This is a genomic window from Sphingobacterium sp. B16(2022) (genome assembly GCF_012030425.1).
Classification (GTDB): Bacteria; Bacteroidota; Bacteroidia; order Sphingobacteriales; family Sphingobacteriaceae; genus Sphingobacterium; species Sphingobacterium anhuiense.
The window spans coordinates 173,015-288,357 of sequence record NZ_JAAUVN010000002.1; the positions used below are offsets into that span (position 1 = coordinate 173,015).

Consider the following 115,343-nt stretch of genomic DNA (forward strand, 5'->3'; position numbering starts at 1 on the left):
TGGGGCAAAAGATGATGCGTGAACGTAAAGAACTGATTTTTCTTAAACCTCAGGAAAAAAAAGTATATCAACTTTCTTTGAGCATATTAGATACACTTGAAGAAATTCAGGTCTTTAAAGATAACATGTAGATTATAAACATAAATACGATGGAATGGAAAATATAGAAAAAGCTTTTGAACAAGGTAAAGGGATTTTTAGATTGGCGCCAAACTGGGTGCCTAGGTCATTTTGTGTACCTGGAAGAAGGATAAAACTTCATCCAGACGATTATTATGTATTGGGTGGTGAACGTGGCGGTATCGATGAGCGGTGGCTGTCTTCTACTACCCCTGCGAAAAATGGTCCTTTGACGGGTGAATTTGAAGGTCTTAGTTTCGTGGTGTATGAACATGATGGTGAGATTAAACAACTTTTGTTGTCGGATTGCGTTTCTTATCTCAAAGAAAGATTGATTGGAAATCGTATCTGGTCTGATTACCAAAGCTGGCCTATGTATTCCAAATTCTTTGATAACATGGGGCCACTACCCCACCATATTCACCATAACGATGAGAAAGCGGCTTTGATTGGGCAAGCGGGCAAACCTGAAGCGTACTATTTTCCTCCACAGCTAAATAACCATGGAGGCGATTTTCCTTATACTTTTATGGGTATAGCGCCCGGAACCTCAAAAGCACAGATCAAAGAATGCCTGGAAAATTTCAGTAAAGGAGATAATAAGATCACAAATTACTCGCAAGCCTACCGTTTAGAACCTGGAACCGGCTGGGATGTCCCTCCTGGATTATTGCATGCTCCAGGTAGTATGTGTACATATGAACCACAAAAAGCTTCTGATGTTTTTGCTATGTATCAATCCTTGGTTAATGAGGCGATCATTCCAGAGGAATTGTTATGGAAAGGAGTTCCTGATAATAAGCAGGGTGATTATGATGCTTTAATGGACATTATAGATTGGGATCTAAATGTCGATCCCAATATGATGGAGAACCGATTTATGTACCCTAAACCGGTCAAGGCAATTGCTGAGATGGAGCAATCTGGTTATAGTGAGAAATGGATATGCTATAAATCGACAGCTTTTAGTGCAAAAGAATTGACTGTTTTTCCTGGTCAAACTGTTACGATCACCGATAATGCGGCTTATGGATTAATTATGATGCAGGGGCACGGTAAGTTGAATGATTGGACTTTGGAAACACCGGCTCTGATCCGTTATGGGCAGTTGACCTACGACGAATATTTTGTTTCAGAATCGGCTGCGATGAAAGGTGTCATCATTAAAAATGATTCGAAAACAGATCCGATCGTCATGTTGAAACATTTTGGACCTGATAATCCGGATTTGATAATGGAGTCTTAATTACTAAAGATAAAAAACGTACAGATGAGCAAGAACAATTTTCCAAAATTGCACAATGCGACCTGGCCAGGTATTGTAGGCAAGGGCGATCATGAGCCTATTATTTCTTTGGATGAGCTTTTAGAAAAAACAGCTCATGCTAATGTTGATGGTGTCAAGTTTGATGGCATTGATCTAGGTCTTTTCAATGCACATGTAAAATTAGATCCTACAGATGACAATGTCAATTTTGTTGTGGACAAAGTGGGGGGGTATAATTTAGAAATCGGTACTTTGATTGCACCGATCTGGCCACCTGATGGTGGTTCTGCGATGGGTACTCAAGCAGATAGGGATCGCTTTGTAGCTGTTGTGCAAAAGGCAAGTGAGTTTGGTTATAAACTAAGAAAACTAGGTATTCGAACTAATAACGTGATCCGGATCGACTCGGCTACCAGCGTAGCTGAATGGGCTAAAAATCCTCTTGAAAATACCAAAATAATTGCGGAAACATTTAGACGTGCATGTGACGTAGCAGCTACGTATGGAGAACGACTTGCTGCGGAAGGGGAAATCTGCTGGGGTGGCATGCAAAGTTGGAGAACGATGCTGGAAACGCTGGAGATGGTGGATAGGGATAATATGGGGTTTCAGGCAGATATGTCTCATACTTTTTTATATCTACTGGGGTATAATGAACCTAAGGACCGGATTCTTAAAACTGATTTTCAATGGGAAGATAGAGCCGAGCTGGAACGTGGTCTTCAATTCTTGACAGATAAGCTTCGTCCATGGACGATAGATTTTCATGTTGCTCAGAATGATGGAACCGTATTTGGCTCGGGTTCGCATGATAAAACGGGAAGACATTGTTTGCCGACTGATCCGAATGGTAAGCTAGATATTGTAAAGGATGCTGGATATTGGTTGCGCGATGAGAATGGTAACCCAAACAAAGTTTTCGACCACATTTGTTGGGATGGCTGTATGTTTCCAAATGAAGTGATGCATAAACAAGAGACCTGGAATTCAATTCTGGAAACCATGATTAAAGTGCGAAATGCACATGGATGGTCGGTGTAAAAGGTTATAGACTAATTGTTATGAAGAAAAAAGAACTTAGAATAGGATTGATCGGTTGTGGATTTATGGGAAGAACTCATTCCAATGGGTACAAGCGGGTTGGTGATTTCTTTCCTGATTTAGCATACAAACCTATTTTGAAAGCGGTTTGTTCTAGAAGTGAGGATAAGGTTATCGCTTTTGCTGAGCAATGGGGTTATGAATCTTATGAAACGGATTGGAAAAAATTAATCAGTCGTGATGATATTGATGCGGTTGATATTTGTACTCCGAATAATATGCACATGGAAATAGCTGTAGCTGCGGCAGCGGCAGGAAAAATGGTTTTATGTGAAAAACCTTTGTCTAGAAATCTTGAGGAAGGGGCGCAGATGGTCAAGGCTGTGGAAACAAGTCAAGTTAAGAATACGGTATGGTACAATTACCGCAGGCTGCCAGCTGTTACTCTAGCTAAACAGCTAGTGGAAAGTGGAAAGTTGGGTAAGATTTTTCATTATCGGACGAACTTTTTGCAGGACTGGACTATAAATGAAAATTTACCACAGGGAGGCCGAGCTTTTTGGCGTATGGATGCCGAAGCTGCAGGTTCTGGTGTGACAGGAGATCTTTTAGCGCACTGTATTGATTTGGCCATGTGGCTTAATGGTGGTATTAAAGATGTTTCTGCAATGACAGAAATTTTTGTGAAGCAACGTCTACGTGAGGAGACTGGGAAAATGGAAGATGTCAAAATTGATGACGCTTGTATATTTCACTGTCATTTTGATAATGGTTCCTTGGGATTATTTGAATCTACCCGCTATGCTCGAGGACATAAGGCGCTCTTTACATTTGAAATTAATGGTGAGAAAGGCTCATTACGTTGGGATCTGCATGATCTTAATAAATTGGAATATTTTAATAATGCGGATGAGTCAATCGTTAAAGGTTGGCGCTCGATTCATGTGACCGATGGTGATCAACCTTATATGGATAAATGGTGGGTACCGGGATTATCCATCGGTTATGAACACTCATTTGTTCATCAAGTAGCAGATTTTCTAAAAAGTGTAGAAACTGGTGAAGAATGTCATCCTAATTTTCGAGATGCCTATGAGACCCAAAAGGTGTGTGAAGCCGTTTTATTGTCTGCTAAAAACAAATGTTGGGCGGACACTGATGTAGATTGGAACAATTAATGTTAAATTAACTTTTAGCTCATAACAATGAACAAGATGATAAAATATGGATATCTGACTGCTACAGCTTCGCTTTTGATGCTGGCCTGCAATGCCGGAAATACGAAACATGATCAGGGGCAGCATACCGTTCTTGATAGTTCAGTACAAGAAGGGTTTGTCGCAATGCTTGATTCTAATACATTGAAAGGATGGGAGGGAGACAGTAGCTATTGGCGTATGGAGAGTGGTATATTGATTGGTGAAATTAAAGCTGATGCAGAACCTTTAAAGAATAATACTTTTTTAATCTGGAAAGGTGGTGAACCGGGGGATTTTGTACTAAAATCCCAATTCCGAATTTCTGCTGATGGCAATAGTGGTATCAATTATCGTAGTGAACGTTTTACGGAATTACCCTATGCACTGAAGGGGTATCAGGCTGATATTGATGGCCAACATCATTATACAGGTCAGAATTATGAGGAACGTAATCGTACTACGCTAGCTTATCGTGGACAGCAAACAGAGATACCGAATCCAACTGCAGGTGAATCTGGCGCTTCGAAAGGAAATGCCTGGAGTACCCTGATCGTGCGAGATACTTTGGCGACTGCTAAAGAATTGGCGGATGCGGTTAAAGTGGGCGATTGGAATGAAATTGAAATTGTTGCAAAGGGCAATAAGTTATCCCATTATATCAATGGAAAATTGATTTCTGAAGTTGTTGATAATGATGAGTTGCATCGGAAGCAAAAAGGGTTGATCGGTGTACAGGTTCATGTGGGACCACCGATGAAAATCGAATATAAAGATATGAAAATTAAAATGTTGGACTAAATTATCATAATCATTTTAAATAATTTTTTTAAAAAATGATTATATGGTCATTATGATCTGTGTTATATGCCGCATATTTAAATAGATTTTATGCATAACAATCTTTTGGTTAATTTACCTTAATTGCCAATGGATTTGAAATTAGGTTTAAGAACAAAAAGCGCAACTTCACGTTGTGCTTTTTGTTTATTTGTGTTTCTCATTTTTTAGGTTCCTCTCATAGGCCATTGAAATAGGACTAGCTCTCTTTATCTCTTAATACGAAGTGTTTTTGTCGAATTTTAGTTCAGTTATAAAAAGTTGGAAAGACCTTATAAATTTTACTAGTTTTGTTTCGTAAATTCTGAATCTCGTTTACTTTCTCCATTCAAATGAAGAGATCATACCCGGAAAGTATTTCATTAGTTTAGTAGATGTTCTATTTGAATGAATTCGGATAATGAAGTTCTCTTGTAATGGGGGAGTATTTCATATCTATTTTAATAAAGCAGGAAAGTACCTAAATAGAAAATTGTACTAGATTTAATATCCAAATTAACCATCAAAAATTAATGGCCAATACGTTATCTGTATATGTAAAGAATATCCTATATCGGCTTAGTAATGTAGGGGTTGACCCTGAAATGTCTTATGTTGAATCTCAGTATACTAAGCTGATCAATATCTTAAATTGGATAGGAATGTGCTGTATGCTTAGTTATGCTATTGTTAATTTCGGTAATGAACGTTATTTTCTTTCTTTTCTAAATTTATTGAATGTTTGCGATGCGACAACAGTGCTTATATTAAATAAGTATCGAAAGTATCTGAGTGCACGACTAGTAATGGTGATCTCAAGATTAATTATCTATACTGTGGCTGGATTGTATTTTCATAACGGTGGCGAATACTTTCTGGTGGCATTGCTGATCACGACCAGCTTGATGATTGATAACAAATGGATCAGGTTTTCTTTATGTTTTTTAATTTTTATAGCATGTGGGGCCGTGATTTTATTTCCTCAACCACCTTTACTGGGATCTCCCGTTCCTCCAGAACAGGCTTATGCTAATATGATTGTAGGGATTCTATTGATAGTCGGTGTGGTGAGTTTCTTTAAAAGTATCCAGGGTACCTATCAGCAAGAAATTGAAAAACAGCGTCAAGCCTTATTTTCTTTAAATAAGGATAAAGAAAAGATGTTTTCAATTTTGGCACATGATATTCGCAGTCCTATGGTAACACTTGAAAATTTACTGCAGATGTTTCATGAGGATTTGCTGACGCATAATGAAAGAATCGAAACTATCGGTCTTTTGAAAGATCAAGTCTCCCAATTGGGCTCGGTTATGGACAATTTATTACGATGGAGTGTGCGGGGGATGCAGGGAATTCAAACTATAAAAGTTACTTTTTTACTTCGGCCTTTAGTGCTGGAATTATTCCATTTTTTTGATTTCCTTGTACGACAAAAACAACTTACGGTTGATATAAATATTCCTGAGTCCATGAGTCTTTTTGCTGATTATGATCAGACGGCTGTTATCTTAAGAAACTTATTGAGCAATGCGATCAAATTTAGTGAGGTTTGCGGACGTGTAAAGGTTTTTGCCGATGTTAAAGGCAACATGATTGATATTTTTATTAAAGATGAGGGAATGGGAATGGATGACCGCCGAATAAATATGTTGTTTACCTCCTCTCAGTTATCTACAAAAGGGACGATAGGAGAAAGGGGGTTTGGTCTTGGGTTAATTCTTTGTGCTGAATTTATCCGATTGAATGAAGGAACTATTCGGGTAGAAAGTAAGTTAAATAAAGGTTCAGTATTTGCCGTTTCATTACCTAAAAATAGTTAGTAGTCCTTTTTTAATGGGGTATCAATATATTAAATAGAGACTTATTGACATATAAAACCACTTCAAGCGATAATTTCATTTTCCATTTTTTGAATAACTGGGGTTTATTAACTTGCATTTATTCTCTCTTGTGAGAATAAATGTATAAATTTATTATTTAAGGAATCTAGTTATATGAAAATCTTCAATATGGAAAAAAGGTTTTTAAGGTTAATTGAGTATTTATTCGTTTGAGATATGAAAATAAAATTTTTAGTATTTGAACTTTTTTTTAAAAAGTTTTTTTTAAATCATTAAACAAAATAACTAAATCTAATGTAAATAGTCAGTGTAGATCTACAAGTAATGATCTTCCAATTTATATTTAACATTTAAAAACACACGAATTATGGAGAAAAGTATTGTTCAAAAGGTTTTAAAATTCTGGTATTTACCTTTAATTGCTGGCATATTGTATATTATAGTGGGTGTCTATGCAGCGGCTGCACCTTTTAGCTCTTTTCTGGCTTTGAGTATATTTTTAAGTGTCGGGATTTTGATCAGTGGCGTATTTGAATTGTTTTATGCATTATCGAACCGTAAGAACAGTGATAATTGGGGTTGGCATTTGGTTGGTGGTATGCTGAATTTGTTTATTGGTGTATTGCTTATTGCCAATACGGGATTGACAGCATTGATGTTATCGGTATTTATTGGAGTTTGGTTATTATTTAGATCTATTGCTACGATAGCTAATGCATTTGAGATCAAACGTGCTGGAATTGGTAATTGGGGCTGGATCTTGTTTACCGGTATCTTGGGAGTTTTGTTTTCATTCTTGTTGCTTTGGAACCCCTTAATAGCAGGTATTACCATTGGTATCTGGATGGGGATAGGATTAATAACGGTAGGGGTCATGCATGTAGTATTAAGCCTTATTGGTCGAAGATTAAAGAAAATCAATGAAAATCTGGATAATAGAGACAATCGCTATAGCGAAATAAATTAGATTTTGGAATAAAAAGCGCAACACCCTTTGCGCTTTTTAATTAAGTCAATTGTCGATAAATTCTACTTAGTATAACAGATACATGATAAGTGTTGTATATGTTCTTGATTTTTACTGTAAAATAGAGTCCTGCTCATTTGAACTCACTTTTATGTCCGGTTCGGGCTTATAAAAATGTTTTTTTAGTTTCCAAATAGGTAAATAAGTGAACAGAACGGATAATATACCCGCAAGGACACCATCTAGAATTGCCATTGCTAGCGGATCTAATTTGTAATATTTTGATAAGCTGAACTGTGCAAAGAGTAAGAAACTTAAAATCAAGAGACCCGTTACTACGGCGTGTAGAATACCTAACCTAGCCATAAACTTATTTTTATTCAATTCGTCAGCAATACGGTATTCAATGGCACCTTGATCTGCGGCCACTGCTACTCTTTTGATGATATCGACTGTTAGAATCAGCGGTAGAAATATGGCCATAGGCAACGTTAGACGTGCAAGACTTTGCGGTCCTTCAAAAAAATGTGTAAATCCAATTTCCTGAAAACTAGCATAAGCCACGAGGGTATTGAACAGGATGTTGGGAACAACATAATAGATCATACGTTTTCTTAAAAAGCGGCTAAGCGTTGTTTTCGCTATTTTTTTAGGACGAGGGGTGGGAAATTTAAATTTCATAAAGGCTCGTTTAATAATTGCGTCGCTTGATCTTTAATTGCAATAGCTTGATCTTTAGTTAGAAAATCGGCATTAGACATCAATATGAAATCCATTTGGTTCTTAAAAGTGCTTATAACCAGTGTGTTCGGGTTGAGCCAAGGAAACGCAACTGTAGGACTATATAGTGTTTCAAGTTCAAAATTTTTGAAGTTATCTGGTATATTGAGTTTACCCATATTGGACAGGGTTATATCATGACCACCTGGAGCTGATCGCAGTATGGCTATCATTTTCTGGACAATGGGGTGCATTTGTTCGCCTACCCAAAGAAGTTCTCTTACGTTCATTTTGTTTATTTTATGCAGGAGGTCTTGTTTGATTCTTTTTGCATTTTCTAATAGACTTCCTGATTTCAACGTGAGTTCGACTGTAGGTGCAAATGCAAATACATGGTCTTCTTTGATTTCTGGTATAAAGTGACGGATATCAACAGGGCTAATTACTTTGCCCTTGGCACTCTTCCCTTGTATTTGTTGAAATGCCTGCATAAAGACGGCGCAAATAAAAGTATGTACCGAGATACCATTCGTTTTACATTTTTTAATGATTTGATTGGTAGTTTGCAGATCTAATTTCCAGTGTAGGGCATAATTGGCGTCCGAAGCTTTTTTTTTGCTGCATCGTTTTATTAGAAAAAATAATCGCGCTAACCCTAAATAGAATTCTGATTTGAACTTTTTGTTTTTACTGCTGTATTCCACAGGCAGGAATTCATGGATAGACTGGTAGGGCTTGTACGTTTCTAATGATAACGATGGGTCATCCAGTAAACAAAGAAACTCGCGCATTAAGTTGGCGATTGTTGTGCCATCACAGATGCAGTGGGGCATGACCCAAAGAATCTCGGATACGCAGTCGCTTTTGAGCCAAACTAGTTGTGCTAATGGTTTGTTTTTTTCTACAAATAAACGATACCATTCTTTTTCCGATTCGGTAAGCCAATCCTGATCCGTTTTTCGTTCAATGATACGAAGTGGGATGGAGTCAATATTTTTCTGTTCAACAAAGAGTGGTTGCTTCTCGTTGCTATTATCTATTGTTGCTCTTAGTAATGCATGCTTTTTTTGTATTTTAACTAAGGCGGTATGTATCTGTGCTTCTGATAATTCTCCTTTGATTTTTGCTGTAAAAACAGCATTTAAAGGTGTAGTAGAGTCCACATACATGATCCTCTCTACCATCAATAATTTTCTCTTTATCATGCTGTTATCAAAGAATCTAGTTGTAGTTGGATCGTTTGGTTTATTTCATCTCGCATAGCTAATGCTTCTGCATGTGGTAAATATCCTTCGCTTGCAACAAAGGAAAAATCCATTTCGTCTCTAAAGGTGGATGTTACAAGTGTAGTCGTATTTCCCAATGGACCGATGACAGTTGGACTGAAAATAGTGTCCAATGTAAAGGATTTATACTCATGTGGAATTTGAATGCGACCTAAATTTGAAAACATACAATCATTCGATGATTTTCCATTTTTTAATAACTTGGTGAAATTATCTAAAGCATCATGTGCTGATTCCATAACCATCATGGTGATGTAGGGATTGAGCTTAGTGGTTTTGCGGTCTACGCTTTCTTGCATGAAATGTAGATTGTCTTCGAAACTTATCTTTTTATTCGAGGATAATACTATCATGAGTCCAAATGCAAAAAGATGATCGTCCTTTATCTGTGGGGCAAATCTTCTAATATCCACAGGACAGGAGACTTTGTTGAAAGCTGCCTTTCCTCTTACTTTTGAAAATGCTTGAAGTAAGATCGCACATAGGAATGTGTTGACTGTGAAACCTTTTGATTTGCAATGGGTGATGATTTGTCTGCTTAATTCTTTGTCAAATTTCCAGTGAATCAGGTAGTCTTCTTTACGTTCGACTGTTCTTTTGCCAATAGGAATAAATTTAATAGCAGTAGCGGCCAAACGGCCGATGAACTTGGCTTTGAACTTTTGTTTACGACTAGCAAGTAAGTTTTGAGGAACGACGTCCTGAATACCAAATATGGGCTTCTCTATACCAATATCCACAGTAGGGTTGTCCAGTACGACTAGAAATTCGCGCAACAAGGACATAGCAGAACCACCATCACATATACAGTGGTGAAAAACCAACAGCATATCGGAAACTTCTTGTCCTTTTATCCAGATGAATCTTATCAGGGGCAGTTTATGACCATCAAATGATGTATTCCATTCTTTTTTTGATTCATGTAACCAATCATCATCTGTTTTTCTGGTTATTACGCGTATTGGTATTGGAATATCCTTTTGGGGTACTTCAAACCAAGGTATTTGTTTTTGATCATGACTAATAAGTGCTTTTAGCCAAGGATGTTTTTCTTGAATTCTAAATAAAGCATGTTGAATGGCTGCTTCGTCAAACGATCCTTTTAGTCTAAATGGAATAACCGCATTGAAGGGTTCTGTTCCATCACCCAAAAGCATACGTTCTCCAAATAACAATTTTCTTTTCATACCTTATACTGTCGCTAATGTTGCTTGTTCTTTTTCTGCAAAATTTTCTAACAATGCTACCGCTTTGTCATTCCCGCCAGCAGCGGTAAAGGTGTTTAACACTTCTTTAGCAGCATCTCTGTATTTAGGATTTTCCAATAATTCAAAAACGGTTTCACGTAGTGCTTCTACTCGTAATCGTTTGTATCGGATACTGATACCACAACCTGCTTGTTCAATTAATTTTGCGATATGAAAATGATCATAGGCAATCGGAGTAATTAACATCGGCAATCCATTGCGGAAAGTATCATTAACCGTATTGAAACCACCATGACAGATAACCATATCCATGTGTGGCATTAATGCTGATTGGGGTACAAAACTGCTTACGATAAAATTGGAAGGCCATTCGTCAAAAATTTCGGGTGGAGTAGCTGCTACAATAGTGACTGGTTGATCGGCAAAGGCTGCAATGATTTTTTCAAAGAAGGCTTTTCGAATATCGACCAACAGGGTACCTAATGATACAAATATTTTTGGTGTGGTAGATGCATTTAACTTTTCCCAATCAAAAGGTGCATCGTTGGGACGTCCTTTTACTGGACCGACAAATTTCATGTGCGGTGGAACGGTATCAAAACCGGCAAAAGCCTGTGAGGTAAATACCATATTTAATTTATGCGAATGAATAAAAATTCCTTCATCATAAATGCCCACTTCTTTTTGGAGTCCTTTGATCAGATTTTGCTGCCATTCGAATATTTTGGGTGCGCTCTTTTCGGTATCACCCATTACATCCGGAGGGACAGGAGTAGTCGTAACGCAAGGAATATTGTGTTTGTGCGCAAAAAGTGCTCCTCCAAAAGTAATACAGTCATTGATGATGACATCAGGTTGCCAGTTTTGCGTTAGACGCGTTAATCCTGGCATCATCATTTTGGCAAATGGAACATATGTTTCCTCTAATGCTAGTTTCATGACTTCAGGACCTGAACAGGCTGGGCCGTCATCCTGTCTTTTTAGAATACGTTTAATTTCATTCTGATGCGGAATAAGTTCTTCTTCAGGATAATAATAAGATCCTCCTTCTGGAATATGTTTGCTGTCCAATGGGGTAATACCAAACCATTTGACTTCGTGGCCACGGGCAATAAGACTTGCTCCTACGCTCAATGTCGGGCTGATATGTCCAAAAAACGGAGGGATAACAAATAAAAATTTAGATTTTATCATGGATTTAGCTGTTATGGTCGTGATTGTTTGTTCTAATAAGTCTGCAGCTGTGGAAGTGCCACCAGCATCAATAAATGATTGACCAACGGATTGAGCAGCTTTGCGATAACTTGGATCATCCAAGATGGTGTAAACGGCATCTTTTAAGTGATGCGATTTAAATCTGTTAAAATTTAAACGTTCACCAGCACCTGTACGTACGACACGACCAGCTACATGCGATTGGTCGTATGCAATCGGGATAACAACTAGTGGTAAGCCATGAATTAATGTTTCGGAAACTGTATTGTGACCACCATGACAAACAACAGCATCTAAATGTGGTAAGAGCTCCAATTGCGGTACTTGCTCATAGACGATGAAATTATCTGGCCATTGGTCAAAAAGCTTAGGATCTGATACGACTACTGCCATAATTTGTTCGTCTTGGAATGCATCAATTATTTTTTGAAAAAATGCTTTTTTATGGTCATGATCGAAAGTTGTACCAATACTGACCAAGATCTTTCTATTGGTATCTTTATGAAATGTATCCCAATCAAATTGACTTGATGTTCGGCGCGTTGTCAAAACAGGACCCGTAAATTGATAATTTGAAGTTAGTTCCATTTCACCAAAGAAATCTTTGGATGTCAAAACAAGCGTCATTAAATCAGAACAGGCCAATGAATGCGCGTCAAGAATTCCTAATTCTTGCTGTAATGCCACGATTTGATTGACTTCCCATTCGTGAACTTTTGGCAGTTCATTCATGATTTTAATAGCTGCTGGAGCTGTAACAGTGGTACAATATGGGATTCCAAGTGTTTTTGCCGCAATTGGACCTGCAAATAATTGCTGGTCTGAAATGATCAAATCTGGTTGGAATGCTTTTAATAAGGTAATGATACCGTTATAGCAGTGTCTATTTAGGGGGATGAGAACGTCTTCGTATAAAAACTTGATACTATCGATACCATAAACGACCTTTCGGGAAATGATGTCCAGGTATTGTTCACTTGCCTGTTTTTCATCATCCGTTTGATCATATTGAATGAGTAGTAGTTGTCCGCCTTCTGGAAGCTTGGAAATCAGGTTTTTATCGAGGCTGATCCATGCAACTTCATGCCCTCTATGCAGTAATTCGGCACCGATACTTAAGGTTGGATTGACATGGCCTGTTAAAGGTGGAACAACGAATACATATTTAGCCATAATTTTTGATAAAGATGTTGGTGAAAAAATGAACGATGGTTTCTGCTATACGAGTAGGTTCTTGTATAGGAATGTTATGATCACCCGGTATTAACTTAAGTGATGCATGATTGATCTGCTCTTTTAGCCATTCGCCAGTTGGTCTGCAATTTGAATCAGCTCCATACAGCAATAGGGACGGCATGGGCAATTGCGCATGACGAATGTCTTCTAGAAAATGCTTCTCCGTGACCATATCTGTTTTGATACTGGTTTGTTGAAACAAGAATTCATATTGACGATGGTTTTTTTCCATCTGTCTTTTACCCATTTTGACTTTAGTCGTATCGGTAAAGTTAGCGACGTAGTGTTCCAGAAATTCCTTACTGTACTCTTCGATGATATCACGTGCTTTCTCATCTTGTGGATCAGGAGCTTCCATGATAACGAGTTTCTGTATGCGACTTGGGCTGATTATAGCGGTTTTTAAGGCAATAAGACCTCCAAAGCTATAACCAACTAGGAATACTTGCTCGAGCTGCAGATGATCCATCAGGTCTAACAGGTCCGTCGCCATATGATCCAGATCATAGCCGGTCAAAACACGTTCGCTCATTCCATGACTTTTCAAGTCATACATCACCACGTGAAAGTGCTGCGCCAAGATTGGCGCAATATTAAAATAATAAACAGAAAGATTGCTAAACATACCGTGGATCAATACCACGGTTTGCTTAGCACCTTTGTTTAGCTCTTGTATATGAACTTTTTTGTTGTTTATGTCAATTATTGGCATTCGTAGATATAGTTGATAATCATGCGGAGGTCAAGGTTGATCAATTGATCTAGATCCATAGAAGATAACCATCCTGTAAAATCGATTTGATCGCCAAAATATGTTTTGATTTTCTCTGAAAATGATACAATCTCAATACTGTCCATTTCCAGATCTTTTGTAAAAGAGCTTTCAGGAGTGATATCCATTTCTTCTACAAATTCTTCACCTATTACTTCTGTAATAAAACCTTTTAAAAGTGTGAATAACTCTTCGTGGTTCATTTTTAATGTTGGGTTTACAGTGTCCATCCGATAATATAATTATTATGTTTTATAGTTTTAATTTCAATATTGTTGATCCACAGGTGATCGTCAAGAATTTTTTCGACAGCATATGCTTTGGGATTTCCCTGTAGTCCTTTACCGATGAATTTTCCATAGGCTTCTTTGGCTACCCAAAAGCGGGTCGTCCACTCTGCTTGATTTCTCTCTTTTAATAATTGGAGCTCAGCATCGGTAAATACCAGTGGATAGAATCCAGCGCTACGTTCTTCTATAATCTCCATATCAATACCTACTGGTCTATCATAGCGTGCAATAGCAACGGCGTCTTTTCCTTTGTGGGCTAATGAAACGTGGATGTTATCCGTAGCCTCACCAATAAGATAGGGTTTACCTGCTTCATCAGTACTTATTTCAAAAGTAATGGGGTAGTGTGCATCTCCTTTTTGTTTGAGTAAAAGGTGACGAACAGCATCTTTTACTGCTACTCGACTAACCATCCAGGTTTTTCGTTTATTGGGCATCAACTTCGCGTGGTGTTGTTTCTCTGTTTGGTTGAAATAACGCTTAAGTACAAAATCCCAAGATGCAACTCGAGAGTAAGCTTGGTGGAAATAGAATACTTCAGGAGTTATTTGCTCAGATAAACGGTTATGCGAAGGGGACATGGAAACGTTCCATAAGGCGTCATCAATTTCCAGTCTTCGGTTTTGCCATCCACTGATCGCACACCATACTTTTCCATCTCGCTTGAGTATGATTTCTCCAATAGCAAATTCTGCATTTAACTCCGTCAGCATACAGGTACATTCAAACATACCTTCTTGGTCAAGCATCTCTTCGAAGAATTCAATTTCTCTGATTTTAACAGGAAAAGCGATCCGATCTTGCGTTAAAGTGAGCTGTAACCACAAACCAAATAACTGGCCTGCATTGTCCAATAATGATCCTTTCCCCCCATTACCTTTAATCATACCAATGATACCTTTGGTTCCAACGGCCATAATTTCTGTGATACCCTGATAGGCTTGTCCATGAAACATATGATTTTCATAGATTTCTTCAGGTGTTCTATGGATTGGTAACAAATCTCCAATAGATAAATTGAATGCAGGTACTGGTATTGCTGAACTTTTTAAAAGGACCTCGGCATTCGCAAAATTTTCAATATCTAGATAGGCATGATGTGATGCTCGCCATTCACCTTTTATGGTTTTCTCAAATGTCTTTGCCACATTCATCCATTGGAATACATTCACATGCTTAATTTTATGTACTTGTGTTCCTGGTATTTCAGCCTGTGCTGTTTCCGCTAGTAGCTCAAAGATCATCGTCATCGGAATGACCGGTTCCATATCTGAAACAGGTGTCCAACCAGCAGGCTGTCTAAGCAAACTATGATCGATTAAATACGGATCGCTGTCTAAACTGACTTGTAAAAGTTTAGTGAAACTTGTACTTGCTAGTGCATGAACGACACTTACGCTTGAAGGTGAGTGCGCTGTATCTGGAGTTAGGGGAGCAGTGGTACTGTTCAATAAATTGTTCTCAGAACGCTGTTGGAAAAGAGCCAATACTTCTTCTTGCATACTGATCATATCTGCTATGTTTTCCTGAAAGGCTTGGACAAGCGGATGACTAACTTTGCTAGTTGTAGCACGTAGTGGTGCTGCTGTTCCAAATGATTTGGCTAAGGACTTAACTTCGTTAAAGTTCCGGATAATCGGTAAACCCAGTTGAAGTTTTATGCTGTTTGCTGTTGACTTTGTTGTTGTGGTTGCGTGCAAATCTAGAAAATCTAGTGCGACGGTCTTACCTTCAACAAAAAGAGCACTGATGACACGTTGTAACTGGGCCAGTGCTGAACGAGTAGGACCGCTTGACGTAATTGTACTGAATGGTTTACCTTTTAATGTGTCATCAATAAAACCGATTAACCCGCCGGCACCGACCTGAATAAAGAAGCGTGCGCCCTCTTCATAGAGTTTTTTAGTCAGTTCTCGAAAACGAACCGGTTGTACAAGATGCTCGGCACTTAATTTTCTGATTGCATTTTGATCCTTTGGATAGGGTGCTAAGGTTGTTGCTGACCATAAGGGAATTTTTGTCTCTTGGAAACGAACCTGATCCATACCCGCTAAGATCACATCAAGCTTGTCGGCCACAAATGGTGTATGAAAACCTGACTGGAAGGGCAATATCTGGTGAAATATCTGGTTCGATTTTAATATAGGCACCAAAGTATCTAGAGCAGTATTGCTACCGCAAAGGATGACTTGGTGTGGGCAGTTATCATTCGAAATATAGAGATTAGGTATCTGCTCAATAATGGGTGATATCTGTTCAATACCCGTACCGATCGCAATAAATTTTGAATCTTTTAATTCAAAAGTTGATGGATGGAGTACATTGATCAAGGCTGTTACAGAGCTCGCTTCTGCCAATTCGGATGAGTAGCCCGCAAGCCATTCGCCCAAACTATGTCCAGCATTCATATCAGGGTATATGCCCAATTTTTTTAAAGCGCTATCCAGTATGCTACACTTATTAAAAATAGCTAATGCTTCTGTTAATAATCCTTCACCCTCAGTTTCGATGGGTGCTGTCAATCCAAAATAACGGCTCACAGTATCTACTTCGCCTTTTGCAAGGCCATCTAAGCCTGGGAATACGAAGGCAATTTTGCCACCATTTTTTAGTAGAGGTGTTGCGGTATACCAAATATCCTGTTTGCTGCGCCACGGGTTGCCTTTAGAGACAATCTTCACTGCTTTTTGTATTCGTTCTGGAGTCGGGTCGAAGATTGCAATCCGATGGTCACCTTCACCGACTGTATGCTCGTTGTTTTGCAAAGCTATAAGAAGTTCCTCTTGACTGTTTCTCGCAAGAAGCAGAACTGGATCTTTTTTCGGCATATCATAGCCTTCAAGCACGACATGCGCGTTGATACCACCAAATCCAAAAGCATTGACAGCCGCTATTTTAGGCAAACCAGTCTGAGACCAGTTTTTAACATCCTGTACAGGAGCAAATCGGGTGAGCTGCATGTCTGCGTTTGGATCTTCGCAGTACAGTGTCGGTGGTAAAATGTCATGATGAAGTGCCAAACAGGTTTTGATCAATCCTGCTATACCTGCAGCAGGCATGGCGTGACCTATGTTTGATTTGACAGAGCCAATACCAGCGCTTTGAGCATCGTCATCCTTTCCGAAAAATTGCGCTAAAGTCTGCAGTTCTGTTTTATCTCCAAGGGGTGTTCCTGTACCATGTGCCTCTAAATATCCGATTTGTTTTTCATCGAGATTGGCATTGCTCCAAGCTTGTTGAAGAGCTTTTAACTGACCTTTGACAGATGGACTCATGACGCTAGTGCCACTACCATCACTACTCACACCTACACCTTTTATGACAGCATATATTTTATCTTGATCCTGAATCGCATCTTCTAATCGTTTTAAAACAACAAAACCGCAACCTTCACCGATCAATAACCCATCGGCATCTTTACTGAAAGGTCTGATTTTTTCTTGTCTGGATAAGGCGCCTAGTTGTGTGAAAATACTCCAAAAGGCTGCATTTTGACCTGTATGTACACCACCGGCGACAACCATATTGCATCGTCCTCGGTGGAGTTCCTGTACCGCATGGTCAACAGCAATTAGCGCACTGGCACAAGCAGCATCGACTGTAAATGCAACACCACCTAAATTGAAGCGGTTGGCAACTAGAGAAGCGACCAAATTGGGAATTAATCCCATGGCTGTATCGGCACTAAAGCGTCCTTTACGTTCCTGAAAAGCTTGTTTGACTTTTTCTAGGTCTGCTGAAGATACTTCTGGCAGTAGCTCTTGTAGTAAAGAAGAAATCTGTTCACCGGTACGTACGATCTCAATAGCACGAGTCGCACCTGGGCCAGCATAGTTTCCTTTACCAATGATGATACCGGTTTTCTCAAGTGATACCTGTTTACGGAATACACCCGCATCTTCCAACGCTTTTTGTACGAGATCGAGTGTTAATAGGTGGTCAGGCTCAGTACCTTCCACTGCCAACGGTAAAATACCGAAGGCAGTTGGGTCAAAAGTATAGTCTGGGATAAAACCACCTCGCTTACAATAAAAGCGATCTATTGCATTGCTGTTTTTACTAAAATGAACGGGGTCGATCCGATCTTCTGGAGCTTCTTGCGTCGCATCAACTTTATTGACAATATTTTGCCAAAAAGTAGCTGCATCTTTTGCTCCGGGGAAGACACATGATAGTCCAACGATCGCAACATCTGTATTTGTCATAATTATTCTATACCGATGTTTACCAATTGTTTCCCGACATAATCAACACTTGATTTTCCGTTCCGTAATTTATTTCATTCAGAAAAACTTCTTTTCCTTCTTTTAAAGGAATTAATGAAATACCACGACGTTCATACTCTGTTTCTAAAGATTGAGAAACCATGCCAGCACCTTTCCATGGACCCCAGTTGATTGAAATCACTTTACCAGCGATGCGCTGGTTTAATGCTTGCGCATAATCATCCATAACGCTATTGGCTGCGGCATAATCGGTCTGGCCTTTGTTACCGTAAACGGAGGCAATACTTGAAAACAACACGACAAACTGACAATCAGTACGTAACTGTTCTGCAAGTACACGTAATGGTTTTACTTTTGTATCAAAAACACGGCTGAATGAGCTTGCTGTCTTCTGTCTGAAAAGTTTATCTTCTAATAAACCGGCACCATGAATGACCCCGTCTATTTTCCCATATTCCGTATAGATACTATTTAATAAAGCGCTTAGTCCTAGTTCGTCGCAAAGATCTAGGGATTGATAAACGACCGTGCTTCCAAGACACTCCATATGACGGATCGTACGTAGGATTTGATTGTTTTTGAAAATTCGTACAGTCTCCTTTTCGATTTGAGCAGGAGAAGTGAATCTTGCAGTTTGAATCAGATAGCTTCTAATTTCCTCCTTGGTCGTCATACCTTCCATTTCTTTCAGTTCAGCTGATTCGATTCTTGGATCGGCTGAACGGCCGATCAGAATATACGTACAAGGGTGTGCTTCAGCCATGTGTTTCACAAGTTCGGAAGTAATGCCCTGTCCGCCACCAAGTACTAATACGACAGATTTTGAATCTAGTTGGATCTGTGCTTTGTCGAGACTGTTCGGAAATGGTGAAGGTGTCAAATCCATCCGGTGGCGCTGTTCATTCTTATAGATGACCTCCGCTTGCTTTTCTGTTGTTAGGATTTCTTTTAGCACTATCTCTGCAATTTGTTCAGTCCCTAGCGGTGTACTTAAATTAATCAATCGACAAGTCGTGTGATCAAATTCTCTCGCTAAACTTTTGAATAAACCAGCGTAACCCTGATAATGTCTCAATACATTGACATCTTTAACTTCACCAAGATGTGATGAAGTGTCTGAAATTAAATATACCCACTTCGCTTTATCAAAATCAAGTTTCTGAATTAACGAAATATAATCAATGATGGTATGCTTGACCGTAGATGTGAAAAGGTGTAACATGATGAGTCCATCAAAATCAGCTATTTCGGTATTGATGTCGATCAATTCTACATGAGCACCATATTTCTCCAGATTACTTTTTATTGCTGCTACTTGAGCACTATTATCTTGTGTAATGGCAAAGCGTTTTCCTTTTATAAGGTCCATGTTTTGTGTTAATGGTAAGTCTGCTGGAGCTAATCCAAGGCTTAGGCGTGACAAGCTGCTTGGTACAGGCTCATCTTGACTGATGTCCTTAATCCAAGTTGCTAAACCATTCAACGTTTTGATAGCTGCGAGTTTTTCCATCAAATCATCTGCTTGCTCCATATCGTCTCCAAAACCAATTTTGGTTTTGAGATCGCTGATGATCTCCATACGTTTAATGGAATCGATACTTAAGTCGGCCTCCAGATCTAAGTCAAGCCCGAGCATCTCTTTTGGATATCCCGTCTTTTCACTTACAATATCCAATATTGCTGTTTGGAGCTGTTGAAGGCTCAGCTGATCCTGGACTTGAGTTTTTAAATCTATGGTCTCATTAGGTGCTGTTTCGATTTCGGATGTCGCTGCTGTACTTGTGTATTCTTTTAGCCAAGAAACTAAACCGCTTAAGGTTTTGATCGCTGCTAATTGTTCCATTATGGTATCTTCATTGCTATGATCATCAGAAAATAGATTAAGTTCGGTACGAAGTGTTCCGATAATCTCAACTCTTTTGATCGAGTCGATACTTAGATCTGCTTCAAGATCCATTTCCATACCAAGCATTTCCTGTGGATAACCAGTTTTTTCACTGACTATCTGTAATAATATAGTTTTGATGTCTTTAGCTGGAGCTGTTTTTACTTGATTTACTGTTGTTAACTGCTGTATGATGGGTGCAGCAGGAAGTGTTGCCGAACAGTCGATGATTGTGTTAGGTATGGCAGGAGTATGGGGCGGAATGGGATTTATGCCCGGATTTTGTCCTAAAAAAGTGAGCATCACATCGCGTTGTGCCTGTATAAGCATCTTCATACTGTTCAGATATTCTTGCAACATGCGTTCGGTAGCAAGTTGACTATCAGACGAAGAGGCCGGTTGATTGGCAGAGTTGTTCATTTGTAAAGGAGTTAATATTGGTAATGCACCATTGGTTGGCAATGTTCCCGTAGTTGGTAGGGCAGATTGGCCATTTACACGCCAAATAGCAGGATTTTTTTTGTAAATTTCGGGTTGATCGATTTGAATAAAAGTTGTGTCGCGACCTTCAAAAAGTTGACTTATTTTAAAGTTGCGGCCTGTACTGAGATATTGTGCGAGCATACCTAGCAGATGGGTCAATTTATTCCGGCTGCTGTCTTCGACATGAAGTGCTACCTCGTCTTTATCTAAACAGGATTTTGTTAAACCTGTTAGTACTTTTCCAGGACCGACTTCGATGAATATACGTGCGCCAGCGGTATACATGGCTTGAATTTCTTCCACAAATCGGACAGGTTCTACTAAATGATCCGTTAATCTGGTTTTGATATCCGAACTATTTATTGGATATAAGGTAGCAGATGTGTTAGACCAAACAGGAATTTGCATATCCTGAAAAGCTACATCTTTTAGGACGCTGTGATATAGTTCTTTTGATTTAGCAACTAGTGGACTGTGAAAAGCACAGGCTACTTCTAATTTTTTTGCAGAAATCCGTTCCTGTTTTAATAATTCCATTAGTTTATTGATACCAATGGAACTTCCTGCTACTACACATTGCGATGGTGCATTGAAATTAACGAGATAGCAATTATCTACCTGATCAACAATAGATTTTAGACGGCCTGTTCCAGCATTCACAGCTAACATCGTACCTGGATCGCCATTTTCTACTGCGTCTAAAATAGACTGAGCTCGTTTCAAACTTAATTCAACTAATTTTTCTTCATCAAATACACCGGCAAAACATAAAGCAGGTAGTTCACCGTAACTATGACCAGCAAGCATATCGGGCACGATGCCTAATGACTTCAGGAATTTTGCAATGGCAAGATCTATAATACCTAAAAGGGGTTGTGCTAAACGGGTATCTTTAATGGTTTCCTTTTGTTGCTTTAAATCATTATCATTGAAGGTAGCTGACGGAAAGACGACTTGTTCTAGTTCCGGATGATCGGCCAATAATTGGCGCATTTCTGGAAATACCACGAATAAATCGCGCGCCATATTGATGCGCTGACTACCTTGTCCGGGGAAGAGGAAGGCAACTTTACCAGGTTTATTATTGACGATGTACGTGTCTTTACTTTCAATACCTGAGAGTACCAACTCAATTTTCATCATTAAATCTTCTGCATTATCCGCAACAATGCTTAATTGAATCGGATCAGTCGAGCCTGTGGCTAAACTATAAGCAATATTTTTTAGTGGAAGTTCATCGTTGGTATCTAATACAGATTTGATCTGTTTCAGTTGATTTTTGGCTTCTTCATAGGATTTTCCTCGAAAGACAAAAAGCTCTGATGGCCAAGCTTGTAAAGTAGCGTTCTTATCTGCGGTAGGATGGTTAGCGATGACTGTGTGAAAATTTGTACCACCAAAACCAAAGGCACTAATACCCGCATAACGATTCTTATCATTCCATAAGCCACTTTCAGCATAAAATGCAAATGGGCTCGTTTGCGCATTATAATATGCATTTGGCTGTTTGAGGTGTAGGGTGGGAGGTTTTACGCCATAGTATACGGCTAAGGAAGCCTTGATCAGGCCTGCTAAACCAGCCGCACATTTTGTATGTCCGATTTGAGTTTTCACAGATCCCAAATGTGTCTGGCCGGGCAGTGCTCCCGATTTGCTGAAAAGATTGGTGAGGGCACTTAGTTCAGTTTTATCACCGACTACGGTTCCTGTACCATGTGCTTCTACTAAACCGACACGTGCGGGACTAATACCTGCTTGTGAGTACGCACGCTCTAGCGCACGTACTTGACCAATTTTTCTTGGAGCAGTAAGACCTAATGCTTTACCGTCACTCGATCCACCTACACCTTTAATCACAGAATAGATACGATCACCATCACGAAGAGCATCTTCGTATCGTTTTAAGACTAAGATAGCAACACCTTCACCTAATGCAATACCATCGGCATCACTGTCAAATGTTGCACAGCGGCCTTTACGTGAAAGTGCGTGTGTACTTGAAAACATGAGGTAATCGTTGATGCCGTTATGTAAATCGGCACCACCTGCTAACACAACGTCTGATTTTCCTAAAATCAGTTCTTGACAAGCCAGATCAACCGCTGCCAATGAGGATGCGCAAGCTGCGTCAACAGTGAAATTGCGGCCACCAAGATCAAGACGATTTGTAATTCGACCTGCGATTACATTGGCTAAAATACCTGGGAAAGAATCTTCCGTTGTATGTGGAAATGCTGTTTTTACTTCTTCATGCAGTTCTCCAAAAACTTGCTTATAGTATCCTCTAAAACTATAACTATTGGCGAGATCATTACCGCCTTCGGCACCAATGATAACTGAAATGTTTTCTCTGTCAATGCTTTTGTCGGCATATCCAGCATTATCCATAGCACGTTTTGCAACAAGCAGTGTTAATAACTGAGTAGGTTCAATAGCGGCTAGCGATTGCGGTGGAATTCCAAATGCTAAGGGATCGAAATCAATTTTAGGAATGAAACCGCCCCATTTCGAATGCGAAACATCAGGACCATCTACATCCGGGTGATAATAAAGATCTTTATTCCAGCGCTCATCAGGAACTTCTGTTACACTGTCTTTTCCTAAAATAATATTACGCCAATATTCTTCAAGGTTTTTTGCACCCGGGAATATACATTCCATACCGATAACAGCAACATCCAACGGTTTTTCCAGTGATGCAGGTTCTTCAGGTAAAACGGCTTGTTGAATATGAACAAAATTAGCTGCACTCACATTTTCATGAAGTTCAGTAAGTGATAGCGCTTGGTTCTGCATCGTCGCAACTTGTCCAATCATATACATACCCAAGTCTAATTGATCATCTTTCGCTATAGTGACAAGCTTGTCCCCCTGACGTTCTATACCTTTAGCTGCAATTCTTAAGCGGCCTACATTTAATTTTTCAAGTTGTTCCCACACTTGTTTTTTATCGAGCCCTGCGGCTAGCAATTTTGCTTTTTCGGTATTGAAATGGGTAGCAAAAGCAGTATTAAGACAGCGGGTTTCATGTCCAGGCGCCGTTTCTAATAAAACGGTATCTTTTGCGTGCAGTGCTTGGTTCTGAAATTCCTGTTGAATAGCCCCCGTGCTTACTGCTTCTTGTGTATAAAGGTAAGCAGTACCCATAAGGACACCAATTTTTACACCTCTGGCAGCTAGTGGTGCCGCCATAATCGATACAAAAGCAGTTGAAAGAGCGTCATGGATGCCACCTGCAAAAAACACACTGATGTTTTCGGGATGATCTTCCTTTAAAAGACGTTCAATCTGTTTTTCCCAAAGTACCATACTGGAAAGGGGGCCTACGTGTCCACCACACTCCCGACCTTCAAAGATGAAGTTTTTAGCCCCTTCCTTTAAGAAGATATCTAAAAGTGCTGGCGAAGGCACATGAAGGAAAGTTTTTATGCCCGCTTTTTCAAAGACTTTTGCTTGTGCAGGTCTTCCACCGGCAATTAATACCACCGGAGGTTTTGCGGCTAGTATATGGGCAGATTGCTCATCTCTTAACTCTTGAGGAGCAAAACCTAAAATACCAACCCCCCAAGGCTTTTCACCAGCGCGGGTTTTAGTTTCCATGATCAAAGCTTTTGCTTGCTCTCCTTTTAGTAGGGATAGTGCGACAAAAGATAATGCTCCTGCTTCAGAAACAGCACTGGCAAAAGCTGGAACATCACTGACACGCGTCATAGGACCCTGTGCAATTGGGTAACGTAGACCAAGTTCTTTGGCCATAATATTATCCTTGCTGATGACATTTAACGTCTTTGCCTGTTTCAAATGGCCATACATAGCCTCCTTGAATCCAAAGATCAATTTCTTTAGACTTTTGAAATCTTCATATAGATCTATGGCCAATGAAATATCTTGTCCCATTGGTATATAGCTATGGGTAGGATCAAGGTCTTTGAAATATTGCTTCAGATTTTCGGCATTAATTTCCTCTGGTAAAGCAGGGGAGTTTGGTCTAACCAACACCCTATGATTTGCAATAATCTTCGTTTCTGTGCCATTTAGTTTTGAACAAAGCTCTTTTAAGCTTTTAGGTATACTACTTTCAGGAAATAGTGCCAACTGGCTATCCAATACAATACCAGCAGCACCTAAAGCCATTGCTGCAGCTGCAGTATGAACACCAATACCACCTTGAACCCATATAGGTAGAGTTTTAATTTCTTTGATTATACGTTGAAATAAGACAAAAGTTGATTCGTAACCAACAAGGCCAGCAGCTTCGTTGCCTTTTACGATGATTCCTGCCGCACCTAATTTTTCGGCAGATTTTGCCTCTTCTAAGCTATTTACCTGGTAAAAAACGGATAGATCTGAAGCTGGCTTAGTCACGGTCACAGATGGAAGAATAATATATTGTACTTTTCCCGGAATCTGAAGTGATGTAAAACTTTCGTCTGGAAAGTAAATACCACAGGCAGGTATATCTAGGTGATCAAGTTGTTGCAACGCCTCTTGAGCTGTTGTTAACTGATGTCCTAAACTTAAGAATGGAATTGCACCTGCCTGATGTAATTTATACATAAGGTTGATGTCAGGCTTTTCAAAAGGGGTTAATCCAAATATGGTTAAATTTCTCATTACATTGATGATGTTGAAATGGTAGCAGGTGATTCCATAACAAAACGCGAAAACCTTTTCGGCGGAATAGGCTGCTATAGCTGATTAAAAGTAATTATTTTTTGTTACATTTTTAATAATAAAGCTAATTTGATAATGATTTTTTAACAAAAAAGTATTAATTACTTGATTATGATTAACTAAAAATATATAATTTGATTATAATTATGTTTTATTGGCTTATTAATACTTTTTAATCGATATAAAAGCTTTTATTCATACTATTTTAGTAATATTTGGAGAGTGTTAAATCTAAAAGTAGAATTTTATCCTAATTTTCACTTTATTAAGTGAAATAATTTGCAATAAAAAGTATTTTTTTTGAAGAATACTTAGGCTAGCAATGAACTATTTATCAGGTAAGATTAATGGTTGTAAGGGGCTCATGCCATTATTTGATTCTCTTTATTTAACGATTTGGTTGTGTTAAGATTTTTGATGTAAAATGGTTTTGCACAGATTTTTATTTCTGGATTTTTGAAATCATAGATTTACTTCAATCGGATCAATATTCCTTTTCGTTTTATAATATTCTTGTAGTCCCATTGTATTTTTATTGATTTTTCTAGCCAGCGTTTTAAATCGTTTTTATCAATTTGAGAAATGGAATTATAGTAAATCGATGCATCTTTAAATTTAGCACCGATAAACTTTAATTTTTCTTCTTCAAAATCTGAACCACTCCAAAATATCAGTCTTATTCCAGCTTTTTGTCTGCTGTATCCTACAATGGGATTTTTTTCTATAAACCATACGGGATGTGCATGCCATATTTTATTTTCAGCATCTGGTAAATGTTGGGAAATTTCCTCAGCTAGCATATCACATATGGCTTGGTCTTCTTGATTCAGTTGACTATTGTAGATTCTAATATAGGGATCCATATTTTATATGAATAATTATATGTGTTTGATAATTCTTGGTCTTTCGGACTGAATTTACAATAATTTTCACTGGTTTCTACTTTGCAAATGACAAGAAAAATAGTATTTGGTTATTTATGATCTAATTGTTCTTAATGCTTTTTTGATGATATATTTTGTTTCTTTTGTACCACTTTCTTTTTCCCAGCGCTCACAAAGTGAGCGCACGAAATCTGCTTTTGTCTTACTGGCATCGTTGAGCCAGTTGCCAACACTGTCCTGTACATAACGATCTGGATCGGATCGAAGTGGTTCCAAAATTTCTAATGCTAGCTCAGGTTTGTTTTTGAGTAGATCAATATGCTGGCACCATACACCGCGTGGTCTTGTAGCCTCGCTGCTAAATCTTCTTACATTTTTGTTTTCATGCGAAGTCCAGTTGGAAAGGATGCTGATGCTGGAAAATAAATTATCTTTAATTTTATGTCTTACCGCCATCCAGCTGATCTCTCTCACTCCGAAATGTGTGTCTGCAGCAAATGGCTTAATTTGCTCTAGTGTCTGCTCAATGCTCAATTCATGATTTCTGCCAATTGTGTATGTTGCCCAACAGCGAGCCATATCGGCCTGATGTTGGGATAATATTTTTAGAAATTGCTGATCTCCATTTTTGAATGATTGCTCAAAGAGCGCTGTTCCGATAGCTTCATTGATCGTATTGACTGTTTGTTTTTTTAGCTGATCAATAGCTACTAAAACTGGTTTTAGATACGCTATGCGTTTATGTTGCTTTAATATATGCATCAGTAAAGATCGTTGATCAATCGCTAACCACTCAATCAGATTTGCTGTTTCGACTTCTCCACAATTTAATTGCTTTAAAATAGCTGGAGATAGATCTTTAGTTGATCTTGCTCCTGTTCTTTTTACTTCGATCATAATTGGTCGATAAGGTCTTGAATATTTACTCTGTTCATATAATTGCTATCAACAAATTGATAGGTTATGTTATAATTTGTATCAATGATGTATACTGCTGGTATTGGTAATTCTTTATGATCATTTTTATTATATTTTGACAGTTTAATCCCTAACTTTTCATAGGTGGTGAGGGCGTAGTTTGGTAGCTCAAATGAAATGCCGAGTTGTTTGGCTAGTGTATTATCCTGATCCGTCAAAATATCATAACGGAGCATGTGGTTCACTTCTAATTCTTTGTTATAACTTTCCGATTGTGGAGCTATAGCGACTAACGAAATGTTTTTTTCTTTAAAAAATTCCATGTGGTCCTGTAATGCCTTTAGTTCTACATTGCAATAGGGACACCAGCTACCACGAAAAAAAGCTACAATTACTTTGCCTTTTTTTAGTAATTCATTTAAGTGGATGATTTGATTACTGGTATTCTTTAGGCTGAAATTGGGGAATTTATTACCGACCTGTGTGCTATTTTCTTCAATTTTACTGCTCTTTAATTCTTGAATAGATTGACTAAAAACTTCGATAATGTCAGCCGGCAATTGTGCGGCTAAGTTTTTATTAATTTCATCTATTTTCTTTGCTAAGTTTGTCATGCGATATGATTTGTTTTTGCAAATATTTAAAAGTAAATTCATAATGACAATACCGCATATTATTATCCCTATGGGATAAAAAAGTCAATTTTATGAAATCAAAGGTGCAAGCTATATCTGAAAAAATATGTCCATTGGAATTTGCGGTGAATACGATAAGTGGTAAATGGAAAATTCCGATTATCTGGCGGATCAATGAAGGTGAAAAGCGTCCTAGTGAAATGTTGAGGGGAATAGTTAAGGTGGATCGCCGCGTGTTAAATCAACAATTAAAGGAGCTTGAAGAAGATGGTGTTTTAAGTAAAAAAAGCTTTAATGAGTTACCTCCACGTGTTGAATATACGCTTACACCTCTAGGTGAAAAACTGGTGGAGGTACTATGGAAATTAAATGCTTGGGGAGAATTACTGTTGCAGGAAAAATCGGATTTTAAGTGATAGGTTCACTAGTAATGAACTGATGAAGCATCGCTTCACGATATAAAGGAACAATTTTAACCATGATTTAAGCCATTTCCCTGTAGGGAAATGGAAAGCTTACTTTGTCGATTCCTTTCGTGGCAGTGCAAAATCACTGTTCTGGTTTGCAATAACAGCTACTTCTCTTTCCGGAAATTGGATCTTCATCCAATTCTGGAGCTTGATAAATTCTTCTTCGCTTAGTTTTTTATCTGCTATATAAATTAAAGAAATGGTATTGATAGCGCTATCCGCAGTGATTATTTTATTCTGTACACCTATGCTGTAGCTCGTTATCTGCGGAAATAAGATTTTGATATTCTCTTGTAAATTTGGCGTATTGATCTGGTATTTGTTCAATTCGGCATTTAATTGTTTTATTCTAATATCTTTTTCAGAAAGATTCTGTTCTTTTTTGTTGATTTCGTTTAAAATATCTGCTTTAAGATCATTGTTGTCTTGACGGATGACTAGTTCTGTATTTTTAATTCCATAATCTTCCATTTCTCTTTTTATTCTATCGACCTCTTCTTTGCTGAATTTTTTGATTAAGAATGCTAATTCTAATTTTTTAGGATTAGAATTATAGTTCGTTCTTTCAAAAACGACTGTATATCCTTTGTCTGTAAACGCTGTCTGAATAAATTTATTGACTTTTTGTGAATATTGTTTTTGTTCTAACAATGTATATGCGAAGTAGACACTAGGAATAATAAGTACGAGAATAATCAGTGAAATGACACGTGTTATTTTCTTTTCACGGTTTGCATCTACAAAGTTAACCTTTGGATAGTTGAGGTATTTGACAATGATAAAAGTAGAAAGGCATATGAAAAAACAGTTGATCATATAGAGATACAATGCTCCCGCGAAATAAGAAAGATTGCCAATTGCTAGCCCATAGCCTGCAGTACATAAAGGAGGCATTAATGCTGTTGCTATAGCAACTCCAGGTATTGGATTTCCTTTTTCGACACGGGTGATGGCAATAACACCAACAAGTCCACCGAAGAAGGCAATAAGTACATCGTATATATTAGGTGAGGTGCGTGCCAAGAGTTCGGATTGTGCATCTTTGAAAGGACTTAGAGTGAAATATAAGAAAGAAACCAATAAACTTACAAAGGTTGCAATAAGAAGATTTTTTAATGATTTTTTTAACAGCGGAAAGTCATAAACTCCTAATGCGAATCCGGCTCCTACTATTGGACTCATTAAAGGTGAAATAAGCATAGCTCCTATAATGACTGCTGTAGAGTTCACGTTCAAACCTACCGAGGCAATGACTATAGCGCAAGCTAGTATCCAAAGATTAGCTCCTCGAAATGAAATATTATTTACGACATTTTCTAAGACATTTTCCTTTTTGTCTTCGCCAGTATGTAAATTGAAAAATCGTATGAATTTGGAGTTTGCCATAATTTCTCTATTATTACTCAATAACAGTATTTGTTAAAAATCGTTTGATAAATGTTAGGATATTCTTATGATATGCTGGATGAGTTTTTTTCTTTAAATATTATGATGCGGCCAACGAACAATTTTGTAAGTTCTTTTATTCAGCGATAAGCTTTCATAGGTTTGTCTAAAATATGTAATATGAAGTTGTCAGAAAATATTGTCGGTTTTCATCATTATTCGTTAAAGGCTCCTCAATTTGATGAAACAGTAAAGTTCTACGAACAATTGGGATTTGTAATTGTGCACTCTTGGTCATTACCTGATTTTAATCTCGAAAAATGTGTCATGATGTATCATGAACAGATTAATGTATATGTTGAAATATGCGATGGTGATGCCGATATGCCTGCTCAGGGTAGAAAGCGAAGGTTAGGGGAGGAAATGGTCGAAAATTCTATTCTTCATATCTGCTTTGTTGTCAAGGACGCGGCTAAAGCAAGGGTGGAAGCATTAAAAGCTGGAGCTATAGACCTGAGCAATGGAGTGCTTGCTATTCAGTTGAAAAATAAATCTAAATCTGTCGGTGTTCATAATAGTTTGGTTTATAGTCCAAATGGTGAGGTTATAGAATTTTTAGAACAGGTAAGTTTCTAGTTTTCACCGATAGCCCCTAAGGCGGTTAATAAGGCTAAAATTTTCCTTCCTTTTTCGGTTAGGATGTAAAGCGATTTGACTTTATCTTTTTTGTTATCTATAATTTGATCTTCGACCAATTCTTTCAGTTGCTTGGTGAGTATCCGGTCGGAAATATCTGGAAGTATGGATTTAAAACTTGCGTAATATAAATCTTCTTCATGGAGAGCAAATAGTAAAGATAATTTCCATCTACCACTGATTTGAGCGAGTGCTTTATGGGCTTTGCAAAACTCTAATAGCGATTTTTCATTTATAGAATTTGTTGAATTTTCTTTACGCATATTTGATATTGATTCATGAGAAGGACAAGTTATGGATAAATTATTCATTTCTCCTTAACGGAAATTCTTTTGATGCCTTTATGCCCATAGAAAAAGATGTTTTTCCTTTATGCACATTTTAATAAGTAAATCTGACTATTGATTTTTCTTTAAAAATTATTAGATTACGCGTTATATAAGTTTAAAATTTTTGATATGGATACGCTTAATTCAAGTCTTCTTACAGCAGGTTTAATCACTTTAAAAGATAATAAACTCTTGTTGGCCTATAGTAATAATAAAAAAGCATGGTATTTGCCTGGCGGTAAGGTGGATCGTGGAGAGAGTTCATTAACGTCTTTAAAGCGGGAGATTAGAGAAGAATTGATGATTGACCTGAACGATGATAGATTGGATTTTTATTGTCATATAACTGCTCCTGCATATGGCGAAAATCCTGTGGTTATTATGGAGCAGGATTGTTTTATATATGATCTTAGAGAAGAGATTAATCCTAGCAATGAAATCGGGGCGGTCCAGTATTTTTCGAGAGCATCATATATGAAAGAGCAGTTTCAAGTGATTGGTGTTTTAATGGTTTTTGATAAACTGGAAGCAGACCGGCTAATAAAGGTCTGATACTTTACCTTTATTTTCCTGCTATTCACCGAGTTTTTTATATTGTTGATCTAAATGTAATAAAAAGAGCGTGTTCCTTGTCTTAATTTTGAGTCAGAAAGTTAAAAGAAATACTTTTTAAGAATGGGGTATTTAACTGACTAACTGATAACTCAAGAAAACTAAATTTATAAAATAAAGACATTATGAAAACGCTAGTAAAAACATTCACTGTAGCAGTATTGGTTGCAATCAGTACACTTACAATGGCTTCGGGAAATCCTGAAAAGACAATCAATTTGTCAACTGCAAATTTTGCAATCGATCATTATATAGACGTAATGACTGAAGGGCAGTCGCTAGGTTTAGAGCAGTTATTTACTGCTGATTATAATCAGAAAGTCCAGGGTAAAATTGCAAGAACAAATAGCCGTTCGGACGTTATCAGTTTTTTGAAAAAACAAAAAGGAGAAAAGTTAAATTGTAAAACGACAACTTTGATCTTAGAACAGTCTTCACATTATATGGTAGCGAAAGTTACTATGCAATTTGAAAATTTTACTAAAACAGATTTGGTTACTTTAGTTAATGACGGCGGAGCCTGGAAAGTTTCAAAATCTATTAATTGTTATCAATAGAAAATGTTTAATTAAGTATCATATGTTTATGTTAGTCCTGTCGAAAGATAGGACTTTTTTGTTTTCCGATAATAGTTGATTCTTTTACTGATATTATGAAGGAATTTGTTTTCTTGTTATTAAGAATTCAGGTTAATTATTATTTAGATAATGTTAAGCTACCTTTTATGAGTTCTAGATTAAATTGACCAATTGTTGTATTTTTAAGCATGGCACTAAGGTGATTTCTTACTTTTTTGAAATCGTTGTGCAGAGGACATGGGTTTTTCTCGGAACAATAATCTAATCCCATGCCACATCCGATAAAGATCTGCTCGCCGTCTACAGCTAAGACTATGTCGGCAATTGGTTTTTTTAACCCTGCAGGATCAATGTAAAATCCGCCATTAGGTCCTTTCGAAGATTGTATTACACCTACTCTGCTGAGATTCTGAAGAATCTTACCTAGAAAGGGTTCTGGTAGCTTTACTTTTTCAGCAATCTCTTTAATGCCTACTTTTCTACCCTCATGAGAACTTTGAGCGATATAAAAGACTGCACGCATGGCATATTCACAGGTTTTAGAAAAAACACCCATTTTTTTAAATTATATTTTCTTTAATTGTAATCTTATGTGCAAAGATACTGTTCTAATTGATATTTATAACATTTTGGACGCGTTGGACATGATCCTGCTTGTGTATAGAAAGTCTTATGATACTGTTTTTATTTGCTGTAAGATTATGCATGATGGCACCTTCTAAGCCAATGAGATCTCCTTTTTCCATGTTATGTATAACTCCTGCTACATTTAAAATTATGGAACCTTCCTGGATGTGTATGACAATGGGAAATGGGCTTTTGTGATCGGTCATAATTACTCCTTCTGCTAGACATATCCGAATCTCTTTAGTCGATGATGTTTCGAGTAAGACTGTTACTGATGGTTTTTCTCCTTTATATGACACTTCTTTATAGAGTGATACCGGAGTGTTTTGTTTGTTCATTTCCATGTCAGTTTTTTTTGATTAGTACAAATATAGTTATAAAAGATGTTTAACTCTTTTAATTATGGCTATATTTGTTTGTCGATACAATTTTAAAAATAACCCTTTATCAATTTGTGTATTAGGAATATGGAAAAGAAAGATATAACTTCATTAGCAGATATTCAATTACTTGTTGATACGTTTTACGGCAGGGTACGTGAGGATGCTCTCATTGGTCCCATCTTCAATAATCTACTGGCTGGCCGCTGGGAGGATCATTTGAAAAAAATGTATAGTTTTTGGCAAACTATCTTGTTGGAAAAGCATACTTACTTTGGAAGTCCATTTCCGCCACATGCTGCTATGGCTCTTACTAATGTGCATTTTGATGCTTGGCTAAAGCTCTGGTATAGTACGGTTCAGGAATTTTTTGAAGGAGAGAAAGCTGATGAAGCTATTCATAGAGGAGATAAAATGGCAACTATGTTTTTATCTAAAATCACTTATTTTAATAATTTAAATACCAAACCATTAATATGAACCTTAATACTATAAAGATGTGTTAGTACTGATCAATCGGATTTTGTTAAAATATTTGAACCCTAGTTTGGTATTGTTAAAATTAAGATCTTTGAGATGGAATTGATTTAAATAATTCAAATACTTTTTCTCTCTCGAGTAAACGCATACCCAGCTTTTCTGTGGAGACACCTGGAATTAATCGATAAGTGAAGGTAATATGTGATTCTTCATTAATTAATGTTTCTAAATGTTTTAGCTCAACATGATTTTTGTTTAATTTCGCACTTAGTTCAGTTATATGAGAGGATATCAGAAAAATAGAATTGTTTAATTCTTCACATCTTTCTACTAATGTTAAAGTAGCGTGATAAGCATCGTCATAATTTGTTCCTTTAAATAATTCATCCAGCAAAATAATCATTCTCTTCTTTGAAGCAATTAGTTCAGCTGCTTTTTTTACTCTAAGTACCTCATTGTAGAAATGGCTGCGGCCAGAGCTAAGGTCATCACCAAGATTGATTGTCGTTAAAAGGCCATCAAAAAAAAGTGTATCCATTTTTTCTGCGGGAACAGGTAAGCCCAAGTGAGCTAAATAAATGCATGCTCCTAGGGTTTTTAACAAGGTCGATTTACCAGTCATGTTTGCTCCAGTTAAAAACCAGATGTTTTTCTCTTGTGATATGATGATATCGTTTTTTATAGGCTTTTTTAAAAATAGATTATAGGCTCCTTTTATCTCTAACATATGATCTACATCGGTTTTATTGTGAAATGTGGGAAAAATAAGATGATTTTGCATCATGGATTTTGCAATTCCTTGATAAATATCTAGTTCGTAGATAATAGTAAAAATCTTTTTAATATTGTGATTATTTAAATTTCTGAATTTATAATCATATTTGAGAATTAAAGCGGGCGATATTTTTTTACTGGCTATTACTTTTAATTCGGATAGATCAAAATCTGATGTTAATTTGTTTAAAGATTTAAACATCTCCCTGAGTCGTCCTACAGGTTTTTCCTGTTCTACTGCTTTATTTAATAATTCTGTCAAGTATGTGATTAACATGGCGATTTCGGCAATAGAGCGTTTGATTAATACGCGTTCCATTTGATTTTCTGCGGACCAGAAATTGAAAGATAATTTTTCTGAGTAGTAACGAAATAGATTTGCTGAATCAGTTTCTACTCCAAGACTTAAATATTTTTCTAAATCTTGGAACATATATTTATCGAATGGATGATTATCCATTACGTTTGATAAGTATTCGATTGCTTCGTTTCGGTCTTGGATTTCTTTTATATCTTTTAATGGATTAATGAAGTAGCTGTATAATAGGGACCTTCCGCCTAAAGTGCTGGTATTGTCAAAGAAATTACATAAACTAAAATCTCTATGATCAATAGCGTTTAAATCACTGAGGGTTTGCTTATCAATTGTGAACATATCTTTAGAAATTGTTTATTAATGGTTTGTCGAATTGTTTCTTTTTTACTGCTGAATCTAAACTAAGATACAAAATGTGGTTAATAGAATCAGTTTGTGTGCTAAAATTTAATAAGTTACGCAGGATAAAATAAGTTTGAGTAGTACAATAGTTATTTTTTATAGAAGTGGGCCTGTATTCCCAAAATGATGAATTACATTATGCAGTCCGTTATCCTTGCCACTTAAAAATAGTTAGTAAAATGTAAAATTATGGTCAGTATTGTAGTTGTAGAAGTTGACTCTTTATTGTTCTTGATACCTCATTAATCTTATTTCGAGAGAAATTAAACTTATTTTGGAGTTAAATTTCATATATTTATGTGTATATTTTGGTATGATAATAGAAGTTTTTAATACTTATTTGTGCTGAAATCAATGATAAAAATACAAGATATTAAGTGCTGTTAAGGATTTCTAATTGTTATTTTAATGAGAACAAATAGAATATTCGCTTAAATTACAAGTGCATGAATAATGAAATAGAGAATAAACTTCGGGATAAAAATACAAAGCCAACAAGTATGCGGATATTAGTATACGATTTTTTAGCCTCTCAACATATTGCTTTATCCTTATCTGAAATGGAGGCCCACTTCTATCCAGCAGACCGTATAACCCTATACCGTACACTCAAAACTTTTGAAGAAAAAGGTATTGTGCATAGTATACAGGAAAATAATACGAGCAAATATATCCTCTGTCATGATGATTGTAATGAGGAAACACATAAAGACTGGCATCTTCATTTTTACTGTAAGATCTGTAAGCATACCACTTGCCGGACAGATATTAATTTTTCTGCGCCCAATAATAATTCGGTTCGAATTGATGAGGTCCGACTTTTTGCTAAAGGTATTTGCGAAAATTGTATGAATGAAACTATGCAATAGTATTGCACAGCATGAGCGCTTATCTTTGATAGTATTAATTAAGTTAAAGAATCTTATACAATGACTGTACAACATAAACACAAGTACGACGAAGCTGGTACGCAGCTTTGCTGCACACAGACAACAAAAATATATAATCAGGCTGGTGCTCAGGAACTCATCGGTCATCAGGGTAAATGTGAAGGACATAATCATAATGGAGATGGTCAAGTTCAACATACTGATGATGATGGACACGATCACTCTCATGTAGAAGGTAGCCCTTTGAAGCTGTTTACTCCTGCGATTATATCTTTTGTTCTTTTGATGCTTGCTATTGCTTTGGATAACTGGGTAATACAGAGTTGGTTTCAAGGGTGGGTAAGGTCTATATGGTATGTAATAGCATACATTCCGGTAGGTTTTCCGGTCATTAAGGATGCAATAGTCAGTATACGGAAAGGTGATGTTTTTTCCGAATTCTTTTTAATGGCTATAGCTACTATCGGTGCGTTCGCTATTGGAGAATATCCTGAGGGTGTGGCGGTCATGCTATTTTATGCTGTTGGGGAAGTTTTTCAAACTTTAGCCGTATCAAGGGCTAAAGGGAATATCAAAGCACTTTTGGATCAACGTCCAGATGAGGTGACTGTTCTAATCAATAATCAACCCCAGATCATAAAAGCTGAAAATGTAGAAATCGGCTCAATCATTCAGCTAAAACCAGGTGAAAAACTGGGTTTGGACGGTGAATTGTTATCTGATGTCGCATCTTTCAATACGGCCGCTTTAACTGGAGAGAGTAAACCGGATAGTAAATCTAAAGGAGAGACCGTTCTTGCTGGAATGATTAATTTGAATACGGTTAGTTTGATTAAAGTAACAACTGCTTATACAGATAGTAAATTAAGTAAGATCCTAGAGCTGGTACAGAATGCAACTGCTCAAAAAGCACCAACTGAATTATTCATCCGTAAATTTGCTAAAGTATACACGCCAATAGTAGTTTTTCTGGCGATCGGTATTTGTTTATTGCCTGCGCTGTTTGTGCAAGATTATGTATTTAGCGATTGGCTGTATCGGGCATTGGTATTTTTAGTTATATCTTGTCCTTGTGCTCTGGTAATCTCTATTCCTTTGGGTTATTTTGGAGGAATTGGCGCTGCAAGCCACAATGGAATTTTGTTTAAAGGAAGTAATTTCTTGGATACACTAGCGAATATTCAGCATGTGGTCATGGATAAAACTGGAACGATGACTGAAGGTGTCTTTCAGGTGCAAGAGGTTAATTTTGATACTAATTTTGATCAAGCTGAAATATTAAAGATGGTGAATGCTTTGGAGAGTAACAGTACTCATCCTGTAGCTACAGCTATTCATCAATATGTCGGTGAGGTTGATCATAATATTCGTTTAGATCAAGTGGAAGAAATAGGCGGGCATGGATTGCAGGCTACCGTGGACGGAAAGCAATTATTGGTCGGCAACTTTAAGTTAATGGATAAGTTTAATATCCGTTATGATGTTGATCCCGCTACGATTGTGTATACTTTGATCGCTGTTGCATATGGCGGTAAGTTTGTCGGATATATTACTATTGCGGATAGCATTAAGACTGATGCATTAGAAACCATTCAGCAATTACACAAACTGAATGTAAAAGCAACTATGCTAAGTGGTGATAAAAGTACAGTGGTTCGATATGTGGCTGATCAATTGGGAATTGATCAGGCATATGGAGATTTATTGCCGGAAGATAAAGTCAATAAACTTAAAGAAATCAAAGCACAAAATCAACGCGTTGCCTTTGTTGGTGATGGTGTAAATGATGCTCCTGTTGTAGCTCTAAGTGATGTAGGTATTGCAATGGGAGGTCTAGGTAGCGATGCGACCATCGAAACTGCTGATGTGGTTATACAGGACGATAAACCGTCCAAGATACCAGTTGCAATTCGGATCGGAAAGCAAACTAAGCGCGTCGTATGGCAAAATATTACCTTAGCTTTTGTGGTCAAGGGAGTTGTATTGATTTTGGGTGCAGGGGGGATAGCAACAATGTGGGAAGCAGTTTTTGCTGACGTCGGTGTATCTTTGATAGCTATACTGAATGCTGTAAGAATTCAGAAAATGAAGTTTTAAATTTATTGAAAGTGCTCGTAATTTGATGTAAAGCGAGCACTTTTTGTGTACTTTAGTTTTTAGACTGTTATCCTACAATTTATCCTTAATACTTTTTACAACGGCTTTGTAATACTTGATTTTGTTTTCATCATCAACGATCTTTACTTTAACGTCATTGGCGGCTAAAAGCTGTATTTTGTCTGCCGAATCTTTTACATATTTCTTAGGAATATAGTAATAAATCTGATTTTTGATAAAGGTATTCTTCTTGTAAAACTTGTTTCTTGCTCGATAGGTTAAAAGCCACCATAGGTCGATCTCGACAAAATCCAAGGAGAGACCGAAAATATGTAGATCATTTGTGAAGAACAGATCAACCCATGATTGTAAAACCATTTGTCTGCCTGTTTGTAATCTTCTAATAAGGGATGTTTTATATACTTTGGTGCTCGGGGCATAATTTGGTCCATTGACAACATACTCACGCATTTTTTGTAGTTGTCCACAATAATGTTCATAGCCAAGGTTAATAGAAAACGGATTATTGCAATCTCCGTGAATATGCCAGTAGTTTTTGTTTAAAGATTGATATTGTCTAAATACACTATAGGTCGTTTCATTCACTAAACTTGTTTTTATTTTCGGATGTATGCCTTCTAGACTGAAATCATAATTGGTTGTCATGATATTTTGAACGGGTAATGCTCTAATTAGTTCATGGATTTCATTTTGTTGTATAGCAGAAACGGCATCTGCAATGAAAGTTTTAAGCTCTTTTTCATCCACATGCTTTTGTTTTATGGCATTCAGGAATATCTCTTCGTAAAGCATAGGGAATGGTTTTTGACCATTTTCTAAGGATTGAACATGGTATTTTTTTTTAATGCTCATTAACAGATCATTCCAACTTGTTCCCTTGTTGATATTGTTGATGTCATTGCCAATAAGCAGTGCTATATGAGTCATAGTTTTTAAGGGTCTTGATAATCGCTTGGTTACTGCATTTTATTAAATCTAATATCGTTATTTTCTTCTAATCTATATTCAGCGACGCATATTTTATTGCACTGTAAGATTTTCATCCAAGATGGTATTTGCCTATGCATTTAGCGTGTTCTAATTTTTTTAATTTGAGCCATGTGAGGAATGTAAGATGGGTTGATTATGGCGTTTTTATTGTATTTAATGTAGCAATAATTTAATCTCAAATTTTATATTTCCTATATATGTCCAATATGGTCAGTTTAATTTTAGATTTTAAATCGTTCAAATTTTTATATAACCATTAGTGCGTTTTTAAAACTTATTGATGATCGAATTATAAGAAATTTTAATCTTTAAATACTATTTTCTATTAACAACTATTTCGTAAAGTAGCTGGTGTAATTTATTTAATTTATGATTTTTAAATCAATTTTATAGTTTTATGTATTAATATTAAGTTCGATTTATTAGTTGTTTAGTATTCTAATGTTTCATTTATTTCAATTTTACTCATATCAAAAAGCTACTTAATAAAATTCTGAAGAACTATCTCTGTTTGTTCCTTTTAAAGGCCATTTTTGTCATTTAAAAGTCTCAATAAAACTATTTCTGATTTTTAAGGTCAAAAGGTCAATTTATATTTTAATATTTGTACTACTTCGAAACGTAATAAATATTATAGCGGCATGTAAATGCCTTCAATATCTTATAATATTCGAAACTGCATAGTGATTCATCGTTTTCACAAATGGTGTTAATGTGCTTTTATTTCTTATTTAATCTTTCAATTATTTTTCAATGATTAGAGAAAAAGCAATCAGGTTGGCAATTCAGGTCACTTTTATAGTATTCATTTCGGTTTTTTCCGGTTGTAGTGATTTTGAATATAGTCCAAATCAGATTTTTAGTAAAAATTCATATCGCGATCTCAACGCAATCAATTTAAATAAGTTGGGGGATGGTCAGCAAGATGATACTGTCCGGTTTATAATAACAGGAGATACGCAGCGGTCACATAATGAAACAGTAAATTTTTATAAGAAAGTAAATACGATGACAGGGATTGATTTTGTGATTGTGGCTGGCGATATAACTGAGTTTGGTAACCTTAAAGAAATGCAATGGGTTGCCGAAAACCTTACTAAGCTGAATAGACCATTTCTTGCGGTTATTGGCAACCATGATCTTACTTCACGTGGCAGAGATGCATTTCAGCATATGTATGGAAAGCTCAATTATTCTTTTGTATATGGGGGAGTTAAATTTATCTGTCATGATACGAACAGTAGGGAGTATAATTTTAATGGTCAGGTACCTAATATACCCTGGCTTAAAAAGGAGCTAGAGCCACAGCCTCATGTAGAGAGTTATGTGGCTATTTCTCATGTTCCACCTACCTCTCCAGATTTTGATCAAAATCTGGAATACGATTATGCTTCAACATTTAGCAACGCCGGAGGTTTTCTCACATCCTTTCATGCTCATAATCATGTTTTTGAGGAGTTTACTGTTGGAAACTTTGAAACACCTTTTGTGGTCACGAGTGCAATTGGAAAAAATGAATTTTTATTAGTCGAAATTGTAAATAATAAACTGAGCTTTGAACAAATATCTTTTTAAATTAAGCATACTAGTCCTTTTTTTAATTGGCACAGTCAATCCGAGTAATGCACAGAAAAAGAACTTTTTAATCCCAGATGCGGCAATTATTCAATATGCTGGAAGCATTGGTTATATAAGTGTTGGCGCAGGATATGATATTTTTAAAAATAAGAGAGGTAACATTGATTTTAATTATGGTTATGTACCTGTTTCTAAGGGAGGAGAGCTACATTCGATAACCGCAAAATTTGCTTACAAGCCTTTTGAAATAAAGTTAAATAATTGGGGGAAATTGTATCCACTTAATCCAGGTGTATTTCTCAGTTATACTTTTCATGATGATTTATCATTTAAATTTAATTCATCGGAATATCCATCTGGTTATTATTATTGGTCTCCTGCTTTGAGACCTCACATCTCATTATCTAATGAAATTGAACTCAATATGAATAAAATATGGAAGGAAATCGGAATAGAAAAGATTGGAATTTATACTGAATTCAATTCAAATGACTATTATATTATTAATTATTTTCAGAATATAAAAGCACTTTCTCTTGCTGATGTTTTTCAGCTTGGGGTAGGTATACGATTTAAGTTTTAATCTTTTAAACTAAAAAAGGATTGTTTCTGAATATTTTAGTAGGTGTTTTCAGTCGTTTTTATGTTGGTGTCGCTATTAGATTATAAAATCTCAGATACTTTTTTTAAGTTTAAATCATGAAGAAAGTAATTTTGGTTTTGGGTGCGCCAAATGATGAAAGGGGAAATCTGAGTCAAATTGCAACTGACAGACTTAATTGTGTATTTGAACTCTGCAGGTATAATGATTCCTACCAGATTTTATGTTCAGGCGGATTTGGAGGTTTTAATCCTACAGATCTTCCACATGCAACATACAGCAAAGCATATCTCGTTTCAAAAGGAATCCCAAATCATTTTTTTTTACCTTTTGCCCTTTCGGCGCATTCAGTTGATGATATTAGGAAGGCTTTACCAATATTGGAGGAAGAAAGACCAGACCTGGTGATGTTAGTCACCTCAGATTTTCACATGGAGCGTATAAAAATTTTATGGGATATTATAGCACCTAAGCGATTTCCGATTATTTTTATCCCTGCAGTTTCAAGCTTGGATACACAGCAATTAGTGATGCTTGAAGAACATGAAAGGAACGCTATTAAGGCTTTAGAGAAAAATAATTTTAAAATATATTAGTCTAAAATTAAGGGATTAAGCCATCTCTATTTTTATGGGAAATTTATAGTCCCAGTTCATTTAATATTTGTCGATAATTATTAATAAAAAGCTTGGTCAATTTAAACTGTTCTGTTTCTTCATAATGCGTTAATTCAAGTCCGCTATCTGTTACTTTATATATTTCTGAATCGGGATAGGATAATAAAATAGGGGAATGTGTTGCAATAATAAATTGAGAGTTTTGATCGACCAATTCTTTTATCCGAATCATCATATTGAGTTGACTGTCAAATGAAAGTGCTGATTCTGGTTCGTCAAAAATATAAAATCCTTTTCCTGATAATCTATTATGCATCAGTGCTAAGAAGCTTTCTCCATGTGAACATTGATGTAATGATTGACCATATGCTTCTTCTAATTTCGCTTGATCGCCTTCGTAAAGGTTATCTATTTCACTGGCAACATTAAAAAAACTCTCCGCTCTTAAGAAATAACCGTCTCTAAAGCGGTATGGACCTCTGATCAGTTTGATATCCTCATAAAGGTTCGAATGTGATTCTTTCGTTGAAAAGTTAAAATTTAAGCTTCCACCTTCGGCATTAAATCCTGACTTAATCGCAATTGATTCGATAAAAGTAGATTTTCCTGATCCGTTGTCTCCTACGATAAAAGTAACTGGGCTATGGAAAGTAAGCTTATCTAAACTATGGATGGATGGAATGTTGTATGGGTAAGATATACGATCCACATGTGGCTTAGTATTTTCAACACTTTTTAGGTATAACATATTAATCAATCATATAAAAACAAATATTAAGTTAGTGCTAATGCGACTTAATCTCTTTTCCCTTTGATATAAGCATACACTGCTTGTGCATGACCATGTCCGAGCTGATAATCTTCTTTTAACCAATTGATAATTTGATTAGCTTTTATTTCAGCTTTAATTTTATTGTTTTCTATAAATCCTTTTTGGGTTGCTAAGTCTATAAATGCTTCGGGACTTACTCCGGTTTTTTCTTCAATATTCTTTAGGTATGTGTGAAAAGACATGCTATTAAATTTAATTTTCGGTTTCTAATTACTGGTACATTTATCAACTAGCTTTTTTATATTTTGCTGTTGGTCTGCATTATATCGTAGCTAAAATTATACCACAATTTTGCCTTTTTTTTAAAAATAAGCATTGATTTTCTATCGGAGATTAACGATACTTTATTTTTTTATGCAGGAAGTATCGTTTGCACAGGTGTACTAATAGGGGATGAGAATCTAGGAGTAGTATCCTCTTTTATGAATCGAAATAGTATAATATATTTTCTAAAGCTTACATAAAATAAAGCAGGGTGAATTAATACGCTTGTAATATGTGGTATATACTTGTTTTGAGAAAATATTGAAAAAAAAGAAAATCTTCCAATCCACTCATAAAAAGTTGTCGTATATAAATTCATAAACTAAAAAATTATACACTAAAAACGAATATGTTATGGAAAAAATGTCATCTCAAAAAGAGTGTTTAGTAGAAGAAAACGAACATCTCGATAAAAAAGACCTTCGGAGAAGGGATTTCTTAAAATTTACCGGTGCAGGCGTGGCAAGTCTTGCCCTACTTGGGGTAACTGGTTGTAAAAAAGACCGCCATGATGAAGATATGGGGGCCGATGGTTTTTATTTTGGCAGTGGTGACATCGCTATTTTAAATTATGCCTACGCACTTGAGCAACTTGAAGCGGCTTTTTATATTCAGGTTGTAAATAGTCCATACTCTGGTATATCAGATTTGGAAAAGACTTACTTAACAGATATCAGGGATCATGAGGTTGCTCATCGCGAATTCTTTAAAAAAGCTTTAGGTGGGAAAGCTATTTCAAATTTAGAATTTAATCTTTCCGGTATTAACTTTTCAAGTAGGGAAAGTGTGCTTAGCACTGCCAAAACGTTTGAAGATCTGGGTGTCTCTGCCTATAATGGTGCTGGATGGCTGATCAAAGATGTCAACTACCTTGCCTTAGCAGGTAAAATTGTATCTGTTGAAGCTAGGCATGCTGCATTGATCAGAGATTTGATCGATAACGGAAGTTTTGCGAATATGGAAGTTATTGATTCAAATGGTTTAGATGTCGCTAAAAGCCCCACAATGGTACTTCAGGCGGCTTCCCCATTTATCAAATCTAAAATTGATGTAAAGGATTTACCTACTTATTAACCTTCTAAATCTTATTGTTATGAATCTATTAAATGTTTTTGACGAAATAAATAATGTTGATCCAGAATTTACTGATCGCATTAGTCCACGCAGAGAAGTTATTCGAAATATGACTTCTTTTGGAAAAAAGGTTACTTTGGCCGCATTACCCTTCCTTATAAGTGATCTTTTTAAAAAAGCTTATGGCGCGACAGCTCCTACAGATGTTAATGGTGTATTGAATTATGCGTTAACGTTGGAATATCTTGAAGCGGAATATTATACTAAAGGGGTTGCTGCCCCCAATCTAATTCCTTCAGGTAGACCCTTGGGAGCTATTACAACCATTCGTGATCATGAAAATGCGCATGTTAAATTTCTTAAGCAGGTATTAGGAGATAAGGCAGTTTCTAAACCTACTTTTGATTTTACAGCTGGAGGTACCTTTGGAAATGTTTTTAGTGATTATGATACATTCTTAGCTCTTGCTCAAGCTTTTGAAGATACTGGTGTCCGTGCATATAAGGGACAGGCAGGTATTTTGCTCGGAAATAAAGTTGTATTAACCGCCGCTTTACAGATACATTCGGTAGAGGCTCGTCATGCTTCGCATATACGTCAGATGCGTAGAGCAAGAGGGGGTGCTGCTGCAAACCAAAAACCTTGGATTACAGGTGCAAATGATAGTGGAATTGGTGCTGTTGTAGATCCAGTTTATATGGGGGAAGATAATAAAGTTCAAGCAAATGTTGATATTACAACCTTGAAAGGTGTTACAGGTAATTTATCTTTGGCTGCGGCTACTCAATCTTTTGATGAGCCTTTAGGAGCTGAGGCTGTTCTTAATATTGCAAGTCTGTTTATTAAAAATTAGTGTATAATGCTTTGAAGTGAGGCTCCTTGTTTGTTATGAACAGGGAGCTTTTTTTTGATACTATTTTTCAGTGCTCTGCAGTGAGAAACTTAACAGATATGAGGTTTAGTGTATCGGTTATGGTTTTTTCTGGTGCCGCTTTTTTTGTCTTGTATAAATTAATAAAAATTGTATTTTTAAATTTGATTCTTAAAACATTTTATTCTAATTATTTGTTTAACTATAAAAACATTACAAATCAGATAAATGCTATTTTGTACTGGATGTTGCTTATTATGTAGCTCTCGAACCAGTTAGGATATTTAACAAAAAATATCTGATAAAAACTTAGTTAAGCTAGAAGGATGTGTCTTTAAATAGTTTATTTCATAGGTTCACTCAATAAGTATTTGTAAGAATTCTTTTAAAAGATGTGTTTTTGATTTGATTAAGCTTAATACATTTTGTTTTATTAAATGACTATGCAATTTTTACCTGTTAATCAGAACCTATTACTCCAATTGCAAATTAGAGGTTACAATATATTAGCCTCTGCGCAAGGTATTGATCATGAAAATCCAAGTTACTATCCAATCCAAGTTTCTGATGTATGGGACTATCTCGTTCGCCTGGACTATACTTCTGGAATTGGGGAACCAGCACTAATTGTTATCGAAGATGCCCTTAGGAATATCAAAGAGCAACATTTTGATGGAGCTGTTTTTGTTGATTTTGAAGTTGACTAGACTAAGAAAAAAGAAATCATTAATTTAAAATGGTATTAAATTAATGATTTCAAATACTGCATGTTTCAAAGTGATATTTGAATACGCAGGTTTTAGTAGCTGAATTTTTTTATTCTTCTATAAGAACATGCCACCTGAAATTTCGATCCGCTGTGCATTGATCCATCTTGCGTCATCTGTACACATGAAAGCAACTACACCTCCGATGTCGTCTGGAAGTCCTACTCTTCCTAGTGCTGTTTGTGAAGCAATTGCTTCGTTAATTTGTTCGTTGTCTCGTACTAAACCATTTCCGAAATCAGTTTCAATTGCTCCTGGTGCAATTATATTGGATCTAATACCTCTTACTCCTAATTCTTTTGCCTGATATTTAGTTAAAGTTTCCATTGCTCCCTTCATTGCCGCATATGCCGCATAGCCGGGGGTAGCGAAACGAGCTAAGCCTGACGATACATTGATAATAGCACCGCCGTCACGTAGCAGTGGCAAAGCTTTTTGCGTTAGAAAGAAGGCTCCCTTAAAATGAATGTTTACCAAGTTGTCAAATTGTTCTTCAGTCGTTTCTGCAAAAGAAGCATGGATACCGATACCTGCGTTATTGATTAGAAAGTCGAACTTATCGGTATTAAATACCGATACAAGTGTCGATTTGAGATCAGTGAAAAAGTTGTCAAAGGTTTTGCTGTCCGCAACGTTAAGTTGTAAAGCCACAGCATTTACACCTAAGTTTTTAAGTTCTAGAACGGTGTTTTCTGCCTCAATTTTTTGTGACTGATAGGTTAAGATGATATCAATTCCTTTTGATGCGATTTTGAGTGCGGTATTTTTTCCTAGTCCACGGCTACCACCGGTTACAAGTGCAATTTTATTTTTTGTTTCCATTTGTTCTTTTTTTATTGAAAACAAAGTTAAATGACAAATGTTGATTAAAATGGTGACAGTTTAAGTATTATATCGCTATCTTATTAACTTCGGATGATAATGATTGGAAATAATCTACCCGATATTGCTTTGGAGTTTTTCCTGAAAAACGCTTAAAGAATTTGGTGAAGTTGGAGGGGTCATAGGTTAATGTGCGCGCAATTTCGGCAATTGACATATCGCTATTTTGTAAGAGTGATTTTGATATTTCTGTTAATCTATTTTCCATGAAATAGCAAGGTGAATACCCTGTTGCGGATTTGATTGTATTGCTGAGGTGAATAGGGTGAATGTAAAGCAAAGCTGCAAAATCTCTAATCTCAAACATTTGATCCTTTTTGCCCGATAATATATCTGTCAGATGGTTATCTACTTCTCGTAAAAAATCAGCAGTTATTTCATGTTGACGGCTTAAAAACTTTTTTGGAATTTTCATGTCTTCGAAAATGTAATTTTAATAATAAGTATCCCTTATTTTCTGTTTTAAAATAATAAAAGTACTGTTGAGCTCGAATGTAAATTTTGCTAATCTAAATGTAGCAATAAAAATTTTTTTTTTATTGCTGTATGTTTGTAATTACTTAGATCTTTTTAAGATAGCGTCAAATTTATTGACTTTTCACGTTGTTGTTAATGGTTTTAAATGAGTTGTGAAAAGTAAAAATAATTAGAAAATTATTATATTGATCTGCTTACTAAGGTGGACTATAGGCTTGCATATCAAACTTAAAATTTCCATCAGTAACTTGTTTCTCTCGAAAAATGAAAAATTAAACTAGTTAATGAAAAATGAATATTAATTTAAGTGATTATAAGCTAGAGCGTATAGCCCCACCTCAATGGCAAGATTATAAGTTAATCAGACTTGAGGCTTTAAAGACAAATCCCGAATTATTTGGTAGTTCATATGCAAAAGAAGTATTGTATAGTCAGGATGATTGGATTGCTTTACTGGAAAATGATGCACGGGCAATTTTTGCTTTATATCATTTAGATTTATTGATTGGTTTAAGTGGTGTAGTGCTGAATAGAGATAATCAATCTGAGGCCATTTTAATTTCTTCGTTCATCAAAGAGGCTTATCGTGGGAGGGAACTTTCTCAATTATTCTTTCAAGCCCGAATTGAATGGGCTAGGCAAAAGGAGTGTGCTCAGGTTATTGTATCACATCGGGCGGGTAATGAAGCTTCAAAAGCTGCGAATCAGCGATGTGGTTTTGTGTATAATTATTCAAAAGAATCACTATGGCCGGATGGTTTATTGGCTGAGGAATTAATGTATTGCTTGTCGCTATAAATGTAAATGATCGATAATAGTGATTTGTGATCTTTGGATTGGTTTATGATTTTTAGGTTTATATTTCATCTCCAAGTTTTGAAAATTTGTTTCTGTACTCTATTGGGGTTAAGCCTGTTATTTTTTTGAAAATATCTCTAAACGCTTTTGTATCCGTATAACCTACGTTAAACATGACTTCGGAGACATTCTTTCGTGAGGCTTCAAAATGATTTTTTGCAGCTTCTATGCGTACGCGTTGCATATATTCGATAGGTGTATTGTTTGTAGCATCTTTAAATCTTCTTTCAAACGTTCTACGACCAATATTGATGAGTTTCGCTAAATCTTCTACAGTAATCTTTTCTTCGTAATTTTTTTCTATATAATCCTGTACTTTTTGGATATCAGTGTGGTTATGGTTTCTTTGACCTCTAAAAATTGCAAATTGAGACTGGTTATCTCTTCCGATATCCAATGCAAAATATTTTGATATCATGACAGCAGTTTCTCGATCTGAATATTTTTCGACCAGATACAGTATTAAATTCCATAAACTGTTTGCACCGCCACTACTATAGATATTCTCGTGTTCGGTGATCACAGCTCCATCTTCGATCTCGACTGCAGGGTATCTTTGTTTAAACTCGTTTATGTATGCCCAATGGGTGGAACACTTTTTTCCATCTAATAATCCTGTTTCTGCTAGTAAAAAAGCTCCTACACATAAGCTTGCAAGGCTTGTTCCTTTTAAATGAAGTTTTCTGAAATAGGATATGGCCTCTTCATTTGCTTTTATCCCTTTATCCATATCTCCAAATGTTGGAGGGATAATGAGGAGGTCTGTTTTAGTAACTTCAGATAATAAGCGATTTGTTTTTATGGTATACTCTCCGTTATTTGCGGTGATATATTCATTTAAGCCAACATATTCGACATTGAAAATGGGTCTCTTGCCAAAGAAGGTAAGAAATTCATTAGCGGTTTGAAAAGTACGAAATGCGGGTGTAATGCCTTCTATTGTACCATGTTGTGGAACGAAAATGGAAATTTGCATATCTCTTAATTTAGTTATATAAATGTACAAATAGTTTTTGTCGTTATCCACCCCTATAGTTGTCGTTTTTACAACATGTGACATTTTGAAATGATCTCCATCTTTGTATAAGCATTATAAACATAAAGAAAAGAGGAATGATACAATCAACAAAAATTAACGTTACAGCAATAGTAGATGCTCCCATCGAGATCGTATGGGACGCTTGGAATACACCTAGTGATATCATGCAATGGAATAGTGCAGATCCAAATTGGCACTGTCCTGCAAGTGAAAATGATGTCTGGGTAAATGGAAAATTTAAAAATAGAATGGAAGCTAAAGATGGTAGTTTTGGCTTTGATTTTGAAGGTATTTATGATAAGGTCGAATTGTTTAAGGAGTTGGCTTACAGCATGAATGATGGAAGAAAGGTACGTACCGTATTTACGGAAAAGGATGGTAAAACAACTCTTTCGACAGTTTTTGATGCGGAGAGCGAAAATGAGTTTGAAGTTCAAAAACAAGGATGGCAAGCCATTTTGAATAGTTTTGTAAAATATGTAGAATCTAAAAATTATTAATTCCTAAAATTTAATGTCATGAAAAAGAATACAGTTTCCTTACATCGCATTATTCAGGCCAGTCCTGAAAAAGTGTTTCGTGCTTTTGCTGATCCAATAGCACATGCCACCTGGTTACCTCCTTATGGTTTTATATGTACAGTGCAACAAATGGACTTTAAAGTAGGTGGTAACTTTAAAATGACTTTTATAAATTTCAGCACTGGCAATGGGCACTCTTTTGGTGGAGAATATTTAGAGATTTTACCGAATGAATCAATTAAATATAGTGATCGTTTTGATGATCCTAATCTTCCGGGAGAAATGATAACGACAGTTTCACTGAATAAGGTGTCCTGTGGTACTGAACTTCAAATTGTACAAGAAAATATTCCAGATGTAATACCTGTTGAAATGTGCTATTTAGGTTGGCAGGAATCATTAGATAAAATGAAGAGATTGGTTGAACCTGAAATACCTGATGCATAATTTATAGCAATATGTTATTTCAGAGAACCGATAAAATGATGAATGGTGTTTTTATTACATTTTCAGGAAATTGTAAGAAAGCACTTCAATTTTACCAAAATTGTTTTGGTGGTAAGTTGTATTTTGAAGCATTTAAAAATGAGATGAATAACTATTCGGAGTCACCTATAATTATTGGCTCATTAATTTCTGATATGATTGTAATTCATGGTTCAGATTTGGTACATAATGAAGGTCGTCAGGTCGGAAATTATTTATCTATATTTCTGCATTGTAATGATGCGGGAGATCGCAAATTATTAATTCATAAATTGAAAGTTAATAGAAAGATTACTTATACTCCAGATGAAATCAAACAAAGCTTGATTGAAATAACGGATGCATTTGATGTACGTTGGATATTGGCTATTTAGAAGATAGCTTCTAATTTATTCGTATTATAAAAATGAAAAAAGGCTAACTTAAACTTTAAGATAGCCTTTTTTATTGAGTAGTGTTTTCAATAATTTTGGAAAATAATTGAAATTATATGGTTTGTAGGCATGTTAATTTATTCATACAAATTTTGATAGAAATGCATCTGTCATGAAAGAGTAAGAAATAATAATATCTATCAATGTTATTGCAATTAAGTTGCGATAGTTATTACCTTTAATACACCATCCCACAAAAGTAATTGTTGGATGGTGTATTAAAGGTTTATTATGAAAGAAAATAGAATTTATGATGTCATCATTATTGGAGGTAGCTATGCTGGTCTTTCTGCTGCCATGGCATTAGGGCGTTCTTTGCGAGATGTGTTGGTAATTGATAGTGGAATTCCGTGCAATCGACAGACGCCACACTCTCATAATTTCTTGACACAAGATGGTAAGACACCCTTGGAGATTGCTACCATAGCAAAGCAACAGGTTGAGCAATATGAAAGCATTATTTTTGAAAATGGTGTCGTGACAGATGGTAGGTTTGCGTCAGAAGGTTTTGAGATCTGTACTGAAGAAGGGAATATTTATATCGGTAGGAAACTTATTTTTGCAACTGGAGTTAAGGATATTTTTCCTGATATAAAGGGTTTTTCTGCATGCTGGGGGATTTCAGTTATTCATTGCCCTTACTGTCACGGTTATGAATTTAAACATCAAAAAACCGGTATTATTGGAAAAGGGGATAAGGCAATCCATCTATCTTCATTAGTTCATAATCTCACTGATCAATTACAGGTTTTGACAAGAGGTGAAGCAAATTTTGAAGAAGAACAAAAAGATAAATTAGCTAAAAATCAAATTGGTATAATTGAAACTGAAATTGTAGAAATTGTCCACAAAGACGGATATGTTAAGCAATTGGTGTTTGATGATGGTCGAACAGAAAGTTTTGATGCGGTGTATGCTCCAGTTCCCTTTGTACAGCATTTAGACCTGCCGGTGAATTTGGGATGTGAGCTTACTGAGGCTGGGCATATTAAAGTTGATAGTTTTCAGAAAACCAATATTCCAGGTGTTTTTGCCTGTGGTGACTCCACCACAATGATGCGCTCCGTAGCAAGTGCTGTTAGTACTGGAAATACAGCTGGAGCGATGGTTAATATGGAATTAACACAGGAAGAGTTTTGATGATGAATCTTAAAGGACGATTTGCTTTAACCAAATAATTGGGTGTAAACTATTTGATTCTATTATTTGTTTATAATAATAAAACTATGTCTAGATTGTTCGTCATTACTTCTTTTATATTTCTCACTTTTGTTGCATGCCAACCAAATACCTCTCATCAGAGGCTAGCTGTGAAAGACAAGTCTCAGGATACCGAATTGCATCGGCAGTCCGGAATTACTTTTTTAGAGGGAGGTCTTACTCATAAAATGGAGAAAAAATCAGGTATTACAGACACTATTTTTATATCTGTCCATAAACCGGATTCCGCTCATATTATACTTGAAAGTCCAACCAATACGGCAAATATCCGTATTGGTCAGCTTTTTTCTCCAAACGGGAGTTCTGATGGTCCATTCGGAAAAGTCCTCGAATATCGATTTACAGACACAGGCCAATATTATATTACGGTTAGTGAGAATCTTATGGTTGGTGATCATTATAACGGAGCTTATCAGGTGCGAATTATAAATGGTCTGTCAAAATAAGATCTTTACTTTAAATGGCGTGGCCAATAGTTGATTATTATTAGTATTAGTCCAGCTTTTTATCTTACCATATGCTTTCGTTTTGTATTATAGCAATTAAGAAAGTTTCACTAATATTGTGTCAAAATCTATAATTTATTGACGGCTATAAAACAATTGGCAGGACAAACCCTGTGGTATGGTGTAAGTAACATTGGAGCAAAATTTCTAAACTATTTACTGACACCTATTCTTACTTACCTGATGATAGATTCTTCAGGTGTACGAGATTATGGTGGTTACAGTTTATTGTATTCTTGGATTGCTGTAGCAAATATTATATTTACCTATGGTTTTGAAACGGGGTATTTTCGTTTTTCAAATACACAAGGTGTAGACCGACACTCACTTTTTCAAACAGCGTTTGGTTCAATATGGCTCAGTACCGCATTACTCATTACGTTTATTTCTTTTTTTACTGTTCCAATCAACAATTTTATGAACCTTGATGGACATCCAGAATACATTTTGTGGTGTCTTTATCTGATTGGATTAGATGCAATAACTGCTATTCCATTTGCTAAATTACGACAGGAAAACCGTCCCAAAAGATACGCTTTTGTAAAATTATCCGGTATTATTATCAATATACTGTTTACTTTATTTTTCTTAATATGGTTGCCTAAATATGCGGTGCATCATCCGGACGATGCTATTGTACATTGGTTCACTACTAATAACCGGATAGGGTTTTTAATCTTAGCAAATGTGTTTCAAAATCTCTTTGTATTCTTATTATTATTTTCAGAATGGAAGAGTTTCAGGTTTAAGATAAATTTCAATCTTTGGAAACAGCTTTTTAAATATAGTGCCCCTATGATTTTTATTGGGTTAGCGGGCATGATAAACGAAGTAATGGATCGGCAAATGCTGGCGAAATTGCTGTCACAGGATGTCGATGCGCAAAGTGTCGTTGGGATTTATTCAGCAAACTATAAATTAGCGATCTTTATTACGTTATTTATACAAGCATTTAAAATGGCTGCAGAACCATTTTTCTTCAATAAATCCAAAGACAAAAATGCACCGGCTCTGTATGCAACTGTGATGAAATGGTTTGTAATCACACTTTCTTTAGCTTTTCTTTTTTCTGCTTTATATCTTGACGCCTGGAAATATATGGTCGGGGCTTCCTATCGTTCCGGTTTGGGCATCGTACCGATACTTTTATGTGCTAACATATGCTTGGGAATATATTATAATCTTTCAGTATGGTATAAACTGACTGATCGGATGCGTATGGGTTTGTATATCACGATATTTGGTTCTGTTATTACGCTCGTTGGTAATTATTTTTTTATTCCCTATTGGGGCATGTATGCAGCCGCATGGACTACCTTGATCTGTTATGCGAGTATGATGTTAGTGACTTATTTCATTGGTCAAAATTATTACTATATACCCTATCCTGTAAAAAAAATAGGAATATATCTATTGGCAATGTTGCTATGTTTCTTTATGAAAAGGAGTATTGATGTATATTCCGATTCTTGGACTCAAGATATGCAACTTTTATTACGTATTCCTGTTGCTTTTATTCTGATGATACTTTATGTTTTTTTTATAGTAAAAATGGAGAGGAAGGAATTAAAAAATATACCATTAATAGGCAAGTATATTTAATCTGGTAATTATTAGCCAGACTCACTATTTACAAAAATTTATAATTTGTTAGTCCCAATAAAAAATCGAGACTAACATGTACTTATTAAATGATATGATCAGGTTTTGTTTAGAACGACCAATTACAAGATTTTGCGGCAAAGAAAAATACGGCTAACCAAACTAAACCTTTAAAAAGGAAAAAGAGAAAAGCACCTACGCCTAAGCGTTTTACCCATTTTGTTTTATCATTTTTTTGCTCCATTCGTAAATATAAACAATAATGCTGTGTTTTAGTTTACATTTACAATAGGGGAAAATACGTTTCCAAAATTGTAGAAAGTTTGATTTGCCTTCTCTGTCGCAAGTGTATAGCTCTCAGGATCTTCGGCATGTTTATTTAAGACAGTCGTGAATCCTGCCCACATTTCGCGACTGTTTTCACCATACCCTTCAAAAAACGAAGTGCCTTTAGTAATTCCATATTTGTTCAGCATCTGCACAATGTATGGCCCACCCATAATTGATCCCTCAAGAACATAAAGTGAGCTTAGGGCTTCTAACACATTGTTAACTAGAGGAGCATTAGCTTCTGGAAGATTTTCTACACTTCCGCCCAATGCTTCGATATCCTTTTTTATATAAGAAGAATTACGACGATCTGCTAGATCGGGCAAAATATCCGAAGTTACAAAAGGTGCAATACGATCTTCAACGGCACGGAAATAGGCATAAAAACCTTTTAGAACCTTTGTGTAATCTGCATCTGAACGAATACTTTTTAATTGACGTACGATTTTACCTTCTACGTTTTGGTGAGCAGCATGTGTTTGCTCTTTAATATGTTGACTAAGCATTTTTCTAGTATTTAGTTATAATTATTCTATACAAATATTCGTATTTATTTTAAAACCTTTATGCTGTATAATGATTTATCATCTATGAAAAACGATCTGAATTAAATTGTACATAATTTTTTTAGTTCTTTAATTGAAAATTTGTTTTAAACAGCAGGTTCTCACCTATTGTTTCTGGCCAAAAGACGAAAGGAGGATTATCTTTAATATTATCAACACCTTTTTCCAGCTTAGAGTCTGTAATAGAAACAATGTCTTGCAGTGTAGATGCTAGCCAAGGCTCCTTCGGATTACCTATATGTAGGTCTGTTTTTGGGGAGGCTAGGGAAATATCGACAGACATTCCATCAAAATAGTCCGACCAACCATTAGCATTACGAATCAAGAATGATGCAAAATAAATGTCGAAAGCATCAATTTTAAGAGAGAAAAATCCTACTGGCTTTCCAAAAGTTTTCTGACCAATAAGTCTCACCGGAAAGTAAGGTTTAAAACTACTAATAAGAAGTTCACTAGCTGATGCGGTACGTCCGGATACAATAAATGATAAGTGTTGTAATGTGTTGAATACTCCTTTCTTGACGAAATAATGTGTATTGGCTTTTTCACTATAGTCTACATCGGCCAAAGTTGCGGAACGGCCTTTATATTGTACAGGATTTCCATTTGCATCTAAATAGGGTTGTTTACCTAAAAGAGTAGCCTTGCCATTTTGGACATTCGGATGAAATTGTTCACTGAACATGATTTTCCCATCCAGTTTTTGAGGTACAATCAAATTGGCCAAATATTCCGCTGTCTCAACATATCCGCCGCCATTGTGACGAAGATCTAAAATCAGATGAGTTACTTGTTTATTCGAAAGCTCTTTAAAAAGTCTATCGAGTTCTGTCTTAACGATAGCTAATTCGGGAAATGAAGCAATGTAAAGGTAGGCTATGTATTTTTTACCTGAAGTCCAATAGGACAGGTGTGTAGCATATTTATATTGGTGCTCCATGCTTGCAAGATGCCCGCTACTTTTTTTTGTGTTTCTACTGCGCTCCAGATAAGAGTATTTGGGTTTTCCTTCAATTGGAGACCATTCATATGGTTTGCCATTATGGGCCAATGAGTATTGACTTATTGCGAAAAGCTCACGTTCATAAGCAGTCTGTTCGGGACTAATGCTTCCAAACTTCTTACGAGGAGTAAAATCTGTATAGGAGGGAAGTGATTCCTGCCATCGGTATAATTGTTGAGCATACAAAAAAATTGAATCGAGAATCAGTTCTTTTTTTGTTCCAATGTCAGGACTTAGCCTCTCATCTTGTGTTATAGTTTTATTTCCATGGTCTCTACAGGCACTTAAGAGTAATAATAAACAAATACCAATAGGAGCGGCATGACCCAATAGTTTCATTTGTTTCCTAATAAATTTAGTTGATTTGCCCATATATTTACTTAAATGATTCTTTTACGCCAAATAGACTTTATACTACTGATGTTGAATCCGCTTGAGAATCAATTGATTTAATTTTGCTGTCCCACTGGCTATAAATGAGAAGTTAATCAATCTTTAGTTTTTTTTAACTTTATTTTTCCTTTTAAATTTCTATTTTTGTACCAATTTATTTAATATTGATGCCTCCATATCTGTGGATAGTCAAAGATCCCAAAGGCGACCTCCTTTGGGATTTTTTATTTTAGGGTAATATTGGTCTATCATTCTTTATCGGTTTACTGGATAAGCTAGCCAGAAAAGCAATGATATTTTCCTGCTCTTTACTGCTGAGTCTTAAATTCTGTATATGTGGTGATAATATGCCATTAATCTGCTGACCAGTCTTTTGAGGCATTCCTTGGCTTAGTAAGTTGACTAATTCACTCAAAGTAGCAATACTACCATTGTGCATATATGGTGCAGTATTTGTGACGTTTCTTAATCCAGGCGTACGAAATTTACCTTTGTCACTTTCTAATTTAGAAGACTCAAATCGTCCGTTGTCCAATGCACCTTTGTTCGTTACTGCATAGCCGAGATTATGAAAATCTAAGTCCGTAAAATACGGACCGTTGTGACAATTGATACACTTTCCTTTCGTGCGGAACAAATGTAATCCCTCGAGCTGTTGGTCATTTAGCGCCTGATAATCACCTTGGACAAACCTATCAAATGCAGTTTCTCCACTGCTAATGGATTTGGAATAAGCAGCTATTGCATCTAGCAAACCCTCTATTGTCATATTCTTATTATTATAAGCCGATTCATACAGATCTACATAACCAGGTATGGACATTAGTTTGGAAGATAAAGAACTCGTATTTCCGCCCATTTCAATTGGCGAATTGATAGCTTCTGCAATTTGTTCACGATAGGTTTTCGCACGCCCATCGTGAAAGAGATTCCCTTCCAAGTACCAGACATTTTCCATGGATGGTGTGTTACGGTGATGTAAAGCTATACCATCAGCTGTTGTTTTCTGATCGATCCAGTAGGTGTCCGGATTATGGCACGAAGCACAGGTCTTCAAGCCATTACCTGTACGGGGATCAAAAAAAAGCGCTTTTCCCAAAGCAATAAGCTCAACCTTATCATTTGAAGGATTTTTGGGCAATGCTGCTAGTTCTCGTATCTCAATATTTTTATACCATTCTGCGACTGGCCACTGTGCGCTACTTTTACTGTATTTTTCTCGTAGCGTTTCTTCTGGGGTAGGTGTAATTGTCGGCTCCTCCGGCGATGACTTACCCTTACTACAGCTGTATAAAAAAGTGGTTAGTAAAGTTGCAAGGATTACCTGTTTTGGCAAGTATAAGTTCATTAACAACATCAAAAAAGCTTTATTATAAGATGTTAATTTAATGTAATGGACTGTTCGTATTCAGTCATTACTTTGTCAGATTTATCTATTATTTTCAATCTTGTTAACTGGTTACCTTGTATAGTTGTTGGTATCGGTATTGTAACAGTCATTTTTGCTACGTCAAATATTGCATTGTTTAATTTGTAGGTGTTGTTGAGGTTATCAATAGCAATAAAATGATCAAAATCTGCTTTGAAGAATAATTCATAAATTGATTTATTTGCAATCGGCATCACCAGATTTTCTCCTTTTTTTACGGTGTAGTTGCCCAATTTGATTAAGTTGTAGAACTCGGGTAACAATACATCGAAGGGATCAGTTAATACAGTATAACGACCCGATACCAATTTCAGGCGATATGTGCCAGGCTTAAGATCATCTGGACGAGTAAAATTAACTGCGAAAGTGCTTGGGGGCTGGTTAAAAGAAAGTAAGGTTTCTTTACCATCATTATCTACGATATACCCTTTAGTTTGAGCTTCGTTTGGTATAATGTTTTCTCCAACTAAAACAAATGGGTTTGTTCCTGGTAAATAGAGACGATAAGGCGAAAGGAAGTTAATTTTCACCTGTAATAAGGGTTGGTTGACTTGAAAAGATAATGTATAGTTTTTGCTGGAACCATCCTGTGCTCTTACGGTATAGATAATGGGTTTGTCAGACTTTAATTGTATTGGCGTACCCGAAGCAGGAGTCACAGTGGCTAGGTCAGAAATCTTTACGGTCGGTGTGATGCTTTCTGGTTGGTCCACCAGCGGTGGCCAGTATAGGATAATACGGTCTTCCACAATACTTGCCGACAAGGTCTTGCCCGAGGCATCTTTGATGCTAAACGATTCGATTTCGTTATATGGTAGATTGGGGGTTTCTTTTTTGCAAGACCAAGATACCATAGTCAGCATGAAAATAGCCAACAATTGGAATGTACGTATTTGTTTTTTAGATATTGAAAGTAGCATGATTTTTTTTTATAAAAAGATATCGCAACCCATTCACCGGTTGCGACATCTTTTAAGAAATTATTGTTGTTTAAAGCGCTTTATATTCGATATTAGCATCGGCCTTTACCTGCAATTGACCAGCAACTGTTTGTTGACCTACATTGCTGAAGTTATTGAGTTTTACGGCATATAAGGCACCTGAAGAATTACCTACCAAAACAGTTAATGGTTGAATTGCCTCATTTGCATTGGTTGATAAATCGTAATCATACCAAGTACCACTTCCTAGTGATGTTACTGGTGTAGCGGTACTCCAATTGGATGCAGAAACAGCCGAGATGTCCGCAGCTACTGTTCTGATTTCATAACCAGCATTGGCTTTGATCGATCCGTTGACATGGCTAAAGAATGCAACCTGTCCACTGTTACCTAGACTTTGAGAACCTGTTGTAAAATCTACATAAACAGCAGGCCAGTTTGCTGCATTTCTTGGACTCCACCATTGACCATTGATCGTCAAGCTCGTATTCGCTTTTGTCTGAGTAAGTGCCAAAGGCGCTGTTACTTGTTCTGTTGTTGGCGCTGCTGCCCATACCGCTGCCGATAGCACTGTTACGGCCATTGCCGATTGTAAGATTGTTTTAATGTTTAATTTCATGTTGACCTCCTGTTTTTTATTTATTTAATATTGATGCCACCTTGGCATACTGTGAATGCATGTTATTACTATTTAAACCATATGTTTGAAAAATACATTTTAATAATATAAAGTTTTTTATAAAACTTTATATTCAATGTTTAGATCAGTTTTCATTTGAATTTGGCCATTAACTATTTTTTGTTGTATATCATTGAAGCTATTTAGAGTTAATGCATACAACGCTCCAGAACTGTTGCCAACCATTACAGTAATTGGTTGAATTGGTAGGATGCTAATTGTTGATAAATCAAATTCATACCACTCGTTTTTTTCTAGTGATGTTACTACATTAGCAGCAGACCAATCAGATGCCGAAACAGCCGACATGTCTGCCATTACTGTTCTAATTTCGAAACCTGCATTGGCACGAATAGTTGCATTGACAAAACTGGATAATGTGATTTGTCCACCATTACTTAAGCTTTGGTTACCTGTAGTAAGATCTAAATAAATAACAGGCCAGTTTGCAACATCTGAAGGAGTCCACCATTGACCTATTACGGTGAAGTTGGTATTTGCTTTTGTTTGAGTAAGAGGCAAAGCAGCTGTAGCCTGTTCTGTTTTTGGAGTTGTTGCCCACACTGTTGCCGAAAGCACTGTTACAGCCATTGCTGATTGTAAGATTGTTTTAATGTTTAATTTCACGTTGACCTCCTGTTTTTTATTTTTTTAATGTTGATGCCACCTTGGCATACTGTGAATGCATATTTATGATTCTGTTATCGTACTTGAATTTTGTTGTGTTTTCACGATATCAGCCCAGTCTTTGAACTGGAATTTGATCTGAACATTTTCGAAATTCCCTGTTGGAAGGTTTGCCGGTAACGAAACCTGCATTTCGCTACGGGTATGGGATTTGATTGTAAGCGGATAATCTTTGCCATTAAGTGTCATAATAACTGCTGTAGGATCAAGTATTACTTTGCTTAAATAGGCTTTGATTGTCCAATCCGTGTTTTTAGCTAGTTTTAAACCTGATAATGTTAAAGCCACATCTGGTTGTCGATAGGTAATCTTGATCGGATTGGCTAATTTAATGGTATGATTAAGATTGGTCACTTCGACATCGTATATGCCCGCTAGGATATCCGAAGGAATACGATTTTCCCGTTCTGTGCCAGAATAAGATAGTTGATATCCTAAAGGAGAAACTTTTAAACTATTCGGCGTTGGCATCTGAACACGTTGCTTCGTCTCTTGGTTGATGAGTACTATACTGACTAGAGTAGAGTTTGTATGCATGAAAGTTCCGTTTATTGCAGGGAAAGCGGTTCCTGGTCCTTGTGTCAGCGCAATGGAAGATGTTGATGCAAAAGCCGCTTCAAAAGAAGGTGTACTTTGTAATTCAATCTTTAATTTGTAAGTACGTGCTGTTCCTGTTGCGGATTTTACAGTATATGTTTTATCCTTTTCATCCGTTTTAACGGGCAGAATCTCTTCCACGATTTTGGCTCCAGATGATACCTGGATTGTAGGATCAATTACTAATAATCCATAATAATAGGGTAAGTAAACCGTTATGGTATTTTCCCCATTATCTATAGCACCATAGATAACATCGTCATTCGGGAGGTTGGTCACCTTATATTCCAGTATTTTGTCGCTGGGAAGTAAAGGCAGATCCTCCGTTTTAGTACAGTTACTAAACAGTAACCCTAGGAATAGTATGCTTATAAAAGTGTATATTCTTTTCATTTTATCTAAATATTGAACTATCGTATTTTATGGATATTATTATTTAATTCTTGATTTCAAATTTGGTACTCCCGGATTTCGCTAATACATATTGGAAAGTAAAGAATGGTGTGGGTGAAGTTTTATACCAATCTTTTGGATCTAATAAGTCTTTGTAGATGCTCTGAATTTTGATTTTTGCATAATTGCCATTAGCTGTGCGTACTACCAAGGTATGCCCTTCAATTGGATAACAAACATGCTTTTTGTTTTCGGCTCCACCACCTTTGATGTCTCCACCAAAATCATATAGATACCATCCCAGACCTTCTCCAAAAGTTCCAGAGTCATCTGTTCCATAGGCCTTTTCTCCTCTACGGAATTCAGCATCGGAGGGAATATCTATAACATCTTCAAATTTTTTCTTGACTAGATAAATTCCACCTTTACCAGGTCCACCTACTCCGTATCCATTTGAACTATTATTGCAATTGACAAAACTCCTGTATATCTCTGCGAAAGAAATATCCCAACGTGTTGTCAGCCTATAATCTGGCGTAATAGCCTTATTCTGTTCTAAACTATAATATATAGGCGATTGCTTCGTTGTGGGTAAAGTTCCCGTTGGTAAGTCCTCTCCAAAGTTCTTTACTGAAATTAAGCGATTGAACATTCCTTCTGAAATTTCTGGATTAGGTTCTGGTTCTATTTTAGGATCGCTTTTACTGCAGGCGCCTAGCAATGTTAAAAAAACAAAGATTGCAACGAATTTTAAAAGGGTATTAGTTTTTGTTATTTTCATTTTTAGTGCTATATATTGTAATACTATAATTTCAATTATTCCCGTGGTTATATGATCAGGTTATTTGATTGCTATCTTTATTTATATTAATTCTAAATAATAGTAAAGGTAATGAGTTTAGCTTATCCATTGTATATTAAAAATGATATTTAATCTATGCTTTTTGCTTTTTAGAGTTTAGCTTTTAAGCTTATTTGTTAGTTGTAATAATCAACAAATATTTCTTGTTAAATAGCTGTTAATTAGAAGTTTAATATTTTTTTAAGGATAATCACTAGCCTGTGGATTATTAAGAGATTTGGAATCATTTACTCATTAATACACTATGGTATAATTGCGTTTTTATTTTTATGATATGATCAGCATCTATGAAAATTACTTTACCATAAATATTATTTGATAAAATTTATGGCAGAATATACTATTAACGGATAATTAATTTTCATTTTTTAGAGCGTGTTTGTGTTTAACGCCTTACTACCATCCTCTTGTACATAGTATTTGAATGTATAATAGGGAGCTGGCCAGTTCATATTTGTAACGGCAGATGGATTGCCTTTGTAGGCATTGATAAGTTGTAACTTAGCATATTTTCCATCAGGAAGTCGAATGACATATGTTCTGTTAGGTAGCGCTTGCATAATGTGATTGTTCAGGCTATAACGAAACCACCCATCTGAACCTTCTGATGATGCCCATCCGATTTTGTTAACTTCACTTTTATTAAACTCGTCATCCGAAGGAGCGAGGGCGATACTTTGATAGGGTTGTTTGAGTAAAATGACTGCGGTATTGTTAGCCTCTCCTTGATATCCTGGGTTATATTGATATTGCGAATTGTTGACAAAAACTTCGGAATTATAAGGGCCAGTAAAAGCTAAGTCCCAATCTTTGGTTTTTAACCATTGCGCCGAATCTGCTTTTGTCTTAATCCAAATTTGTTTCTGATCCTTGAAACGAAATAAGAAAGTATAAAAGTTGCGTTTTTCTTTACCTTCTGTTCCATCTCCCATAGAAGCATCGGTATCACCTGGAAGATCTTTAATGACGATACTCTTGCCATCTTCAAGTACAATATTATACTCCTTATCCTTGCCACAAGAAGCAATAAGGAGTACGATAACTGTATAGAAAATACAGCGACCTATTTTACTAAAAGAAATCAATATGCTGCATTCAGCTATTATTAGTTTTATTGTATTCATTTTGTAGCAATTTTAATTATAATTCATCTTGAAATGAGGATTATCTACTATTAAAAAATTAGGTTCTGTTATTCTATGCCTACATGGAATGTGATCGGTGAAAACTTATTCTTTGATCCAACGATAACTTAGTCCACCCATAATTATGCGACCTGGTTGTCCCAATAAATACCGGCTAGTAAAATTAAACAGGTTGTCTCCAATGAGACGAAAAGTAAGTTTTCCTTTCATAAGACTTTTTTCAACAGTCATATTTAAAAGAGTGTGGTATGGAATGAAGATATCATTCTTGTCTATGAATTGGTTTCCATTATATTCTTGAAATGGCGTATCTCCTCTGAAATTAATTCTTGCATTGATATTCATATCCCAGGGTTTATATTCATATTGTGTTTTAAAATTGATCATGTGTCTTGATCTATCTTCAATACCCCAATAATCTGATTTTTTACTTTGGCGATATTCTCCTGTTTGCGGATTATTGATTTGATTGTAAGGAAAGTTTCCGCTTGCTATACTGTCTAAGACACTTAAATCTTTTGCAATCAAATATTGATAGCCTACAGAAAACTGTAAAACTTTGTTTGCCTGATAAGTAATTGAAGTTTCGAAGCCTTTGTTCATGGCTTTTGGTAGATTACGGTAACTGTATATTTGAGCCACATTAGTTCCATTACCAACACTGACCGTATTAATTTGATTATTAATGCGATGATAAAATACCGAAATATCAGCTTGAATTTTTTGACTAGCATTCCATGTTAAACCAATATTATTAGATAGGCTAGTTTCCGCTTCCAAATTTCCCGCAACTAAATTTAACATATAGCTATTTTTATAGCTCAATTCACCAGATGCATCCATTGCCGCTATAACATCTGCCACGCGTTCTGTACCAACTACCATATAGTTTGCTGCTGGATTGTAGAATACCTGATACCGCATTTTATAATCAGGAGCTTTAAATCCTGCACCAAACCCTGCTTTGGCAATAAGAGTTGAATTAATATGATATTGTAAGCCAAGACTTGGGCTGAGATGACCATTATAGACATTTGTTTGGTCATAGCGTAATCCCAAAGTGGTCAGTATCCTATCAACAGGTTTCCATTCGGTCTGTAAGTATACAAAACCTGTATTTAACGATCTTTTTGCATCCAGTTTTTGATTATCCATTACCTCTAGACTTCCACCGATACCAGCCGTAAATTTTAGTTTTGTAATAGGACTATAAGCAAACTGTTGTTCTATGCGATGTACATCTTGACCAAATTCTTCAGCGCCGGCGAATACTCCTTGTCGCAGCCACTCTGTAGCCATTTCTGAGTGAAATCTTGAATAATAGTAGCGAGACATACTCCTAATCCCTGATTCAAAGTTATGGTCATAACTCGCGGATATGTTGACATCTTGATCTTTCTGGGTATCTTTCAATATGGTCTGTTCAGACCAGGCATTGATCATCTTTGATACTCGGCCTGCATACCTCGCCGTAATACCGATTGTTCCATTTTTGCTGATACGATAACGTGTGCGTCCTTGAAAACTGTAATTGGTATATGGGGGATAAGTGGTACTATTTGACTCCAGATAGTTTTTGTCAGTATTAAATCCATCAGTGCGGTAGTAGTTTCCGGATAAAACAATACTTCCACGTTGATTGTCAAAAGGTGTTTCAGCTTCTAAAGTTGCATCTACCGTGTTTAATGTGCCATATAGAAATGAAGTGTGTAGCTGTGGCGTCACTGCACCATGTCGCGTAATGATATTAATAGCACCTCCTAAAGCATCACTGCCATAAAGACACGATGAAGCTCCTTTTATAATTTCTATACGTTCTATATTTGTAACTGAAATTCTTGATAAATCAAAATTCCCACTGTTTCTCCCCAACATGGGTTGTCCATCTACTAATACCATCACATAGTTGCTACTAAAACCTTGGATCTGTACCCCGACAGCTCTTGATCCTCCGGCAATGTCATTGACTATGGCAATACCTGTTTGTTCTTTCAATACTTCATCCAGTCGGCGACTCCCCATCAATTCGATTTCACGTTTGGTAATAATCTTAACAGGCATAGCTGCATTTTCGGCTTTAACAAGATTGTCTACCGTTTCCAGTTTACGATTTACCTGTACTTCATCAATATGACGGTTATCAATCTCTAGTATAATATTCAGCTGCTGTTTTTTATCTTCTAGATCAATGGTCTGTTGAAATTTCTTATAACCGAGAGCTTGGACTTCTAAATCATAGCTACCTGCATAAAGCTGATTAAAATAGAAATGGCCAGAAGTATCTGTCTTTATAGCCTTTTTATCAGGATATAAATAAACCGTAACGTTTGGGATCGCTTTGTTAGATTTGTTTTTTACGATGCCACTAATCTGTAATTTATCTTGGGCATGAGTTACTATTAAGTTGCATGCACAAAATATCAGGAGAGAACTAGTTCGTATTAAGGAGCTTTTTGTAAACACTAGGTTATTTTTAATCAATCTAAATAATATTACAAAAAAAGGCAATTGAATTGAACTTTTCTATATGAAAACTGACATTAATTCTATTTAATTCGATTTGAATATATCCTTTTATAACTTTTAAATTGATGTATTTGATTGATTTATAGGGGTGTTTGACTTATTTTTATCTAAAGTGCAAGCAAAAGGTAAATTTAAATTAATTTGTATTTAGACTGATTATTGATTTGTTTTGTGTTGAAAAGCGTTAGATAGTTTTCCTGTCGTGAAGCTTTTAACTTGAATAAAAGAAAAAAGAATGAGTAGATTTTGCTTTATTATAATAATCCATTGTTGTATGTATATTGCTTTTGGTGTTCATGCACAGCAACGGATTATTACATTGAACAGTTCCATTACTGAGACGATATTTGGATTAGGTGTGGGGAATCGTGTTGTTGCTACCGATGTGACCAGTGTCTCACCTATGGCCGCCGCAGCTTTGCCCCGTGTAAGTAAAAATCGTTCAGTTTCAGCAGAGGGATTACTTTCGTTTGAACCGAATATCATCTTAGCAAATGAAGGTGAAGTTCCTGCAGCAATCATTCGACAAGTACGCGCAGCTGGTGTAAAATATATAGCCTTAAAACCCAACTATACAATTCCAGGCGCTTTAAATTATATACAGCAAGTGGCGGATGCCATTAGTCAACCTGAGCTCGGAAAAGGAGTGGTATCCCAAACAAAGTTAAGTTTGAACCGTATTACTGAATTGGTTAAAAGTGAAAATAAAGGTAAAGTTCCTCCAAAAGTTCTTTTTATTTATGCACGTGGTACGGGCACTATGAGTGTCGCCGGTAAGGGGAGTAGTTTAGATGCAATCATCAATTTAGCTGGAGGAAAGAATGCTATTCAAGAGTTTTCTGATTTTAAACCTTATACGACAGAAGCGCTGGTACAGGCCAATCCAGATATAATATTGCTATTCGATTTTGGGGCTAGTAGTTTGGGGGGTGAGGATGCAATTTTAAAATTACCCGGTATGAGAATTACCAATGCAGGAAAAAATAAACGTATTCTCGCGATGAATGCTTCTTTATTAGTCAATTTTAGTAATCGGCTACCTGACGCAATTCTGGAATTGCACAGAGGTTTTGTAAGAATAATGGATTCAAAGTAATCGATGTGTATAAAAGACAGAAGCTAATTTTACTGGCACTTGTATCAATTTTAATTGTCGTGTGTATAATTTCCTTGGGATTAGGGGCTTATTTTATTCCTCCCAGAGATATTTTTTCCTTGTTGATGCAAAAAACGCATTTAGCATCAGCAACACCCATCAACAGTATGCATGAGGATGTCATTTTTGAGATTCGATTACCACGCTTATTGCTGGGAATACTTGTAGGTGCAGCATTAGGTATCTCTGGAGCAGCTATCCAGGGAATATTTCGTAATCCATTAGCAGAACCTGGACTCATCGGTATATCTTCTGGCGCATCGTTATTTGCTGTGATGATCATTGCTTTTGAAACATTGGTTTTCACCTCACTTTCAGCTTGGATCGGTTATTATGTGTTAGCTTTTGGAGCGTTTGCAGGTGCAGGTTTAACAGCATTTTTGGTTTATCGTATAGCTAGTAAAAATGGTAAGCCATCCGTAACAACGATGTTATTGGCTGGAATTGCTATCAATGCTTTTGCTGGTGCACTGACGGGCTTGATGACCTATGTCTCGACCGAGCAGCAATTACGGACCATTACATTTTGGTTGCTTGGTAGTCTGGGTGGAGCTACATGGGAAAATCTATTGGCAGTTGCTCCGTTTATAATTATTCCCTTAATCTGTTTACCTTTTTTTGGAAAATCATTAAATGCATTCGCTCTCGGTGAAATGCAGGCCGATTTATTAGGTGTACAAACCGACCGTATCAAAAGATGGGTTGTAGTCCTTTCAACTTTAGCTGTAGGAGCTTCTGTAGCAGTTTCAGGCATTATCGGTTTTGTGGGATTGATTGTTCCTCATATTATTCGTCTTATAGGTGGGGCAGATCATCGATTTGTTTTACCTGGATCGTTGCTGTTTGGCGCTTTGGTGCTGACGCTAGCAGATGTTATAGCTCGGGTTTCGGTTGCTCCAATAGAGCTTCCAATTGGCGTGATCACCGCCCTATTGGGAACTCCTTTGTTTTTATATATTTTGATAAAGGAAAAATAATTAGTTCAAATATAGGGTCTGTTATGTTACGTGTAGAGAAACTTAATTACGAAATCAAGGGAAGAAAACTCCTGAAAGATGTTACTTTTCAAGTACGGAAGGGAGAGGTATTGGCTGTGTTAGGTGCCAATGGCGCAGGAAAATCTACTTTGATGGGATTACTCTGCGGAGAAAAGAAACCCTGCTCAGGGAGCATTCACTTAAATGGAAAGCTACTGTCGGATTATACTCCATATATTTTGTCACAATGTAGAGCTTTATTGAGTCAGCAACAGCAAATGACTTTAAGTTTTAAAGTCGATGAAATTGTATTAATGGGTCGTTATCCACATTATAAAAATGTACCTCAAGCGCATGATCTCGAAGTTGTAGCCGAAACAATGAAACTTTGTGGTGTAGCATCATTTGCAGACCGTGATTTTCTAAGTTTATCAGGTGGTGAACAGCAACGTGTCCATTTAGCTCGGGTCTTAGCGCAGATATGGGATAATCCAGATGCACTCTTGCTCTTAGATGAGCCTATTTCAGCATTGGATTTACATTATCAGCAGAAAGTTTTAGGTATTGCCAAAGCATTGGCGCGCAAAGGACTCATGGTTATTTTGATCGTACATGATGTTAATTTTGCAGCTACATATGCCAATCGCATTATGATGCTCAAAAATGGCAGAAAGCTATTTGATGGTACGCCAGTGGAGGTTTTGAATAAGAAAGAAATCTATACTATTTTTTCAGTCGAATCAAATGTGACGATGAATCCAAGAACATTGAAACCTTATGTTCAACTTGAAGAAATGCATGTTGAATTTGATAGTTATTTAGAAAGATTATAAATAATTTTAATATTCCAGCTTATTTCATTAATTTTAACTGCGCAAAGCTTATTTTAAACTGTAATCATGTTAGTGAAAAGTAAAATAGTAGAGTTGGAAGATTGGCTTTTTGAGGAAGAAATCCCGGACAGTTATGTGCCAGACAAACCACTGGTTGAAAACAAAACCATTATTGAAATGGGGCCTGTGCATATGGAGAATTTTCAACTTTCAACTTCTGGTCTTTTTATATTACATTCTAAAATGAACTTCGATAGACCTGTACAGATCCTCACTGAAATAGAAGGTGAAACGATTACAAGTCAATTTATATTTTTTAAACCAAAAGATGCAAAAATGCCCTATGGCATGAGTAGACATAATATTCGTTACATTCCTTCTGTGCGAACAACCCATCAAGTAGAACCTGGTATTGAATATATTTATTTTATAGCAGTTATATCTAAAGAATATTACCTCAATTTAATTAAGAGAGATTCATTGCTCCATCAGCAGTTTGTGCATGAGATCGAAAAAGGGCAATATGCTTCATTTTCTGAAGAAGATCTTGTTGCTACTTACGAAATGCAACATACCATTTCTGAATTAATTGAATCAAAGAAAAAAGGAGAAATAAGAAGATTACATACCGAGTCTCGGATTGTTGAATTGCTGATGTACCAATTTGAACAGTACAACGAACAAAAAGGAAATACGGATTCTTTATTTCATGAGGAAGATATTCAACGGCTTGAAATGGCACGACACATCCTGGAGCAACGTATCGCAAATCCACCGACCCAAAAAGAACTGGCTGCAGAAGTGTTAACCAGTGAAAGTAAACTGCGTAAAGATTTTAAAGAATATTTCTCAGTTACTATTCACGATTATCTAACACGTGTACGTATGGAAAAAGCTAAAAATTATTTGTTAGCGGATAAAAAGACAGTATATGAAGTAGCATTGTTGACGGGGTATGGACATCAAAATAACTTCAGTAGCGCATTTAAAAAATATTACGGTATTTCTCCCGGAGAATTAAAAATGTAAGCACTTTTCAGCTAGACTTTCTTGTACACATGTGATGAGCTGATCTATATCTTATAAAGATTTTATTGAGTCATAATAGAGGGTTTCTAGAGGGTTCGTAGAGGTAAAGCTCTATATATCCTCTATTTTATCTCTATGTAATATCTGTATAATTACTTCACTAGTCTTAGTTAAATAGGAGTATATCTTAATGCGTGTCTAACAATATTAAAATCAGAACCAGAAGAATGATTTTGGTATTCAAGAAGGAGTACTTTTGATAAGAGACTAAATTTTTAGGTGTATACTTGATGAAGAGATGAAGAATAATACTATAAAGCCTCTTGATTTTTTCAAGAGGCTTTATATTTTACTAGAATTTCCTGTTTTGGAAACCTTTTTTAGAAAAGAAAGTTATAAGAAACTTCTTTTTATTGATTTAAAAACTCGGCAACAAAAGCATCAAATGCTTGTGGGTTTTCTGCCTGCACCCAATGTCCTGCATTAGGGATTGTTTTTATTATGGCTTTTGGAAACTGCTTTTCGATAGTTGCTTTGTCTTCGGGCAGGATGTATTGTGACTTTTCACCAGCCAAAAATAAAGTAGGTCCTTTAAATATACCTGATTTGACACCTACTGTGATAAACGAAGTGTATTTACCTTTCAGAACGTCTAGATTGAAACGCCACCCTAGACTTCGGTCTTCTTTGATATACACGTTCTTCAATAAAAACTGGACAACTCCTGGTTCTTTAATATAGTGCTCAAGTGCTATCTGTACGTCTTTACGATTTTCGACAGTTTCAATATTAACGGCACTTAGTGCATTGAATATATCTTCATGATGCGGAGGGTAGGATTTGGGGGCAATATCAGCTACAATCAATTTAGCTACTTTTTCAGGATGATCTATAGCAAATTGCATGGCAACTTTACCACCTAATGAATGTCCAATAAGATCAATTTGATCCGCTCCAATAGATGCGATATAGGCAGATAGATCATCAACCATAACTTCGATAGACATCTCTTCACTATGAAAACTGCGCCCATGATTACGAAGGTCCAAAAGATGCACTTGTCTTTTTTCTCCAAAATTGCGGCCAAATGTTCCCCAATTATCGGACATGCCAAATAAGCCGTGTATAACTACTAACGGAATACCCGCGTTTTCTGCTCCATATATCTTGCTGTACTGTAGTTCTTCCAATGTATATTCTGTTTTAATGAGTCTTCTGTTATTGATTCAAAATTACAAAAAATAAATTTTATAGGCTTAAATGTAAAACGAATAACTATAGCGCATGAATAGATCTATCTGCAAAAGATAAAATGTAGCTTTGTAATAATAATTTTGTTAGAACGTACTGAAATTAGATATAGAGCATAAATGATAGCAGCATTTTTTCGTGATTTTGGAATTTTTTCGGAAGAGGAGATTGCACAAGTTCTTCAACTTTTTACGATCAGAAAGTTGAGTAAAGGAGATTATTTTGCTCGTGAGCATGAAAAAAGTAATGAAGTGGCATTTATTCGATCTGGAATCTTTCGCTCCTTTTATACAACTCCCAATGGTGACGATATTACTTATTGTTTTCGATTTCCAAATGATCTTATGGCGGCCTATTCTTCTTTTATAACTGGTGGTCCTAGTGTGGAAGCCATACAGGCTATTGTGCCGACAGAATTATATGTGATTCAGAAAAATAAACTTGATCAATTGGTTCTTGAGAAGCCGATATGGACTATGTTTCTTAAGATTATAGCAGAACAGCAATATCTAGAATTGGAAAAAAGGGTTTTTCAATTGCAGAAGGAAACTGCCGCCCAACGTTATGCATCGTTGCTCAAAAATCAACCAGAATTTATCTTGCAAATCCCATTACATTATCTCGCTTCCTACCTTGGTATTACGCAAAGACATCTGAGTCGTATACGAAAAGAGATTACTTCTTAGTCACTAATGTGATATTGATTTATCAATGTGACCTTAACGAATAAAAAGCAATCAATAAGGTTTAGATGGGTATAATAATAATTTTTAGAGGCATGTTATAACTATTTTTTGTCTTGTATCTTTGAATATAGATTGCTTCTTAAAATATGTTGAAGGGTCAGATTTATAGTAATAATATCTGACTCCTTTTGCTTTATTATAAATTCATCTTTAAACCTGCCGATGCATAGGGAGATGCTCTGAAATAATACTCTTTATCTTGAAACATACTTTTCAATGTTCTATCTGTGATCTGAGCTGGTCGCCACAGATTCATACCAACGGTTAGCGGTATTGATATCTTTTTTCCTATTTTTATTTCTGGGCGAAAACCCGCAATCATATATAAATGTGAAAACATTTTATCTTTTCCTTCTTGTTGTAGAAGAGCTGTCTGGCCATTCATTTCTGCGATAAGATTTAACCGGAAATTTTTCGTCAAATCATATCCTACGGATAACTCTAAGCCCTGCATAAGAGCTATCTTTACAGCATATTTCCCCTCAGTTTTCCAGTTGAGATAAAGGGCAGGAAAGACCATTGGGAAACCAAAAGAATTGTTGACCATAATACCACCGCCTAAATCCAAATTTGGTTTTAAGTGACGAATGAAAACAGTTCCGACATTGCCAAGTACATTTTTGAATCCTGCTTTTGAAAAATCAGTATTAGACATAAAAATACCTCCACCGATAGTCGCCAGTATAGACCACCGGTCGTTCAAAGGTCTTAAATGAGTTAGATTCATCCCAATATTTAATATTTCATCTACCACTAAGGGCGCTGTAAAGTTTTTATTGGCCAGCTTTGCATAAACACCATTTGCACTTATAGCCCAGAGTGTGGGACGTTTATTTTCGTTCAATTTTAAAGATAGAGGAATCGTCATGTTAGCCTGGTGAACCATAGCAGCACCTTGACTATCACCTACTTTTTCGCTTTTTTCGTTCTCTGATTTTCGGTAGTCCGATTTTCCAATATATTCGGTTTTCATTTCTATTTGTACTTGTGCCTCCACAAATTGGCAGTAAATAACCATTATAAATACGCAAAGCACTGTTTTTTTAATTTCAAAATTTCTGATCATATGAAGTATCTAAATTTTATTAAGACAATTGGTAGGCACTCTACCCTTTATTTTTATTTCCAACGGCGATGTGTCCACAACCACCAACTAGGGTCTTTTTGTATGCTTTTTTCCAGCATGAACGCAAATTGCCTAGTTATGAATCCTTCAGAAGTTGATGCCGCATGATCACATATAGGTGTAATATCAAGTTCCCACACTTGTTTATTTAAGGGGTGTAAGGAAACATATCCTACAGATGTATTTAGTTGCCTTGCTAGCTTTTCGGCACCAGAAAACATGAAGGTAGTTTGTTGTAAAAACTCAACAGCAATTCCATTGTCATGTCCAGGAAATTGATCTGCAATAAATAATGTAATGGAAGGAGTTTGTTTTTCCCGTAAAAGTATCCTTAATGCATGTTGAGCAGGCAACAGGCGCATACCATGTTTGGTCCTTTTTTTATAACTTAAATAATTTAAAAATCTGTTTTTTAAAGGTTTATATAGAGCTTGTGTAGGTATGTTTGTAAATTGTGGTATTTTCGTTATCAGCTCCCAATTTCCGTAATGACCTAATAACAGTATAGCTTGACTTCGTTGTTTTTGGAGCCTATTGATCGTTTCAAGGGCTGATTCTGATAAATGTAATTTTACCTGACGAGGATGAAAATTTTCCCATATAATACGGGCAAGATTTTGGTAGAAATTATGACGATGTATGTTAATTTCCTGATAGGACAAGTGAGGGAAGGCGCGAGCGAGATTTTGTACGCATACGCTTAGCCGATATTTACAAACTTGTCCAATGAAATAACCTAACATATTGATTGTTTTTAATGTTCCGAGAAATTTTAATACTATGCCGTAATTTGTAGAAAAACTAAATCCTATTATTTCAGTACTTCAACAAGTATCCCTTTTTATATCTGACAACCGGATGCTCCCTTACCCTTATTAATTTTTGAAAAAGAAGAGTTCTGAGATTAATTTAATACTAACCAGAAATTAATCTTTATAGTCAGAACTGTTCTTATGTCACAATTACCTTTTAGACATATGTCCTGTAGAGGTTAAGTTTTCAGCGATATTTTTGTATAAAAAAAATATGCAAAAGAATATCTTAATTATTGGAGGTAAAGGATTGGTAGGGAAGACTATTTATCGGATACTTAAATCCAGAAATCCTGATGCTGACCTCTTCGTGGGAAGTCGGAAAGCTACTGTGGAAAATAATGAACTAACGATTGATGTCAACCAACCAGATACTTTTCAGTCTATTTTAGATAAAAAAATAGATATTATTGTGTTGAGTGTAAATGATAACGAAGACAATGTTTTACATTTTGCGGTTAAACACCATTTGGATTATATTGATATTACAAAACCAACTCCAGCATTGATGAAAGCCTACCACTCGCTCGTAGGTCATGATATCAATAGCCGGATTGTATTTGCATCGGGTTGGATGGGAGGAATAATTGCTGGTTTGATCAAGGCGAATGTAAACAGCATGACTGATATTGAAAAAGTTGATGTAGCCGTTTACTATTCTGTTAAAGATCTTGCAGGAGAAAGTTCAGCTCATTTTATGGCAGAAAATGTTGCCAAACCTTTTGTCCGATACCAGAACAATGAGCCCGTACAGATTAAACATTTTTTGGATACCGATTATTTTAATTTTGGGTTTGGAATCGGCCGTCGGCAAGTTTATAATTTCGACGTACCGGATTTGTATATCCTTAATAAAGTTGAAAAAATCTCAGATGTCTCTGTCAAGATGACCTATAATTCTAAATTTATAACCTGGTTATTAGGGACGATGCAACAATTCGGAATTTTTAATAAGCTGTCTCTTAATACTAGGAAGAAAGTTTTCGGATCGAGTGGAAATGGAGATTTAGCAGTCTTCGAAATTACGGTAGCAAATACTGATGGAAAATTTAAGAAAATTAGTGTACTCAGTGAGAAAGGGCAGGCTGAATTGACTGCCTTATCAACAGTTATACATATTGAATCTCTTTGCAAAAATGTTTTTAATAATCGTGTCTATTTTGCGCATGAATTGCATAAAAAACAGGATTTGCAGCAACAATTAATGGAATATAAAACCATTAATGTAAAAATATATTAATGGATGTGGCTAAAATGTAGTGTTTACAAATTTAATTACGCTAATGAAAAATATAGTAATTATCAATGGACATCCTAATAAAGATGCGCTAAACTTTGCTCTTGTAAAAGCCTATATTGAAGGAGCCGAACAATCAGGAGCCGAAATAAAAGAGATTACAATTGCAGATATGGAGTTTAATCCTAATCTCCAATATGGTTATCACAAACGTATGGACCTAGAACCAGATTTAATCAAAGCTTGGGAAATGATTTTGTGGGCAGATCATCTTGTATGGGTACATCCGGTATGGTGGGGCGGATTGCCAGCCTTAATGAAGGGATTTATAGACCGTTTGTTTTTACCAGGTATGGCTTTTAAGTATCGACCTAATTCAATATTTTGGGATCGACTGCTGAAAGGTAAGACTGGGCATATCATTACGACATTGGATCAGCCGGGCTGGTATTACCGTCTTATCTATGGAAGACCAAGTATCAATCAATTGAAAAAATCAACACTACAGTTTTGTGGTGTTACTCCAATAAAGGTAAGCTACATCGGTATTGTAAAAACAGCTGATGAAAATTTGCGGAAAAAGTGGATCGAAAAGGTTAAGAGGTGGGGAAAAGATAATCTGTAGAATTAATAATTTTTAAAAAGGGCTATATAAGTTTTAAAAATAACAAAGAAGCAGGTCTATTAAACTTGCTCCTTTGTTATACTTGTATATGTTAATTATTGATTCCAGCCACCACCTAGTGATCGGTATAAATCGACAACAGCAGCAAGTTCTGCCTTCTTAACTTGTGCAAGTTCCAATTCACTTTGTAGCATATTGCTTTGAGCTGTGATGACTTCCAAGTAAGTTGCCATTCCGGTTTCGAAAAGCACATCGGCATGTTGAATAGCTTTCTTCAATCGATTGGTTCTTTCTAAAGTGATGCGTTGCTTTTCTTTTAATTTCTGTATTGAAATTAAAGCATCAGATACTTCACCAACTGCTGTGATCACTGTTTGTTTAAATCGGATAACATTTTTTTCTTGATCAATTTGTGCGATTTCGTATTGTGTTTTTAGTTCACGACGTTGAAATATAGGCTGGGTAATACTTCCTGCGACGGCACCAAATAGGGAAGCTGGTATGTTGAACCAATTGCTGCTTTTGAAAGCATTGATTCCAGCTTCGGCACTGATAACTAAGGAAGGATACATCCTAGCTTTAGCATATTGTTGATAGGCTTTGGAACTGGTAACAGCAAGTTCTGCTTGCTTAACATCAGGTCTACGGCTCAATAAATCGGCAGGTACACCCGCAGACCAATTGTCAGGAAGTTGAATATTTGCCAGTTTTTCTTTGATTTTAATCTCCTGCGGTAGTCGACCACTCAACGTTTGAATGGCATTCTCCTGTAAATGGATCTGCTGCTCAAAATCTGGAATAAGACTGGCCGCAGCAAGACGTTGCGCATCCACTTGCTCTACAGCCAACATACTGATGTCACCAACTTCGTATTGTTGTTGGACAATGCGTAAGGTACTGTCGCTAAGACGTAGATTTTGCTGTGCAATCTCATGTAGCTGATAAAGCATAAGCAACTGGTAATATCCCTGTGCTACTTGAGAAATCAGTTGTGTCTGTACAGCTTTTTTTGCTTCTTCGGTCTGTAAATAAGAAGCTAATGCTACGGTATTTTGACTCTTGATCTTTCCCCATAGATCGGCTTCCCACGATAGTCCTAACGATGCTGTATAATCTTCAACATGATTTTGACCTAGAAATTGTCCTAGACTCAACCCATTCATACTATTATTGGATGGATTAGTACTGTTTGCTTTTATCTGCAATTGCAAATTTGGCAAATAGTTAGCCTTAGCTTGTTTTAACATCAGCTGCGATGACTCGATGTTTTTGATGGCGAGTTGCATGTCTACATTTTGATGGATGGCACTATCAATCAGAACTTGTAAAATAGGGTCTTGAAAGAAGTCTCTCCATGGAATGGAACCGATGCTCGTTTCTTTTACTCCTTCTTCTTGATCACGAAACTGTGTAGGAAGGGCAGGAGCAAGATCCTTGTTGCTGATCAGTTTATCGGTTTTACAAGACCATACAACAAGGGGTAATATGAAAGCCATCAGTATGTTTACTTTTATATTCATGTATTTCAATTTTGTCATTGTTTCACTAAACATTAGTATGTGCGGGTACCCTAACCACTTCTGGTTGGTCCAATTCTTGTTTTTCCGTAGGATTTGGACTTACTTTCTCTTGTATATATTGGAAGAAAATAAAAAGTACCGGAATGATAAATAGGCCAAGTACAACTCCACTGAGCATACCGCCTGCAGCGGCAATACTAATAGAGTGATTTCCTTGCGCTGAAGGACCAACTGCCGTCATCATTGGGATCATTCCTACGATAAAAGCGAGAGAGGTCATAATGATAGGCCTCAGACGTAGTTTTGCAGCTTTTAGAGCAGCACTTGCAATCGAAAGTCCTCGTTTACGTCCCTGAATAGCAAATTCAACGATAAGAATGGCGTTTTTGGCTAATAAGCCGATCAGCATAACCAAGGCAACCTGAACATAAATATTATTGGATATATCTGTTAGACTAATCGCAGCAAATACGCCGAAGATTCCTGTTGGAATAGATAGGATAACTGCTAATGGAATGATATAACTTTCATATTGTGCAGCAAGCAGGAAGTAAACAAATATCAAACACAAGATGAAAATAAGAGTAGACTGTCCACCCGAAACAATTTCCTCTTTTGTCATACCCGAGAATTCATAAGTATATCCTGTAGGGAGGTGCTGTTTTGCTACCTCTTCTACCGCACGAATAGCATCTCCTGAACTGTATCCAGGTTTTGGAATCGCATTGATACCAATAGAATTGAATAGGTTATAGCGTGATGCTGTCTCCGGACCATATACACGTGTCATGGTAACCAGCGTATTGATAGGAACCATATCTCCCTGACGATTTTTAACGAAAATCCCGTCCATAGAAGAGGGCTCGGTACGGTCTTGTACGTCAGCCTGAACCATGACGCGGTAATACTTACCGAATCGGTTAAAGTCTGAAGCCTGCGAGCTTCCGAAGTATGCCTGCATGGTCTGCAAAATACTTTTGGTACTTACACCGAGCTGTTCAGCCTTTATGTCATCAACCTGCAGTTCGAACTGCGGATAGTCGGCTTTGAATGTGGTAAAGGCCATCATAATTTCAGGACGTTGCATCAGTTCTCCAATAAACTGTTGTCCTACAGTACTAAATTTACCCAGTTGGCCACCAGTTCGATCTTGTAAAACCATATCAAGTCCATCAACATTACTAAATCCAGGAACAGTTGGGAAAGTAAAGACGAAAAAATTAGCACCTTTAATTTTAGATAATTTCTGGTTAACATCAGCCATAATAGCATTGATATCTTTTATAGCTCCCCGTTCTTTATGTGATTTAAGTAAGATAAAAGCCACACCAGCAGATGGGCTAGTTGACTGTGTCAAAATATTGAAGCCGGCTAAAACATTCAATGTTTTTGTAAAATCGGCATGTTGCAACTGTTGTTCTGCTTCGGCTAATGCGCTTGATGTACGGTCTAAAGATGCTCCTGCTGGCATTGAAAGAGATATTGCAATAAAACCCTGGTCTTCCGAAGGAATAAAACCAGTTGGAGTCTTGCGAATCATGACAACAGTAAGCAGTAATATCACGCCCAAAGCACTAAATGCAATCCATTTGTAACGAATTAAGAAACGCAGACTACCGATATAGTTTTTAGTTAATCGATCAAAACCGACATTAAATCCAGCAAAAAAGCGTTCTTTAAAGTTGAGTTGCTTTTTATCAGATTGGTTATGATGCGTAGGCTTTAAAAAAAGTGCACAGAGTGCCGGGCTCAAAGTCAACGCATTGATAGCTGAAATAACAATAGCAATGGCCAAAGTAAAAGCAAACTGCCGATAAAATACGCCTGTTGATCCCTCCATAAATCCGATTGGAAGGAATACCGCCGACATAACTAATGTAATGGAAATAATGGCTCCTGTGATTTCACTCATGGCCGATGTTGTGGCCAGTTTTGGAGACAGATGTTCATTCTCCATCTTAGCATGTACAGCTTCGACGACGACAATAGCATCATCGACCACAATACCGATGGCGAGGACAAGTGCAAATAGTGTCAGCAAGTTGATCGAGAAGCCGAATAACTGCATGAAGAAGAAGGTTCCGACGATCGCTACAGGAACTGCGATGGCAGGAATCAGTGTTGATCTAAAATCTTGTAAGAATAGGAATACGACTAAAAATACCAGTATAAAAGCTTCTATTAAAGTATGTTTAACTTGGTCTATGGATTGATCCAAAGCATCTTTCGTATTATAAAGCACTAAGTATTTGACCCCTTTTGGAAAACTTAATGATGCTTTTTCCATAAACTCCTGGATCGCAATCTGAATTTCATTGGCATTGGAACCTGCCAATTGCATTACACCGATATTAAGTCCAGGTTTACCATTGATTCGAGTGTGGCTGGCATAGGTATAAGAACCCAATTCAACACGGGCAACATCCTTAAGTCTTAAAACCGAACCATCTGTATTAGAGCGAATAATAATGTTTTCGTAATCGCTTGGCTGGTTAAGTTTTCCTTTGTATTTGATAACAAATTCGAAAGCCTCTTTACTGCTTTCTCCGAATTTTCCGGGAGCTGCTTCAACGTTTTTATCCTGAATGGCCGCCATGACTTCCTCTGGTGTCAGTTTGTAAGTCGCCATCTGATTAGGCTTGAGCCATACACGCATCGAATAATCTTTACTTCCGCCAAAGGGCAAAGCTTGTCCTACTCCGGGGATACGTTTAAGTTCAGGAATAATATTGATCTGCGCATAGTTGGTAATAAAAGTTTGATCATATTTGCTTTCATCTTCCGTATAAAGATCTAATACCATGATCAGACTGTTTTGCTGCTTGGCGGTTGTGATCCCCGCCTGTACAACTTCGCTTGGAAGTTGGCTGGTGGCTTGTGAAACACGATTTTGGACATTGACTGCAGCCTGGTCCGGATCAGTTCCTAATTTGAAATAAACGGTAATCATGAGAGAACCATCATTACTGGCTGTGGAACTCATGTAACTCATATTTTCCACTCCATTGATGGACTCTTCAAGAGAGGGGGCTACAGCACGGAGTACCGTTTCGGCATTTGCTCCGGGATAAAGTGCCGTAACTTGCACCGCTGGTGGAGCAATATCGGGAAACTGTTGCAAAGGAAGTTTTAGGATCCCGATGATCCCCAATATGACGAGCAGAATGGAGATAACTGTAGCAAGTACGGGTCTTTCTATAAATTTTTTAAACATTTTGTTTATCGTATTATGTTTTAGTTGATGCTGTCTTTAGGTAGTGCTTGTGGGGTGATCACTTGACCATCTTGAAGCAAATCAATTCCCTTATATACGATACGGTCTCCTTCTTTAAGGCCGTTACTAACGAGGTAATTGGATCCGCTTTTGCCGATGACTGTGATAGGCTGTTGCACTACTTTGTTTTCTTTGTTAACAGTATAAACGAAAATTTTATCCTGCATCTCGAGGGTTGCCATTTGTGGTACCAATAGCGTATTGTCATATTTTTTCTGCAATCGTACACGTCCCGTATTTCCATTTCTTAAAACACCTTCGGGATTCTTGAAAGTAGCACGTAAAGTAATGGCTCCGGTGTTTTTGTCAAATTGACCGTCCACCATATCGATCTTACCAGTTTGATCATATATACTTTGATCAGATAGCACTAAGTTAATCGGAGGAAGATTGTTTAATTTTTGTTGTAAATTGCTTCCTGCTGTGTTGTTTTTGAATGCAATGAAATCATTCTCGCCTAGAGAAAAATATACATGTAGATCCTGTACATCAGACAGAGCCGTTAATGGTTGTGCATCAGATGGGCTAACCAAACTTCCTTGCTTTTTTTGCAATCTTCCGATAAAGCCATCAGATGTGGCACGGATCAACGTATATCCAACATTTATTTTAGCGGATTCAATTGCTGAAATCGCAAGTTGAACATTTGCTTCTGCTGCATTTCGGGCGCTGATTGCTGTTTTGAGTTGGAAATCTGTCAATACCTTATTATTGACTAACCGTGTCTTTTTCTCTACTTCTAAAGACGCATTTTCTAATGCTGCACGGGCAGATAGTAAATTAGCTTTCGCTTGATTAAGTTGCTCTTGATAAGGACGATCATTAATTTTGAAGAGTGCCTGACCTTTCTTAACTTTTGCTCCTTCATCGACAAAAATACGGTCCAAAATACCTTCTACCTGAGGTCTGATTTCAATGTTGGCCGATGCTTCGATGCTAGCAGGATATTCCTGATAGACTGTTTCCTCACCGTTTGATATGGTCATTACCGGTAAGTTAGCAGGGGGAGGAGGTGCTGGTTTGCTTGTTCCTGTGGTACAGCTGTACAGGAAAATTGCAGGTAAAAAATAAAGCGCCTTTACTACATTAAGTTGTTTAACACTGTTAAGTGATAAGACGTAAATTCTCTTAAAATCCAGTAATAGATGTGTTTTCATGTTATATTAAAAAATTGAGGTATGGTATATTTAACGCTGTTAAATCCTTTAACGTTGTATTATTTAAGGTAAAAAAAACTAATCAGTAAGCGAACGTGTAATTCCGTAAATCGCGTCTTTTAAAACTTGTTGGTTGGTAATATCTCCATTACCTTGATTCACCAGATTGATCGATATTAATCCATGTATAATAGACCAGTATGTAAAGTACTTTCTGCAGATCAGTTCTTCCGAAGGATTTTTTTCTTTCATAATTTCTCGGATAACATCACTGATCATCTTCCCGTGTGATTCAGCACATTTATATGTTTTTTCAAAACCACAGCAGGCAGTTCCGACACCAAACATTAATTGATAAAGTTCACGTTCCTCGAAGGCAAAATCCCAATAGCTAAACCACATAGTTTCCAATTGTTTTTCCAGATTTGTTTCTGTAGATTTTGCTTCTTTTACTTTTTGGGCAAGGAGCCTGTAACCTTGGTTAGCAAGTTCTGTTAAGATAGCATCTTTGTTTGCAAAATATTCATAAATCATGGGTGCCGTATATTCGATGATATCGGCGATCTTACGCATGCTCAATGCTTGCCATCCCTCTTCTTTTACAATCTGAAGAGAGGCGTCAAGAATATTGCTTCTATTTTCGTCTTTAAGACGTTGTATGCGATCTTTACTAGCCATGCCTGATAAGCATAAATGATTTAACAGTGTTAAGACAAAATTCTGATTTTTACTTTTTATTTGTGACATATCAAAGTCATTAAATAAAAAAGAGTAATAAACCATTGTTCATTTAAGATAAACCTGCTTTTGTTATCATTTTTATTGATTTTATGAGAAAGATCATATAAACTAGTGAAAAATATATTTTTTAAAATTCATAGATCTGATAGATAGATGTTTAGAAAATATGCTTAAATAAAACAAAGCCATACCTTTTCAGATTGGCTTTGTTTTAAGAAAATTAGGAATCACTTATTTGTTCCACCATAATTTCTTCGTAATCACATCATCGCCCTGTTGTGCAAGCGAAGCCTGATAGTTGACTTTATTGGTGCTTTGCTCTTTAATCGGGTAAACCAAACGACTAGGGATAGCATCTCCGATTTCAGGATTGAAAGTGTAGATAACAGGCTTTCCATCTACAGTACCACTCCATACCACATCTCCCTTTTTAATTAAGAATAAAGGATAACCGGTACGTCTTACTTCAGACCATGATTCAACGCTTTGATTGAATAAAGCTAAATATTTTTGTGATAGTACGCGTTCTTTATTAGCTGCAGGCAGCTTGTCTAAGTAAGCAGTAATGTCGGATGCAGCCACCCCCCATTTCTCTAAGGATGCACGTGTACCATTGATATATTGAGTTTGATCCCAATTGTTGTTCTCGGATAATAAGAAGGCAACTTCTGCATACTCCAATAATACCTCAGCATAATCTGCTGCATTGATAATATCTCCAGGTAAAGAAATCTTGTCTAGGGGAAATAAATTGCCGGCAGCTAAAGGTAATCCATATGGCTGGCCAAAATAGCTACCATTTTCAGTCGTTGGTTTTGCATATTTAGTTAGTCTAGGATCTACGATTGTAAATGGACCTCTTTTCCCTTGTAAAGCTTCTACGATGACATTAGAAAGCGCAAAATCTTTTCTATTTGCCGTAACTGTGGCGCGGTATAATGGTGCTTCATTTGGTGAAGTTTTTGAATACTTAAATGTCGCATTGTCACTATTGGAAGTGAATACGCCTTTTTTTATAGCATCATTAATATGAATGCTTGCTAAGTTGGCATCTTTTGTTTTGATGCGTGTCGCTAAACGTAAACGAAGAGAATTCGCAAATTTAGCCCATTTTCCATTATCACCTTTATAAATAACATCAGACGTACCAAAAGTTTTATCCCCTTGGTATTTGATTAAAGTATCTGCAGCCTGTTGCAATTCAGTGAGGATATCCTTGTAAATCTTTTCTTGACTAGCATATTTTGGAGTCAAGTTATCCGGATTCTGTTGCAAAGCCTGAAAATCTGGATCAGCGTTACCAAAGGATTGATACGGAATATTACCAAACACATCAGTTAATGAGTGGAAAGCATAAGATTTTAAAATGCGCGCAATGGCAATTTGATTGACATTGCTACCTGCTGTTCCTGCTGAAGCAGTTGCTTTCGTTTTTTCATCTGAATTGAGGTTAATAATTTCATTCAGGTTATTTAGTGATTTATAAGTTGCTGTCCAATAATTATCTGAGTAATTTGTTGGTATTTGATAGCGAGACTGATCGGTGTAAATATTTTGTGCAAAGTATTGCGAAAATAATTGTGCCCCTCTTAAACTGATATCTTCGCTGCGTAGCGCATTCACTAATTGTTTTTCGGCCGTCACTAGTAATGTCGGTGTTGTTACAAAAGTGGGACGATTGGGATCGGTATTGATCTCTGCAAATTTAGACTTCGAACATGAAGATGCAACAATTGAAATACCGATTACTGAAGTATATAATATATTAATTATTTTCATTTTTTTAGAATTTAAGATTCAAATTGAAACCATAAGTGACAGGCAAAGGAATATTTCCTCCTTCAATGCCTTGGACATTACCGCCACTGGAAGTAAACTCGGGATCAATGTATTTACTTTTGGTATAAATATTCCAAAGATTACGGCCATAGACATTTACACCAATATTTTTAATGACTTTGGTATTGGTCAATTTGAAATTATAACCTAAGGTAACTTCTCTTAATTTAACAAATGTAGCGTCAAAAATTGAAAATGTAGTCGGACCATTGTATTCATTACGTGCCCATTGTTGAGCAGTGATATTAGTTGTGTTTTGTTGAATATTAGTTACATCGTATGTCCCATCGCTATTAAATGCAACGTCACCTTTAACTCCATCAAGTACAATTCCTGTTTCACGTATATTATTGGCGGCTGTTTTATCCAGAATACCGGAATACATACCTACCTTATAGGTTTGTGAGAAGAATTTACCTCCAACACGACCGGATACTAGAAATCCTAAATTGAAGTTTTTGTAATGAAAGCTATTTTGAAAACCAAAAGTAAAGTCAGGAAGAATTGATCCTAATGGTACTAATTGTGAGGTCTTCATGTAGGTGCCATCTGCTTGAATGACACGTTGTCCATCGGAAGCATAAACAAAATCATTACCCAAAAATTGACCGTAAGATTGTCCCTCTCTTGCCACTAATTGGACTAAGGAATTGCTTAAATTTAGCGTATTGACTTGGTCGTCTAGTTTAACAACTTTGTTTTTATTTTTTGCCCAGTTTATTGTTGCATCCCAACTAAAGTTTTCTGTTTTGATCGGAGTACCATTAAGAACAATTTCGATACCTTTATTATTCATCTTACCTGCATTAAGCCATTTGGCTTCATATCCAAAAGACGAAGATACTGGAACTGGGAAAATTTGATTTCTTGTCGTGTTGTTGTAATACGTAACGTCCAAACCTAGACGGTTTTTGAATAACTGAAAGTTGATACCCATTTCCCATGATCCTGTCCGTTCAGGAACAAGTTGATCGTTTGGTTTTATTGCTGGTGCTGTATAAGAAGGGGAACCTTCAAAAGATTGTTCTGCCTCATACAATTTTGCAAGTTGATATGGTTCCGTATCATTACCTACATCCGACCAACCCAATCGAACTTTACCAAAACTTAACCATGGCAAATTTTTAAATGGTTCTAGATTACTAAAAACAAAACTTCCCGCTAAAGATGGATAAATATAGGACCAATTTGAAGAAGGAAGCGTTGAGGACCAGTCATTACGAATTGTAGCATCTAAATAAAATAAATCATTATATCCAAAAGAGGCACTTCCAAAAACTGAAGCGATGCGTTTGTGATATTTGAAATTATCTATTTTAACAGAATTTGCATTTTTTAAATTATAGTAATTAGGTAGAATTAATCCTCCTTGGGTTATAGCATAGTTATTTTGCCAGCTTTTGTCTCGGATATTTCCACCAGCAAATGCCACAAGTGAAAATTTATCCCAGTTCTTTTTAGCAGTCGCTATAAACTCATAATTATACTCATTGAGTTTATTGTTTGTTTCTTCATATTGCGATGTGCTTCGCGAGTATACGGCAATACGGTCCTGTGCTTGCAATGAATAGATATCACCATGTACCTTTGCTCCCACGGTTAACCAGCTATTCACATTGTATTCAGCTCCGATATTTCCATAGAAACGATCTCTACTGTCTTCCATGTAAGATTCATATGCTGACCAGTACGGATTGTCGATAAAACGAGTTGCTTCAGCAGCAGGTGTATTTTGCCAGCCTGTACGGTTCCAAGCTAATGGTGTTCCATCTGCACGTTTGTAGTTTTCAAGTATTTTATAGTCGACTTGTACTGCACCCCACTGGAAAGCTTCAAGAATAATATTTCTGTTGGAAGCACCAGTCCATGGGCGGCCTATAGAAGAGTTACGGATGTAATTAAAATTGGAGGTTATTTTGACTTTTCCCAATTGTGTGCCACCAGAAAAATTAAATGCATTTCGTGTCAAACTTGAATTCGGGGTGGTACCCTCTACATTTTTATTGGTGTATGAAAAGCGGTAATTGGTGCTACCACTGTTACCTGCAATGGCAAAATTGTTGGTATTAGCTATTCCAGTTCTGAAAAAATAGCTAACATCATTTTTTGGATAAAGCCAAGGTGTTGGATTCAGATAATTCGCTTCATCTTCAGGGTTGAGGTTATACCATTGTAACACCGGTGTTCCATCAAGTTTTGGACCCCAGCTTTCATCGGAAGCATAATCGACAATCTTATAATCTTTTCCATTGATTTTCTGAGTTTGAAAATTGGTCGAATAACCCTGGCCGTAAAGATGTTGTCTTTTGGGCAATCTGGTAATATTCTCAAAGTCAATACCAGTATTAAGAGATATTTCGACCTTTTCACCCTTTGATGCACGTTTTGTGGTGATCATAATAACACCGTTTGCTGCTCTCGATCCATATAGTGCTGCTGCTGTCGCCCCTTTTAATACAGAGATATTTTCAATATCATCTGGATTAAGATCCTGAATCATGTTACCTATATCTTTTCCCGCGCTACCATTGATTGTAGAACTTGAATTAAAGTCTGTATTGTCAATAGGCGTACCATCAACTACGTAGAGAGGCTGGTTATTGTTTGAGATTGAATTGATGCCGCGGAGCAAGACGGAGGATGAACCGCCCATATTTCCACCTGAAGTTGTAACTTGAAGACCAGCAACCTTTCCTGATAATGCACTTAACGCATTGGTAGGGCGAGTTTGTAACTCAGTTCCTTTTACTTCTTGTACAGCATATCCCAAAGATCTTTTCTCTCTTGATATACCTAATGCAGTTACAACAACTTCGTTAAGCTGTGAACTAGTAGGTGATAACTGTATCGTATTTAAGCCTGAAATATTTGCTTGAATCGTTTTAGTTTCAAATCCAATGTATTGTATTTGTAGTGTAACCGTATTTTCGTTTGACGGAAATTCAAATAAACCATTTACATCTGTTTGAACCTGCTTTTTACTTGAAATATCAGTAATAGTAGCGCCTTGAATGGCTGTATTGCGCTCGTCAACTACTTTTCCTTTTATGGTAGATTGTGCATATAGTGCGCTTGAACTGAGGCAAAGCGCTGCTGCTACGACAAAATTTGTTGTATGTTTTATCATGTTAATAAGATGTAATATATGAAGTTAGGGAGTCTTTTGTTATAGGAGATAGTTGTGTATCATTAAGCTAAAGTACCTCCTAGAAGCATTCGTTTTATGTACATACAGGTACTGTGTTTTTTCATTATTTATTGTTAATGATGCAAATATATAAAATCCACCTGATAAGTAGTCTTTGTTTTTGTGTTTTTTGTTAAAAAAATGTTAAAATGTATTCCCACTACGTTTAAATGCGCCTTTGTAAATTGGTTGGATTCAAATATGTAATCTTATTCATGCTTGTTAACGATTTATAAAAAAAGTCGATATCTTAAGATATCGACTTTTTCTTATGTTAAAGTTATTTGATTTTTATCTTGCACCTGGAGGACAATGCTGTTTTAAATAATTTGTAAACAGAGTTTTCAGATGTTGAGAAGTTCCTTCTCCTTCATTGATGGAATGACTTCGATTTGGATAAGACATGAACTGAAATTGCACATTGTTTTTAACGAGTTCATTGATGAGAACTTCTGCATTTTGGTAATGTACATTATCATCTCCAGTGCCATGAATGTACAAAAGATTACCTTTGATATTTTTGGCATATTTTAGTGGTGAACCGTTCTGGAAATCTTCTAAATTTTCCTGTGGTAAACCCATATATCTTTCTTGATAAACATTATCATACAATAATTGATCGGCAACAGCAGCAATAGCTATCCCTGTCTTATAGATTTCGGGATATTGTCCCAATAGATTTAAAGTACTGGAACCTCCACCGCTCCAGCCCCATACTGCGATCCGCGAACTATCTACAAAAGACCATTTAAGTATTTCTTTTGCTCCCAATGCCTGATCTCTGATATTGAGCTGTCCGATTTTTCGGTAGATGCTTTTACGCCATTCTGTACCTTTGGGGGCAGGTGCACCTCTATTTTCCAGTGAAATGTAGATGTAACCGTCTTTAGACATATTGCCACTATATAAGCTGTTCATACCAGCTCTAAAATTGTCCAATACAGTTTGTGAAGCAGGTTCGCCGTACACCATGAAAACTACGGGATACTTCTTGTTGGGATTGAAATCCGAAGGTTTGACCATCCAACCATCTAAACTAACACCATCTGCTGTTGTTACTTTGAAAAATTCAGTTATCCCATCTTCAGGCTTTTTACTTATTGTACCTCTGAAATCGACTAAAGTTTTGTGGGTTGGTAATTCAATTAAAGCATTGCTCTTGGCTGTTTTGTTGTTACTAAAATTGAACATCGCGATTTGCCCATTTTTGGCAATATCATATTCACAAGTTCCTGAAAATGATTCTGGTGTAAGTCTTTTTGGAGCTCCACCTTTGGTTGATAACGAATAAAGATATTTTTGTGTTGCATTATTCGGTGAAGCACTGAAATAAATCATTTCTCTTTTTGCATCGAACAATTCAATATCGATGACATCATAGTCTGCATGCGTGATTAATTTTTCATTGCCTTGAAGATCGATTTGATAGATCTTACGCCAACCGTCTTTTTCTGAAACCCAAATGAAAGCTTTGCCATTTTGAATCCAGTCCCATCCGGTTGGATCGTTATTGTTCCAACGTGATTTGATATCTATCCATGAATCATTTTTTTCACTATGGATATTTTTAGCGTTATTAGTAGCAACATCTATTAAATAAATTTTACTTTCGTTTTGCTTTCTATTAAGTTGCTGTAAGATGACTTGTTTGCCGTCTAGACTCCACTCCATCCTTGGAATGTAGTGCTGAATAGCATCTCCAGGAACTTGTATCTGTGTCGTTGCATCTGTAGATAATTGGTAAGTCCAAATGGTGCATGCGCTAGGTGCTTGACCCACTTTTGGATATTCAATAGGTATTGTATAAGAGTAGATACTATCGGTATTATTGATCATTAAGAAATTACGAATAGCGCGTGCGTCGAGTTTCCAGTAGGCAATAGCATTTCCATCTGGAGACCACCTAAAACCATCTTTGCATCCAAATTCTTCTTCATAGACCCAATCAAATGTTCCATTTATAATACGATCAGTACCATCTGTCGTAATTTGTTTTATTGCCCCTGTTGCAAGATCTTCAACATAAATATTATGATTGGATTTAACCACATATGCTACTTTGGTACCTTGTGGATTAAATTTAGCAAACATCAGTTGAGACACAGGGAAAGATGCGCCCAGTTGAGTCAACTGGTTTGTTTTCTTGTCAAAGACCCAATAGTCGCCTCTCGTTTCCTCACGCCAGACTCTTTTGCTATTGGTGTACAATAAAATACGTTCTTTATTATTCGAAATGGAAAAATGACTTATCTCTAATGCATTAGTTTTACCTGTAGGTACAAGCAATTTATTTGCTAGAAATAGCGTGCGTTGAGCACTTTTGGGATTGATGAGTTCAATACCCTTTTCAGAGAATTCATAATATTGTCCATCATCTTCTGCCCAAAATCGCTGTGCCAATAGCAAATTTGGAAAGTAGCATACTATTAGTAATAGTATTATAATACGTATATTTTTCATGTATATTTTTACTTAGGTGCTTCTAATCTGTTCCTTGATCTTTGAGATCATAGATCTCATTGAGTTCACGTTCTAGATATTTTCCTAAACGATGATATCCAGAATCTTTAATAACATAGTCATCTTCGATTCGTATACCACCAAAGTCAAGGTGCTTATTGAGCAGATCATAATTAATAAATTCGTGATGCAAATTTTGCTGTGCCCACATTTGAGTGAGTTCAGGTATGATATAGATACCGGGTTCTACTGTCACTACGTTACCTGCCTCTAATTTTTTTCCTAATCGTAAGGATTTTATACCGAAGGTTTTGGTGTCTTTTGGCTCGTCTGCGGTGTATCCCACATATTGTTCGCCAAGATCTTCCATATCGTGTACATCTAGTCCTAGCATATGACCCAAACCACATTGGAAGAATAAAGCATGTGCATGTGCCGCAACAGCATCTTGCGCATTTCCTTTCATGAAACCAATTTGGATTAATCCTTCAGCAAGTGCTTCGCAGGCTTTTAAATGGATGTTTTTAAAAGCAACTCCTGGCTTTAATGCTGCTTCAGCAGTTTTAAAAGCATTTAAAACAACAGCGTATAATTCTTCTTGTAGCGGGTTAAATCTTTTTCCTACAGGAAATGAACGTGTTAAATCTGATGCATATCCTAGCGCAGTTTCAACACCAGAGTCATTTAGCAATATATCACCAGCTTTTATTTTATGATATTGGATATGATTGTGTAATATCTCCCCATGTTTGGTCACAATGGGAGGGTATGAAAATGACATTTGTCTATTTTGTGCAAGATGTTGAATAGCATTACTGATTTCATACTCATACATACCCGGCCTTGTCATTTTGATTGCTAGACGATGCATATCCACAGCTACGTCCACCGCTTTTTCTAATTCTGCGATCTCTTCTGTTGCTTTTATATTGCGCTGTGTTACGACGGCTTGGATCATTTCGACAGATGGTTTGATCTGGTCAATGGATAAGCCTAATACATGTTGAAGTAATAACTTGTTGTGTGCTTGATAAGGTGGTAGGTAACGTACCTGATTACTATTTTTAAGCACTTTTTCCAAATACGGCTGGAGTTCATGAAAAGGTCGAATTGCTGCGATTCCTACCCATTGCGCTTTTTCTCTTAAAGTTTGTTGTTGACCCATCCATACAATATCATCAATGGTCATTTCATCACCAAATAAAAGAGTTTCTCCGGCATCGATATCGACAACAGCCGCTAATTTCGGACTCTTGATCCCGAAATAATACAAAAAACTACTGTCTTGACGGAAAGGATAGGTATTGTGTTCAAAATTGATAGGATTTTCAATGTTTCCTAAAAAAAGGAGAACACCTGATGAAAATTTAGAGCTTAGTTCTCTTCTTCTGTGGACGTATATTTCTTTTTCAAACATGATGGAATGCTTTTTAATAAAGTATAAATTTATGAAAATAGACTTGAACAAAAACATGTAAGACACCTATTTTTCTGATTGTGCTATTTTACGGTTGTTAAATGTTAAAAATCGGTTGGTATGTTAACCTATCGTTGCTTTAATTTTATCCTTTTAAACTTAATACTGCTTTCATTTTTCTTTAATATGTAGATCATTACTTTGCGCCAAATCGCTTAGCATGATGAAACCATACTCATTAAAATTATTTAAGAAAAGTACCCAAATGACACTCTGTGTAGCACTTCTATATGCTGTGCAGACAGAAGTGGTTTGGGCAAACAAAATTGCTTCTGTTTCACCTGTTGGAACAGTAATAGATCAAGAACTCATTAAAGGAGTAATTCGTGATCAGCAAGGTAATCCTGTAGACGGGGGAACCATCATAAACGAAGCCAATAAACAAAGTACAAGAACAGAATTTAATGGGAATTTTTCTATTAAGGGAAAAGTTGGAGATCGACTTCGGATTTCTTCGTTGGGGTATAAGACCCAATTTGTAGAGATCAGAAACGCTACTCTAGAGATAACCTTAGAAAAAGATGCATCAAAATTAGATGAAGTAGTTGTAACAGCTATTGGTATCAAGCAACAGAAAAAACAAATTGGATATGCAACACAAGAGGTGAAAGTCGATGTCTTAAAAGAGTCGAAAACCATGAACATCGGGACAGCGCTAACAGGGCAGGTATCAGGTTTGATTGTAAATAACCCTACGGGGATCTTCCAAGCACCCTCTTTTCAATTGCGTGGAAAACCCCCATTGATCGTGGTTGATGGTATTCCTGTGGAAACAGATTTTTTTGATATACCAAGTCAAAATATTGAGAACATCAATGTGTTGAAAGGTACATCCGCTTCATCACTTTACGGTTTACGAGGTAAGGATGGGGCCATATTAATTACTACAAAAAGTGCTAAAAATGAAGACTTAGAGTTTTCTTTTGGTACCACCAACATGTTTTCTGCAGGATTTACCGTTTTTCCTGAATCACAAAAGGAATTTGGAAGTGGATCAAATGGGAAATACGAATTTTGGGATGGAGCAGACGGGGGTATTTCTGATGGTGATATGGCTTGGGGTCCAAAGCTAAATGCAGGACTTAAAGTACCGCAATGGAATAGTCCGATCCGAGATAAGGTTACAGGTGAAGTGACACCATGGTGGGGCGACGTAAAAGGTACAAAATACGACGATAAATCACGCTATGAAAGAATACCAACAGATTGGGTGTCACACGATAACTTGGAAGACTTCTTAGGAACAGGATTGATTACAGAAAATAATGCTACGGTATCTTACCGCTCTGAAAAAGTAAGCATATTTGGTTCTGGAAAATATGCCTTTCAAAAAGGGCAGGTGCCGAATACAAAATTGACGACCGGAGGTCTTAATTTAAACACATCTTTTCGTTTTAGACCAGAAGTGCAGTTGGATTTGAATCTTTCTTATAATAAAGTTAAATCACCTAATTATCCTCGGTATAACTATGGTCCCAAAAATCATATGTATACCATTTTATTGTGGATGGGTAATGATGTCAATGGCAAAGAGCTTAACGAACATCACTATATTCCTGGTCAAGAAGGATATCGTCAAGCAAATTATAATTATGCATGGTATAATAATCCTTATTTCGCAGCGTACGAACTTAATCAAATATATGACCAGGACGTGTTGCAAGGTCAGACAGCATTAACTTGGAAAGTAGCGCCCGATTTTACACTAAAAGGTCGTGCTTCTGCCAGACAAAAAAATGTTTTTCAAGATATGCAAAGCCCTAAGTCTTATATGAACTATGGTGATTCAAGAAATGGAGATTATAAAAACTGGGATAGTAATCAGTTAAATTTTGATGCTGATGTTTTGGCAACTTACAATAAGGAGTTCTCAGATCAATTTGGGCTTACCGTCAATGCGGGTGCTTCAACTTTCAAAAAAACATACCGTCAGTTATATCAAACGACCGATGGATTAGTAGTACCTTTTATATACAGCTTAGGGAATACGCAAGGACCTGTTAAAGCAGAAAGTGCATTTAGTGAAAAAATAGTCAGAAGTGCGTATGCCACTGTAAATTTTAATTTATTTAAATCAACATATCTTAATTTATCAGGACGTAATGACTGGTCATCTACCTTCTCAAAAGAAAACCAATCCTTTTTCTATCCTTCTGTATCACTAAGTTCCGTAGTGTCGGACTACTTTAAACTACCTGAGCAAATTGATTTTATTAAACTATATAGTTCTTGGGCATCAGTTTCATCCGATTTAGATCCGTATAGCATTTTAGCGACTTATAAAAAAGATGTAACTTATGGTTCTACACCTTCAGTGACTTATCCTGCAGGAATTGTGAATCCTAATATCTTACCACAGCAATCTAATTCTTTAGAAATAGGTGCCGCATTTGCATTATTTAAAAATAGATTATCAGCAGATGTAACATATTATGAGGTTATTGATAAAAACCAAATCATTGATTTAAGTATTTCTGCAGCTTCAGCTTTCACATCCCGTAAAGTTAATGCAAACAAGTTTCGCACTAAAGGTTTAGAGATCTCTTTAACCGGTAATATTATAAAACAACAAGAGTTCTCATGGACCTCAACAGTTAATTGGTCGAGAGCAGTAAAGAGACTGGAAGAGATTTATAAAGACCAGGTTAAAATGGGTAACTTAAAAATTGGTGATCGTGCCGATAGCTACTATGCAACAGTCTGGGAGAAATCAGCTGATGGACAATTGGTCCTTAATGCCAATACAGGTATGCCAATTCGTAATCCGTTTCCCCAGTATCTAGGATACTTTCAACCCGATTGGCAATTTGGTTTTGCGAACAGATTTAAGGTTAAAGATTTTACGGTCAATATAGATATCGACGGATCTATTGGAGGGGTTATGAATTCGACTACTATTGAAAAGATGTGGTGGGGAGGAAAACACCCTTCTTCAGTATTGTACAGACAAGAAGAATATGATGCTGGAAAACCTATTTATGTACCTGAAGGTGTTGTTGTAACCGGCGGTGAGCTGACTAGAGATGTTAATGGTAATATTACCTCTGATACACGTACCTATGCTCAAAATAGCAGAGCAGTAGATTGGCAGGCATGGAGTCAAAATTACCCTTATCAAGCTCGTGTCTCAGAAGCCGAAAACAAACTATTTGCCAATGTATTTGATCGTTCATTTGTCAAACTACGTCGAGTATCGATTGGCTATGATGTTAATAAACTATTTAAATTGAAGCATCTGAAAACATTAGACGCGTCTGTATTTGGTTACAACTTAGCTATGTGGAAAAAAGTACCATACCTAGATCCAGATTTTGGAGTGGGGAATGACGGTAATCTGCAAGATCCATCTACACGATATATTGGTTTATCTCTTGATTTTAAATTTTAAACAATTCTATAAGATGAAACTTGTTTTCAAACATATAATACTAGGGTTTGGTCTGCTTACTGTAATAGGATTGCAGTCATGTAAAAAATTGACAGATGTCAATATTAATCCAAATGAAGCATCTACAACACATCCGCAGGCGCTATTGACAAAAGTTGAATGGGATGTCTTTAGGACTTGGCATGGAACTTCGCCTTTATATGCATTAAAAATGATTGTGCAAACAGATGGTGAAAATGCCAACCAAATTTATAACTGGCAACGTGGTAGTTTTGAGCAGTATAGTTTTTTGCGTAATATCACTAAAATGACTGAGGAGGCAGAAAAGATCACTGATAATAATTATCAAGCTTTAGCCAAATTTTTTAGGGCATATTATTTTTATAACTTAACCTTGACTTTTGGCGATATTCCATACGCGGAAGCTGCAAAAGGAGAAAGTTCTGAAATGTTTCTGCCGAAGTATGACACACAAAAAGAAGTTTTTGTTGGAATCTTAAAGGAGTTAGAAGAAGCAAATACTTTATTGAAATCAAATACCAATCCGATTAATGGAGATATTATTTATGGAGGAAATTCTGATAAGTGGCGAAAGCTGATCAATTCATTTCGATTAAAAGTATTACTTACTTTATCCCGTAAAAGTGCAGACTTTCCTATAGATATTAAATCAGAGTTTGCAAAGATTTATAAAGGAGAGACTTTGATCGCTGATGCCACAGGATCAGAGGACGGACAATTAATCTTTTTAAATCAAGAAGGTAATCGATATCCCGAATTTAATTCAAGTGGTTATGGATCGGGTATGTATATGGACTCCACTTTTATTCAACGATTGCAGGATCATAAAGATCCACGTTTATTTGTTTTGGCCACACAAACACGTTTAGGAAAAGAGGCGGGTAAGGCACTTGATGATTTTAGTTCATATGAAGGCGGTGATCCTATTGTACCTTATGCAGAAGTCAATGAAAAAGCTGTAAAAGGGAAACTATCTAAGGTACACGAGCGCTTTTACAAAGATCCAACTGCCGAACCGTTGGTTCTGATAGGCTATTCAGAATTACAATTTATAATAGCGGAGGCAATAGTAAGAGGATGGATTACAGGAAATGAGAAAGATTGTTATGTGAATGGTATTAAGGCATCTTTTAAATTTTATGAGAATTATGCTAAAAATTTAAATACCTACGTTGATGCATCACGTTTAGAAAGTTATTTGTCACAAAAAATGGTTAATTTGGATAACGCAAAAACTTCGGAAGAAAAATTGGAACGTATCCTTATGCAAAAATATTTACGCTCTTTTCATCAAGGAGGCTATACAGCATATTTTGATCATTTAAGAACGGGTTATCCAAGTTTGCTTAAAGCCGATAAAGTAAAAATTGCTTACCGTTGGATGTATCCTCAAGACGAATACAATAATAATACGGTACAAGTCTCTGAAGCAATTAAACGTCAATTTGCAGGCAATGATAATATAAACTTACAGACCTGGTGGTTGAAATAATGGAATCTAGAAGACAATTTATAAAAAAAGCGTCAGCATTAGCTGGCGCTACAGCAGTCGTTAATTGGTTACCTGAATCAATTCAACGCGCATTAGCTATTGAAGCACCGTTGGGATCGACCTATATGGACGCAGAGCATATTGTCTTTTTAATGCAAGAGAATCGCTCATTTGATCATTGCTTTGGTACACTCAAAGGGGTGCGCGGTTTTAATGACCCTCGAGCACTAAAACTACCTAACGGTCTTCCTGTTTGGATACAAGGAAATAAAAAAGGAGAATATTTTGCACCTTTTCATTTAGATATTGTTAATAGTAAATCCACTTGGATGGGTTCTTTGCCACATGGTTGGCGAGATATGGTAGCCGCGCGTAATGATGGCCGGATGGACAATTGGCTGGAAGCAAAAAGTTCAGGTATTAAAGATTATAAAGCTATGCCGCTTACGATGGGCTATTATAATCGGGCAGATTTACCTTTCTATTATGCATTTGCCGATGCTTTTACTGTCTGTGATCAACATTTTTGCTCTTCTCTGACAGGGACAAGTGCTAATCGCTCCTATTTTTGGACAGGAACAGTGCGCGAAAATCCACGTGACCCTGAATCAACCGCCCATGTGGATAATGGCCAAATCAATTACAAAGATGTAAGTTGGAAATCTTATCCAGAACGGTTAGAAGAATCTGGAGTATCTTGGAAGGTATATCAAAACGAACTGAGCATCCCTGTCGGATTTGAAGGTGAGGAAGAAGACTGGTTGGCCAACTTTACAGATAATAATCTGGAATTTCACAAACAATACGGTGTCCGCTATCACCCTGCGCACCGTACCTGGATGGAATGCAAATTGAAACAGCTAGAAAAAGATGTGATCGGTTTAAAAGACTCAGTGGAAGAATCTAAGTTAAAAAAGCAAATTGAAGATCTAAAACAAGATTTACAGCGCTTTTCAAAACAGAATTTCGAAAAGTTATCCGATCTACATCAGGCCATTCATAAAAAAGCTTTTGTAACTAATATTGGTGATCCTGATTATCATCGGGTAGAAAAATTGGTTTACGAAGATAGCCAGGGTAAGCAGGAAGTTGATGTACCTGCTGGAGATGTGTTTTATCAATTTCGTAAAGATGTTAAAGAGAAGAACTTACCTACAGTGTCGTGGTTGGTAGCCCCATGTCGTTTTTCTGACCATCCTGGGTCGCCTTGGTATGGAGCTTGGTATGTTTCAGAAGCATTAGATATTTTGACAAAGGATCCTGAGGTCTGGAAAAAAACAATCTTTATATTGACGTATGATGAAAATGACGGATATTTCGATCATGTTTCGCCATTTGTCCCTCCAATGGAAGGTAATAGAGATTCCGGAAAGACTGCTGTAGGTATCCATACGGCAGATGAATATGTCACTAAAGAACAGGAGCGGAGAAGAACAGGGAAAACCGATTCGGAACTGGAAAGCCCGATAGGACTAGGATTTCGAGTTCCATTAGTGATTGCTTCACCTTGGTCTAAAGGCGGATGGGTAAATTCGGAAGTTTTCGATCATACCTCTTGTTTACAGTTCTTGGAACAATTTCTACTCCAGAAAACAGGAAAAGATATCAAAGAAACAAATATTTCCTCATGGAGAAGATTGGTATGTGGAGATTTAAATTCTGTATTTCGTAAAGTAACAGATACTTCCCTTAATTCTTTAGTTCCTGTTAATCGGGATCAGTATGTAGAGCGTATTTATAGTGCACGTGCAAAGAAATTACCAACAGAATTTGTACAGATCGCACCTTCAGAATTGGATCAAATTCGTAAAAAAGGTTTACCAACTTCAATAAAAGCTATACAGGAGAAAGGTATCAAACCAGCATGTGCACTGCCATATGCATTGGAAGTCAATGCAGAGTTGGAACATAATAGTTTTGAAATTACTTTTGAAACTAAAGTTCCTGTTAAATCGAAGAAAAAAATTGGAGTTCCTTTTCAGGTTAGATCCCAAATGGCTTATGGAAAAGTAGGTGCAGGTCAGGTTTGGAATTTTGCGGTTAAAGAAAATGAACCTTTGAGGTATGCTTGGCATATGGATCAATTAAAGGGAGATAGTATCGAAATGGAGCTACATGGTCCTAACGGCTTTTTCAGAATGTTCAAGTTGCATAAAGAAAAGCCACATGCCATCATCGTTAAACAATATCACAAAAAAAACACCATAGCATTGGAACTGAAAAAGATTAATAAAGGACACAGTTATTTGATTAAAGATCGGAATTATGGTTGCTTTGAGCCTTTTTCGCTAGATCAATCTTTTTCAGGTACCAAAATACTTGACCTCAGCAAAAGCCATGGATGGTATGATCTTGAGGTAACTTGTAAAGAAGATCCAGAATTTTGTTTTGTATTTGCTGGACATATTGAAAATGGGATGCCAAGTAAGACTGATCCTTTAATGGGAGATGTAATTAATCATTCTTAGGTCGACCAATATATAATGTAGATCGTTGTTTTTTTAAGGTTCATAAAAAAAGCGCACTACATAGGTGCGCTTTTTTATCTGGCGATAAGATGACGAAATTCAAACTTATGGATTAAATACCAGCATCATGTACAGAGCAAATAGAGCCAAATGAATAATACCTAAAATAGGAGTAGTCCTTTTCCCTAAAAAGCTGATCAAGCTTAGTAAGAGGGTCATTGTAAATAAAACAGTCTCTGTACCAGTTAATCCAAATAGAACTAATTTTCCTTTTAGTAATCCTACTAGCAGTACAGCGGGAACCGTTAAACCTACAGTCGAGACAAAAGCGCCGTGACATAAGTTGATACTTCTTTGAAATTCGTTATTACGAGCTGCTTTAACCGCTGTAATAGACTCCGGGGTAAATACAATGATAGCAATAAGAATACCACCCAATGCTATTGGAAGTTTTGCGGTAGCAATACCATAATCAACCACCACTGCCATTTGATGTGATAGCAATACTATTGGTAGAATCATTAAAATAAGAAGGGCTGAACGAATCCATATTTCCTTTTTATCCTGAGATTTTGGGGCATCTTTATTAACAGAATTTTGTATCTGGCTAGGATATTGAATCTCAAGATTTCCTTTTGCCGGTTGTATGTATAAGTGACTATATCCTTTTAATTGATAGTAAAGAAATGCGATGTATACAAGTATAATTAAAGTTGAAATGAATATCGCTTGTAAAGTCGTAAATGCGCCATTGCCTGCTCCTTGAATAAAATTAGGAAGTAATAATGAAGTTGCTCCAAGTATTACAATCATTGAAAAATAAGACAGTGTTCCCTGAGCATTATATTCTTGTTCTTTATATTTGGCACTTCCAAGTAAAATGCAAAGTCCTACCACAAGATTCATGATAATCATCATGACAGAAAAGATTGAATCCTTTCCGATTGTTGGAGATTCTGCAGGACCAAGCATAACAGCAGCAATCAAAACCACTTCGATCGTAACGATTGAAAGTGTAAGGATAAGTGTTCCAAAAGGTTCACCTAACTTATGTGCAAGCTCGTCCGCTTCTTTTACAACACCGAATGAAGCGGTTAAAATTGTAGCCAAAAGAATAATAAATATGGTGATTGCCGATACAGGAGAAAATGTTGTTTTAAAAATCTGTTGGTCAAATACCATTAAACCGATGACAATAATCCAGATGGTCATTAATCGGATTATTGTCTTTGTACTCAGTATTGTTTTCATATTGTTTCCGTATATAAATTGCTGATACAAATATCTTTACTAAAAGTGGTATTAATTTTAACATTTGATAAAAACTATATGTAACGTAATTTTTTTGTTTTAGTGATAGATGCACGATTTCTAGTTTAGGAAGAGTATTTCTTATTATATTCAAGCCTGTATTCGTAATTTTTTTGTGTTGATTCGGAGTTACTAGATTCAATAATTGATATTTTTAGTATATTCGTTTTGATAACTATAATAAAAAATCTAAATCTTTGTTACAATTCTTTAAAAAATGTTAAGAAATCATTTAAAATATAGTGTTCTCTTTTGTTTATTGGGAGCAAGTGTAAGTTCATGTCAAACGGCAGATCAAAAAAAAGAACCCGAAGTAGAACATAATCCTGCAAAACAAGTCGTACCTGAAAGAGCTAAAGATTTGATCGGTCGTTGGGATTTGAATGTGGATAAAGATGGAAAAGTAGTACCATCTTGGATTGAAGTAAAACTATCTGGATTTAACACATTGGTAGGAAGTTATGTTGGTGACAGTGGCAGTGCTCGCCCTGTTTCTCATGTAAAGCTTGAGGATGGAAAATTTTCATTTGCTATTCCGCCACAATGGGAAGGTGGAGAAGGTGATTTTGTGATTGCAGGTGAATTGACGGCTACGGGTATTAAAGGGACCGTGACGACTAATAAAGGTGTTAGCTATAACTTTACAGGTGAAAAAGCACCTTATTTAAATCGTACAGGAACTGTTCAATGGGGAGAGGCTATTGAGCTTTTTAATGGTAAAGATTTGACAGGTTGGAAAACGATTGGTGGCGAGAATAACTGGTCGGTAAAAGAGGGTATCTTGACGAACGCAAAGGCGGGTGCTAATTTGGTAACAGATCAAAAATTTGAAGATTTTAAATTAGAAGCAGAATTTCGATATACAACCGGTGGTAATTCTGGTATTTATTTAAGAGGAAGATACGAATTGCAAATTGAAGACAGTCCAAAGGATCAACATCCAGGAAGTCTCTATTTTGGCGGTATCTATGGCTTTCTAGCTCCAAATGAAATGGCTACATTAGGACCAGATCAATGGCAGAAGTATGAAGTTACATTGGTTGGAAGATTGGTTACTATTGTCGCAAATGGTAAGACGATTATTAATAATCAAGAAATACCAGGAATAACAGGTGGTGCGTTAGATAGTAAAGAAGGTGAACCAGGACCTATATATTTACAAGGAGATCATGCTCCGGTAGAATTTAGAAAAATAAAGATCACACCGGCTAAGAAATAATAACAATACAAATAAAAAAGCCTCTTTCTACTGAAGGAGGCTTTTAATTTTATAAGATGATTTTTACAAATTGACCACTTGGATCGAACAATAAATCGATATCATTTGTTAGTTCAACTTCAAATCCAGCAGTAACTTTATCGATGGCGCTGATTTGTGCAGTTTTATAATTTGTATCCACGTAGCTGACTATAGTAGTTGAGATAAAACCCGTAGGAATAGCAGTATCATTGTCGGATTCTACTTCTTTCCAATTACCTTCTTGATCAAAATCAACTTCGATTCCATTGGCTAACTCCACACTGTAAGCTGTTTTATTTGTTGCAGTAGGAGTTTGTTTCTCAACTTTTCGAATAGTTACATCTTTGAAGAAGGTGTTAAGAAATGTGGATGCTGATGCTGGTAAAGATGTAGCAGGGACTTGATGATCATCATCTTTGTCACAAGATACTAAAATGAATGCAACTGTAATTAACGCCGTAAATGTTAAAATTAACTTTTTCATATTTTAATTCTATTAATCATCTATTTTAGTAAACTGCCCTTTTTTATTAAACTCCAATTCAAGACCATTTGAAATTTCAACTTCAAATTTACGGCTTGACTTTTTGATTTTTACAATGTGGGTATTAGGAAAACTTTTTGTAACATAATTTTGAATTGATTTTGGTACAAATTTTAAAGGAATAGCGTTATGGTGACCATCCACTTCTTCCCAATCTCCTGATTTATCAAATTCTATTTTTGTACCATTATTTAAAATCACTTGGTATTCTTTTGAAAGTAGATTTTCTTTTTCTTCAATTGTACTTGTGATCTGATTGCTGGCAAAATTGTTTTTAATAAATGTTTGTGCATTTGCAGGTAATTGATTGCTGTTAATCACCTTTTTTTGTGCATAGCTAACTGTCGATAATGCTACTAAAGCAACGATCGCCATTGTTTTAATTTTCTTCATAATATATCCTCCTATTTATTTATATAACAAAGTTCCTATACAATTTGGTAAAGAATTAGGAATTATAGCTTTTGTATCTTAAAAATATGAAAATTATTTAAGTATGAGTAATTTATGCTAATGGTCTTGTTTGTCTCTATGATTGTTTTAACTATAGAAAGACCTAATCCATTTGAATTGATTGCAGTATTTTCTTTGTGAAATCGATCAAAAATATTTTCTGCTTGTAGTGCAGTGTTTTTGCCTGAATTTGCAATTGTAAAGAAATCCTTATGAATATCGATTTTTATAAATCCATCTTTTGATTTATTATAGTTGATAGCATTACGGAGTAAATTGGAAATTAATATCTTTACCAGATCCGCATTGAAATCAGCTGAGAACTTTCCATGCTCAAGAACTTCTAAAGTGATTCCCCTAAATTCAATCAAGTCTGCTAACTCTTCACACGCTTCGCGAATCACGCTATTAAAATCCACTGTTTGCGTAAAATCAAATTGATTGTTTTCAATGCGAGATAGCATAAGTAATGCCTTATTTAATTTAATCATACGTTCTAAAGCTTCTTTAGTTTCACTGATCGTGATTAAATGATGTTCTGTCAGTTGTTCATCTTCTAGCAGTAACTCTAGTTTATTACTACTGATAGCCAAAGGCGTCTGTAACTCATGGGAAGCATTTTCAATAAACAGTTTTTGTTGCTGGAATATTTTTTCATTGCGATCAAGCATTTTATCGATTTCGGTATCCAATAGCATAAATTCTCTAACATTACTGTTGATCGGTACAGCTGTTTTTATTTTCCCAAACTGATAGCGCTCTAACTTGTCAAGAATTTGATAAAAAGGCTTAAAAGCTCGGTGAAATACAAGTGTGTTGAGTAAAAATATACTCACAATAATCAAGATGTATAGTATTATCAAAGCAGTTGCCAGATCATATTTTAGTTCATCTTCTTCTACGGTTGAAGTTCGAATTTCCAGTTGATATAGCTGTTTGTCCTTACCATAGAAGTAAGTATTTAAAATTCGATAAGGCTCCATATCCTCATCATATGGCATGTATATGAGATCGTTTTTGAAAATATTTTTTTCATCCATGTTTACTTGCACATCAGATTTGGTGATTTTAAACTGATTAATACCGAATGTATCCGTTTTTAGAATCGATTCATCTTGGTATGCAGCACGAATAATTTCAATTTTTTGATTCTTTAAGCCGTCGTCTACATTATCATACACTTCTTCTGTGATGTATGCATAAAATAATGTTGCCCACACCGCAATTACAATCAAAATCATGATTGTAATGTATCTTATAGTGTAATTCTTGAGCGACTTTTTCATTAAAATATTTAGTTTTAAATAATGGTATTAGCAGTTAGTGGCAATATAAAGATCACTTCACCAGTTTTAGAAGCCATTCAAACAATCGTGAATATATTTTTAGATCTTGGCCATTATTGCTTTGTGGGTCATTAAATCAATTTGTATCCTATACCATAAACAGCCTGAATATCGATGTCAGCATGATTATCTTTTAATTTTTTTCTTAAATTTTTTATTTGTGAATAAATAAAGTCTAAACTGTCAGCCTGATCAATATGATCACCCCAAATTGACTCTGCTAAGCTATTTTTTTGAATAAGCTTAGTTGGCCTGATAATAAAATAATAGAGTAAATCAAACTCCTTTCGATTGAGAATCACAGGTTTGTTGTTAATCTGTATGCTTCTGTCTGTTGTGTTTACTGCAATATTTTTATACGTAATGATATCATCACCATGTTGATTCTTTCGGCGAATAATCGATTTGATCCGTGCATGTAATTCTGCCAAATGAAAAGGTTTGGCTAAATAGTCATCAGCACCTAGCTCTAAACCTTTTACTTTATCGTCTACAGAATCTTTGGCCGACAGGATGATGATCGATTCTTCTTTTCCAATTTCTTTAATCTTTTCTAAGAGTTGCAATCCAGAACCTCCGGGTAACATGATATCGAGTAAAATACAATCATATGAATAAATTGATATTTTCTCTAATGCGCTATTGTAATCAAAAGCTTGTTCAACAAGGTATTTTTCAGCTTCTAAAGATTGCATGATAACCTGGCTCAAGGCAACTTCATCTTCGATTAGTAATATTTTCATATCTTTTAATTAGCTAACAAAGTTAATTTTGAAATTAGGAAAGACTTAGGAATTAAAGTCCAATAACAACTACGACAATATCATCATTATGATAAGCAGGATGAAAATGGGAAATTGCTCTTTGATTTTTATAAATCATCAGTTCATCATAGACCATTTTTTTCAGAATTCCTTTACCTTTTCCATGTACAAATTTTATTTCAGGCATATCCCAATATATTGCAGCATCCAACATATCGCGCATGTAGATGAGAGACTCATTAGCTAATTCATCTGGTGTATAATCCTGCCAGTCGTATAGAAAGGCTTCAGCATGTAAATCTATTTGTACAGGGGGTTTTTTCATGTAAATCTTTTTGCAAAGGTACAAAAGTAAGATTAACAGACTACAAATAAAGTTCAAGGAGCTTTACTTAACGTCGACAGCTGAATAGAGTCGGTCATACCATTTTTTGATAGTCGCAGCTTCCTCATAAGACTCTTTTTCAGCATGAGTAAGCATAATATCCTGTATTTGTATTATTAGATCATTATGGTCCTGAAAAATACCATTGCTGTCACGATAGTCATTAATTATTTCGAGCAAATGATTAAGCGATTTCATCTTGTGATACAAAATATGATGCTTTTCACCAATTTGATCTGCAATTTCTTCATACGCTACGCTAGAGTCATTCGTTTGGTTACGTGCCTTATTATAGAGCTGGCTGTAACCAGCAAGCCGATGATTAAGATCATAAATCGTGCTTTCAAGATCTTCAATGAGTACAATGAGATTTTCTTGAATTTCAAAATCTTTTGATACGATTGACATAATACCCCTTTTTGTATGAATATAATTAAAATTTTGATCATTTTAAATTACAATAGTGTAAAACAAAAAAAACGAAATAAAGTTTTTTTGCTTTGCATTGAGCTTTTTATATCACGCATACACCCAGTTTAAAGAAGTTTTAGTGTATATTATTAGTTTATTGTACCTTTGTTAAGTAAATAAGATTAGAGGCTTTTACAGGACTCTACATCTACCTAATGGTTGAGTATAATTGGGATTTTGTACTTAATATAGAAGGGAGAAGGTTCAAATTGATCTTTCTCCCTTTTTATTCGAAAACTTCAGAAAAGATTATTGTATATTAAATTAATGGGAAAAGAAATCACTATAAACGGGTATCAATTGGAAATTTGTTCCAATTCACCTCAATCTGCATTGTATGCTGCGCAAGGTGGGGCTACGCGGATCGAATTTTGTCAAAATTTGGAAAATGGCGGTATCACTCCTTCTTACGGTCAGATTGTTCAAGCAAGAAAGTTGATCGATATTGGCATACATGTCCTCATACGTCCAAGAGGAGGTGATTTTGTTTATTCCGATTTGGAATTTGATGAGATGTTGGCTGATGTACAGTTTTGTAAAGAGGCTGGCTGTGATGGTGTGGTGATAGGAGTAATGAAGAACGATGCAACAGTTGATATTGAACGAACGAAAGCCCTTGTCGATGCTGCAAGACCGATGCATGTAACTTTTCATCGCGCATTTGATAAGTGCGCCGATCCACTGTCTTCGTTAGCTATTTTAATCGAATTGGGAATTGATCGTTTATTGACCTCAGGATTGCAGAATAAAGCAGTGGATGGAGTTGAATTACTTAAAGAATTGGTCAAATCTGCGGAAGGAAAAATTGTTATTATGCCTGGTGCAGGAGTGGATAGTAATAATATTGAAATGATCTTAAAGACAACTGGAGCGACTGCTATACATAGTTCCGCGAAAGAAACAGTTTTTTCACAAATGTCTTATGATAGAAGTGAAGTGGAAGGTATGAATGAACCGATCTATCGTACATCAAAAGAAAAAGTCCACCAATTGGTAGACATCCTTAAAAAACAATAGCGTTGTAATTTACAACGCTATTGTTCTTAATATTTTTTAACCTATTTAGCTTCTAAAACTAATTGGTTTAAGATAGCATCGTTTTTAACGATTTGATTTGATTTCTTCATTTTAGATCTTGAACCAAGTTCAACATTACTACCTAAACTTAAGAACTGAACTTCAACACGTGAAGTAGTTTTATTTCTTCTATCTTTTCTTTTTAAACGTGTAACTCCCATTTTGATAAATTTTTTTATTGTTCAATAAAACGAGGTCGGAAGCGGATTCGAACCGCTGTAGGAGGTTTTGCAGACCTCAGCCTAGCCACTCGGCCATCCGACCCTATTTGTTCCCCTAGGGGAATGCAAAAGTAAAATTAATATTTGGATTAAAAAAGACTATTGTGCAATTATTTTTTAAAATAATCATTATCAAGCTGTTTTGTTTTTTATGTTTTTTTTTGATACTCCTCGTTTCAGAAAGACTGTAGCAAGAAACAGGTCCTTGTCTATTTTATTGTACAGTAATCTTGACTTTTGTTTTTTTAATATATATCTGAATATTAGTGGTTTATCCATTTGGCGTGTAACTTGCATTGTTTGTGAAAACACTAATAACATAATAGAGCGATGAAAAAATTATTATTATCAACTACTGCAGCAGTATTACTTTCTGTTGGTGCATATGCACAAGGAGGATTAGGATACGGAATTAAAGCAGGTGTCAATCTTCCTTCTTACAGTTACGGAGGAAGTGACCTTTCTGATTCAAAATCCACTGTTAATTTTCATGTTACTGGTTATTTAGATGCACCCGTTACGAGCAACTTTTATATACAACCAGGAGTTTCTTTACAAGGAAAAGGAGCTAAGTTTGCAGATGTTAAACTTAATGGCAATACATATGAATTGAAACAAAATACAATGTGGTTAGAAGTACCTGTGAATTTTGTGTTGAAATTTCCAACAGTTGGTGAAGGTAAATTCTTCGTTGGAGCTGGTCCATATGTATCATTTGGTCTAAGCGGAAAAAATAAATATGAAGCTAAATCCGGTAGCGGAACAACCTCCATTAGCGATGATTTCAAATTTGGTAAAGATGAAACCCTTAAAGGTACAGACTTCGGTGTGAATTTTTTAGCAGGATATCAGTTGGGTAGTGGATTATCGATCAATGCTGGCTACGGTTTAGGTTTAACTAATATTGCTGGAGCAAAAACGTTTAATGGGGATGTTAAAAATCGAGTTTGGTCAATAGGCCTCGGATTCGGAATTTAATTAAAAGAATTAAGATTGTAATTAAATCTTTTAAAATTAAACCCTTGCTTTTTGAGCAGGGGTTTTTTATTGTCAACTAAAACTTTACATTAGTTGTATTGTTTGACAATTACAATTAGATGATACTATGATAAAATTTCTGGGCTTACCATTTTACGTCAAATTAGCTTGTACGCTAATTTCCATTGTTATTTTAGGTTATCTCGCAAAGATAGGGGATACAATATTAGTCCCCTTTATACTGGGTCTGCTTTTAGCGTTGTTGCTCGTTCCCGTAAGTAATTTTTTTGAGAGAAAATTGAAATTTCCTCGCACTCTTGCTGGAATTATTACCGTTCTACTTTTCTTTGGCCTTTTAGGATTTGGATTTTACATGCTTGCTTCACAATTATCGATGATTAAGGAAGATTGGCCAGCTTTTAAGGAACAAATATTAGTGGGATTTCATAATGTGCAGATCTGGGTTACGGATCGCTTTGGCGTTATGCATAATGAACAAATGGATATCCTTAATAAGACGGCAACTAAGTCACTTGATAGCGGTACGCTCTTACTGGGAACAGCTTTGTTATCTTTATCTTCTCTGTTGATACTTTTTGTGTTTACTTTCCTTTATACTTTCTTTCTACTTATCTATCGTAGTCACATCGTGCGATTTCTGTTATTGTTAAATCATCAAGAACACCACAATATCGTTATGGATGTCGTTGGCCAAGTGCAGTATGTAGTGAAAAAATATTTGATTGGTTTATTGCTACAGATGCTGATCGTTTCTACATTGGTATTTGCAGCTTTGAGTATCATTGGAGTGAAATATAGTTTACTGTTAGCTATTATCACGGGCGTGTTTAATGTGCTTCCCTATATTGGGATTTTCACGTCTATGTTAGTAATTGCACTACTTACTTTTGCGACGACCTCCTTTACACATGTACTGATTGTGACTGGAGCACTTATTATTATACATCTTATCGATAGTAATTTTATTGTTCCAAAGGTAGTTGGCTCAAAAGTAAAAGTAAATTCTTTATTTGCGATGATGGCAATAATCGTAGGAGAGTTGATATGGGGGATTTCAGGTATGTTCTTAGCAATTCCTATATTGGCTATCTGCAAAATTGTGATGGACCGTGTAAAAGAATTGAAGCCATGGGGTTACTTGCTTGGAGAAGAAGATCATAAAGGAGATACTTATTCCACTATACGTAATACAATAAGTTCTAAGAAGAAGCAGTAAATTAGTTTTTTTGGAGTATTTCAGCGTAAAGCCATGATTTGGAATTGACTTAAAAGTCATTGTGATTTAAATACTGTATTTGAGCTTAAAGCTTGTTTTTTCTTCAAGTCACACCCTAGTTAGGAATTATATAAATTATTCATTACAGGGCGCCATAAGTAGTAAAAAGCAGCATATAAAAAAGGCTTCTAATTTAACATTGGAAGCCTTTCTTGTTTTCAATCAGTGCAATTCTATCACACTTTGATTTCTACTTCAACACCTGAAGGTAATTCAAGTTTCATCAATGCATCAACAGTTTTAGAGTTAGATGAATAAATATCTAACAATCTCTTGTATGAACATAATTGGAATTGCTCACGCGCTTTTTTGTTAACGTGTGGAGAACGTAAAACTGTATAGATTTTTTTCTCAGTAGGTAATGGAATAGGACCACTAACAACTGCACCTGTAGGTTTTACTGTTTTTACGATTTTCTCAGCTGATTTGTCAACTAAATTGTAATCGTATGATTTCAATTTGATTCTGATTCTTTGGCTCATTTTTGTTTTTGTTTAAAATGATCTCCTGTTAGAGCTATTATCAACAGGAGATCGGTTTACTTTATATTAGAAAGGATTATTCTCCTTTTAATTTACCTTTTGCTTTTGCAACAACTTCTTCAGTTACGTTACGTGGAGCTTCTTCGAAGTGATCAAATTCCATAGTAGAAGTGGCACGACCTGAAGTGATAGTACGCAATTGTGTTACGTAACCAAACATTTCCGAAAGTGGAACTAATGCTTTAATTACTTGAGCACCATTACGGCTATCTAAACCTTGCATCAAACCACGACGACGGTTTAAGTCACCCATTACATCACCCATGTTTTCTTCTGGTGTTAAAACCTCTATTTTCATAATTGGTTCCATTAAAACAGGAGAACATTTTGGCAATGCTTCACGGTATGCTGAACGAGCAGCTAATTCAAATGATAATGAATCTGAATCGACAGCGTGGAATGAACCATCAATCAAACGAACTTTCATTCCTGATAATGGGAATCCTGCTAATACACCATTTTTCATTGAAGTTTCAAATCCTTTTTGAACTGAAGGGATAAATTCTTTTGGAATTTTACCACCAACAATTTCATTTACGAATTGAAGAGGAGATTTAGTTAAATCGTAGTCAGCATCAGCTGGAGAAATAACAACTTTAATGTCCGCAAATTTACCACGACCACCTGATTGTTTTTTGAATACCTCACGGTGTTCTGTAGTTCCATTGATAGACTCTTTGTATGATACTTGAGGAGCACCTTGGTTAACCTCAACTTTGAACTCACGTTTCAAACGATCGATCAAGATCTCTAAGTGAAGCTCACCCATACCAGAGATAACTGTTTGACCAGTTTCTTCGTCAGTTTTTACTACGAATGTAGGATCTTCTTCAGCTAATTTACCAAGACCAATACCTAATCTATCGATGTCAGCTTGAGTTTTAGGCTCAATCGCTAATCCGATAACTGGCTCTGGGAAGTTCATTGACTCTAACACGATAGGGTGTTTTTCATCACATAAAGTATCACCAGTTTTGATGTCTTTGAAACCAACAACAGCACCAATATCACCAGCCTCGATGAAAGGGATAGGGTTTTGTTTGTTAGCGTGCATTTGGAAGATACGAGAAATACGCTCTTTGTTACCTGAACGAGTGTTCAATACATAAGAACCTGCATCTAACTTACCTGAATAAGCACGGATGAAACACAAACGACCTACGAAAGGGTCAGTTGCAATTTTGAAACCTAATGCTGCGAAAGGCTCGTTAACATCTGGTTTACGTAATAATTCTTCACCTGTATCTGGATGAGTACCTTTAACACCTTCTGAATCCATTGGAGAAGGCAATAATTCCATTACTAAATCCAACATAGTTTGAACACCTTTGTTTTTGAAAGATGAACCACAAACCATAGGAACGATAGAGTTATCCAATACTGCTGCACGTAAAGCATTTAAGATTTCACGCTCAGTTAATGAATTAGGATCTTCGAAGAATTTTTCCATCAAAGACTCATCATAACCAGCAACAGCTTCTAATAAGCGCTCACGGTATTCAGCAACCTCTTCCAACATATCTTCTGGAATAGGAACTTCTGTAAACGTCATACCTTTATCATGCTCGTTCCAAACAATACCACGGTTGTTAATTAAATCAACAACACCAGTGAAAGTATCTTCAGCACCGATAGGTAATTGTAAAGCTACAGCTTCAGAACCTAACATTGATTTTACTTGACCAACAACTTTTAAGAAATCAGCACCAGAACGGTCCATTTTGTTAACGAAACCGATACGTGGAACGGCATAGTTATCAGCTAATCTCCAGTTAGTTTCTGATTGAGGCTCAACACCATCAACTGCAGAAAATAAGAATACTAATCCGTCTAATACACGTAATGAACGATTTACTTCAACCGTAAAATCTACGTGACCTGGAGTATCGATAACGTTTACTTGGTATTTGTTACCACGGTACTGCCAGAAAACTGTAGTAGCTGCAGAAGTAATCGTGATACCACGCTCAGCCTCTTGCTCCATCCAGTCCATTGTTGAAGCACCTTCGTGCACTTCACCAAGTTTATGATTAACACCTGAGTAGTAAAGAATACGCTCAGTTGTAGTTGTTTTACCAGCATCGATGTGAGCAGCGATACCAATATTTCTAGTGAATTTTAAATCTCTTGCCATAATATTTTTAAGCATTAGCCCAGATGGAGCTAAATATTTTTCTGTCTAAATAAGTACACCGATCCTGATAAAAGAATGAACGTTTACCAAAGATCGGTGTAATCATATTTTTGTGTGTAAGTTCAAAACTAGAATCTGAAGTGTGAGAACGCTTTGTTAGCTTCAGCCATTTTGTGCGTATCTTCTTTCTTCTTAACAGCAGCACCTTCACCTTTAGAAGCTGAAATGATTTCTCCTGCTAATTTTTCAAACATTGTTTTCTCACCACGTCTGCGTGAATATGAAATTAACCATTTCATACCCAAAGCAATTTTACGCTCAGGACGAACTTCCATAGGAACTTGGAAGTTAGCACCACCAACACGACGAGATTTAACCTCTACAGCTGGCATAACGTTGTTTAAAGCTTTTTTCCAAGCTTCTAAACCGCTTTCGCTAGTTTTTTGCTCTACTAATTCAATTGCATTGTAAAAAATTTCGTATGCTGTAGATTTTTTACCATCGTACATCATATTGTTTACAAAGCGTGTTACCTGAGTGTCGTTAAACTTTGGATCAGGTAAAATGATTCTCTTTTTTGGTTTTGATTTTCTCATTTTTCTTTCCTCCGTTTAATTATTTCTTTTTACCTTTTGCTGGCGCAGCCGCTGCTTGTCCTGGTTTAGGACGTTTAGTTCCGTATTTAGAACGACGTTGGTTACGACCTGCTACACCTGAAGTATCTAATGCACCACGGATAATGTGGTAACGTACACCTGGTAAATCTTTAACACGACCACCACGAATCAAAACGATTGAGTGCTCTTGTAAATTGTGACCTTCTCCTGGGATGTAAGCGTTAACCTCTTTACCGTTTGTTAAACGTACACGAGCTACTTTACGCATTGCTGAGTTTGGTTTTTTAGGGGTAGTAGTATATACACGTGTACATACACCTCTTCGCTGTGGACATGAGTCCAACGCTGGTGACTTACTCTTGTCAACCAGAGCTACTCTACCTTTTCTAACTAATTGTTGAATAGTAGGCATTTACCTGATTTTGTTATTTAATTTTATTCTTAAATTATTATAAGTTCGCAAAGATAACCATTTTATTGTTAAATCGAAATGTCCAGTCAATTAGTTTTCCACATTTTGCTTGAAAATCTTAGAGTTAGCTGTTAGATTAGTTTTTTTTGTAATAAGTAACGAACAACTTGATCAGCTCCATATTTCGATAAATGATCGTCATCATGCATGTAGGGATCTTGACCATTGTATTTAATTATTTCAGGTAAATTGTAAATATCAATGTAAATATCTTCTGGAATAAAGGTTTTTAGATAAGTGTTGATGTGTGCAGATCGGGATTCAACGTAGTTTTCTTCTTTTACACTTTTATTTTTTATCTGTAGAGCCAAAATATTTGGAAAGATGATAGAATAACTAGGGGTCTGTCCGATCATTTTAAGCGGAATACCATTTTCTTTGAAATATTGAATTACTTGCTGAAGTTTTATTTTTAAGGTTTCATCTGGATATTGTTGTGAGCCCCAAAAACCAACAAGTATCACTTCATCAATTTTTTTCGTATTTTCTGGTATAAATTTTTGATACATATAGTCGATCAGTTCGCAAGATGCCTTTGGCCCTTTGGTGTCCAAAAGTGGATAAGTGGTGGATACGGTTGCTTGTAAAAGATTGATATTTTGTTTTTCTAATTGCTCTTTTAAACTCTGTCCGAAAACACCCGCATGACTATCCCCTAATAAAAGAATATTCTTTTTGTTTGGAATGATGGTGGCACAGCTTTCAAAATTATATTGCTTAAATGTATTGTCTATATCCAGATGGCATGTGCCTTTTCTGAATTGTGACGCAAGTCTGTTTTTTCTGTAATTGGTGTTATAGTTGGTCAGGTAATCAATTTCTGTGTTTATTTGTAATCGATTATAAGGAAATATCATCATAATTCCTGTTAGCAGCGCAACAGCGGTACTAGCAGTTATTGTAAATGGTAGTTTATCAAATTTCTTATTGGCCTCGATGAAATAATAGGAAATACTTGCACAGAGTAAAGATAGTGCGAGGATGGGAATGATAATAAAAGGTTGATTCAATCCGAGATAAATGGCGAACACATAAATTGGCCAATGCCATAGATATAAAGAATAGGATAGTTTCGCTACCCATTGTATTGGTTTAATGGATAAAAAATTGAAATCGCACTGTGCTATAATGATACCAAAGGTCGCAATGACAGGAATAAGTGTATAATAGGAAGGCCAGCTTATATTTTTTTCGTTAAATAAATAGATGCTAACAATTAAAATAGCGTATCCCGTAATTGCAACTACTTTTCTAAAGAGCTTGGATATCGATTTCTGAGTATAAGACTCTCCTAAAAATGCAAGTCCACCAATTAACATTTCCCATGCCCGAGTAGGGAACATATAAAAACTGAAGGATTGATCTGTATTATTGAAATATAAGTTCAGACCTAATGACAGGATAATCAAAAAGATGAAAAAGCTAACAAACCTTATTTTATTGTTCGAGTAAAGACTTTTAAAAGGGAATAAGAGGGCAGGGTATAAAAGGTAAAATTGCCATTCGACCGATAATGACCATGTGTGCAAAAGGATGTTATTTTGAGAGGCAACATCAAAATACCCACTATTTAAATAATATTCAATATTGGAACTAAAGATTATGCTGAAAATTGCATTATTTCCAAGTTGTTGTAAGTCTTTTGGAAGTAATATAAAACTCCCAATAATAGACACACCTACAAGAAGAAACAAAAGTGCAGGAATAATGCGTGTTATACGTTTAGTGTAGAATTGCTTAAAAGAAAAGTTGCTATTCTCAAAGCTCTTTAAAATAATTCGGGTCATTAAGTAGCCAGAGATGACGAAAAAAATATCCACACCACTAAAGCCACCGTCAAAATAGGGTACTTTGAAATGAAAAAAAATTACTGCCAGTACCGCTAAAGCACGTAATGCCCCTATATCATTTCTAAATTTCATTTTTAAAGTAACTTGTAAACTGCAAATCTGAACAAAATAATTTATTTCACCTATTAAATTTTGTTCCATTTTATTTTTTAGAAAATATCATAAAAACATGAAATTTTGTTCCATTTTATTTTTTAGACAATATCATAAAAACATGAAATTGCGTTCATGTTTTTATGATATTTTTGTATCGTTTATCAAAATCGAAAATATAAATATGAAAAAAATCATCCTGCTTACGCTGACTCTGTTGTGTTCTAAAGTATATAGTCAGACATTTGAAGTAGTGCCGTTGGGAGTTTATGGAGGAGATCATGAAGATAATCTATCTTCATACTTGATTGGTAAGTATAAGGCAAATGCGTATTTAGCGCTAGATGCCGGTACTATAAATGCTGGAATTCGAAAAGCGATAACCTTAAAAACATTTGAGGTTCCAGCAGGCAGGGTATTGCGAGATTATATCAAAGGGTACTTCATCTCGCACGGACATCTTGATCATCTGGCAGGGATGATAATCAATTCTCCCTCAGATGCTGCAAAAAATATTTACGCAACAGCAGCAATGATAGATGTATTGAAAGCGCATTATTTTATAAACGATACATGGGCTAATTTTGCTAATGAAGGTGATTTACCCATACGGAAATATCAATATAAACGTTTAAAAATTGGTCAGATCGATACGGTAACAAATACCGGAATGACTATTCAGGCTTTTGATTTAAGCCATGTGAACCCGATGAAGAGTTCAGCAGTTTTAGTAACTATAGGCGACAGTTCTATCGTATACCTAGGAGATACAGGAGCAGACCGTGTGGAAAAGGTCACAAATCTTGAAAATTTATGGCAATCTATAGCACCCATAATTAAATCACGACGATTGAAAGCTTTAATGATTGAAGTTTCATTTCCTAATGCTCAACCAGAAAAATCACTTTTTGGACATTTAACACCTCAACTTTTAAACGAGGAATTGGGAAAGCTAGCAAGTTTTACCGGAATAGATATGGTACAAGGTTTAAATGTTATTGTTACCCATATGAAGCCTGTTTCCGATAATGTTGACACGATTAAACGGCAATTGCTGGAAAATAATTCTTATAAAGTTAATTTTATTTTTCCGGAGCAAGGAAAACGAATGGTTTTTTAAAATATACTATTAATGATGGCTATGTTTTTTTCAATTGAATGTCAATTTTTGTGTTTTACCTAAAAAAAAGTGAATTTTTCTACTTAGATTTAAGAATAATTGGAAGGTGTATGAGAGATTATTTTATTTTGTAAATCAGATTGTTATGAATTATTTAGAGGATGTTCAAAAATTGTTTTTGTATTATAAGCATTTAGTTGATAGTACTTTGAATCAGTTAAGTGATAGCCAGTTATTTTGGCGCTACAATGATGAAAGTAATAGTGTAGCTGTACTTATTCAGCATATATCCGGTAATATGAAGTCTCGTTTTACAGATTTTCTTACTTCTGATGGTGAAAAAGAATGGAGAAATCGTGATGCAGAGTTTGAATTGGTGGATCAGGACAAGAATAGGTTGTTTCGGGAGTGGAATGAAGCATGGGACAATTTATTTAACACCTTGAAGTGTTTGGAATTTGAAGATCTAGGAAAGCTAATTTATATCCGTAATCAGGGCCATACAGTCGTAGAAGCAATTAATCGACAATTGGCTCATTATCCCTATCATGTAGGACAAATTGTTATGTTGGGAAAAATGATGAAAGGGAATAATTGGAAGTCATTATCCATCCCGAAAGGCGAATCAGAAGTTTTTAATGCTGTTAAATTTACGCAGACTAGGCATATTGAGCATTTTACAGATGAGATGTTAAGACAT

99 protein-coding genes and 1 tRNA gene (2 of these 100 running past the window's edge) are annotated in these 115,343 nt (G+C 36.1%); 43 read left to right on the forward strand and 57 right to left on the reverse strand.

The annotated features are described in order from the left end of the window. The 7 genes from HCX49_RS11190 to HCX49_RS11220 form a co-directional block, all read left to right on the forward strand. A protein-coding gene (locus HCX49_RS11190; RefSeq protein WP_264599364.1) for an aldose 1-epimerase family protein crosses the window boundary here: on the forward strand, positions 1–131 show its final stretch. It extends 934 nt beyond the left edge of the window; the window shows 131 of its 1,065 coding nt (coding positions 935–1,065); its start codon lies off the left edge, out of view; it ends in the stop codon at positions 129–131. Between the two features lie 23 nt (positions 132–154). Further along, the gene (locus HCX49_RS11195; RefSeq protein WP_132770908.1) at positions 155–1,366 is read left to right on the forward strand and encodes a hypothetical protein; all 1,212 of its coding nucleotides are present in this window, start codon (positions 155–157) and stop codon (positions 1,364–1,366) included. Positions 1,367–1,390: 24 nt separating this feature from the next. Then, positions 1,391–2,428 carry a TIM barrel protein gene (locus tag HCX49_RS11200; protein ID WP_132770907.1) on the forward strand — a complete coding sequence of 346 codons (1,038 nt, stop codon included), beginning with the start codon at positions 1,391–1,393 and terminating at the stop codon, positions 2,426–2,428. Between the two features lie 20 nt (positions 2,429–2,448). Then, on the forward strand, positions 2,449–3,606 hold the full coding sequence (locus HCX49_RS11205; RefSeq protein ID WP_206368406.1) for a Gfo/Idh/MocA family protein: 1,158 nt from the start codon (positions 2,449–2,451) through the stop codon (positions 3,604–3,606). Positions 3,607–3,633: 27 nt separating this feature from the next. Then, a complete protein-coding gene (locus tag HCX49_RS11210; protein ID WP_132770905.1) occupies positions 3,634–4,425 on the forward strand; it encodes a DUF1080 domain-containing protein in 792 nt (263 codons plus the stop codon). 551 nt (positions 4,426–4,976) lie between these two features. Continuing rightward, the gene (locus tag HCX49_RS11215; protein WP_132770904.1) at positions 4,977–6,263 is read left to right on the forward strand and encodes a sensor histidine kinase; all 1,287 of its coding nucleotides are present in this window, start codon (positions 4,977–4,979) and stop codon (positions 6,261–6,263) included. Between the two features lie 388 nt (positions 6,264–6,651). Then, positions 6,652–7,251 (forward strand): HdeD family acid-resistance protein, encoded by a 600-nt coding sequence (locus HCX49_RS11220; protein ID WP_132770903.1) that lies wholly within the window; start codon positions 6,652–6,654, stop codon positions 7,249–7,251. Between the two features lie 111 nt (positions 7,252–7,362). Here the strand turns inward: HCX49_RS11220 and HCX49_RS11225 are convergent, their stop codons facing one another. The 11 genes from HCX49_RS11225 to HCX49_RS11275 all read right to left on the reverse strand — a co-directional run bounded on the left by HCX49_RS11225 (position 7,363) and on the right by HCX49_RS11275 (position 27,662). After that, the gene (locus HCX49_RS11225) at positions 7,363–7,932 is read right to left on the reverse strand and encodes a hypothetical protein (protein ID WP_132770902.1); all 570 of its coding nucleotides are present in this window, start codon (positions 7,930–7,932) and stop codon (positions 7,363–7,365) included. After that, entirely contained in the window at positions 7,929–9,176 is a 1,248-nt protein-coding gene (locus HCX49_RS11230) for a condensation domain-containing protein (protein WP_132770901.1), read from the reverse strand. The genes HCX49_RS11225 and HCX49_RS11230 overlap by 4 nt, the downstream gene beginning before the upstream one ends. Then, complete coding sequence (locus HCX49_RS11235) at positions 9,173–10,444, reverse strand: condensation domain-containing protein (protein ID WP_132770900.1); 1,272 nt, start codon at positions 10,442–10,444, stop codon at positions 9,173–9,175. The genes HCX49_RS11230 and HCX49_RS11235 overlap by 4 nt, the downstream gene beginning before the upstream one ends. A 3-nt stretch (positions 10,445–10,447) precedes the next feature. Beyond that, positions 10,448–12,853, reverse strand: coding sequence for a glycosyltransferase (locus tag HCX49_RS25575; protein WP_132770899.1), 2,406 nt, complete (start codon positions 12,851–12,853; stop codon positions 10,448–10,450). Then, positions 12,846–13,628 (reverse strand): alpha/beta fold hydrolase, encoded by a 783-nt coding sequence (locus tag HCX49_RS11245; protein WP_132770898.1) that lies wholly within the window; start codon positions 13,626–13,628, stop codon positions 12,846–12,848. The genes HCX49_RS25575 and HCX49_RS11245 overlap by 8 nt, the downstream gene beginning before the upstream one ends. Beyond that, on the reverse strand, positions 13,619–13,918 hold the full coding sequence (locus tag HCX49_RS11250) for an acyl carrier protein (protein WP_033564928.1): 300 nt from the start codon (positions 13,916–13,918) through the stop codon (positions 13,619–13,621). Before HCX49_RS11250 ends, HCX49_RS11245 begins: the two co-directional genes overlap by 10 nt. Next, complete coding sequence (locus HCX49_RS11255) at positions 13,906–18,183, reverse strand: type I polyketide synthase (RefSeq protein ID WP_168127133.1); 4,278 nt, start codon at positions 18,181–18,183, stop codon at positions 13,906–13,908. The genes HCX49_RS11250 and HCX49_RS11255 overlap by 13 nt, the downstream gene beginning before the upstream one ends. Positions 18,184–18,202: 19 nt before the next feature. After that, positions 18,203–25,186, reverse strand: a complete 6,984-nt coding sequence (locus tag HCX49_RS11260) for a type I polyketide synthase (RefSeq protein WP_168127134.1) — start codon at positions 25,184–25,186, stop codon at positions 18,203–18,205. A 530-nt stretch (positions 25,187–25,716) separates the two neighbouring features. Beyond that, positions 25,717–26,109, reverse strand: a complete 393-nt coding sequence (locus HCX49_RS11265) for a DUF1801 domain-containing protein (RefSeq protein ID WP_132770895.1) — start codon at positions 26,107–26,109, stop codon at positions 25,717–25,719. A gap of 114 nt (positions 26,110–26,223) precedes the next feature. Continuing rightward, complete coding sequence (locus HCX49_RS11270; protein WP_168127135.1) at positions 26,224–27,027, reverse strand: DNA alkylation repair protein; 804 nt, start codon at positions 27,025–27,027, stop codon at positions 26,224–26,226. Next, positions 27,024–27,662, reverse strand: coding sequence for a peroxiredoxin-like family protein (locus HCX49_RS11275; RefSeq protein WP_132770893.1), 639 nt, complete (start codon positions 27,660–27,662; stop codon positions 27,024–27,026). Before HCX49_RS11275 ends, HCX49_RS11270 begins: the two co-directional genes overlap by 4 nt. 92 nt (positions 27,663–27,754) lie before the next feature. Here HCX49_RS11275 and HCX49_RS11280 point away from each other — a divergent pair, with 92 nt between their 5' ends. Further along, positions 27,755–28,099: a winged helix-turn-helix transcriptional regulator gene (locus tag HCX49_RS11280; protein WP_132770892.1), complete on the forward strand. Its 345-nt coding sequence runs from the start codon at positions 27,755–27,757 to the stop codon at positions 28,097–28,099. A gap of 99 nt (positions 28,100–28,198) precedes the next feature. On the opposite strand, the gene HCX49_RS11285 is transcribed toward HCX49_RS11280, so the two are convergent. Then, positions 28,199–29,539: a DUF389 domain-containing protein gene (locus HCX49_RS11285; RefSeq protein WP_132770891.1), complete on the reverse strand. Its 1,341-nt coding sequence runs from the start codon at positions 29,537–29,539 to the stop codon at positions 28,199–28,201. 180 nt (positions 29,540–29,719) lie between these two features. Here HCX49_RS11285 and HCX49_RS11290 point away from each other — a divergent pair, with 180 nt between their 5' ends. Further along, complete coding sequence (locus HCX49_RS11290; RefSeq protein WP_021187873.1) at positions 29,720–30,175, forward strand: VOC family protein; 456 nt, start codon at positions 29,720–29,722, stop codon at positions 30,173–30,175. On the opposite strand, the gene HCX49_RS11295 is transcribed toward HCX49_RS11290, so the two are convergent. Continuing rightward, on the reverse strand, positions 30,172–30,546 hold the full coding sequence (locus tag HCX49_RS11295) for a winged helix-turn-helix transcriptional regulator (RefSeq protein ID WP_206368408.1): 375 nt from the start codon (positions 30,544–30,546) through the stop codon (positions 30,172–30,174). The genes HCX49_RS11290 and HCX49_RS11295 overlap by 4 nt on opposite strands. Positions 30,547–30,693: 147 nt before the next feature. On the opposite strand from HCX49_RS11295, the gene HCX49_RS11300 reads away from it, so the two are divergent. Both HCX49_RS11300 and HCX49_RS11305 read left to right on the forward strand, forming a co-directional pair. After that, positions 30,694–31,116 carry an NUDIX hydrolase gene (locus HCX49_RS11300; protein ID WP_021187871.1) on the forward strand — a complete coding sequence of 141 codons (423 nt, stop codon included), beginning with the start codon at positions 30,694–30,696 and terminating at the stop codon, positions 31,114–31,116. Between the two features lie 185 nt (positions 31,117–31,301). Further along, complete coding sequence (locus HCX49_RS11305) at positions 31,302–31,733, forward strand: nuclear transport factor 2 family protein (RefSeq protein WP_132770890.1); 432 nt, start codon at positions 31,302–31,304, stop codon at positions 31,731–31,733. Positions 31,734–31,872: 139 nt separating this feature from the next. Here HCX49_RS11305 and HCX49_RS11310 read toward each other — a convergent pair whose 3' ends face one another. Then, positions 31,873–32,310 carry an RrF2 family transcriptional regulator gene (locus HCX49_RS11310; protein ID WP_021187868.1) on the reverse strand — a complete coding sequence of 146 codons (438 nt, stop codon included), beginning with the start codon at positions 32,308–32,310 and terminating at the stop codon, positions 31,873–31,875. Between the two features lie 52 nt (positions 32,311–32,362). Continuing rightward, positions 32,363–32,719, reverse strand: a complete 357-nt coding sequence (locus HCX49_RS11315) for a hypothetical protein (protein WP_037524391.1) — start codon at positions 32,717–32,719, stop codon at positions 32,363–32,365. A 129-nt stretch (positions 32,720–32,848) separates the two neighbouring features. On the opposite strand from HCX49_RS11315, the gene HCX49_RS11320 reads away from it, so the two are divergent. Further along, positions 32,849–33,241 carry a group III truncated hemoglobin gene (locus HCX49_RS11320; RefSeq protein WP_132770889.1) on the forward strand — a complete coding sequence of 131 codons (393 nt, stop codon included), beginning with the start codon at positions 32,849–32,851 and terminating at the stop codon, positions 33,239–33,241. Between the two features lie 82 nt (positions 33,242–33,323). Here the strand turns inward: HCX49_RS11320 and HCX49_RS11325 are convergent, their stop codons facing one another. After that, positions 33,324–34,670: a MutS-related protein gene (locus tag HCX49_RS11325; protein ID WP_132770888.1), complete on the reverse strand. Its 1,347-nt coding sequence runs from the start codon at positions 34,668–34,670 to the stop codon at positions 33,324–33,326. 509 nt (positions 34,671–35,179) lie between these two features. On the opposite strand from HCX49_RS11325, the gene HCX49_RS11330 reads away from it, so the two are divergent. After that, complete coding sequence (locus tag HCX49_RS11330) at positions 35,180–35,602, forward strand: Fur family transcriptional regulator (RefSeq protein ID WP_132770887.1); 423 nt, start codon at positions 35,180–35,182, stop codon at positions 35,600–35,602. Positions 35,603–35,662: 60 nt separating this feature from the next. Continuing rightward, positions 35,663–37,720: a heavy metal translocating P-type ATPase gene (locus HCX49_RS11335; protein WP_132770886.1), complete on the forward strand. Its 2,058-nt coding sequence runs from the start codon at positions 35,663–35,665 to the stop codon at positions 37,718–37,720. Positions 37,721–37,792: 72 nt separating this feature from the next. Here HCX49_RS11335 and HCX49_RS11340 read toward each other — a convergent pair whose 3' ends face one another. Beyond that, on the reverse strand, positions 37,793–38,668 hold the full coding sequence (locus HCX49_RS11340) for an SIR2 family protein (RefSeq protein WP_168127136.1): 876 nt from the start codon (positions 38,666–38,668) through the stop codon (positions 37,793–37,795). An 816-nt stretch (positions 38,669–39,484) separates the two neighbouring features. On the opposite strand from HCX49_RS11340, the gene HCX49_RS11345 reads away from it, so the two are divergent. The 3 genes from HCX49_RS11345 to HCX49_RS11355 all read left to right on the forward strand — a co-directional run bounded on the left by HCX49_RS11345 (position 39,485) and on the right by HCX49_RS11355 (position 41,506). Beyond that, positions 39,485–40,306: a metallophosphoesterase family protein gene (locus tag HCX49_RS11345; RefSeq protein WP_132770885.1), complete on the forward strand. Its 822-nt coding sequence runs from the start codon at positions 39,485–39,487 to the stop codon at positions 40,304–40,306. Continuing rightward, positions 40,287–40,892, forward strand: a complete 606-nt coding sequence (locus tag HCX49_RS11350) for a hypothetical protein (RefSeq protein ID WP_021187861.1) — start codon at positions 40,287–40,289, stop codon at positions 40,890–40,892. The genes HCX49_RS11345 and HCX49_RS11350 overlap by 20 nt, the downstream gene beginning before the upstream one ends. A gap of 116 nt (positions 40,893–41,008) precedes the next feature. Next, entirely contained in the window at positions 41,009–41,506 is a 498-nt protein-coding gene (locus tag HCX49_RS11355; RefSeq protein ID WP_132770884.1) for a YdcF family protein, read from the forward strand. Positions 41,507–41,549: 43 nt separating this feature from the next. On the opposite strand, the gene HCX49_RS11360 is transcribed toward HCX49_RS11355, so the two are convergent. Together HCX49_RS11360 and HCX49_RS11365 are read right to left on the reverse strand one after the other, a co-directional pair. Then, positions 41,550–42,275: an AAA family ATPase gene (locus HCX49_RS11360; protein WP_132770883.1), complete on the reverse strand. Its 726-nt coding sequence runs from the start codon at positions 42,273–42,275 to the stop codon at positions 41,550–41,552. Between the two features lie 47 nt (positions 42,276–42,322). Beyond that, positions 42,323–42,541 (reverse strand): DUF4287 domain-containing protein, encoded by a 219-nt coding sequence (locus HCX49_RS11365; RefSeq protein WP_021187858.1) that lies wholly within the window; start codon positions 42,539–42,541, stop codon positions 42,323–42,325. A gap of 436 nt (positions 42,542–42,977) precedes the next feature. On the opposite strand from HCX49_RS11365, the gene HCX49_RS11370 reads away from it, so the two are divergent. The 3 genes from HCX49_RS11370 to HCX49_RS11380 all read left to right on the forward strand — a co-directional run bounded on the left by HCX49_RS11370 (position 42,978) and on the right by HCX49_RS11380 (position 45,275). Next, the gene (locus HCX49_RS11370) at positions 42,978–43,697 is read left to right on the forward strand and encodes a ferritin-like domain-containing protein (protein ID WP_021187857.1); all 720 of its coding nucleotides are present in this window, start codon (positions 42,978–42,980) and stop codon (positions 43,695–43,697) included. A 19-nt stretch (positions 43,698–43,716) separates the two neighbouring features. Beyond that, positions 43,717–44,550 (forward strand): ferritin-like domain-containing protein, encoded by an 834-nt coding sequence (locus HCX49_RS11375; protein ID WP_132770882.1) that lies wholly within the window; start codon positions 43,717–43,719, stop codon positions 44,548–44,550. Positions 44,551–45,005: 455 nt separating this feature from the next. Next, positions 45,006–45,275 (forward strand): hypothetical protein, encoded by a 270-nt coding sequence (locus tag HCX49_RS11380; protein WP_031286882.1) that lies wholly within the window; start codon positions 45,006–45,008, stop codon positions 45,273–45,275. 117 nt (positions 45,276–45,392) lie between these two features. On the opposite strand, the gene HCX49_RS11385 is transcribed toward HCX49_RS11380, so the two are convergent. Both HCX49_RS11385 and HCX49_RS11390 read right to left on the reverse strand, forming a co-directional pair. Beyond that, on the reverse strand, positions 45,393–46,157 hold the full coding sequence (locus HCX49_RS11385; RefSeq protein ID WP_132770881.1) for an SDR family NAD(P)-dependent oxidoreductase: 765 nt from the start codon (positions 46,155–46,157) through the stop codon (positions 45,393–45,395). 67 nt (positions 46,158–46,224) lie between these two features. Continuing rightward, entirely contained in the window at positions 46,225–46,632 is a 408-nt protein-coding gene (locus HCX49_RS11390; protein ID WP_132770880.1) for a helix-turn-helix domain-containing protein, read from the reverse strand. A gap of 353 nt (positions 46,633–46,985) precedes the next feature. Between HCX49_RS11390 and HCX49_RS11395 the strand changes: the two genes are divergently transcribed. Beyond that, positions 46,986–47,492 (forward strand): GNAT family N-acetyltransferase, encoded by a 507-nt coding sequence (locus HCX49_RS11395; RefSeq protein ID WP_132770879.1) that lies wholly within the window; start codon positions 46,986–46,988, stop codon positions 47,490–47,492. A gap of 58 nt (positions 47,493–47,550) precedes the next feature. Here the strand turns inward: HCX49_RS11395 and HCX49_RS11400 are convergent, their stop codons facing one another. Next, positions 47,551–48,528, reverse strand: a complete 978-nt coding sequence (locus tag HCX49_RS11400) for a GlxA family transcriptional regulator (RefSeq protein WP_132770878.1) — start codon at positions 48,526–48,528, stop codon at positions 47,551–47,553. A 137-nt stretch (positions 48,529–48,665) separates the two neighbouring features. Here HCX49_RS11400 and HCX49_RS11405 point away from each other — a divergent pair, with 137 nt between their 5' ends. The 6 genes from HCX49_RS11405 to HCX49_RS11430 all read left to right on the forward strand — a co-directional run bounded on the left by HCX49_RS11405 (position 48,666) and on the right by HCX49_RS11430 (position 53,361). Continuing rightward, on the forward strand, positions 48,666–49,091 hold the full coding sequence (locus HCX49_RS11405) for an SRPBCC domain-containing protein (RefSeq protein ID WP_132770877.1): 426 nt from the start codon (positions 48,666–48,668) through the stop codon (positions 49,089–49,091). A gap of 18 nt (positions 49,092–49,109) precedes the next feature. After that, complete coding sequence (locus HCX49_RS11410) at positions 49,110–49,559, forward strand: SRPBCC family protein (protein ID WP_021187851.1); 450 nt, start codon at positions 49,110–49,112, stop codon at positions 49,557–49,559. Between the two features lie 11 nt (positions 49,560–49,570). Next, the gene (locus tag HCX49_RS11415; protein WP_132770876.1) at positions 49,571–49,972 is read left to right on the forward strand and encodes a glyoxalase; all 402 of its coding nucleotides are present in this window, start codon (positions 49,571–49,573) and stop codon (positions 49,970–49,972) included. A gap of 291 nt (positions 49,973–50,263) precedes the next feature. After that, positions 50,264–51,172 (forward strand): NAD(P)/FAD-dependent oxidoreductase, encoded by a 909-nt coding sequence (locus HCX49_RS11420; RefSeq protein ID WP_132770875.1) that lies wholly within the window; start codon positions 50,264–50,266, stop codon positions 51,170–51,172. A gap of 86 nt (positions 51,173–51,258) precedes the next feature. Then, entirely contained in the window at positions 51,259–51,699 is a 441-nt protein-coding gene (locus tag HCX49_RS11425) for a hypothetical protein (protein ID WP_168127137.1), read from the forward strand. A gap of 138 nt (positions 51,700–51,837) precedes the next feature. Next, on the forward strand, positions 51,838–53,361 hold the full coding sequence (locus HCX49_RS11430; protein WP_206368410.1) for a polysaccharide biosynthesis C-terminal domain-containing protein: 1,524 nt from the start codon (positions 51,838–51,840) through the stop codon (positions 53,359–53,361). 272 nt (positions 53,362–53,633) lie between these two features. On the opposite strand, the gene HCX49_RS11440 is transcribed toward HCX49_RS11430, so the two are convergent. The 10 genes from HCX49_RS11440 to HCX49_RS11485 all read right to left on the reverse strand — a co-directional run bounded on the left by HCX49_RS11440 (position 53,634) and on the right by HCX49_RS11485 (position 64,849). Continuing rightward, complete coding sequence (locus HCX49_RS11440; RefSeq protein WP_132770873.1) at positions 53,634–54,197, reverse strand: biliverdin-producing heme oxygenase; 564 nt, start codon at positions 54,195–54,197, stop codon at positions 53,634–53,636. 121 nt (positions 54,198–54,318) lie between these two features. Continuing rightward, the gene (locus HCX49_RS11445) at positions 54,319–55,599 is read right to left on the reverse strand and encodes a S41 family peptidase (RefSeq protein ID WP_168127138.1); all 1,281 of its coding nucleotides are present in this window, start codon (positions 55,597–55,599) and stop codon (positions 54,319–54,321) included. 283 nt (positions 55,600–55,882) lie between these two features. Continuing rightward, a complete protein-coding gene (locus HCX49_RS11450) occupies positions 55,883–57,001 on the reverse strand; it encodes a cytochrome-c peroxidase (protein ID WP_168127139.1) in 1,119 nt (372 codons plus the stop codon). 32 nt (positions 57,002–57,033) lie between these two features. Next, on the reverse strand, positions 57,034–58,002 hold the full coding sequence (locus HCX49_RS11455) for a hypothetical protein (RefSeq protein ID WP_132770870.1): 969 nt from the start codon (positions 58,000–58,002) through the stop codon (positions 57,034–57,036). A gap of 70 nt (positions 58,003–58,072) precedes the next feature. Further along, positions 58,073–58,642, reverse strand: coding sequence for a hypothetical protein (locus HCX49_RS11460; RefSeq protein ID WP_132770869.1), 570 nt, complete (start codon positions 58,640–58,642; stop codon positions 58,073–58,075). A gap of 117 nt (positions 58,643–58,759) precedes the next feature. Then, positions 58,760–59,293 carry a hypothetical protein gene (locus tag HCX49_RS11465; RefSeq protein WP_168127140.1) on the reverse strand — a complete coding sequence of 178 codons (534 nt, stop codon included), beginning with the start codon at positions 59,291–59,293 and terminating at the stop codon, positions 58,760–58,762. 99 nt (positions 59,294–59,392) lie between these two features. After that, entirely contained in the window at positions 59,393–60,379 is a 987-nt protein-coding gene (locus HCX49_RS11470; protein WP_206368412.1) for a hypothetical protein, read from the reverse strand. 43 nt (positions 60,380–60,422) lie between these two features. Beyond that, the gene (locus HCX49_RS11475) at positions 60,423–61,160 is read right to left on the reverse strand and encodes an HmuY family protein (RefSeq protein WP_132770866.1); all 738 of its coding nucleotides are present in this window, start codon (positions 61,158–61,160) and stop codon (positions 60,423–60,425) included. 449 nt (positions 61,161–61,609) lie between these two features. Next, entirely contained in the window at positions 61,610–62,365 is a 756-nt protein-coding gene (locus HCX49_RS11480) for an HmuY family protein (RefSeq protein ID WP_132770865.1), read from the reverse strand. A gap of 105 nt (positions 62,366–62,470) precedes the next feature. Continuing rightward, entirely contained in the window at positions 62,471–64,849 is a 2,379-nt protein-coding gene (locus tag HCX49_RS11485; protein ID WP_243655432.1) for a TonB-dependent receptor, read from the reverse strand. Between the two features lie 337 nt (positions 64,850–65,186). Between HCX49_RS11485 and HCX49_RS11490 the strand changes: the two genes are divergently transcribed. The 4 genes from HCX49_RS11490 (at position 65,187) to HCX49_RS11505 (ending at position 68,907) form a co-directional block, all read left to right on the forward strand. After that, positions 65,187–66,008, forward strand: coding sequence for a hemin ABC transporter substrate-binding protein (locus HCX49_RS11490; RefSeq protein ID WP_237682782.1), 822 nt, complete (start codon positions 65,187–65,189; stop codon positions 66,006–66,008). Between the two features lie 59 nt (positions 66,009–66,067). Then, positions 66,068–67,045 (forward strand): FecCD family ABC transporter permease, encoded by a 978-nt coding sequence (locus tag HCX49_RS11495; RefSeq protein ID WP_264599377.1) that lies wholly within the window; start codon positions 66,068–66,070, stop codon positions 67,043–67,045. 23 nt (positions 67,046–67,068) lie between these two features. Continuing rightward, the gene (locus HCX49_RS11500) at positions 67,069–67,878 is read left to right on the forward strand and encodes a heme ABC transporter ATP-binding protein (protein WP_021187834.1); all 810 of its coding nucleotides are present in this window, start codon (positions 67,069–67,071) and stop codon (positions 67,876–67,878) included. Positions 67,879–67,944: 66 nt separating this feature from the next. After that, complete coding sequence (locus HCX49_RS11505) at positions 67,945–68,907, forward strand: helix-turn-helix transcriptional regulator (protein ID WP_132770861.1); 963 nt, start codon at positions 67,945–67,947, stop codon at positions 68,905–68,907. 410 nt (positions 68,908–69,317) lie between these two features. Here HCX49_RS11505 and HCX49_RS11510 read toward each other — a convergent pair whose 3' ends face one another. Further along, positions 69,318–70,097, reverse strand: coding sequence for an alpha/beta fold hydrolase (locus HCX49_RS11510; RefSeq protein WP_132770860.1), 780 nt, complete (start codon positions 70,095–70,097; stop codon positions 69,318–69,320). A gap of 180 nt (positions 70,098–70,277) precedes the next feature. On the opposite strand from HCX49_RS11510, the gene HCX49_RS11515 reads away from it, so the two are divergent. Continuing rightward, a complete protein-coding gene (locus HCX49_RS11515) occupies positions 70,278–70,844 on the forward strand; it encodes a Crp/Fnr family transcriptional regulator (RefSeq protein ID WP_132770859.1) in 567 nt (188 codons plus the stop codon). A 196-nt stretch (positions 70,845–71,040) separates the two neighbouring features. Here HCX49_RS11515 and HCX49_RS11520 read toward each other — a convergent pair whose 3' ends face one another. Together HCX49_RS11520 and HCX49_RS11525 are read right to left on the reverse strand one after the other, a co-directional pair. Then, positions 71,041–71,970, reverse strand: coding sequence for a DUF6268 family outer membrane beta-barrel protein (locus HCX49_RS11520; RefSeq protein WP_410528503.1), 930 nt, complete (start codon positions 71,968–71,970; stop codon positions 71,041–71,043). Positions 71,971–72,023: 53 nt separating this feature from the next. Further along, a complete protein-coding gene (locus HCX49_RS11525) occupies positions 72,024–72,773 on the reverse strand; it encodes a lysophospholipid acyltransferase family protein (RefSeq protein ID WP_168127141.1) in 750 nt (249 codons plus the stop codon). Positions 72,774–73,056: 283 nt separating this feature from the next. Here HCX49_RS11525 and HCX49_RS11530 point away from each other — a divergent pair, with 283 nt between their 5' ends. Beyond that, positions 73,057–74,082, forward strand: a complete 1,026-nt coding sequence (locus HCX49_RS11530; protein WP_132770857.1) for a saccharopine dehydrogenase — start codon at positions 73,057–73,059, stop codon at positions 74,080–74,082. 43 nt (positions 74,083–74,125) lie between these two features. Beyond that, the gene (locus HCX49_RS11535) at positions 74,126–74,704 is read left to right on the forward strand and encodes an NAD(P)H-dependent oxidoreductase (protein ID WP_132770856.1); all 579 of its coding nucleotides are present in this window, start codon (positions 74,126–74,128) and stop codon (positions 74,702–74,704) included. A 95-nt stretch (positions 74,705–74,799) separates the two neighbouring features. Here HCX49_RS11535 and HCX49_RS11540 read toward each other — a convergent pair whose 3' ends face one another. The 8 genes from HCX49_RS11540 to HCX49_RS11575 form a co-directional block, all read right to left on the reverse strand. Next, positions 74,800–76,224, reverse strand: coding sequence for an efflux transporter outer membrane subunit (locus tag HCX49_RS11540; RefSeq protein ID WP_132770855.1), 1,425 nt, complete (start codon positions 76,222–76,224; stop codon positions 74,800–74,802). Between the two features lie 25 nt (positions 76,225–76,249). Then, complete coding sequence (locus tag HCX49_RS11545) at positions 76,250–79,438, reverse strand: efflux RND transporter permease subunit (protein ID WP_132770854.1); 3,189 nt, start codon at positions 79,436–79,438, stop codon at positions 76,250–76,252. Between the two features lie 20 nt (positions 79,439–79,458). Continuing rightward, complete coding sequence (locus HCX49_RS11550) at positions 79,459–80,655, reverse strand: efflux RND transporter periplasmic adaptor subunit (protein ID WP_132770853.1); 1,197 nt, start codon at positions 80,653–80,655, stop codon at positions 79,459–79,461. A 78-nt stretch (positions 80,656–80,733) separates the two neighbouring features. After that, positions 80,734–81,333, reverse strand: coding sequence for a TetR/AcrR family transcriptional regulator (locus tag HCX49_RS11555; protein ID WP_132771065.1), 600 nt, complete (start codon positions 81,331–81,333; stop codon positions 80,734–80,736). A gap of 294 nt (positions 81,334–81,627) precedes the next feature. After that, positions 81,628–83,175 (reverse strand): SusD/RagB family nutrient-binding outer membrane lipoprotein, encoded by a 1,548-nt coding sequence (locus HCX49_RS11560; protein WP_132770852.1) that lies wholly within the window; start codon positions 83,173–83,175, stop codon positions 81,628–81,630. 4 nt (positions 83,176–83,179) lie between these two features. Continuing rightward, positions 83,180–86,362 (reverse strand): SusC/RagA family TonB-linked outer membrane protein, encoded by a 3,183-nt coding sequence (locus HCX49_RS11565; protein ID WP_168127142.1) that lies wholly within the window; start codon positions 86,360–86,362, stop codon positions 83,180–83,182. Positions 86,363–86,713: 351 nt separating this feature from the next. Next, on the reverse strand, positions 86,714–88,882 hold the full coding sequence (locus HCX49_RS11570) for a S9 family peptidase (protein WP_132770850.1): 2,169 nt from the start codon (positions 88,880–88,882) through the stop codon (positions 86,714–86,716). A gap of 22 nt (positions 88,883–88,904) precedes the next feature. Beyond that, complete coding sequence (locus HCX49_RS11575) at positions 88,905–90,299, reverse strand: aminopeptidase P family protein (protein WP_132770849.1); 1,395 nt, start codon at positions 90,297–90,299, stop codon at positions 88,905–88,907. A gap of 220 nt (positions 90,300–90,519) precedes the next feature. On the opposite strand from HCX49_RS11575, the gene HCX49_RS11580 reads away from it, so the two are divergent. Genes HCX49_RS11580 through HCX49_RS11590 form a run of 3 tightly spaced genes read left to right on the forward strand, consistent with a single transcriptional unit; the run spans position 90,520 to position 97,728 of the window. After that, positions 90,520–93,747: a SusC/RagA family TonB-linked outer membrane protein gene (locus HCX49_RS11580; RefSeq protein WP_206368414.1), complete on the forward strand. Its 3,228-nt coding sequence runs from the start codon at positions 90,520–90,522 to the stop codon at positions 93,745–93,747. A gap of 13 nt (positions 93,748–93,760) precedes the next feature. Further along, positions 93,761–95,260: a SusD/RagB family nutrient-binding outer membrane lipoprotein gene (locus HCX49_RS11585; RefSeq protein ID WP_132770848.1), complete on the forward strand. Its 1,500-nt coding sequence runs from the start codon at positions 93,761–93,763 to the stop codon at positions 95,258–95,260. Then, positions 95,260–97,728 (forward strand): phosphocholine-specific phospholipase C, encoded by a 2,469-nt coding sequence (locus HCX49_RS11590; RefSeq protein WP_206368417.1) that lies wholly within the window; start codon positions 95,260–95,262, stop codon positions 97,726–97,728. Before HCX49_RS11585 ends, HCX49_RS11590 begins: the two co-directional genes overlap by 1 nt. A 105-nt stretch (positions 97,729–97,833) precedes the next feature. Here HCX49_RS11590 and HCX49_RS11595 read toward each other — a convergent pair whose 3' ends face one another. Continuing rightward, on the reverse strand, positions 97,834–98,979 hold the full coding sequence (locus HCX49_RS11595; protein ID WP_132770847.1) for a calcium:proton antiporter: 1,146 nt from the start codon (positions 98,977–98,979) through the stop codon (positions 97,834–97,836). A 277-nt stretch (positions 98,980–99,256) separates the two neighbouring features. Between HCX49_RS11595 and HCX49_RS11600 the strand changes: the two genes are divergently transcribed. After that, complete coding sequence (locus tag HCX49_RS11600) at positions 99,257–100,258, forward strand: DUF1080 domain-containing protein (protein WP_132770846.1); 1,002 nt, start codon at positions 99,257–99,259, stop codon at positions 100,256–100,258. Positions 100,259–100,307: 49 nt separating this feature from the next. Here the strand turns inward: HCX49_RS11600 and HCX49_RS11605 are convergent, their stop codons facing one another. The 6 genes from HCX49_RS11605 to HCX49_RS11630 all read right to left on the reverse strand — a co-directional run bounded on the left by HCX49_RS11605 (position 100,308) and on the right by HCX49_RS11630 (position 104,179). After that, the gene (locus HCX49_RS11605) at positions 100,308–100,763 is read right to left on the reverse strand and encodes a PepSY-like domain-containing protein (RefSeq protein WP_132770845.1); all 456 of its coding nucleotides are present in this window, start codon (positions 100,761–100,763) and stop codon (positions 100,308–100,310) included. Positions 100,764–100,775: 12 nt separating this feature from the next. Beyond that, a complete protein-coding gene (locus tag HCX49_RS11610; protein WP_206368419.1) occupies positions 100,776–101,216 on the reverse strand; it encodes a PepSY-like domain-containing protein in 441 nt (146 codons plus the stop codon). A gap of 62 nt (positions 101,217–101,278) precedes the next feature. Further along, positions 101,279–102,517: a sensor histidine kinase gene (locus tag HCX49_RS11615; protein ID WP_206368420.1), complete on the reverse strand. Its 1,239-nt coding sequence runs from the start codon at positions 102,515–102,517 to the stop codon at positions 101,279–101,281. 176 nt (positions 102,518–102,693) lie between these two features. Beyond that, entirely contained in the window at positions 102,694–103,365 is a 672-nt protein-coding gene (locus HCX49_RS11620) for a response regulator transcription factor (protein ID WP_132770843.1), read from the reverse strand. Positions 103,366–103,417: 52 nt separating this feature from the next. After that, positions 103,418–103,711 carry a Smr/MutS family protein gene (locus HCX49_RS11625; RefSeq protein WP_132770842.1) on the reverse strand — a complete coding sequence of 98 codons (294 nt, stop codon included), beginning with the start codon at positions 103,709–103,711 and terminating at the stop codon, positions 103,418–103,420. Positions 103,712–103,774: 63 nt separating this feature from the next. Next, positions 103,775–104,179, reverse strand: coding sequence for a hypothetical protein (locus HCX49_RS11630; protein ID WP_132770841.1), 405 nt, complete (start codon positions 104,177–104,179; stop codon positions 103,775–103,777). Positions 104,180–104,509: 330 nt separating this feature from the next. Between HCX49_RS11630 and HCX49_RS11635 the strand changes: the two genes are divergently transcribed. Beyond that, complete coding sequence (locus tag HCX49_RS11635; RefSeq protein ID WP_132770840.1) at positions 104,510–105,259, forward strand: copper homeostasis protein CutC; 750 nt, start codon at positions 104,510–104,512, stop codon at positions 105,257–105,259. A gap of 41 nt (positions 105,260–105,300) precedes the next feature. Here HCX49_RS11635 and HCX49_RS11640 read toward each other — a convergent pair whose 3' ends face one another. Both HCX49_RS11640 and HCX49_RS11645 read right to left on the reverse strand, forming a co-directional pair. Next, a complete protein-coding gene (locus tag HCX49_RS11640) occupies positions 105,301–105,480 on the reverse strand; it encodes a hypothetical protein (RefSeq protein ID WP_021188488.1) in 180 nt (59 codons plus the stop codon). Between the two features lie 32 nt (positions 105,481–105,512). Beyond that, a tRNA-Cys gene (locus HCX49_RS11645) sits at positions 105,513–105,583 on the reverse strand. A 287-nt stretch (positions 105,584–105,870) separates the two neighbouring features. Between HCX49_RS11645 and HCX49_RS11650 the strand changes: the two genes are divergently transcribed. Both HCX49_RS11650 and HCX49_RS11655 read left to right on the forward strand, forming a co-directional pair. Further along, on the forward strand, positions 105,871–106,518 hold the full coding sequence (locus tag HCX49_RS11650; RefSeq protein ID WP_132770839.1) for a porin family protein: 648 nt from the start codon (positions 105,871–105,873) through the stop codon (positions 106,516–106,518). A 127-nt stretch (positions 106,519–106,645) separates the two neighbouring features. Next, complete coding sequence (locus HCX49_RS11655; protein ID WP_168127143.1) at positions 106,646–107,755, forward strand: AI-2E family transporter; 1,110 nt, start codon at positions 106,646–106,648, stop codon at positions 107,753–107,755. Between the two features lie 236 nt (positions 107,756–107,991). Here the strand turns inward: HCX49_RS11655 and rpsJ are convergent, their stop codons facing one another. The 5 genes from rpsJ to HCX49_RS11680 all read right to left on the reverse strand — a co-directional run bounded on the left by rpsJ (position 107,992) and on the right by HCX49_RS11680 (position 113,502). After that, a complete protein-coding gene (rpsJ, locus tag HCX49_RS11660) occupies positions 107,992–108,297 on the reverse strand; it encodes a 30S ribosomal protein S10 (RefSeq protein WP_013667229.1) in 306 nt (101 codons plus the stop codon). 76 nt (positions 108,298–108,373) lie between these two features. Continuing rightward, complete coding sequence (gene fusA / locus HCX49_RS11665; protein ID WP_031287331.1) at positions 108,374–110,491, reverse strand: elongation factor G; 2,118 nt, start codon at positions 110,489–110,491, stop codon at positions 108,374–108,376. A 128-nt stretch (positions 110,492–110,619) separates the two neighbouring features. Further along, positions 110,620–111,087, reverse strand: a complete 468-nt coding sequence (gene rpsG / locus HCX49_RS11670) for a 30S ribosomal protein S7 (protein WP_021188484.1) — start codon at positions 111,085–111,087, stop codon at positions 110,620–110,622. 19 nt (positions 111,088–111,106) lie between these two features. Next, positions 111,107–111,520 carry a 30S ribosomal protein S12 gene (gene rpsL / locus HCX49_RS11675; RefSeq protein WP_002993550.1) on the reverse strand — a complete coding sequence of 138 codons (414 nt, stop codon included), beginning with the start codon at positions 111,518–111,520 and terminating at the stop codon, positions 111,107–111,109. A 131-nt stretch (positions 111,521–111,651) separates the two neighbouring features. Continuing rightward, on the reverse strand, positions 111,652–113,502 hold the full coding sequence (locus HCX49_RS11680; protein WP_165905920.1) for an acyltransferase family protein: 1,851 nt from the start codon (positions 113,500–113,502) through the stop codon (positions 111,652–111,654). A gap of 205 nt (positions 113,503–113,707) precedes the next feature. On the opposite strand from HCX49_RS11680, the gene HCX49_RS11685 reads away from it, so the two are divergent. Both HCX49_RS11685 and HCX49_RS11690 read left to right on the forward strand, forming a co-directional pair. Next, entirely contained in the window at positions 113,708–114,643 is a 936-nt protein-coding gene (locus HCX49_RS11685; RefSeq protein WP_132770836.1) for an MBL fold metallo-hydrolase, read from the forward strand. Between the two features lie 145 nt (positions 114,644–114,788). After that, positions 114,789–115,343: the 5' portion of a DUF1572 family protein gene (locus HCX49_RS11690; protein ID WP_021188481.1), read on the forward strand. Its footprint extends 12 nt past the window's final position; 555 of the gene's 567 nt are visible here — the first part of the coding sequence; it begins with the start codon at positions 114,789–114,791; its stop codon lies beyond the right edge, outside the window.

Excerpts from the sequence above, each read along its gene's own strand:
- HCX49_RS11195 (WP_132770908.1), top strand. The coding sequence starts at position 155 with ATGGAAAATATAGAAAAAGCTTTTGAACAAGGTAAAGGGATTTTTAGA.
- HCX49_RS11200 (WP_132770907.1), top strand. The coding sequence starts at position 1,391 with ATGAGCAAGAACAATTTTCCAAAATTGCACAATGCGACCTGGCCAGGT.
- HCX49_RS11205 (WP_206368406.1), top strand. The coding sequence starts at position 2,449 with ATGAAGAAAAAAGAACTTAGAATAGGATTGATCGGTTGTGGATTTATG.
- HCX49_RS11210 (WP_132770905.1), top strand. The coding sequence starts at position 3,634 with ATGAACAAGATGATAAAATATGGATATCTGACTGCTACAGCTTCGCTT.
- HCX49_RS11215 (WP_132770904.1), top strand. The coding sequence starts at position 4,977 with ATGGCCAATACGTTATCTGTATATGTAAAGAATATCCTATATCGGCTT.
- HCX49_RS11220 (WP_132770903.1), top strand. The coding sequence starts at position 6,652 with ATGGAGAAAAGTATTGTTCAAAAGGTTTTAAAATTCTGGTATTTACCT.
- HCX49_RS11225 (WP_132770902.1), bottom strand. The coding sequence starts at position 7,932 with ATGAAATTTAAATTTCCCACCCCTCGTCCTAAAAAAATAGCGAAAACA.
- HCX49_RS11230 (WP_132770901.1), bottom strand. The coding sequence starts at position 9,176 with ATGATAAAGAGAAAATTATTGATGGTAGAGAGGATCATGTATGTGGAC.
- HCX49_RS11235 (WP_132770900.1), bottom strand. The coding sequence starts at position 10,444 with ATGAAAAGAAAATTGTTATTTGGAGAACGTATGCTTTTGGGTGATGGA.
- HCX49_RS25575 (WP_132770899.1), bottom strand. The coding sequence starts at position 12,853 with ATGGCTAAATATGTATTCGTTGTTCCACCTTTAACAGGCCATGTCAAT.
- HCX49_RS11245 (WP_132770898.1), bottom strand. The coding sequence starts at position 13,628 with ATGCCAATAATTGACATAAACAACAAAAAAGTTCATATACAAGAGCTA.
- HCX49_RS11250 (WP_033564928.1), bottom strand. The coding sequence starts at position 13,918 with ATGGACACTGTAAACCCAACATTAAAAATGAACCACGAAGAGTTATTC.
- HCX49_RS11255 (WP_168127133.1), bottom strand. The coding sequence starts at position 18,183 with ATGACAAATACAGATGTTGCGATCGTTGGACTATCATGTGTCTTCCCC.
- HCX49_RS11260 (WP_168127134.1), bottom strand. The coding sequence starts at position 25,186 with ATGAGAAATTTAACCATATTTGGATTAACCCCTTTTGAAAAGCCTGAC.
- HCX49_RS11265 (WP_132770895.1), bottom strand. The coding sequence starts at position 26,109 with ATGGATCCCTATATTAGAATCTACAATAGTCAACTGAATCAAGAAGAC.
- HCX49_RS11270 (WP_168127135.1), bottom strand. The coding sequence starts at position 27,027 with ATGATCGAAGTAAAAAGAACAGGAGCAAGATCAACTAAAGATCTATCT.
- HCX49_RS11275 (WP_132770893.1), bottom strand. The coding sequence starts at position 27,662 with ATGACAAACTTAGCAAAGAAAATAGATGAAATTAATAAAAACTTAGCC.
- HCX49_RS11280 (WP_132770892.1), top strand. The coding sequence starts at position 27,755 with ATGAAATCAAAGGTGCAAGCTATATCTGAAAAAATATGTCCATTGGAA.
- HCX49_RS11285 (WP_132770891.1), bottom strand. The coding sequence starts at position 29,539 with ATGGCAAACTCCAAATTCATACGATTTTTCAATTTACATACTGGCGAA.
- HCX49_RS11290 (WP_021187873.1), top strand. The coding sequence starts at position 29,720 with ATGAAGTTGTCAGAAAATATTGTCGGTTTTCATCATTATTCGTTAAAG.
- HCX49_RS11295 (WP_206368408.1), bottom strand. The coding sequence starts at position 30,546 with ATGAATAATTTATCCATAACTTGTCCTTCTCATGAATCAATATCAAAT.
- HCX49_RS11300 (WP_021187871.1), top strand. The coding sequence starts at position 30,694 with ATGGATACGCTTAATTCAAGTCTTCTTACAGCAGGTTTAATCACTTTA.
- HCX49_RS11305 (WP_132770890.1), top strand. The coding sequence starts at position 31,302 with ATGAAAACGCTAGTAAAAACATTCACTGTAGCAGTATTGGTTGCAATC.
- HCX49_RS11310 (WP_021187868.1), bottom strand. The coding sequence starts at position 32,310 with ATGGGTGTTTTTTCTAAAACCTGTGAATATGCCATGCGTGCAGTCTTT.
- HCX49_RS11315 (WP_037524391.1), bottom strand. The coding sequence starts at position 32,719 with ATGAACAAACAAAACACTCCGGTATCACTCTATAAAGAAGTGTCATAT.
- HCX49_RS11320 (WP_132770889.1), top strand. The coding sequence starts at position 32,849 with ATGGAAAAGAAAGATATAACTTCATTAGCAGATATTCAATTACTTGTT.
- HCX49_RS11325 (WP_132770888.1), bottom strand. The coding sequence starts at position 34,670 with ATGTTCACAATTGATAAGCAAACCCTCAGTGATTTAAACGCTATTGAT.
- HCX49_RS11330 (WP_132770887.1), top strand. The coding sequence starts at position 35,180 with ATGAATAATGAAATAGAGAATAAACTTCGGGATAAAAATACAAAGCCA.
- HCX49_RS11335 (WP_132770886.1), top strand. The coding sequence starts at position 35,663 with ATGACTGTACAACATAAACACAAGTACGACGAAGCTGGTACGCAGCTT.
- HCX49_RS11340 (WP_168127136.1), bottom strand. The coding sequence starts at position 38,668 with ATGACTCATATAGCACTGCTTATTGGCAATGACATCAACAATATCAAC.
- HCX49_RS11345 (WP_132770885.1), top strand. The coding sequence starts at position 39,485 with ATGATTAGAGAAAAAGCAATCAGGTTGGCAATTCAGGTCACTTTTATA.
- HCX49_RS11355 (WP_132770884.1), top strand. The coding sequence starts at position 41,009 with ATGAAGAAAGTAATTTTGGTTTTGGGTGCGCCAAATGATGAAAGGGGA.
- HCX49_RS11360 (WP_132770883.1), bottom strand. The coding sequence starts at position 42,275 with ATGTTATACCTAAAAAGTGTTGAAAATACTAAGCCACATGTGGATCGT.
- HCX49_RS11365 (WP_021187858.1), bottom strand. The coding sequence starts at position 42,541 with ATGTCTTTTCACACATACCTAAAGAATATTGAAGAAAAAACCGGAGTA.
- HCX49_RS11370 (WP_021187857.1), top strand. The coding sequence starts at position 42,978 with ATGGAAAAAATGTCATCTCAAAAAGAGTGTTTAGTAGAAGAAAACGAA.
- HCX49_RS11375 (WP_132770882.1), top strand. The coding sequence starts at position 43,717 with ATGAATCTATTAAATGTTTTTGACGAAATAAATAATGTTGATCCAGAA.
- HCX49_RS11380 (WP_031286882.1), top strand. The coding sequence starts at position 45,006 with ATGACTATGCAATTTTTACCTGTTAATCAGAACCTATTACTCCAATTG.
- HCX49_RS11385 (WP_132770881.1), bottom strand. The coding sequence starts at position 46,157 with ATGGAAACAAAAAATAAAATTGCACTTGTAACCGGTGGTAGCCGTGGA.
- HCX49_RS11390 (WP_132770880.1), bottom strand. The coding sequence starts at position 46,632 with ATGAAAATTCCAAAAAAGTTTTTAAGCCGTCAACATGAAATAACTGCT.
- HCX49_RS11395 (WP_132770879.1), top strand. The coding sequence starts at position 46,986 with ATGAATATTAATTTAAGTGATTATAAGCTAGAGCGTATAGCCCCACCT.
- HCX49_RS11400 (WP_132770878.1), bottom strand. The coding sequence starts at position 48,528 with ATGCAAATTTCCATTTTCGTTCCACAACATGGTACAATAGAAGGCATT.
- HCX49_RS11405 (WP_132770877.1), top strand. The coding sequence starts at position 48,666 with ATGATACAATCAACAAAAATTAACGTTACAGCAATAGTAGATGCTCCC.
- HCX49_RS11410 (WP_021187851.1), top strand. The coding sequence starts at position 49,110 with ATGAAAAAGAATACAGTTTCCTTACATCGCATTATTCAGGCCAGTCCT.
- HCX49_RS11415 (WP_132770876.1), top strand. The coding sequence starts at position 49,571 with ATGTTATTTCAGAGAACCGATAAAATGATGAATGGTGTTTTTATTACA.
- HCX49_RS11420 (WP_132770875.1), top strand. The coding sequence starts at position 50,264 with ATGAAAGAAAATAGAATTTATGATGTCATCATTATTGGAGGTAGCTAT.
- HCX49_RS11425 (WP_168127137.1), top strand. The coding sequence starts at position 51,259 with ATGTCTAGATTGTTCGTCATTACTTCTTTTATATTTCTCACTTTTGTT.
- HCX49_RS11440 (WP_132770873.1), bottom strand. The coding sequence starts at position 54,197 with ATGCTTAGTCAACATATTAAAGAGCAAACACATGCTGCTCACCAAAAC.
- HCX49_RS11445 (WP_168127138.1), bottom strand. The coding sequence starts at position 55,599 with ATGAAACTATTGGGTCATGCCGCTCCTATTGGTATTTGTTTATTATTA.
- HCX49_RS11450 (WP_168127139.1), bottom strand. The coding sequence starts at position 57,001 with ATGAACTTATACTTGCCAAAACAGGTAATCCTTGCAACTTTACTAACC.
- HCX49_RS11455 (WP_132770870.1), bottom strand. The coding sequence starts at position 58,002 with ATGCTACTTTCAATATCTAAAAAACAAATACGTACATTCCAATTGTTG.
- HCX49_RS11460 (WP_132770869.1), bottom strand. The coding sequence starts at position 58,642 with ATGAAATTAAACATTAAAACAATCTTACAATCGGCAATGGCCGTAACA.
- HCX49_RS11465 (WP_168127140.1), bottom strand. The coding sequence starts at position 59,293 with ATGGCTGTAACAGTGCTTTCGGCAACAGTGTGGGCAACAACTCCAAAA.
- HCX49_RS11470 (WP_206368412.1), bottom strand. The coding sequence starts at position 60,379 with ATGAAAAGAATATACACTTTTATAAGCATACTATTCCTAGGGTTACTG.
- HCX49_RS11475 (WP_132770866.1), bottom strand. The coding sequence starts at position 61,160 with ATGAAAATAACAAAAACTAATACCCTTTTAAAATTCGTTGCAATCTTT.
- HCX49_RS11480 (WP_132770865.1), bottom strand. The coding sequence starts at position 62,365 with ATGAATACAATAAAACTAATAATAGCTGAATGCAGCATATTGATTTCT.
- HCX49_RS11490 (WP_237682782.1), top strand. The coding sequence starts at position 65,187 with ATGTATATTGCTTTTGGTGTTCATGCACAGCAACGGATTATTACATTG.
- HCX49_RS11500 (WP_021187834.1), top strand. The coding sequence starts at position 67,069 with ATGTTACGTGTAGAGAAACTTAATTACGAAATCAAGGGAAGAAAACTC.
- HCX49_RS11505 (WP_132770861.1), top strand. The coding sequence starts at position 67,945 with ATGTTAGTGAAAAGTAAAATAGTAGAGTTGGAAGATTGGCTTTTTGAG.
- HCX49_RS11515 (WP_132770859.1), top strand. The coding sequence starts at position 70,278 with ATGATAGCAGCATTTTTTCGTGATTTTGGAATTTTTTCGGAAGAGGAG.
- HCX49_RS11520 (WP_410528503.1), bottom strand. The coding sequence starts at position 71,970 with ATGATCAGAAATTTTGAAATTAAAAAAACAGTGCTTTGCGTATTTATA.
- HCX49_RS11525 (WP_168127141.1), bottom strand. The coding sequence starts at position 72,773 with ATGTTAGGTTATTTCATTGGACAAGTTTGTAAATATCGGCTAAGCGTA.
- HCX49_RS11530 (WP_132770857.1), top strand. The coding sequence starts at position 73,057 with ATGCAAAAGAATATCTTAATTATTGGAGGTAAAGGATTGGTAGGGAAG.
- HCX49_RS11535 (WP_132770856.1), top strand. The coding sequence starts at position 74,126 with ATGAAAAATATAGTAATTATCAATGGACATCCTAATAAAGATGCGCTA.
- HCX49_RS11540 (WP_132770855.1), bottom strand. The coding sequence starts at position 76,224 with ATGAATATAAAAGTAAACATACTGATGGCTTTCATATTACCCCTTGTT.
- HCX49_RS11545 (WP_132770854.1), bottom strand. The coding sequence starts at position 79,438 with ATGTTTAAAAAATTTATAGAAAGACCCGTACTTGCTACAGTTATCTCC.
- HCX49_RS11550 (WP_132770853.1), bottom strand. The coding sequence starts at position 80,655 with ATGAAAACACATCTATTACTGGATTTTAAGAGAATTTACGTCTTATCA.
- HCX49_RS11555 (WP_132771065.1), bottom strand. The coding sequence starts at position 81,333 with ATGGCTAGTAAAGATCGCATACAACGTCTTAAAGACGAAAATAGAAGC.
- HCX49_RS11560 (WP_132770852.1), bottom strand. The coding sequence starts at position 83,175 with ATGAAAATAATTAATATATTATATACTTCAGTAATCGGTATTTCAATT.
- HCX49_RS11565 (WP_168127142.1), bottom strand. The coding sequence starts at position 86,362 with ATGATAAAACATACAACAAATTTTGTCGTAGCAGCAGCGCTTTGCCTC.
- HCX49_RS11570 (WP_132770850.1), bottom strand. The coding sequence starts at position 88,882 with ATGAAAAATATACGTATTATAATACTATTACTAATAGTATGCTACTTT.
- HCX49_RS11575 (WP_132770849.1), bottom strand. The coding sequence starts at position 90,299 with ATGTTTGAAAAAGAAATATACGTCCACAGAAGAAGAGAACTAAGCTCT.
- HCX49_RS11580 (WP_206368414.1), top strand. The coding sequence starts at position 90,520 with ATGATGAAACCATACTCATTAAAATTATTTAAGAAAAGTACCCAAATG.
- HCX49_RS11585 (WP_132770848.1), top strand. The coding sequence starts at position 93,761 with ATGAAACTTGTTTTCAAACATATAATACTAGGGTTTGGTCTGCTTACT.
- HCX49_RS11590 (WP_206368417.1), top strand. The coding sequence starts at position 95,260 with ATGGAATCTAGAAGACAATTTATAAAAAAAGCGTCAGCATTAGCTGGC.
- HCX49_RS11595 (WP_132770847.1), bottom strand. The coding sequence starts at position 98,979 with ATGAAAACAATACTGAGTACAAAGACAATAATCCGATTAATGACCATC.
- HCX49_RS11600 (WP_132770846.1), top strand. The coding sequence starts at position 99,257 with ATGTTAAGAAATCATTTAAAATATAGTGTTCTCTTTTGTTTATTGGGA.
- HCX49_RS11605 (WP_132770845.1), bottom strand. The coding sequence starts at position 100,763 with ATGAAAAAGTTAATTTTAACATTTACGGCGTTAATTACAGTTGCATTC.
- HCX49_RS11610 (WP_206368419.1), bottom strand. The coding sequence starts at position 101,216 with ATGAAGAAAATTAAAACAATGGCGATCGTTGCTTTAGTAGCATTATCG.
- HCX49_RS11615 (WP_206368420.1), bottom strand. The coding sequence starts at position 102,517 with ATGATTTTGATTGTAATTGCGGTGTGGGCAACATTATTTTATGCATAC.
- HCX49_RS11620 (WP_132770843.1), bottom strand. The coding sequence starts at position 103,365 with ATGAAAATATTACTAATCGAAGATGAAGTTGCCTTGAGCCAGGTTATC.
- HCX49_RS11625 (WP_132770842.1), bottom strand. The coding sequence starts at position 103,711 with ATGAAAAAACCCCCTGTACAAATAGATTTACATGCTGAAGCCTTTCTA.
- HCX49_RS11630 (WP_132770841.1), bottom strand. The coding sequence starts at position 104,179 with ATGTCAATCGTATCAAAAGATTTTGAAATTCAAGAAAATCTCATTGTA.
- HCX49_RS11635 (WP_132770840.1), top strand. The coding sequence starts at position 104,510 with ATGGGAAAAGAAATCACTATAAACGGGTATCAATTGGAAATTTGTTCC.
- HCX49_RS11640 (WP_021188488.1), bottom strand. The coding sequence starts at position 105,480 with ATGGGAGTTACACGTTTAAAAAGAAAAGATAGAAGAAATAAAACTACT.
- HCX49_RS11650 (WP_132770839.1), top strand. The coding sequence starts at position 105,871 with ATGAAAAAATTATTATTATCAACTACTGCAGCAGTATTACTTTCTGTT.
- HCX49_RS11655 (WP_168127143.1), top strand. The coding sequence starts at position 106,646 with ATGATAAAATTTCTGGGCTTACCATTTTACGTCAAATTAGCTTGTACG.
- rpsJ (WP_013667229.1), bottom strand. The coding sequence starts at position 108,297 with ATGAGCCAAAGAATCAGAATCAAATTGAAATCATACGATTACAATTTA.
- fusA (WP_031287331.1), bottom strand. The coding sequence starts at position 110,491 with ATGGCAAGAGATTTAAAATTCACTAGAAATATTGGTATCGCTGCTCAC.
- rpsG (WP_021188484.1), bottom strand. The coding sequence starts at position 111,087 with ATGAGAAAATCAAAACCAAAAAAGAGAATCATTTTACCTGATCCAAAG.
- rpsL (WP_002993550.1), bottom strand. The coding sequence starts at position 111,520 with ATGCCTACTATTCAACAATTAGTTAGAAAAGGTAGAGTAGCTCTGGTT.
- HCX49_RS11680 (WP_165905920.1), bottom strand. The coding sequence starts at position 113,502 with ATGAAATTTAGAAATGATATAGGGGCATTACGTGCTTTAGCGGTACTG.
- HCX49_RS11685 (WP_132770836.1), top strand. The coding sequence starts at position 113,708 with ATGAAAAAAATCATCCTGCTTACGCTGACTCTGTTGTGTTCTAAAGTA.